Genomic DNA, 115,343 nt, shown 5'->3' on the forward strand with positions numbered 1-115,343 from the left:
CAGTTACAGCTTTTTCAAAAGACGGTAGTTATATATTTCTAAATGAGAATCAATTTATTATTCCTTACAAGGATTGGTTATCTAATCATATTACGGACGGTGTGAAAGAAGGCAAGCTGCCTGTTCATACAGTAGTTCAATGGATCTCAGAAGATGATAAGCAATGGTATAAAGGAGAGATTGTTTTCCCTGTTGATTTTCAAAATACTTTTGAGTCATTTTATAAAAAGAATAAAAATGTTCATATTGTGTATGTGATGGATAAGTTGAATCCTTCTGGAAATTATACGTTTGGAACAATATGGTTACAAGGTTCCACTTCAAAAGAACGTATTATGAAGTTTCGATTAGCCAAGCTTAATAATGAAACTAGAAAATATGATGTTTCAAAATACACTCTTCCCAAAGGCTTTGTAGTTCCGAAATGGGAAGGTAGAATTCTTCTTCAAAAGCCAACAGATTTTGAATATTGGCAGGAAGAATAATATGATCCTATTTTGTAAAATATACTCTTTGTTGTTAACGAAGGAGCTATGCACACAATCTTCCATAACCAAAGAAATACTTTTCTCATCAATACCAAAAAATCAATACATTTGAATAGATAAAAAAATGATGGATCCTATTCTCAATGTTGCGGTTCGTTCCCTTTGCGTTTACCTTTTTATGGTAATTGCTATTCGTTTATTTGGTAAAAACCAGCTTTCCCAGCTCAATGCCGGAGATGTTGTTCTGCTGCTATTGATTTCTAATGCGGTTCAGAATGCAATGGTTGGGCCGGATACTTCGCTGCAGGGCGGTATTGTGGCAGCTTTGGTATTATTTGCGGCCAACTTCATTTTGAAGAGACTCATGTTTTCCAATCGTTCCTTTGAATCCTTTATGCAGGATGAACCCGTTATTTTAATAAGAGATGGAGTTGCAGATCAAACAGCCCTAAATCGGGTGAAAATTACAGAAAATGAACTGGAGGAAGCGATAAGAGAACATGGTATAGAAAATATCAAAGATGTCAAATTATCGGTATTAGAAGTAGATGGGAATATCAGTGTGGTCTCTCAGGATGAGAAAAGTAAACAAACCCATTATACAAGAATAAAAAGAAAATACAAAAGAAAATATCATTAATCCTATGAATTACGAATTAAGAGAAATGCTTCCCAATGACGAAGCTAGAGTGCTGGAAATCTTCAGACAGGGGGTAGAAGGCGGCATTGCTACTTTGGAAACAGAAGTTCCTACAGCAGAAGCCTGGAGTATGGAATATTTCAATGACTGCCGTTGGGTATTGGAAAACGAAAATAATGAAGTAGTAGGATGGTGTGCTTTAAAACCTGTAAGCAAAAGAGAAGCTTTTAAAGGAGTAGCAGAAGTAAGCATTTATTTCGATAATGAATATCAAGGCAAAGGATTGGGTTCGGTACTGCTTAAAAAGATCATTTTGGATAGCGAAGACCACGGATTCTGGACATTGCAGACCAATATCTTCTCCGAAAATGAAATGGCCATCAAATCTCATCAGAAAAACGGCTTCAGAGTAGTAGGTGTTCGCAAAAAAATAGGAAAACTCAACGGTGAATGGAAAGACCTTGTTCTGATGGAGAAACGAAGCGAAATTGTTTGATGAGTAATGAGGTTGCAAAAGTGATGCATCGCAAACCTTAAACGCTTTGGCCTGAACCTTGTTATAAGTCTTTCATTAAGTTAGAAAAAGTAGAAATAATGAAAAGTATGATTAAAATCACAGGGGCTCTTATTGTAATGTTGATGATGACCTCATGTGTAGTCCATGACCATGGCAATGGAAATGGGCCTAAAAAGATTCCGCCGGGACAAGCTAAAAAAATATATGGTGGAAGTGCAAAAGATTATGCCCCAGGACAGGTTAAAAAGAGAGGGGGTTATTAAAAAAGGGGTAATACTAGAAATTAGATAACTTTTTTTGGCACTAACCTTGATATATTTCGCTTCTAAGTTTGAAAAAGTGAAATAATGAAAAGTATGTTGAAAATTGCAGCAGCAGGTGTGATAGCCATTGCGTTATCATCCTGTGTTGTTCATGAGAGAAGAGGAATGCCGCCTGGTCATGCAAAAAGAGGGTATGGTGGAAGTACAAGATATTATGCACCCGGGCACGTCAAAAAAGTATATATCTATGACGATCGGGGGCATCATCACCGAGGCCGTGGTCACAGACATCACAGATAAAATAAAAAAGCACTGAGAATTTCAGTGCTTTTGTTTTGTATATTACAGTCTAGATTTTTTCGGGTTCAGAAGCGTATCGAAGATCAATACTTCTTGCCCGAATTGATTTTCAATTCGTTCCGCTATATTTTTCAATTCGCTTTCAAGAAAATCATTTCTCAGTTCATCATTATCAAAAATCAGAAGAAGATTGTAATTCTTTCCTTCATCAATATAATCGCTGTGAACTTCAGATAAGATGTACTGGTTAACATCCATCAGATTTTCAGTCATTAAAATCAGGGTTTCATCAATATAATTTTCCCATTCTTCCAGATTATTTTTCGTACAGTGGAAAGTTATACTTAATACGCTCATATTTTAAGAATTTTTAAGATTTTGTGGATAAATTCTAGGGCAAAAATCGGCATTTTTTTCGTAAATTAGCCCGTTAATAAAAATTCAAAATAAATAATTTTCAGACTTCCAGCTAAGGGTCTGACTATCATTATAATAAAATTTGTTTATGCAAAAAGAAGGAGAAAGACTAATTCCTATCAACATTGTTGATGAAATGAAGTCATCTTATATCGATTATTCGATGTCTGTTATCGTTTCAAGAGCGCTACCGGATGTAAGAGATGGCTTGAAACCCGTTCATAGAAGAGTACTTTACGGTATGTATGGACTAGGGGTTTTTTCGAATAGAAAATATTTAAAATCTGCGAGAATTGTTGGGGATGTTTTGGGTAAATATCACCCGCACGGAGACTCCTCTGTATATGACGCGATGGTGAGAATGGCTCAGGAATGGAGTTTACGTTATCCTCAGGTTGATGGACAAGGTAACTTTGGTTCCATGGATGGTGACCCGCCGGCAGCAATGCGTTACACCGAAGCAAGACTGAAAAAAATCTCTGATGAGGTTCTTTCTGACCTTGACAAAGAAACGGTTGACTTCCAGAATAACTTCGATGATAGTATGCAGGAACCAACTGTAATGCCTACTAAAGTTCCTAACCTTTTGGTAAATGGAGCTTCAGGTATTGCTGTAGGGATGGCAACAAACATGGCACCACACAACCTGTCTGAAGCAATAAATGCGATTTGTGCTTATATTGATAATAGAGAAATTACGATCGATGAGCTGATGCAGCATATCATTGCTCCGGATTTCCCTACAGGAGGTATTATTTATGGATACGACGGAGTAAGAGATGCATTCCATACCGGTAGAGGTAGAGTAGTTCTTAGAGCGAAAGTTAACTTTGAAGAAATCGGAAACAGAAATGCTATTATCGTAACAGAAGTTCCTTATCAGGTAAACAAGGCGGAAATGATCGCCAGAACTGCGGAACTTGTTAAGGATGAGAAAATTCCTGGTATCCACGAAATCAGAGACGAATCAGACAGAAACGGACTTCGTGTTGTTTATGAATTGAAAAACGATGCGATTCCAAATGTAGTTCTGAATCTTTTATATAAATATACAGCACTTCAGACTTCTTTCAGCGTTAATAATATTGCGCTAGTACACGGAAGACCTGAACAGTTGAACCTTAAGGATATTATCCATCACTTTGTTGAGCACAGACATGAAGTAATTGTAAGAAGAACTCAGTTTGAGCTTAAAAAAGCAAAAGAAAGAGCACACATCCTTGAAGGTTTCATGAAGGTAATTGGAACTCAGGATTCTTTAGATAAAGCAATTTCAATTATCCGTCATAGTGCTAACCCTCAGGCGGCGAAAGAAGGCTTGATCGAAGCATTCGAACTTTCAGAAATTCAAGCTCAGGCAATTCTGGATCTTAGATTAGCTCGTTTAACAGGAATGGAGCTTGATAAGATCCGTGATGAGTACGATGCTATTATGAAAGAGATCGCTAATTTGGAAGATATCTTAGCTAATGAGCCAAGAAGATTCCAAATCATTAAAGATGAATTGATCGAAATCAAAGAAAAATACGGAGACGAAAGAAGAACTGAAATTGATTACTCGGGAGGAGAAATGTCTATTGAAGATATCATTCCGAACGAATCTGTAGTTCTTACGATTTCTCACGCAGGATATGTGAAGAGAACTTCGCTTTCTGAATACAAAATTCAAAGTAGAGGTGGTGTAGGAAACAAAGCAGCTACAACAAGGGATTCCGACTTCCTTGAATATATTGTATCGGCAACCAACCACCAATACATGTTGTTCTTTACTGAAAAAGGAAGATGTTACTGGTTAAGAGTATTTGAAATTCCTGAAGGCTCGAAAACAGCAAAAGGAAGAGCGGTACAAAACCTTATCAACATTGAACCGGATGATAAGATCAAAGCATATATCAGAACTAACAACTTAAAAGACTCTGAATATGTAAACCAAATGAGCGTAGTGATGGTAACTAAAAACGGTACAATCAAGAAAACATCATTGGAAGCTTATTCAAGACCAAGAGTAAATGGGGTAAATGCTATCGAAATTAGAGATAATGACCAATTATTAGGCGCTTACCTTACTAATGGTACTTCTCAGATCATGATTGCTACCAAAAATGGTAAGTGTATCCGTTTCCCTGAAGAAAAAGTAAGAGAAGTAGGTAGAGGTTCTATTGGAGTTCGTGGTATTGCCATGGAAGACAATGATGAAGCTATTGGTATGATTGTTGTGAATGATGTGGAGAACGAAACAGTTCTTGTAGTATCTGAAAAAGGATATGGTAAGAGAACTGCAGTAGAAGACTATAGAATTACGAACAGAGGAGGAAAAGGAGTTATCACCCTAAACATTACCGAAAAAACAGGAAATCTGATTGCTATTCAAAATGTAACAGACGAAGATGGATTGATGATTATCAATAAATCCGGTGTTGCTATCAGAATGGGAATGGATGAAATGAGAGTGATGGGTAGAAATACACAAGGGGTAAAACTAATCAATCTTAAGAAGAATGACGAAATTGCAGCTATTGCAAAAGTAGAAATGGATAAAGATGTAGAAGAAGATTCTGAAGAGATTGAAGGAGCGGAAGACGTTGAAGGAGAAGTTCAGGAAGGAATGGAGTCTTTATTTGATAACCTTGAAAATGATAATGCAGCACCTCAGGATGAGGAAAATGAGAATTCTGATTCTGAAGAATAAATGTACAATTAATATAAAATAGTTATTATGAAGAAACTAATTTTAGGTATGGCTATCGTAGCGTCTGCTTTTGCATTTGGACAGAAAGGAGATGTAAATGCTCAGCTTCAGACTGCTAACAAAGCAGCTATGGATGCATATAATGCAAAAAATTATGCAGTTGCAGCACCTAAGTTTGTAGAAATTTACGACTTATTGAAAGCCAACGGCCAGGATAACAAGATATATATGTATTATGCAGGACTTAGTCATGCATTAGCCAACAATAGTGATCCGGCTATTAAAATATATACAGACCTTGTGAATTCTGGATTTACAGGAGTAGAAACTACTTATACTGCTAAAGAAAAAAAGAGCGGTCAGGTAGTAAATTTAGATAAAGCTAGTTGGGAGCTGATGAAAAAGAATTCTGAGTATTCAGATTTCAAAACAGAACAGTCTGCAGGAGTAGAAGTAGATTTATACGAAACTTTATCTTTATTGCTTCTTAATGCTAAAAAAGCAAATGAAGCTCTTGTAATCATCGAAAAAGGGTTAGCTAAATATCCAAATAATGCTAAGTTGAAAGAAAGCCAGACTACAGCTTACCTTCAGTCTGGAAATATGGATAAATTCGTTACTAATTTGAAAGAGCAGTTAGCGAAGAATCCTAATGATGCAACAAACTGGTATAACCTTGGAGTAATGCAGGCAAAAACGCCGGCTACAGTTAATGATGCTTTAGAATCATTCAAAAAAGCAATTGAGCTTAAGCCAGATTTTGCAAGCGCTTATCAGAACCTTGTATACACTACCATTGGAGATGACTCTAAAATTGTAGCTGATATCAATGCAATGAGAAAAGATAAGCCGGATGAAGCTTCTAAATTAATTGATGCAAGAAGAGAAAGATTTGCAAAAGCTTTACCATTTGCGGAAAGCTGGTATAAAGTAGATCCTAAAAATATTGATGCAGTAAGCACATTGAAGGAGATTTACGTGGTAACTAAAAATCTGGATAAAGTGAAAGAAATGAAAGCTAAAGAAGCTGAGCTAAGTGCAGCTGCACCAGCAAAATAATCATTTTATATCTTAATAATAAAAAGCCGAAACAGAAATGTTTCGGCTTTTATTTTTTGCGAAAATATCATCTATTCCTTATTATCCATTGCTCATTATTTATCAATTACTGTATAAATTTCATCCCTAGAAATTCTCTGTAATTCCGTATCTTTGAGAAAAATTTTACCAAAATGATCGAGTGGAAAACCGCTAAGGAATACGAAGATATTACCTATAAAAAATGCAATGGTGTAGCAAGAATCGCTTTCAACAGACCGGAAGTGCGTAATGCTTTCAGACCAAAGACAACTTCAGAATTATACGATGCTTTTTATGATGCCTCTGAAGACCCTTCAATAGGCGTTGTTTTACTTTCAGGAGAAGGGCCAAGCCCTAAAGACGGAGGTTGGGCTTTTTGCAGTGGTGGAGACCAAAAAGCAAGAGGTCATCAGGGATATGTAGGAGAAGATGGAAGACACCGTTTAAATATTCTTGAAGTTCAACGTTTGATCCGTTTCATGCCGAAGGTAGTTATCGCTGTAGTTCCGGGATGGGCTGTAGGTGGTGGACACTCACTTCATGTGGTTTGCGATCTTACTTTAGCAAGTGAAGAACACGCCATTTTTAAGCAAACCGATGCTGATGTAACAAGTTTTGACGGTGGTTATGGATCTGCTTACCTGGCAAAAATGGTAGGACAGAAAAAAGCTCGTGAAATATTCTTTTTAGGAAGAAACTATTCCGCTCAGGAAGCTTTCGAAATGGGAATGGTAAACAAAGTAGTGCCTCATGCAGAATTAGAAGACACAGCTTACGAATGGGCTCAGGAAATCTTAGGAAAATCTCCAATGTCTATCAGAATGCTGAAATTTGCAATGAACCTTACAGACGACGGAATGGTGGGGCAGCAGGTATTTGCAGGAGAAGCAACTCGTTTAGCGTATATGACAGAAGAAGCTCAGGAAGGTAGAAATGCATTCTTAGAAAAGAGAAAACCGAACTTCGGAGACGATAAGTGGATATCATAACATTAGTAATGAGTAATAAGTAATGAGCAATCTTTTTCATTACTTATTACCCATTGCTCATTACTTATAAATTTATGACTGATTGGATAAAAGCCGCAAGGCTCAGAACTTTACCGCTGTCATTAAGCGGAATTATTATGGGAGCTTTCATTGCAAAATGGAGACTTTACAGAGAAGGAGGAATTTGGGATTGGAAAATCTTTGCACTGGCACTTTTAGTAACGCTTTTGTATCAGATTTTATCAAACTATGCCAATGATTATGGCGATGGGGTAAAAGGGACTGATGCGAAGAGAATCAATGAAGCAGAAGCAAGAGCGGTGGCTTCAGGAAAAATTACAGCTAAGCAAATGAAAAATGCTGTCATTCTTTTCTCAGTATTGTCTTTTGTGGCTACCATTGCTTTGTTATACGTAGCTTTCATTCCAGAATATATGAATGAATTCTACATTTTCATAGGTTTGGGAGTAGCATGTATTTTGGCAGCAATCGGATATACAGTAGGGAAGAAGCCTTACGGGTATATGGGATTGGGAGATATCTTTGTATTTATTTTCTTCGGATTGGTTTCTGTATGTGGAAGTTATTTCCTGTTTACAAAAACATTCAGCTGGGATATGCTATTGCCGGGAACTGCAGTAGGGATGATGAGCATGGCTGTTTTAAACCTGAACAATATGAGAGATATTGAAAGTGATAAATTATCAGGAAAAAACAGTTTTGCATTGAGAATCGGATTCAAAAATGCAATGATCTATGAAATGATCCTGTTACAGCTTCCTCTGGTATTAATCCTTATCTTTTTAGGAGTGAACGGATTTATACAGCAGCAAAATTACTATGTGTTCATCGTAATGATCCTGTTGTTCCCATTGTCAAAACTGAGAAGAAACATAATGTCAGTAAAAGAACCGAAAGAATTAGATCAATATTTAAAGCAGGTTGGAATAATGACGTTTATTATGGCTATTCTTACGGCAGCCGGACTTAATTTATTTAACTAAATCTAAAATATTATATCATGAGTTCCAATGTCTATGTTGAAGTACAAATGCTTATCAGAAAACCAATTGAAGATGTTTTTGAAGCATTTATCAATCCTGAAGTAACCACTAATTTCTGGTTTACAAAATCTACCGGAAAATTAGAAGAAGGGAAAACAGTAACCTGGGAATGGGAAATGTATGGCGTGAAAAACGTTGTAAACGTTCATCAGATTAATCCGAACCAACTGATTAAAACAGAATGGGGTGAACCTTCAGTAAACGTAGACTATGAATTTAAAACTATGGAAAATGGAACTCTTGTTGTCATTAAGAGCTATGGCTTCACCCAAACAGGTGAAGATCTCTTGAGACAGGTTAATGATAATACAGGCGGTTTTACAACGGTTTTAGACGGTTGTAAAGCTTATCTGGAGCATGGAATCAATCTGAGACTTATTGAAGATAAATTTCCATCGAAATAATTAGATTGAATAAACAGCGCTTTGCGTTTTAAAGAAACACAGATGACACGAATGCTTTCACGAATATCGCTAATCTCATAGTACTATTTGTGAAATTATTTGAGTCATTTGTGTTTAATACTATTTGAAAATTAAATTTACAATGAAAATACAATTTTTAGGACAAAATTGTTTTCTGTTCACGTACAAGGACAAAACAATTTTAAGTGACCCTTTTTACAATTACAAAAAAGCGGAATCAGGTTTTGATATTACCGCTCAAAAAATCGATTACATCCTGTTGACCCATGCTCATGGAGATCATATTGCAGATGTAGCAGAAGTATTACAGCATTATCCTGAAGCAACCGTAATTGGTGTGCCTGAAGTATGCGGATACTTTACACAGGCTAAAAATAGAGACGATGTGAACCTAGGAGGATCAGCAAAAATCGACGATCTTAAAATTTCAATGGTTCCGGCTCACCACACAAGTTCTTTCCCGGATGGAAGCTACGGTGGCGTTCCTGTAGGGTATATTTTCAGACTTCCTGAAGGTAAAAACATCTATTTGGCTGGAGATACAGGAGTAATGGCAGATATGGAGCTATTCCCAAGATTATACGGGAATATTGATCTTTCTATCCTTCCTATCGGGAGTCACTACACCATGTGTCCAAGAAAAGCGTCTTTTGCAGCAGCAGAATTATTAAAAACTCCAAAAGTAATCGGATGTCACTTTGATACTTTCCCTGCTATTGAAATCAATCACGAAAGTGCGCTAAAACATTTTGCAGATAAAAATGTAGAACTTGTTTTACCAAAACTAGGGGAGACCTTCGAATTTTAATCAACAATAAGAAAGAGGTAAACTAAAAATTAGAAAAAATGGAAATGATGCGTAAGGTATTAAAAACAAAAAAAGATAATTATCAAATTACCTCTCTTCTCACTTTAAACCAAAAAAAAATGGCAAGCTACCTAAATCACACCGCTACGACCAATTACCTTTGCTGCGTTCCCACCCTGGAGGATTCTCAGGAGCTGGTTGTTTAGGACTTGCCGTTGCAAAGGTAGGAAATATTTGTAAACTTCAAAACTTTATTAAAGAAAATTTGTCGAAAAAATGCAGTAGTAGAGCTAATCAGCTGACATTTAGAGGGATAATTTTTCAACTTTTTTCTAAAAATTTTAACATGACGAAAAGTCCATCAACATTAGGAATTATACTTTTTATTGCTACAATGATCGTTTTCTTTGTAGTATATACTTTTTTCTCAGGAATCAATTATTTTGACATCTCACTGAAAGCCAATGCTTTTGTGTTGCCTCTTCTATATGCGGGAGCCGCATTCTGGTCTGTAAAAATCTATTGGAACAACCATAGAGTGGTAACTTTTAAAGAAGCTTTCAAAAGAGCATTCGTTCCAATGTTCATTGGAGGAATTCTTTCGATTTTCAGTATTTATGCTTTTTTAAACTTTGCAGATACGGATGCGAAAAAGCTTTTGAACTATCAATATGTTCAAAGACAGAAGTCGGAATTGGATACAGAATATACTTCTGCGAGAAAAATTTTAAAGCATCAAAAAGATATTGACGAGCTGGATCAGAAGTATAATGAAAGGGTTCAAAGCTTTAGCCCGGAGGCTGTAAAAGGAAAAGATATGCTTACCGCAAGTCATTTTTCAGGATATTTTGCAGCAATTCTTATATTTTACGTAGTTTTGTCGGTGTTTTTCGGAGCATTTTTCAGAACAAGAAGTGTCTATCAACCCGAAGAAACAAATCAAGACTAATTTTTATTAAAATTAAATGAACTTATCTATAGTTATTCCGTTACTGAACGAAGAAGACTCTCTGGAAGAGCTTTTTTCAAGAATTGATAAAGTCTGCCAAACCAGTAATTTATCTTATGAAATCTGGTTTGTAGATGATGGAAGTACGGATTTGTCGTGGAGTATTATTGAGAACTTAAAAGTACAGTATCCTCAGATCCACGCTATTAAATTTTCCCGAAATTATGGGAAATCTCAGGCGCTTCATGCCGCTTTTGAAAGAACAAACGGAGATGTGGTAATTACCATGGATGCCGACTTACAGGACTTTCCGGAAGAAATCCCGGAACTGTATAATATGGTAATTCATGACAATTATGATATTGTTTCCGGTTGGAAGAAGAAGCGTTTTGATAATGTAATGACCAAAAATATCCCGTCAAAATTATTCAATGCAGCAGCCCGAAAAGTTTCAGGAGTTTATCTTCATGACTTTAACTGCGGTTTGAAAGCTTACAAAAGGCAGGTGGTAAAATCTGTAGATGTGTATGGAGATATGCACCGTTACATTCCGGTATTGGCTGCCAATGCAGGTTTCAGAAGAATTACAGAGAAAGAAGTACAGCATCAGGCAAGACCTTACGGAACTTCAAAATTCGGAACAGAAAGATTTGTAAGAGGATTTTTGGACCTGGTTACCCTTTGGTTTGTAAGTCGTTTTGGAGGAAGGCCTATGCATTTCTTTGGAGCGGTAGGAACTTTAATGTTTATCTTCGGTTTCCTTTCGGCACTTTGGCTGGGAATATCAAAACTGATTGATGTAGCCAGAGGAATTTACGGCCATTTAATCACAAATAATCCTTGGTTCTATATTGCTTTAACCATGATGATTATGGGAACATTACTGTTTGTAGCAGGATTCCTGGGAGAAATGATTATCAGGACAAACCGTGAGCATAAGAACTATAATATTGATGAAGTGATATAATATTAATCAATATACTTTAATCAATTGTAGATAAATATAAATATCTCAGGAAGTCTAGATCTTTCTGAGATATTTTTTTATATCTTAAATTTTTTCATCTTAGAAGATCATTGTAATGGAAGTATGATTGACTATTTAACATGATAATTTAAGAATCAGTAATCTTGATTATTTTAGTTGATATTTTAATATTTGATCTGATAAAAAGTTCAGGAAAATATAAAAAACTCTTGTTCCCAAAAAGCAAAAAATTGAAAATTATCAGGTATTTTATTGTCAAAAGACAAAGATTTTTAGAAATTTTAATCCTATTTTTGTTAAAAGATATTCTTGAAAGCCCGGGAAACTTTCAAGAAAGCAGATCATAATGATCATCAGTAGAATATTTAAAATTAAATATGAAAAAAGTACTTTACACATTAATGTTGGTTGCAGTAGTTTCCTGTGGAAAAGTTTCTCCAAAAGGAAATATTGAAAAGAAAGATGTGGACGTTCCGGAATTTGTTAATCTGGATCTTAACGGGAAATTCCGTGTATTTTATGCCAGAGGAGAAAAGAACTTTGTGGAAATAGAAACCTATCCTAATGTTGCCAATAATCTGGATGTAGATGTAAAAGATAAAACCCTTTTCATCAACGAAAAGAGGGGAACAAAAGGCGTAGATTTTTACAATGTAACCATCTATTCAAAATATAACCTTGAAAAAGTAGCTGTTTCAGACTCAGTGGAAGTAAATATTTCCAGCGAAATTAAAACCGATAATTTCAGACTGAATATGAAAAATAATGCAAGCTTCATGGGATCTGTCAACACAAGAAGGGCAGAAGTGGAAATGCATAACAGAAGCCGTGCTAACTTTTTAGGATTGTCCAAAGATGCAGTGATAAAGATCTCTGATACAGCAAGTCTCATTGCTCCTTACTGGAAAATCACCAATCTGAATATAGATTCCAAAAACGGAAACTATGCAGAAGTGAATGTAAAAGATTCTCTAAAAGGAAATATTCAGAACACAGCAAAATTGATCTACTATAATGATCCAATCAGAGCCTTTAAAGTAGAGAAGACTACAAAAGTTGAGAATAAGAAATTAGATTAGAAGGCTGGAAGATGGGAGCCGGAAGCTGGAAGTAATTTTAGCTTACCGAACTTGAATTTCACTTTTTAATTAAATAAAGTATAGAATAATAAGATAAATGGCAGAAGTTTGAACTTTGGGATGTAAGATCTTCCAATTCCCAGCTTCCCACTTCCAGCCTAAAAAATTAAAACATGAGCTTCAAATTTGAGAAACTGGTGATCTGGCAGAAATCGATGGATTTTGGAGAACAGGTTTTTAATCTGTCTCAATGTTTTCCAAAAGATGAAGTATTTAATCTTACCTCACAAATAAGAAGAGCAACGGATTCTATAGCTTTGAATATTTCTGAAGGCAGTATTTTACAGTCAAAATTAGAATTTAGAAAATTTTTAGGATACGCAATCCGCTCTTTAGCAGAAACAGTAACCTGCTTATATAAAGCAAAAAATAGAAAGTATATTACAGAAGTAGAATTTGATAAAATTTATATTGAAAGTTATAATCTAATGAATCAAATTATAGCTTTTAGAAATCAGATAAAAGATTAAAAGGCTGGAAGATGGGAGCCGGAAGCTGGAAGTAATTTTAGTTTACCGAACTTGAATTTCACTTTTTAATTAAATAAAGTATAGAATAATAAGATAAATGGCAGAAGTTTGAACTTTGGGATATAAGATTTTCCAACTCCCAGCTTCTCTCTTCCAGCCTAAAAAAATAGAATAATAAATCAAAAGCTGAATGGCTAAACTGGGACAAAAAACACCTCCCTCTTCCAGCCTCCAGCTTCCAAACTAAACTAAATATGAACACATTAGAAAAAGCGAAACTTTGGTTAAATGAGACCTTCGATGCAGAAACGAGAAATGCTGTACAGGCGTTAATCGACAGTAATTCTCCAGATTTAGAGGATTCTTTCTACAGAGAGCTGGAATTTGGAACAGGAGGAATGCGTGGGATTATGGGAGTAGGAACCAACCGCTTAAATAAATATACATTAGGACAGGCCACTCAGGGATTAGCTAACTATATGCTAGAGCAGTTCAAAGGAGAGGAAATCAAAGTAGCCATTGCTTATGACGTTCGTCACAATTCTAAAGAATTCGGAAAACTGGTAGCAGATGTTTTAACAGCAAACGGAATTAAAGTTTTGCTTTTCAAAGATCACAGACCAACTCCTGAACTTTCTTTCACTGTTCGTGATAAAAAATGTAACGGAGGAATCGTATTAACGGCTTCTCACAATCCACCTGAATATAACGGATACAAAGTATATTGGAATGACGGAGCACAGATTGTTCCACCAAATGATGAGGCTATTATCAAAGAAGTATATTCTGTAAAATTTGAAGAAATCAAATTCAACGGAAATGATGATCTGATCGAATGGGTAGGAGAAGAGCAGGATGATGTTTACATAGATGCATGTATTGAAAATTCCACTTACCAGAATGAAGGAAAAGGAAACTTAAATATTGTTTTCACTTCTATCCACGGAACCACTTATACTACAATTCCTAAAGCTTTAGCTAAAGCAGGTTTCAAAAAAGTAGACCTTGTTAAAGAACAGATGATTCCAAGTGGAAATTTCCCTACAGTAGCATCTCCAAACCCGGAAGAACCGGCAGCGTTGGAAATGGCTATGGATCTTGCAAAAATCACTAATGCAGACATCGTTATCGGAACAGATCCGGATGGTGACAGATTAGGAATTGCCGTAAGAAACCTTGATGGTGAAATGCAATTGTTGAACGGAAACCAAACCAATACTATCCTTACGTATTATATACTGAACGAATGGAGAAAGCAAGGAAGAATTACCGGAAAAGAATTCATTGGTTCTACCATCGTTACTTCAGACATTTTCTATGATATTGCACAGAAATTCGGTGTTGAATGCAAAGTGGGTCTTACGGGATTCAAATGGATCGGAAAAATGATCCGTGAAGCAGAAGGAACTCAGAAATTTGTGTGTGGTGGAGAAGAAAGTTTCGGTTTCATGACCGGAGATTTTGTTCGTGATAAAGACTCTTGTGGAAGTATCCTTCTGGCTTGTGAAATTGCTGCTTGGTGTAAAGCTAACGGTAAAACGATGTATCAGTACATGATCGAGATCTATGAAGATTTGGGAATGTATTTTGAAGGATTAATCAATATTGTTAGAAAAGGAAGACAAGGTGCTGAGGAAATCCAGGATATGATGAAAAACTTCCGTGAAAACCCACCAAAAGAATTGGCAGGTTCATTAGTGGAAGAAGTAAAAGACTTTAAAGAACAGACAAGTCTTACCATTTCATCAGGAGAGAAAAAAGTAATGAACGAAATTCCACAGTCTAACGTATTAATTTACTATACGCAGGATGGAACTAAAGTTTGTGTAAGACCTTCAGGAACAGAACCAAAAATTAAATTCTATGTTTCAGTAAAAGACTCTATCTCTTCTGAAGCAGACTTTAAAGATAAACTGAAATCATTGGAAGCTAAAATTCAGGCTGTTAAAACAGATTTAAAACTGGATTAATTATCTGATAAAGCAACCATGATAAAAAAAATTATAGCAGTGTGTATACTGTCTGTAGCTGTAGTTTCCTGTAAAAAGGAAACTGCGGTTTCTGATGTAAAACCTGCAAAAGACTCAATCGCTAAAAACGAAACCAAAGAGGATCAGTACAAACCCATTGATACAGCGTGTTCTTCAAATAATAAAACAGAAGATTATATTACAGCTTTGCAATGGTATCGTACCAAAATAGACAAAGAGATTGCAGGAAATAATCCGGAGCAAAACAATAAAGTGTATGAAGATTATGTGAAAATCAGAGATAAATACACGGATTGTTTGAATGATTCTCAAACTGAGATCCTCGACAAATATGTTGATTATCATACAGGACCGGATACCTATAATCTGCCAGATAACATAAAGAAAATGGCTGCTGAATTGAATAAAGCAGGCCTTGAATTCCGCGTGATGGGAGAAGGGCTTACAGAAATTCATTCATTGCCTGGCTATTATGAGTCTGTTTTCAAGAATAAAGTAACGCCTGATTATGCTGCCTATATCTCACAGATGGCAAAAGATAATAAGGAAAACTATGCTGTGAACGGTGGACTTTTAATTACTTGGGAAGAATTGGGAGACCGATTGATCGAGTGGGAGAATTTTATCAATAAATATCCTAAAAGCTCACTGATAAAGAAAGCAAAAGATAATTATCACAACTACTTACTGGATTACCTTCTGGGAATGGACAGTGATAGGATATATGATAGTGAAGAAAGGAAAATTTATGATGATAAAAGAGAAGCATATAATGCACTCATCAAAAAAAATCCAAACTCTACTACTGCAAAAAAAACTAAAGAACTAATAGCCGCCTATGATTCCCAGATACCTGTGGATCAGATAGAAGACAAAATTAATCTGAGAAGATAATATTAGTAAATTTTAAATAAGAATAAAGTGAAAGTTTCAAAATTAGCAGCGAACCTGATCGGTTCTGAAATTGTAAAAATTGGTAACGAAGTAAATGATCTAAAAGCAAAAGGTGCAGAAATTGCCAATCTTACTATTGGTGACCTGAATTCTAATATCTATCCTATTCCGGCACTGCTGAAGGAAGAAATTCAGAAAGCCTATCAGAATAATCTGACAAACTATCCACCTGCGAACGGACTTTTATCTTTAAGAAAAGAAGTTTCCAAAGACTTGAAAAACAGATGGAACCTGGATTATTCTCCAAACGATATTTTGATTACAGCAGGATCAAGACCTTTGATTTATGCAGTATATAAAACCATCGTAGACGAAGGGGATAAAATTGTATATCCAACACCATCATGGAATAACAATCATTACGCTTACCTTACTTCTGCCAATGCCGTAGAAGTAAAAACAAAGCCTGAAACAAACTTCCTTCCAACAGCAGACGATTTAAGACCTCATTTGGACGGTGCTGTTTTGTTAGCACTTTGTTCACCATTAAACCCAACAGGAACAATGTTCACAAGAGAGCAGCTTTCTGAAATCTGTGAATTGGTGATTGCTGAAAACAAAAAAAGAGGAGCAGATGAAAAACCGTTATACCTAATGTATGATCAGATCTATTCTAACCTTACTTTTGGTGCAGAACATGTAGATCCAGTTTCTCTTTTCCCTGAAATGAAAGAATATACAGTGTACATTGACGGTATTTCAAAATGCTTAGCAGCAACAGGAGTACGTGTAGGATGGGGATTCGGGCCTGCTCATATTATTGATAAAATGAAGGCTCTTCTTACACACGTAGGAGCTTGGGCACCAAAACCAGAGCAGGAAGCTACTGCGAAATTCTATGAAAACCCTGAAAATGTAAACGTATTCGTAGAGGATTTCAAAGGTAAATTAGAAGAAAGCTTAAAAGTTCTTCACGGTGGTGTTCAGGAGCTTAAAGCAAAAGGACTAGCGGTAGACAGTATTGAACCAATGGGAGCTCTTTACCTTACCATCAAATTAGACTATATTGGAAAAACAAAACCTGATGGAGCTGTTATTGAAAACTCTTCAGACCTTGTATTCTACTTAATCAATGAGGCAGGAGTGGCTTTAGTTCCATTCTCAGCATTCGGGGAAGACAAATCTGAACCTTGGTTCCGTGCTTCCGTTGGAGGATTAGCTGTTGATGAGATCAAAGTAATGCTTCCAAAGCTAGAAGCTGCTTTGAATAATCTGAAGTAATTAAGCTTACTTAATTGATAAATGTACCAGTGTACCAGTTTACCAATTTTCATATTGGTGAATATTGTTACACTGGTACATTGTTATATTGATACATTATAAAAATGTCACGCTGAGCGGAGTCGAAGCGTTTTTAATGCTATAATCCATGCAGCTTTCTACTCATTTCTCTATATTTTCCGGATCTACGGAATCATTTTTCTGATTAATTATATAAACTAACGCATGGTTGTTATTTTATAAAAAAATTAAATAAATATTAAAAATTAAACAAACATTTTGTACTACAGTCAACAAGGAATTACCTTTGGGGCTTTTATAAGCTAAGAATAAACAGGGTTGAAAACAACAACGATGAAAAAATTGAGATTTTTGCTACTGCCAATGTCTATATTGGTATGTTCACAGGAGGTGGATACATTGCAGGTAAAGGAATTATCATCCGTAGCACCGGATTTACCCAAAGTGCAGACTTATACTTTAAAAGATGGTTCTTTGCGAACATATCCAAAACCTAAACTGCTGGATTTTGTAACTAAGCTTCCCCGAAATTTTATTGATACCAATAAAGATTTTGTAGCAAAAGATCATGCCTACTATTTGGGAGGAGCTGTTGCTTCAACATTAATCCTTCTGCCTTTTGACCAGAAATTAATTGATAACTCAAGAGAGCTGGGAGAAAGATGGGGAATGGATAAGGATAACAATTATACCAAACTAGGCGGTGTTTTCAAAATTCCTAAAGATATCGGATCTACATTATACCTTATAGGAAATGGTTCTACATTGGTGTTATTAGGAATAGGTTTTGGAACCTATGGTTTAATTAAAAATGACTACAGAGCACAGGCAACAGCCAGTGGATTAATGGAAAGTTTAATCCTTTCCGGAGTTTTCACCCAAACCATCAAAAGAATCACCGGAAGAGAAAGCCCGTTTATAGCAGAAGCAAATGGCAATAAAGGTGGAGCATGGAATCCTTTTCCAAGTTTTTCAGCCTTTGGTAAAAATACCTCAAACTATGATGCAATGCCATCAGGACACTTAACAACCTTTATGGCCGGGATCACTGTAATTGCAGATAACTATCCTGATGCACGATGGATAAAACCTGTAGGATATACATTAGCGGGAGCTTTATGTTTTCAGATGATGCAGAGTAAAGTTCACTGGGCTTCAGATTATCCATTAGCATTATTAATGGGATATTTCATAGGAAAAACAATATCAAAAAGCAGATATACAACCTCAGAGGGCACCATAGGAAAAACAAAATATAAATTCGACCTTATGGCATCCCGCCAATGGGAATACAATATGGTAGGGGTAAAGCTATCTTTTTAATATACAGACTCATTTAAATAAAAATCTATACCCGATTCCCACATCTTCATTGAAGATGTGGGAATTTTGTTTTTTGTAGGATATATAAATTACACAATTTAATAGTGAAATTGGGCATAATACCACATTTTATAGAACAAACTAAAATAGTTTTCACTATTTTTGATCTGAATAAGCTATATCATTCACTTTTTTGCTGGTGAAGATCGCTTGAAAAGACTTAATTAATATTGTACTGAATGAAAATAATCGCTGTTATCCCTGCACGCTATGAAGCCAGCCGTTTTCCTGGAAAACTGATGCAGATATTGGGAGAAAAAACCGTTATTACCACCACTTACCAAAATGTAGTGGAGACCGGACTGTTTGATGAAGTATTTGTAGCAACAGATTCTGAAATCATCTTGGATGAAATCGTTAAGAATGGCGGAAAAGCCGTAATGACAGGGCAGCACGAAACAGGAAGCGACCGTATTGCGGAAGCCGTACAAAACATAGATTGTGACATCGTTATTAATGTTCAGGGAGACGAACCTTTCCTTAAACTGGAACCTTTGAAGCAGCTAATTGAGGTTTTTAAACAAGATGATCAACAGGAAATTTCCCTGGCTTCCCTAAAAATAAAGCTATCAGAAAAAGAAGAAATTGAAAACCCAAATAACGTAAAAGTAATTACGGATAATAACGGTTTTGCCCTATATTTCAGTCGCTCTGCAATTCCTTTCCATAGAGAAGTTTCCTATGATGTGAGCTACTTTAAACATATTGGAGTATATGCCTTCAGAAAAGAAGCTTTATTACAGTTTTCAAAACTGGAAATGAAACCATTGGAAATATCCGAAAAAATAGAATGCATCCGCTACTTGGAATATGGAATGAAAATCAAAATGATAGAAACCAATTTCGTGGGAGTAGGAATTGATACCCCGGAAGACCTTGAAAAAGCAAGGAAGTTAATCTAATTTGCAAATGAGATAATTTGAGAATGGAGTAATTCCAATTTTACTTTCTCCGCCTTTTTGCTTTTTATCCCAATTCCCCTTATATTTGAATTGATAAATAAGTCTTTTGATAAAATTCTTATTTTTAATAGCCTTATTGTAAGGTATTGTTTTGAAGTATCAGAACTGTAACTTATAAATTTGAAAAATAAAATATTATATCTTACAAAAGCGTTAGGTTTTAAAGAAGAGCTGGAACTGATTTTTAAAATATATAAATGGAAATCTGGTTTCTCAACATAAAAAAGCAAGCCAGACTTGATTTTTAGACCTTCTTTAAATAACTATTTTAATAAAATTAAATGAAAAAAATAATATATTTAGTCCTTTTTACGGTTACAAGTTCATTGTATTATGGCCAAACTGCAAAGGAAATTATAGATAAAAATATTGAATTATCGGGAGGTTTAACCAACTGGAAACTTTTAAACTCCGTTTTGCTGCAAGGGAAAGTGGTATTGGGAATCAAAGATGAGTATCCTATAAAAATTTACCAGCAGCGTCCCAATCTTACCAAAACGATCATCGTAATCGAGGGAAAAGAAACTGCAATTGAAGGTTTTGACGGAAATAAAGGCTATGCGATGAACTACGCAGCCAATAAACTTCAGGTATATCCGGAGTATGTACCGGAAAGTTTTGATAACGATTTTATTGACTGGGAAAATAAAGGTTTTGATGCCAAATACCTTGGAAAGGAAAAAGTAGGCGAGATCTATTGCCATAAAGTGGAACTTACCAAGAACGTGAATAAGAATATGTATTATTTTGATACCAAAACGTATATGCTTTTGAAGGAAATTAAAAAAGATGAAACCTTAGTATATTCCGATTATAAAAAAGTAGGAACCCTTACCATGCCTTTTAGAATAGAATCTTCAAGTACTAAAAAAGATGGTGATTACGTGATGCTTCTTAACAGGGTTGACATCAATAAAGTTTTTCCGGCTAATATTTTTAAGTTTTAATTCATCTGCAGTTCAGGCTGCATAAAATCTATAAGAAATGAAAAATATTTTTTTAATGCTGCTTTCTTTTATCGCATTTCTGCAAAGCTGCACCAATCAAAAAAGTGAAATTTCTCAAGCAAAAACCAAAGAACTTATGGGAAAAACAATATATGATTTTAAAGTAGAAAGCCTTGACGGAAAGGAAATCAACTTTGCAGATTTCAAAGGAAAGAAAATCCTGATCGTTAATACAGCTTCAGAGTGTGGGTTTACTCCTCAGTATGCCGATCTTGAAAAAGTTTACGAAGAATACAAAGACAAATTGGTAATTGTAGGTTTCCCAGCCAATAATTTTGGAGGACAGGAGCCGGGAACTAATACCGAAATCGGAAAATTCTGCCAGAAGAATTATGGAGTAACATTCCCGATGGCGGCTAAAGTTTCTGTAAAAGGAGATGATACGGCACCTATCTTTAAATACTTAACAGAACAGGAATTAAACGGTGTAAAAAATACGACCATTCTTTGGAACTTTACGAAATTCCTGATTGATGAAAACGGAAAGCTGATTGATAGCTATGTAAGTACCACAAAACCTACAAGCGAATCAATTACAAAACATTTGAAATAAAAAACAAAAAAGTATATTTTTACAAAGTGGATGATTACATCCACTTTTTTTATTTTAAAATAAATTGAAACCCATGAAAAAAATATTTTTTGCAGTTTGTATACTGGCCGCATTTTTATCAGGATTTGCTTTTAAAGCAGTTACAGAAAAAGAATCTGATGATCTGAAAAGAGTAACAGGAATTGGTGGAATCTTTTTCAAATCTAAAGATCCCAAAAAAATGAGGGATTGGTATAAAGAACATTTAGGTTTTGAAGTCAACGAATACGGATCTGTTTTTGAGTGGTATCAAGGAGCAGATAATTCTAAGAAGGGCTTCAGCCAATGGAGTCCATTCAGTGAAAAAACAAAATATTTTCAGCCTTCTGAAAAAGATTTTATGATTAATTATCGGGTACAGGATCTTGAAAAACTGATGGTAGAGTTAAAAAAAGAAAATGTAACCATTGTAGATAAAATTGAGACCTATGAATATGGAAAGTTCGTCCACATCATGGATCTTGAAGGAAATAAAATAGAACTTTGGGAGCCTAATGATATTGAATATGAAAAATTAGGACAAAACATGGGAAGCAAAACCACAAAATAAATTATACACTTTAATCCCATGCATCTGTGCAAATCTGTGGTTGAAATAAATAGTTCCACAAATTCCACGGGTTTCCACAGATGTTTTTTTAATTATTGGTCAATTGTTTTTTCTGCAAAGCAAAAAATATTTCCCAGCTTAATACTTGAATAGCCATTGCTTTTAATTTTTGAAGAATTAATCATAGCCTTTGCCAGAATATCCGTAGGTAAAGGCCTTTGACTCTCCAATAATCCAAGTTTATTGGCAAATTTTATAATCCTGCTACCCAGAACTTCACCTGTTCTTGCAGAATCTTTTCTTTCCAGCATTCCGGGTTTAAAAATGGTGATTTTATTAAAATGCAGCTGTTTTACAGCTTCTTCCAGTTCACCTTTCATTTTTGAATAAAAAATCCTTGATTTTGGATCAGCACCATAAGCGGAAACCAGAATATAGTCTTCCACATCATTGTCTTTGGCGGCTTTCGCAAATTCATATTGGTAATCAAAATCCACTTTTTTCTGGGCTTCTTTGCTTCCGGCATCCTTCAAAGTAGTTCCCAGACAGGAAAACGCAACATCTCCTTTTACCATTTCTTTCCATTCTTCAGGTTTTTCAAAATTGACAACATGAACTTTAAGCCTATCGTTCTCAATATCAACAGGTTTTCTTACAAAAATATCGACTTCCTCAAAAGCCTTATCATTAAGTAACTGATTAACTAAATCTTTTCCTGTAGCGCCTGTAGCACCAATTACTAAAGCTTTCATAACAATGGGTTTTGATGTGATGGTGATTTCTTTCTTAAATTTACTAAATTTGGATAAAAGATAAAAGATAAAAGATCTTGTTATTAAACATCTCTTATATCAACCATCATTAATCATATTACTAATTGCCTATTACTCATTACTCATAAAAAACTATGGATGCCAACGAAATATTAGACTATTGCCTTGCTAAAAAAGCAGTTACGGAAAGTTTTCCTTTTGACAATGAAACCCTTGTATTGAAGGTTGATACCAAAATGTTTCTGTTAATGGGACTTGAAAGACAGCCTTTGTCCATCAATGTAAAAACAGATCCGGAATGGAGTGCTGAGCTTAGAGAACAATATCCTCAGATTGCAGGAGCTTACCATATGAACAAAACCCATTGGAACTCAGTATCTGTGGATGGTTTAAAAAGAGACTTGATTTTTAAATTAATAGATCATTCTTACGATTTGGTGTTTAAATCATTAACCAAAAAAGTTCAAAGCACAATTAACAATTCTTAAAAAGCAAAACCAATAGGAAAAACTAGCTTTTCAATTTAGATATTTTTAATAATTCTCACCATATTCTATAATTGGGGTTTCTAAAAGTAATAACTTATTTTCACCATTTATTAGCATAGCGGTTGCTGTTTTATTCTTTTGACTGATATTAAATTCTATTTTGGCATTGGTATTTTTTTGCTTGTTAAAAAAAACGTCAAATTGTTTAAAGATTTTCTCTTCATTAAACTCAAAATCTACTGCGCATCGATTGTCATTTTTATCATACCATTTAATGTATACATTTTCAGGAATACCACGTTCCTCGTTGATGTTATTTAGCAAAGTTTCATCAGAAAATACAAAACGTTCAGCATTATAAAAACTAAAATCTGCATCATAGATTTTTATTTCTGGAGATACTACAAACGTCGGATGCCAGTTGTAACGTATTCGTAATTTGTCCCAATAACCATAAGGAATAGGTTTGTTTTTTGTAATTTGCTGTACTTTATAAGGTACAATTGTGGTATCTGTTAATACTTTTTGGCGCCATTCCTGATTAAACAAATCTCCATATTTTAATTTTTCATCATAAGATATTTGTTTAGTAATGTTGATCTTTTCTGCTGGGTAACGCCCAATTTCTATTTGGCGATGCCCACTGCTGCCTGCCCAAACCACTAATACACCGCCTGGCGCAAAACCCATAATAATACTGTTATAGTTTTCCTGAGTTTTTCCTTTACTTCTTTTCTCAGCATAAGGCGTATCGAAGAGCATTTGCAGTTTATTATAATCAATAGGGCTGTTTACCCGGTAAAAAATATTTTCTGCAAATGAATACCAGGTAAGATCCAGCGCTTTTGGGAGTGCCATAGTTTTCTTATCTGTATTTCCTCCATCTTCACCCCATTTTGCTCTGTAATTTACAGTGTTTCCCTCGTTAAAAGTAAATTCGTACTTTTCATTGTTAGAAAGTAGAAAAATACCTTTGTACAGCTGCACGGGATAGGCCTCCGGATTACTCATTGAGCCGCGCCATCCATCATTTCCGCCTTCTTTTATAGTATCACCACTAATTGTAGTTTCCTGTTTTTCATTATCATATTGAGCAATACTGTATACAATAGATATGAAAAAAATATACATGATAATAACAGGTAGTAATACTTTGTATGATCTAATAGCCCAGGTTATTATTATGCTGCTAAAAATTGTCAAAAAAATACTCAGGGTTAAAATGACAGGAAACATTTCTAAAATGAGGTCACCCAAATCAGCATATAATTTGTGTTCATAATCATCACCTAGTGTAGTCACAAACAGCAACACAGGTAAAAGCACACAGAAGGCAATATAAAATACAAAACCATAAGCAAGTTCAAAGATAATATTAGGCTTATCAAATAAGTTTAGCTTTCTGCGAATGGTATTAAATCGAAAATATAAAAAAGCAATTAAAATGAAATAGGGTAAACAGAATAGTGCTGCATACACCAGGTTTGAATTGTCATTCTGCGTACATAGCATACCAATTAAACTCAATATGGCAACTAGAATAGCAGAGATAATAGATTTGAAAATCATGTGTTATAAAAATATCTACTTATTTTGAATTTTTCAGACATTCAATAAACTAAATAATCTGGAAATATGATTGGTTACAAGAACTATCTTTTTCAAGCTTATGCATTTTGAAAGTTCCGGCTATAATTTTTATCCATGGTTTCCTAATTTATAGTAAATATGAAGCTTAATTCAAAGTTGGATAAATATATATAAAATATTCATTTAAAATGTATTTTATTTGTAAATAATATGTATTTTAAATTCGTTTTATTTCATATTTTTAATAATTATTTTACTTATATTAACTATTTGAAATAATAAAAAATTCTGAAATGGGTGTTGTAAAATAGAAATTAAAATAATCTAGGTATAGATTTTGTTATCAAATACCTGTGAAATATTAAACTTACATTAATTAAAATAAGAATATATGAAAAATCATCTTTTATTATTCATGGCAGCAGGTACATTAGCTTTATCAAGTTGTAATAAGCCTGAAAAAAAAGAGCCGGCAGCTACTCCTGAAAGCACTGAGAATGTAAAATCAGAAAATCTTAAGATAGAATTTACTGGTACAGATACATTTACCATCAAAAATCCAAAACTTAAAGTAAGTTTATATGGAGTAAGTGAAGGTTTACAAGATGCTCCTGCAACATTAATTACTGAAAAAGAATTTGAAGGAAAAGCAATTCCTTTTACAGTTGAATTACCGGTACCTGCAGATGCAGAAAGTAAAATTAGCCCAAAACCTACCAATGGTGTAAAATATTATATCGCTACCGAGTGGGATTCTGATGGCAACGGAAAAGCCAATGAGAAAGGAGATATCTTTATTGACCATGATAAAGCATTTCCTAATGTAAAATTAAATAGTGAGACCCAAAAAATCTATGTAAAGGTTTTAAAATAAAATAGAAAAGAGATTCTTTGACAAGTTCAGAATGAGAGGAATCTATCTTTTAAAATAAAAACTAAAAAGGCTATTCAGTGATGAATAGCCTTTTGTATATCTTAGAAATTAAATTTTTCTGTTAATCGCTTATCTTCATCAAGTCTTTCAATAAGCTTTTCCAATCCTTCAAACTTGATTTCATCATGAAGGAAGTCTCTGAATTTTACGGTGATCTTTTCGTCATAAATATCATCGTTAAAATCAAGGATATATACTTCAACGGTTAGCTTTTCTCCATTTACTGTAGGATTGGTTCCGATGCTCAGCATTCCTTTATATTGTTGGCCTTTTACTTCCACTTCTACAATATAAGCCCCTTTTTTAGGTAAAAGTTTAATAGATTCCGTATCAATATTAGCGGTTGGGTAGCCAATTGTTCTTCCAATCTTCTTTCCATGAACTACCGTTCCGGAAACAGGGTAGGAGTAGCCCAACATTTCATTGGCTTCCTTAATATTTCCTGTTAAAAGAGCATTACGAACCTTGGTAGAACTGATGTTATTCTCGTGAATATTAATGGCTTCCATTTGCTCAACCTCAAAATCAAGCTCTTTAGAAAGCTTTTGAAGAAGTTCGAAATTTCCGCTTTTATTTTTTCCGAAAGAATGATCGTATCCTATAATAAGGTATTTTACATTGAGTTTATCAATCAGGATCTGACGTACAAATTCTTCTCCGGTAAGATTTCTGAATTCTTCATCAAATTCTTTAAGAAACAGAGTATCAATGTTATATTTTTCAATACGCTGTTGCTTTTCCTCTATGGTATTCAGTAATTTTAAATCTTCATTGGGATTAAAAACAAACCTCGGATGTGGCCAGAAAGTAAGGATAGCAGTTTCCAGATTGTTTTCTGTTCCTACCTTAATCAGCTCATCGATAATACTTTTATGTCCAAGATGTACCCCGTCAAACATACCTAAAGACAATGCTAGAGGCTTTTGAGAGGAATAATCTTTAAAATTCTTGAAAACTTTCAAAACGGGAAAAATTTGACTGCAAATATAGATATAATGTAACAATCTATCAATATAACAAGGGATCAATATTTTTTTCAGGGAAATAGGGCTGTCAGAATGATAAATTGCTGCATGGATCAATTTCTAAAAAGTATGATAAAAATCTTTTTTTTACCAATTGCGGGTTTACGAAGAATCACTATATTTGCACCAAGAAAAAATTTAGCAATGGCAAACCAAATTAAAGGTAAAATTTCTCAAATTATTGGTCCGGTAATCGACGTTGTCTTTAATGATGTGGAAGTAATTCCAGCAATCTATGACGCGTTAGAAATTACAAAAGAAAACGGTGAAAAAGTAGTTTTAGAGGTAGAACAACATATTGGCGAAGATACAGTAAGATGTATTGCAATGGACGCTACTGATGGTCTTAAGAGAGGTCAAGATGTAATCGGATACGGAAATCCTATTACTATGCCAATCGGAGAGGCTGTAAACGGAAGACTATTCAACGTAGTTGGTGATGCTATCGACGGACTTCAAGATATTTCTAAGGAAGGTGGTCTTCCAATTCACAGACCAGCTCCAAAATTTGATCAATTATCAACTTCAGCAGAAGTTTTATTTACAGGTATTAAAGTAATCGACTTAGTTGAGCCTTACGCAAAAGGAGGTAAAATTGGATTGTTCGGTGGTGCTGGTGTAGGTAAAACAGTATTGATTCAGGAGTTGATTAACAATATTGCAAAAGGACACGGAGGTCTTTCTGTATTCGCCGGAGTAGGTGAAAGAACGAGAGAAGGAAATGACCTTTTGAGAGAGATGTTAGAATCAGGTATTATCAAGTATGGTGATGATTTCATGCACTCTATGGAAAATGGAGGTTGGGATCTTTCTAAAGTAGACTTAGAAGCTATGAAAGATTCTAAAGCAGCATTCGTTTTCGGACAGATGAACGAGCCGCCAGGTGCAAGAGCAAGAGTAGCCCTTTCTGGTCTTACTTTAGCTGAGTACTATAGAGATGGTGGAGAAAGCGGACAAGGTAGAGACGTACTTTTCTTCGTAGACAACATCTTCCGTTTTACACAGGCTGGTTCTGAGGTATCTGCACTACTTGGTCGTATGCCATCAGCGGTAGGTTACCAACCAACGCTAGCTTCTGAAATGGGTGCGATGCAGGAAAGAATTACTTCAACTAAAAATGGTTCAATTACTTCAGTACAGGCGGTATACGTACCTGCGGATGACTTAACTGACCCGGCTCCTGCAACTACGTTTGCTCACTTGGATGCAACAACGGTACTTGACAGAAAGATTGCTTCATTAGGTATTTACCCAGCGGTAGATCCATTGGCTTCTACTTCAAGAATCCTTTCTCCAGAAGTTATCGGTCACGATCACTATAACTGTGCTCAAAGAGTAAAAGAAATTCTTCAAAGATATAAATCACTTCAGGATATCATCGCGATTCTTGGTATGGAAGAACTTTCTGAAGAAGATAAATCAGTTGTTTACCGTGCAAGAAAAGTTCAGAGATTCTTATCTCAGCCTTTCCACGTAGCAGAACAGTTTACAGGTATTCCAGGATCATTAGTAGATATCAAAGATACTATCAAAGGATTTACTATGATTATGGATGGTGAATTAGATCACTTACCAGAAGCTGCTTTCAACTTGAAAGGAACTATTGAGGAAGCAATTGAAGCTGGACAAAAAATGTTAGCTGAAAACGCTTAATAATTAGACATCAGATTTTTAGACGTGAGATGAGAGACATTCAATATGTCAGAATCTTTTAATCTTTCAATCTTTTAATCTTTTAATCTAAATTAAAATGAATATAAAAATTTTAACACCAGAATACGTAGTTTTTGAAGGAGAAGTAAACTCAGTATTATTGCCTGGAAAAAATGGTGAATTCCACATCATGAAAAACCACGCAGGAATCGTTTCTTCTTTAATTGGTGGGAAAGTGAAACTTTTTACAAACTCTGTAGATGAAGCTTTCGCAAAAAACCTAACCAAAGAAAATGATAAAGACTCTGTTTTTTCATATTCAATCAAAAGCGGTGTTGTGGAATTTAATCATAACAAAGGAATTATCCTTTGCGAATAATTAAATGAAAAGCTAAATATATTTTCAAAAAAGTGTAACCAAAGTTACACTTTTTTTATTTTACTTCATGTAAAAATCTGATTTTATGAAGAAAAGTATAATCATATTCTTTACAATTTTGGGTATTTTCCTCAACGCCCAGAATATTAAAACCAAAAGAGGAATTATCAATTTAGACGGGATTCCGGTGGCTAAAATTTCAAACAAATCCAATGAATACACTTTTATGGATTTGAAGGAAACGCCGTTGTATACTATCAAATTTATTGATAAAAGTATTGTAGACTCTGTCAGAGACAGCTATATACAGGTCAATAGAGTATATAACAGGGAAAAAACCATCGAAGTAGATTATACTTCTCCTTCTGCATTTTCCGGAGAAGAAAGATCAGCGGTGTATACTTCTGTGAAAGATTTTAAAATCATTGATAATAAAGGGATCAATGTAAAGACCCTAGATGAATTGTTTTCAAACGTTCCCAAAAGGAAACTGGACAACAAAACTAAGGATGCTTATACGATCAGAAAAAAGATCGATAAAATGAATCTTGAAGTCAATAAAGTAGGAGAGATCCTCAGCAATGGAGTTCCTGTGGGATATTTTACCAATCTACCGGTAAGCTTTGGTTCAGATGATAAAATCATGGAAAAAAGCTTTCTCGATATTGAAATCTATGATGCAAAAAGTAAACTCATTGGTAAATATATTACGACAACAAAGCAACTGAAGACAGCTGGCGGAAAGTCTTTCACCCTTTTCAAAGAAATGTCCGGAAGAGCTTCAATTTTAAAATATCCAACCTATAAAGCTCTTGCAGAACGTATGGCCATTATGGATCCAAATTTTATTAAAATTCAGGAAAAAGTAACTGTAGGTCCTGTTACAAAAGATACTCCTAATTAAGTCTATTCAAAAATATAAAAAATAAAACCTCAGAAATATATTTTGAGGTTTTTGCTTTTATCCACTTAGCTTTATATAATCGCACTTATTTTATTCGTGCATTCGTTGTGTATATTTTTGCCACGAATGCACGAATTTTTCTTTGTTTGCGTGTATAATCATCTGCGAAATCTGTGGGAGATGTTTATGATCTGTATTCTGTCATTGACTATGTCGAAATAATATTCATCGACTAAAAGGAGATAATCTGCGATTTCTGAAAGAATCTAAACACTCTATGTTAATATCTATGGTGAATGACAAAAACTAGGTTACCAATTAAATTATAAGAGTTTTATTTCCCACAGATTTCGCTGATTTACACAGATGTTTGTGAATATTTGTATTTTATAAATAAAATCAGCTGTGTCATGAACTAAATATACGGTATACAATTTTATCGAAGATAAAATCTTTGCGCCTTTAAAGCTCATAGATATTCCAGAAATGGCGTCCTTGCGATTTTCAACTTCGGTATTACATTAAATTGTATTAGCTAGGGTAAGTGAAAATCAATAGAAATGGGCTTTAGCCCGTTTTACAATAAAAACATAAATTTCCATTGGCTTTAGCCGAAACTTATTTATCTTATAAAATGTAGCAAATTCTATTAATTTAAAAATCCCTGAGAAAAATCAGAACAATTTTATAAACTCAAAATCACTCCATTTTCTTTCAGTTGCTGCATAGGTTTTGAGAACCAGAACAATTCAAAATCTTCAAAATTTTCTTCAAACTGATTCTTAAGTTGCTGAGCTGTAGGTTTTTTCTGATTGTCGATAGAATGTTCATTCAAAATATCCATCAGCCAATCTGCTTTGTCCTGTTCCATTTCAACCTTAACAATATTGGTTTTTAGGTGGAATGTAAGAAGCGTATATGTACCAGAATATTTCTTTTTATTTTTTACGCGATTCTCAGCGATTACATTTTTGGTTAAAAAGACAATTTTTGAATTTCCTTTAAATTTAAAATCTTCATCTTCCAATAAACTGTCGTGAATATAATCGGGATGAATAGTTGTTCTTGGAATTTTGAAATCAAACCACTCTTGAAGAGGAAGTTCAAAATTAATTCCATGCATATAATTGAATAGGGATTTTTTTAACCCTGAACTAAATTTATCATGATTGATTCCGGTTTTGTCTGTAAAATCAATATCATTATTAGCAAATAGAATTTCCTGCTTGATTGGAGTAACTCCAAATTCTTCCGGATTCAATCCAACAGGTGAATGGGCAGTCATTGCAAACTGATGCCAAAAGCCACTTTGTAAAATTCCCATTTCAAATAACTGACGAATCATCTCCATAGAATCAATTGTTTCCTGGATAGTTTGAGTAGGGTAGCCATACATCAGATAAGCATGGATCATAATTCCGGCTTCTGTAAAGTTTCTTGTCACTTTTGCAACCTGCTCCACAGAAATTCCTTTATCAATTAATTTTAATAAACGATCACTTGCTACTTCCAGTCCACCTGAAACGGCAACACATCCTGAAAGCTTTAATAAATAACATAGATCACGGGTAAAGCTTTTTTCAAAACGGATATTGGTCCACCAGGTAACCACAAGATTTCTTCGAAGAATTTCTAGGGCAACCTCTCTCATTAAAGCTGGTGGTGCCGCTTCATCTACAAAATGGAACCCGGTTTCTCCTGTAGTTTTAATGAGTTCCTCCATTCTGTCTACCAGAATTTTGGCAGAGATAGGTTCGTAGATTTTAATGTAATCTAAAGAAATATCACAGAATGTACATTTTCCCCAATAACATCCGTGAGCCATGGTTAGCTTATTCCATCTTCCGTCACTCCATAAGCTGTGCATTGGGTTGGCAATTTCAATGACTGAAATATATTGATCCAGTTTTAGATCCGTATAGTCAGGAGTGCCTATATCTGCTTGCTTAAAATCGTGTCTTTTTGAATTGTTTTTATAAACAACTTCTTGATTTTCAATTAAAAAAGTTCTTTTGTATTGAGGTTCTTCACTTGGCTCAGGATGAAGAATATTCTCACATAGAAGTTCGAGAGGAAGTTCACCATCATCCAATGTTATAAAATCAAAAAACTCAAAAACTCTTTGATCCTTGATCTCTCTTAACTCAGTGTTAGGAAATCCGCCGCCCATTGCAATTTTGATGTTCGGGAAATTTTTCTTTATCAACTGAGCACATCTGAAAGCAGAATATAAATTCCCTGGAAATGGAATAGAAAAACAAACCAATTTAGGCTGTACAGACTCTATTTTACCTTGAAGAATAGTTAAAGTAAAATCATCAATAAATGTTTGTTGATCGGATAATTTTGAATACAATTCATCAAACGAGTTGGCACTTTTTCCCAAACGTTCGGCGTATCGGCTGAAACCGAAATCAGAATCAATATTTTCTACAATATAATCTGAAATATCCTCCAGATATAAAGTAACCAAATGTTTGGCTTTATCCTGTAAACCCATATTTCCGAATGCAAATTCCATATCATCCAATTGGTTGAAACGGGAAGCTTCCGGTAGAAAGTTCATGCTGCAGATCTGTCTTGCCAGCGTTGGGCTTTTTCCTTGCAAAAAGGGAATTACCTGATCTATAGTTTTTAAATATTCTTCTCTTAATGCATAAATTCTCTGAGTATTTTCAGAAGCATTCTGAAGATCAATTTCTTTATTGAAAACCTTTTGTAATCCACCTTTTGAAAATAACTCCAAAATAACATCTATTCCCAAGTCCATCTGATAACTGGAAATATTTTTAGTATTTAAAAATCCTTTAATATAGGCTGTTGCCGGATAAGGAGTGTTAAGTTGGGTAAAAGGCGGGGTAATAAGAAGCAGGTCTTTCAACAGAAATTTTTTGCAAAGTTATTCTAAAGTTTTTTGAGAAAAAAATTTTTTGCTCTGATTATAAACAGGTCTAAATAATGTTATCTACACCTGCTGTTTTTCTCTTAGGATTATTTTCTCGCAGCTCTCACAGATGTCGCAGATAAAATGCAAGGAGATATTTTTAGACGCAAAGGTTTATGATGCATGCCGTTTATGTTTTAAGGCAGCAAAGTATTGAATCAATTTCATTGATTCTTTCTAAGCGCGTGTTATCCATACAGCTTCTTCCGCGACAAAGTCGCTCCTCTTTGCTCTCTAAAATAAAGCGTTCGAATCATTAGAACTTTGCGTTTAAAAATACATTTTCAGTATTTTATTAAAATGATTTTTCTCCCGCAGATGTCACGCTTTCGCAGATAAAATGCAAGGAGATATTTTTAGACGCAAAGGTTTATGATGCATGCCGTTTATGTTTTAAGGCGGCAAAGTATTGAATCAATTTCATTGATTCTTTCTAAGCGTATGTTATCCATACAGCTTCTTCCGCGGCAAAGTCGCTCCTCTTTGCTCTCTAAAATAAAGCGTTCGAATCATTAGAACTTTGCGTTTAAAAATACATTTTCAGTATTTTATTAAAATGATTTTTCTCCCGCAGATGTCACAGATTTCGCAGATAAAATGCAGTGATATATTTTTTAGACGCAAAGATTTATGATGCATGCCGTTTATGTTTTGAGGCAGCAAAGTATGGAATCAATTTCATTGATTCTTTCTAAGCAAACGTTTCCATACAGCTTCTTCCGCGGCAAAGTCGCTCCTCTTTGCTCTCTAAAATAAAGCGTTCGAATCATTAGAACTTTGCGTTTAAAAATACATTTTCAGTATTTTATTAAAATGATTTTTCTCCCGCAGCTCTCACAGATTTCGCAGATAAAATGCAGTGAGATATTTTTTACGCAAAGTTTTATGATGAATGCCGTTTATGTTTTGAGGCAGCAAAGTATTGAATCAATTTTATTGATTCTTTCTAAGCAAACGTTTCCATACAGCTTCTTCCGCGACAAAGTCGCTCTCTCTTTGCTTCCTAAAATAAAGTGTTAGAATCCTTAAAACTTTGCGTTTAAGAATTATTTAAATACAGCATCTGGTGGATTATTATTGATGAAATTGAGAAAAGAATCTTCTTCAAAATATCCGTTTTCATCTAGGATTTCAGGGTTTAAAACTTCTGCTTCATTGGATCCATCCAAGATTGTTTTTTCAATATTTCGCCCTGATTTTCCTTCAATTTCATTATGAAGACTTATTAGGTATTGGGAATCTATATTTCCTTCAGCAACAGTGTAATGCCCATTTTCAGCAATAAGAATTGAAGATGTATTTCCCTCAAAATAGGTTTCATTATCATTACCTGAAGCTCCAAATAATACATCACAGGAAAGGTTACCAGTACAGTATAATGAACCGTTAACAATTATATTTTTTGCCTGTATATTTCCCATAACAATAAGAACAACATAGTCTTCAACAAAAAGGTTTCCGGGAAGGTTAATGTCTTTATCAAACAGAATTACTTTGTATCCTTCGCCATCTTCAGTGACTAAATCAAGAGAGGTTGAACCTTCATGTTCTGCAAGAATAATGGTAGGTATATCATCTTCATTTGGTTGCAATGAAGCTGCTTTTACTTTTTCTGCAGTTTCCGGATCCAGCATTTCTAGGAAATCAGAAAGGTCCTCTTCATCTAAAGAATGATCTTGGAACAGAGTAAAGTCTAAAGCTGAAGTAACAGTAGAATAAAAATTTTCTGATTGATTTTTAAGAAAAATATATAGCTGATCCTTTGTGAGTTGTTGTAATTCTTTCATGAAATTTAGCAATATTGCACCTATTATCCCTTATAGAAATAGATAGATGCAATATAGGAAGATAAGTTTTGCTATGCCAGAAAACCAAATTTATTCTCAAACATTTTTCCTACTACCGGAATGGGTTTTTTCTGTTCATTCGCAGCATTGATGATTCCGAATACCCATAAAATCAATAAGAGCAATCCTATATAATTCAGAAAAGATAATACAGGAAGAATAGGAATTATTATTGAAAGAATAATATTCACAACAACGGTTAACAGAAAGAAGCCCAGCCCTTGTTCAAGATGATAATTGGCGAGATCATTTTTAACGGTTAAATCTTTACTTTTAACATAGGCGATAATCCAGCCAATAATGGTTACATAGCTTAAAATAGAAATAGTTTTACTGTTCATATTGAAATATTTTCCGTCAAAAGTAGAACAGTGATTTTCACCTGTCAATAGCAGATTGATTTACTGTAGCTTTGAATTGGTATTCAGTAGATCCTGACCGGAAATTATAGGTCTCTGAGCTTATTCTTCCTTCATTAATTTGAAAAAAGCTTCTTTTTTAGCCCGGGATATCGGAATACTGGCTCCGTTTTCCATTTCAATCATCCCTTCTCTGGAATAGCTTACAATATAATGAGTATTGATGAGATAAGATTGATGTACGCGGAAGAAATCAGGAGGGAGAAGAATACTTTCGTAATTTTTTAGTGGTTTTGAAACCATGATCTTCTTTCCATCATTGAGATAAAAAGTAGTATAAGAACCGGACGTTTCACAATGTATGATCTGGTTGATCTTCACTACGTGCATGGCTTCCTGAGTGGGAAGAATAATTCTTTGTGGAACTTTGTTCATATTGTAACTAAGTTCATTCAGCTGTTTTTCTTCGAGAGAACGTTCTTTTAAGTCCTGAATTCTGTCAATCGCTGTTTTAAGTTCTTCAGCATCAATAGGCTTTAATAAATAATCTAAAGCGCTGAACTTGAATGCCCGAATGGCATATTCTTCATAAGCAGTGGTAAAAATCAAATGAAATTTCCGGTAAGAAATCTGTTGAAGCACATCGAATCCTGTTCCGTTTTTCAGCATAATATCCATAAATACAAGATCCGGCTGCAACCTGTCAATCAATTTTGCTGCTTCATCAGCACTTTCAGCATAGCCTATGATCTGTACTTTATCAGGAGCAATTATTTCCAGCATAATGGATAACGCTTCCCGTAAATGATATTCGTCTTCTATGATTATAGCTTTATACATACTTTACAATATAGGAATATATAATGTTACCATACAACCTTGTTGCCCATCGTGATCAAGGGTTAGTTCTCTGACTTCAAGTTTTGCCTGAGAATTATCTTTAAGCATAAGGAGCAGTCTTTCATCGGTAATCTTGGTGGAAAGGGAGCGATGAGAATCATCTGTTTTCTGTTTTCTGGAAGCTGTAAGTCCGATTCCATTATCTTTAATGGTACAGATCAGGAGATTTTCTTCCTGTTCTTCTTCAAAACTAATTGATAACATCCCTTTTTGGAATGCTTCCAAAGGTTTAAGCCCATGCTCAATTGCATTTTCAATAAAGGGTTGTATCAAAAGTGGCGGAATATGAAGTTGCTCATCAACAGAGCTAGCCAACGCTATCTGATAATCAAAACTTTGATTTAAACGCAGTTGCTGAAGTTCAATATAATTTTCCAGAGTTTGTATTTCTTCTTCAAGAGTAATGGTTTCCATACGGGATTGTTCAAGGACTTTTCGGCTCAGTTTTGCAAATTTTCCAAGATAGAGAACTGCGAGATCCATATCCTTTCGAAGAATCATTCCCTGGATATTTCCTAATGCATTGAATATGAAATGAGGATCCATCTGTGATTGAAGCAATCGCCTTTCAAGAGATAGTTTTTCTGCAAGATTTTCAAGGGTTTCCTTTTCAAGCAGTTCCATTTTAAGCTCATTATTGGCCTGTTGCTGCTGAAGAAAATCTTCTCTTTTTTGATGATAACGCTGACGGAAATAATAAGACCGATACATAAAGATAAGCCCTATGAGTAAAACTGCAGAAATTCCGTATCCTAATAACTGATTTTTTTTCTGAAGTTTATTTTCCTGTTCCAACTGTTGAATACGAACCATTTTCTTTTCCGATTCATATTTGGCATCAGCATTCTGAAGAATCTGTTGAGTGGATTCGTCGTACTTTAATGTATTATACTTGATAAAAAATGTATCATACTCATGGTAGGCTTTGTAGTCTTTTTCTTCAGCTGCAATATTTTTCAGACAGTCATAAAATGCTGCCAAAAGATAATTGTCTTTGTAGGGAAGGTTTTGCTGATAGGAAATTCCTTCTTTAAAGAGACTTTCAGCTGTTCTGTAATCTCCTTTTGCTACATAATACTGCCCGCGTAGTCCCATTGAGCTTCGGTATACGCTTTTTATTCCATATTGTTTTCCAATGATTAATGCTTTCTCCAAGGCCAATAAAAATGCTTGTTCATCAATGGGCTTTGGTCCGTTCATATATAAAGCCGCAAGATTGATATAAGCCACTCCGATATTGCTTTTACTGTCTATTTTTGCTTCGTTTTTTTCTATAAAAGTGATCGTTTGATTAAAAAAAGAAACAGCCTCCTGCCATCGGTTTGTTTCTCCTGCAGCAACAAGGTCAGAAAGGTAACTTCCTACAGCAAGCCTCGCATGAAGAATGCTTTCAGGGTTTCCGGATTTTTCAGCAAATGAAAGTCCTTCATCAGCATATTTTTTTACTTTTTCCTGAGAATTGGGGGAGAAAAGATAAGAAATATCTGCTCCAAGTTTCGCGGATTGATCATCGCTTTGCATCGTATTGAATAAAGCATAAGCTTTGAGGAAGAAAGTTAAGGCTTGTGACTTATCATCTGTATATGATTTAAGGTAGCCCATTGCAGTATTGGCAAAAGCTTTTGCACGGTTACTTTTTATGGAGTTGGCAATATCATAAGATGTTTCCGCGTACTTCATGAATTCCTTGAGATGCAGAAGACGTTTATGAGTTAAGGCGAGATAAGCATTACAAATAGCTTCATCTTCTTTATTTCCATCTTTTTGGGAGGCCTGAAGAGCAGCCATCTGTATTTTGAGGCTTGTTGATGAATCGGTAAATCTTTTGGAGTAACCTTCACTGGCTTCATGTTCTGCAGGAGATACTTGCTGTGCTTTTACAGTATGCAATGAGATCAAGCAAAATAGAAAGCAAAGTAGGAGTTGGGTTATATCGTTTTTTCTGATCATATTAATAGATACGTTGAGCTAAATTATACATTGTAAAAGGATTGACAAAATAGCAATAGGCATGGAATACTGATTTTAAGGGCATATTTGAGCTTAATACTACAAATTACAGTAAGTTTTTTACCGAATACCAATTCAAAATATTCAAATACAAATTGATGTTGGCAGAAGTACATCTTAATATCTAATCTTGCATAGAATATAAATACAATAGCCATGAAAACTGTATATAAATTTCTGATCTGTATTCTTTTATTTCTTCCTATTAAGATGCTGTTTTCTCAGCAGGCAGATGAAAAACGAATGAAAATTGAAGTAATGGTAAATGATGGGAAAAACCAGATTGTTTCTGTTATCAAATCTTATACAATTTCTTACAATAAAACGTTGGTAACTCCTGATAATAAATCTAATGATGTAAAGGCATTTTATTTATCATTGGATTTCGAAAAGCAGGACATTCCACTTTTAAGGGCGTTTATCCAAAATAAAAATGGTTTGGATGGTCAGATTACAGTAACAGATGCCTATGGGAAATTACCATCGCGAAAAATTGAATTCAAATCAGCAGTAATGGAGATCATGACAGAACAGACGATGGGGGATTATAATGGCATGTACATGAATTTAAGTTCAAATGTACTTACTATTGATGGATTGAAGATTGAACATTAAGACTCACAAATGATGAAAAAAACGATATAAAATGCAGTATATACAGTTTAAAGAGATTAAGCATAAATTTCCTAAGGATAGCTGGCTGTGTTGGCGTAATGAAAAGCATGGTGGTGAATTTGATGAAGATTGGGTTATTTATATCAATCATGATATGGAATTGCAAAATCTGAATCTGGATGAGCCTTTTACAGTTTTCAATGCTATAGAAAACCAGGGTGAAATTAATAAAGAAGGCTGCTTTGCCATACTTATTGAAGGAAACCTTACAGCAAAAAATATCTACAATTATGAATCGGACGGTTCTATCTGTCTGTGTGTATTGGGAAATCTTGAAGCCGATAATATCATTGTAGGTGGGCAGGAGCTATACATTACGGGAAATTTAACGGTAAGAGATTGCTTTTGGGGAAATTATAATCATGGAGATCTTATTATAAAAGGTGAAACTAAAGCTAAAGTCTTTGTCGCCACTGAAGGTTATCATTATGATTATAAAAAAGAAAGGATAAGTGCAGACTTCTTCCTTTGTGATGAAGAGGAGGATGATTTTGATCCTACATTACCAGCTGGTCTTTTTACTGAGGAAATATTATATACTGAAGATGAAGCAGATATAGAAAACCTTTTTACCTGGAATGACTGGGTTTCCCGTTCTACAGCAATTAAAATGTTGGAAACCAATTCCTCCATTATAAAAAAAGATATTCAACTTCTTTCAAAAGAAGACCAAGAATATCTTGAACTTGCAGCAATTCCAAAGTATTTTGAAGAGACTGTATTTAATGATTTAGCTTCTTTCCTTTCTCAGCTGGAAAATTTTCATAAGTTGATGGCCATCGTTAAATTGCATAAGGAGGTATATCAGCATTATGTTTTTGAGGATTATGAAATACAATTACATCCTGACTCGGAAGATGGACAGGCACATGTCATGTTTACTCATTCATCAGGTTGTATTTTTTTCATCTGCATAGTAGAGAATGAAAATAATAGGAAAGTACTCTCTGCAGTATATCGTGAAAACGAAGACGCTTCCTTTGTAAATGTTTTTCAGCAAGGAACAACTTTGTATTATATCACTTCATTGAATATTCTATGGAACGATGTTCTTACGAGAGCTGAACGCGGAGCTTACTTCTATAATAAGTTCCTGGAAACAGTTAAACCTACAGAAATTATCAGTTATCTAAACCTGCCCATAGTACAGGAAAAGTATAATAATTATCAGGATGCGGATAAAAACAATTTCTGGTATGAAGGGAATTGCTTTCTGATGCGAAGGCATGGTGAAAGAGGATTGGTAGGAAGTATTGATATCGGAAAGGAAAGAGATGCTGAAATATTTGATATGAGAACCTATTGCTTCCGTCCTGATCAGCTTGAAAACCCTGAAAAGTGTAACTTATTTTATGCTTCAAGTCAGGAAGAACTTACCAATGACAGCTATTCAGGAAACGGAAAGGTGTTTAAAGTATTTCTTTATGATTGGGAGCTGTTTAGAGAATCCATAGAATGGTATTCTAAAATAGGAAAAGCTTTTACAGCAATGAATGAAGAATATCTGGAAGAAAAGAATATATAAATCTATAGACAAATATCGTGAATACATTACATAAGGAGGCAGTTGAAGCATTTCGTCAGAGAAACTATACGACTGCTGCTAAAAATTGGATAAAAGGGCATGCGCTTCCGGATGATACGGAAGAACTTAAGGAAATTTATCTTTGGGTAAATTCTGTAAATGAAACTTCCCCAAATGCAGATCTCTGTGCAATATTAGGACTTATAGCACTGGATCATCATGAGGTATTTACCAGTAACCGTGAAAAAGCACTTCTTCAATGTATAGAATGGAGTAAACAGGGAATCACTATAAGCCCTAATCATCCATGGTGTCATCGTCATGCAGGTTCTGCCTTTTATTGGATGAATCAATGGGAAGAGGCTTTTCTTTATTATGAAAAAGCAGTATCCTTAATTCCGTCACCTACTTTACAGATCAGATTATTCACTATTAAAAATAAAGGAAACCTTGCTCCTGATTTTTTATTATTGGATGTGAATCCTGAAACTTCAGAAGCCATGGAAGCTTACAATGCTGGTGTTGAAATTAACAGAATGATCAGTCAGTACCCTCAGATGTCTGAATTTGAAAAAGAAAGGCTTACCCAGCTTAAAAGAGATTGCTATACAATAGCTTATCATCTTTATCATAAGACAGTTGTTGAGAAAATTGGAGACCCTTTCAATGAAGACCCACATACTTTTGCAATGTGTTGCCATAACCTGGCCATAGAGCTTACCCAACAGGAAAAATATGATGAAGCTATCGCTATGACTACACAAGGAATGGAATACGACTATTTCATGTATATTCTTCAGAATAGATTCAGTACCTATTTAGAAGCTGGATATTTAAAAGAAGCCGTAGATGATGGAGAAAAGCTGATGGAGGACTTTATACATGAAATGGATTCTGTAACCTATTTTAATATAGCTGACCATCTTTGCAATATCTATATGGAATTAAAGGACTATGAGCCAGCAATGGAGTGGATTAATCTCGGATTGGAAACTTATTATTCATTAGATGCAACAGATCCTTTGCTGAGTAATCCGGAAATTGTACGATGCTTTACCAATTTTTATATCAATAAAGCAAAAGTAGAGGAACAGACAGGTGTAAAAACAGATGTAACTACTGCCTCAAAGGAAGCTGATCAAATTTTGGAAGAAATGCCTGATAATCCAAGTGTATTAATCAGCCGTTCCAATATTTTTTTAGAAGAAGAAAATTACGAGAAAGCTCTTGAATGTCTGCAATACGCGATACATTTTGCTTCCGAACAAAATAAAGTGAGATCTGTACAGGTGGCTTTATACAATATGGGATATATTCAGGTAGCGAAACTTAAGGATGAAACTTTAGCATTGGAAAGCTTTGAGCAGAGTATAGCTTTGGGAAATGAAGATTTTTGGTGTTATTATTGGGCTGTTCATTGTGGCTATCACTTACAGGAAAATGAAAAAACGGTAGAGTTTGCATTAATGGCTCTTCAGGTTTTGCCACAACAGCAGGGAGTTACTGAAGATATTATAGCAGAAATTTATGAACATTTAGGAACGGCACAATTAGATTTAGGCCAATATACCGAGGCTGCGGAGAATCTGAAAAAATCTCTACATTATAATCATTCTCCCATAGCTGAGGATAATCTGAAAACAGCTGAAGCTGAGAGCAGGCGTAACGGATCAAGCGGGTTTTTCAGAAAGATGTTTGGAAAGTAAAAAATAAAGTAACCCCAAAGGATAAAAACAGGTTAGGGAGTTCAGATAAATAGTAATCGGGATTTTACCATTATACTTATTTCAGTTTTTTTTGATATATTGTATTATCTATTTTTCAGTTTTTTTCAAAATCTGAAACCAGATAAAAACACATCTTATTTGCAATGTCTAAAGAAACGGCTTCACTTATCAGTTATTTTAAAAGTTTCATTCCTCTTTCAAAAGAAGAAATTGAAGTATTGGATGAACGCATCACAGAAAGAAGAATCAGACGAAAACAATTTATTCTGCAAGAGAATGAAATATGCCAGTATTATACATTTGTAGTGTCCGGATGTTTCAAAATGTACAGTATAGATCAAAATGGAGAAGAACATAATCTTCAGTTTGCATCAGAAAATGACTGGATTGTAGATATAGATAGTTTTCATAATAAAAATCCCAGCAAACTATATATTATTGCTCTGGAAAACTCTATTGTACTACAGCTTGAAAAAAATGATCTCTGGTATCTGTATACTTATTATCCGAAGTTTGACAGAAATTTTAGAGTGATTATTGAACATAAATTTATAGAACTTCAGAATAGAGTATTGCAGAATATAAGTGCAACAGGAGAAGAGAAATATGAATTTTTCCTCAGGCAATATCCTCAGTTAGCCAATCGTATTTCTAATGTAGAAATAGCTTCCTATCTTGGAATAACCCCACAATTCCTTAGTAAAATCCGACAAAAAAGAATTAAGAACTAATTGTATTTCTTATCAATATGAAACTAGTTTAAGAATTGATCTTACCAAATATCAAGATGATTTCTTAAACTAGTTTGCTGTTTTTTCATGACCTTTCCTAGTAATTTTGACATAAATAAAACATTAAAATTTAAAAAAATGGAAACATTGAAAAAAGTAGCTGTAATTGGCTTAGGAAATATCGGAAAAGCAATTGCTAATGATCTGATAAAAAATAATCATGAAGTAATTGTTGCTTCAAGAAACAGCGAAGAGGCTAGTAATTTTGCTGAACAGTCCGGAGGACTTGCCCAAAGTATGAGTATTAAAGAAGCAATTAATACTGTTGATGTTATTATCCCTGCAATATGGTTTGGTTCCTTTAAGGATTTCTTTAATGATTATGGTGATCTTTTGAAGGATAAGACCATTATAGATGTGTCTAGTCCTATTGCTCCTGACGGCAATGGCGGATTCAAAAAAATTATTGGGGAAAGAGAATCAGCTGGAGAACTTAACAAAGCTATACTTCCTAAGGGTTCTAAGCTTGTGAAGGCATTCGGAACTCTTGGTGCGGAAACTCTTGCAGGGGCATCCAATGGCAGTCCTGAGAAATCTGTATTATTTTATGCATCAGATGATATGGAAGTGAATCATGAGGTAGAAGAAGTGATTAAGAGTGCAGGATTTGATCCTTTAAGAGTAGGAGGAATTGACCAGTCGATTCGTATCGAAGTTTTTGGAGATTTACATGAATTTGGGGCATTGGGGAAAACAGTTACCCTTACAGAAGCAAGGTCAAAACTTTAAAATAAAACAGATAAAAAATATCCTGGCTCGGGCCTTTTGCTATATTGAAAAAAAGCACTAAAATGTTTAATGGTAAAAATAAAAAGCCGGACTAAGGAGTTCCGGCTTTATTAATATTGATATCGTGAAAAAATAACCTTTTTAAATAGGGCTTACTTTCCTACGATCTGAAATAACATTTAATATAACACCTAGAAGAATCAATGTAATACCGATTAATAAGTTGGTCGTAAACTTTTCATTAAACATAAATACACTTACCATTACGGCAACTACCGGTTCCAGAGCTCCTAAAATAGCCACAGGAGTGGAGCCAATACTTTTTATGGCATACACCAGACATAAGCTGGAAATAACTGTAGTAAGGAAAGCAAAAATAAGAAAGTTAATAAAGATCGTCATTGAAGGAATCTCGAATGATTGATGTCCTATAACTGATTTTGTCATGAAAAACAAGGACGTAAAAAGCATAGAGTAGAAGGTAAGCTTAAACCCTGAAACTTTCAGTTTTGATTTATTGACAATCACCATATACAGTGCATAAAACAATGAGCTCAGCATTACAATCCCCAATCCTGCAAAATTGATTTCAAAACCGTTTCCTTTGAGGCATAAAACAATAACTCCGGCAAAGGCAAGAAATAATGAAAAGATAGACAATTTGGTGAGCTTCTCTTTATAAAAGAAAAACATGATCAATGCTACTATTACTGGGTAAATGAATAGAACCGTAGAGGCAATTCCAGGGGTGAGAAAATCATATCCTATAAACAGAAATTCAGAGGAAAGAGCATAACAGACTCCCAGAATAGCTAATATTAAAGCTTCCTTTTTATTGATTCTGAAATTTTGTTTAGAATAGATGAGGTAAGCTCCTACCATTAAGGCTGAAAAGAAGAACCTGTAAAATAAGGTAATATCCATTGAAAAATGGGCCTGCTTAATCGGCAGAATAAAAATCGGAATCAATCCGTATGAAACCGCCGACAAAACACCTAATAAATAACCCCTAAGTTTCATTTGCTTTTTATAGTTTATAGTTTTTAAAACAAAAAACCACTGAATCAATCAGTGGTTTTTTTTATTTTTTTCTAAAGATTAGATCGGTTTAAAACTTAATCCTTGTTCCTGCAGTAATATTTGTTCCTGCTCTTTATAGTAACCACTTACTAGTTTATCGTGAATTGCTTCAAACGCTGCCAGAGTTTCATTAATCTCAGCATCCGTATGAGAAGCGGTAGGAATTAGTCTTAAAAGAATCATTCCCTTCGGAATTACCGGATATACCACTACCGAAGTAAAGATCCCGTAATTTTCTCTAAGGTCTTTTACCAATATGGTAGCTTCTACAGGAGTTCCCTGCATCATTACAGGAGTTACACAAGTATTGGTATCTCCAATATTAAATCCTCTTTCTTTTAATCCGTTCTGTAGTTTGGCTACATTTTCCCAAAGTTTAGCTTTAATCTCAGGTCTTGATCTCAATAGCTCCAATCTTTTTAATCCTCCGATTACCATTGGCATTGTAAGAGATTTTGCAAAGATTTGTGATCTTAAGTTGAACTTCAGGTATCTGATGATTTCTTTGTCACCCGCAAGGAATGCCCCGAAACCAGCCATTGATTTTGCGAAAGTAGAGAAATATACGTCAATCTGATCAGTACAATCCTGTTCTTCACCAACTCCGGCACCTGTTTTACCTAATGTTCCGAATCCGTGAGCATCATCCACTAAAAGTCTGAACTGATATTTTGATTTAAGTTCGCAGATCTCTTTGATTTTTCCCTGCTGGCCTCTCATTCCGAAAACTCCTTCAGTAATCACAAGGATTCCTCCTCCTGTTTCTTCTGCCACTTTAGTAGCTCTCTGAAGGTTTTTTTCAAGACTCTCCATATCGTTGTGCTTGTAGGTAAATCTTTTACCAGAATGAAGTCTTACTCCATCCACGATGCAGGCATGAGAATCCATATCATAAACAATTACATCATTTCTGCTTACCAAAGCATCAATGGTAGAAACCATTCCTTGGTAACCGAAATTCAATAAATATGCTGATTCTTTTTGTACGAAGTCCGCCAATTCTCTTTCCAACTGAAGGTGCTGATCTGTTTCTCCAGACATTGCCCTAGCTCCCATTGGATAGAACATTCCATATTCTGCAGCCGCCTTTGCATCTGCTTCTATTACTTCAGGATGATTACATAATCCTAAATAATCATTGGCACTCCAGAAAATTACTTCTCTACCCTGAAATTGCATTCTAGGGCCGATAGGTCCCTCTAATCTTGGGAAAATAAAATATCCTTCTCCATAATCTGCAAATTGTCCAAGAGGTCCTGGATTTTCTTTTATTCTTTCAAAAATATCCAACATTGTATCGTAATTTTTAAGTAAAAAGCCTTTTTTGTAGAACACGCAAAAGGCTTTATTATTTGTATCGTGATTTTATTTTATTCCTATTTAATAAACTCTGTCTTAAAGACTTCGTCATAATTGTGGACACAGTTGTTAACAAACCCCTGTTCGGCCATCCACTTATCACTGTATACCTTAGTGATGTATCTTGAACCGTGGTCAGGATATATTAAAACAACCATATCTTTTTCTGTTAATTCATGAGACTTGGCATATTGTATCAGTCCCTGAGTCACAGCTCCTGTAGTATAACCTCCCATAATTGCTTCCTTTAAAGCAATCTCACGGGTTCTGTAGGCCGCCATTTCATCATTTACCCTTACAAACTCATCTACCTTATCGAAAAGTAGAGCAGAAGGGATTAAATTTTTTCCCATTCCCTCTATCTGATAAGGGTGTACATCTTCCTTGTGAATCTCACCTGTCTCGTGATAGCTTTTTAATATAGAACCATCTGCATCCACCCCGATAATTTTAATATCCGGGTTTTTCTCCTTCAAAAACTTTGCTGAACCAGATAAAGTACCTCCTGTTCCGGTACAGGCGAAAAGGTGAGTGATCTTACCTTCTGTCTGTTCCCAGATCTCAGGACCTGTAGTCTGGTAATGAGCATCAATATTCAGTTCATTAAAGTACTGATTGATGTAAATAGAATTGGGAGTTTCCAAAGCGATTCTTTTCGCTACTTCATAATAAGATCTTGGATCATCCGCCGGTACATTGGCAGGACATATATAAACAGTAGCTCCTAAAGCTTTAAGATAAGCGATCTTTTCAGGTTTTGTTTTGTCGCTTACCGCGAGAATACATTTATATCCCTTAATAATACATACCATTGCAATAGAAAACCCAGTGTTTCCGGAAGTAGTTTCTACAACTACGGAATCTTCTTTCAATAAGCCTCTCTCCTCTGCGTTCTCTATAATATGAAGTGCGATTCGGTCTTTGGTGGAATGTCCAGGATTATATGATTCTAACTTGGCATAAACGGTTGCTGGAATATCTTTTGTAACAGTATTTAGCTTCACCATAGGAGTATGTCCTATTAGGCCAAGAATATTATCGTAAACATTACTCATTATTTGTTATTTTCAATAAAAATCTGACTGCAAAAATACAAAAAAATAAATAATTACTAAACTTTTGTTTGATTTCTAGGGCATAGTTTAATAAAAAAATATTTTCCTGTTTACAGTTTCAGCACGAGTTTAATCGCAAATTTTGCGCCAAATTTTTAAATTTTGTTAAAAACAATATAAAATAATATAAAAGCCTTATTTTCGCATAATTGATTTAATACTATGAAAAATTGGACTTTTAGGCAATGGAACACCGTTTTAGGATGGGTGATTTTCGTCATTGCGTTTTTCACGTACTTGTCCACAATAGAACCCAATTTCAGTTTTTGGGATTGTGGAGAGTACATTTCTTCTGCAGTAAAACTTGAAGTAACGCACGCTCCCGGAGCTGCTTTATTCCAGATAGTGGGTGCCGTGGCAGCCATTTTTGCATTAGGGAAAGGCGAGAATTACTCCATCGTAATCAACGCGATGTCTGCATTGTTCAGCGCGCTGACTATTTTATTTTTGTTTTGGACAATCACTCATTTTGTGAGAAGATTGCTTAACAAAGATTTTGAAGAAATTACAAAACATCAGGAAATCTCTATTTTATTTGCCGGAGCGGTAGGAGCATTGTGCTTCACCTTCTCAGATACATTCTGGTTCTCAGCAGTAGAAGGAGAGGTTTACTCAATGGCTTCTATGTTTATCGCGCTTTTGGTCTGGTTGATTACGAAATGGGAAAATGAGTATCAGGCAGCGGACAGTGAGAGGTGGATTATCCTTATTTTCTTCGTTTTAGGACTTTCTGTTGGGGTACACATGATGTGTATGCTGGCAACTCCTATGGTATGTCTTGTATATTATGCAAGAAACTATAAGTTTACCTGGAAAAACTTTATCTGGGCTAACCTTATTACGTTGTTAATTCTAAGTTTGGTCTTCAAAATTATCTTCCCGTTAATTATGACGATGTTCGGAAGACTGGAGATTTTCTTTGTAAACGGTCTTGGACTTCCTTTCCACTCAGGAACAATTGTAGCCTTTATTTTGATGGTGGCAATCAGTTATTTCTTAATCAAATATGCCAGAAAAACAAAAAAGAATCTGTATCAGACGATTGCTTTATCGGCAGTATATATGATTATCGGGTTCTCTTGCTGGATGGTAATTCCAATCAGAGCGAATGCAAATCCACCAATGAACCTTAACGATCCGGATACGGCAATTGGGATGTTGGATTATTATAACAGAGAACAATATGGTGACTGGCCAACGATCTACGGACAAAATTATACGGCTTTCCTTGACGCAAATGGGATTGAAAAGAATGAAGACGGAAGTTTTAAGACAAAGAAAACCGGAGAAATTTATGAAAAAGATGAGAAAACGAATAGCTACAGAAAGACGGGTGACCGATTCAATTATGTATTCAATAAATCTCAGGTAAGCTTAATGCCAAGAATGTTTAATGAGGATAAGGACGTAATGTCTAATTATATTTCAATGTATGGAGCTCCTGATTTTACATTCAATTATGCGAATGAAGATGTGGCAGACAACCCTCAGGCTAAGCAAATTTTTGATGAACTGAGAGCTAAATATGATGATAAATCTATTACAGCTGCAGACTATTTAAAGGTAAAACCTTATAACCTTATTAATGTTCAGAAGCCTTCGTTACTTCAGAATATGGATTATTTTATTTCTTTCCAGAATGGATACTACTTTGTAAGATATCTGTTATGGAACTATGTAGGAAGACAGAATGACCTTGAAGGAAACATGGAAAGCACAAAAGGAAACTGGATTTCCGGAATCCCTTTTATTGATAATGTAAACGTAGGAAATCAGGATAAAATGCCTGCTAAATTCAAGAATGAAAGTACAGTAGCATTTTTCTTCCTTCCATTACTTTTAGGATTAATCGGGTTCTTTTTCCAATTGAACAGAGACTTCGGTAGATTCTATGCTTTATTATCTTTATTCATTATTACAAGTGTTGGAATTGTATTCTATACAGGAGTAAAACCTTTTGAACCGAGAGAAAGAGATTATGCAATGGTAGGTTCATTCTATGCATTTGCAATCTGGATCGGATTGGGTGCAGGAGCTATTTTATGGTTTGTACAATCTAAGATCAAATCCAACGGTGCTAATATTGCGCTTGGAGTTGTATTGTTGGGAGTTCCTTTCATGATGGGATTCCAGAACTATAATGTTCATAACAGAAGCAACAGATATACAGCTTATGATTATGCATATTCAGTATTAAAATCATTACCGAAGAATGATATTTTATTCGTGTACGGTGATAACGATACGTATCCGGTTTGGGCAATCCAGGAAACGGAAAGATTCAGAGACGATGTAAAAGTGGTTAACTTTACATTGGCTTCAACACCTTGGAACCTTGACCAAGTGAAAAGAAGAACTTACAATGCAATGGGACTTCCAAGTGAATTAACTCACGATGATTACAGAGATGGAGTAAACGACCAGATCTATATGATGAAGAAGGAAGATTGGGAAGGCGTTTTCAATATGTTGAAAGAACAGGGAGTTCCGGATACAGAATTCAAAGATTTCAGAAAATACCTTACACAGGATTCTTTAACTCTGAAAGAGGCGATTAAGTTTATCAAATTCAAATCTCCTGAAAAAGATCAGTTATTGAAAATGTACTTCGGAGAAGAGAAATATGAAAAGTATAACATCCTTCCGGTAAACAAATTTATCCTTCCTGTAAATAAAGACAATGCTTTAAAAGCTGGAATTATCAATCAGGAAGATCTTTCGAAAGTAGCCAATCAGATTATGATTACTTACAAAGGAAATACCTTATATAAAAACAACCTGATCTTAATGGATTTATTGGCGAATTTCGATTGGAAGCGTCCAATTAACTTCTCTTCAGGAGGTATTTATGACAGTGAAAATATTTTCTACCTTAATGATTATCTTCAGTTTGACGGATTCAGCTACCGATTAATTCCAATCCAAACTTTACCATCAGCAGATGGAGATATGGGAAGAGTAGATGCTAACAATCTTTATAATGTGGTGAAAAACTTCAGATGGGGGAACTTTAAAGATCTAAGCGCTCACTTTGATGAAACAGCAACTTCAAACATTATCAGCTACAGAATGTCTGCAAGCAGAGCAGCTTCAGCATTGGCTTTAAAAGGACAGAAAGCAAAAGCATTAGAAATTCTGGATCTTGCAGCAAAAGAAATTCCTGCTGAAAAATACAATGATCCACGTTCATTAAGCTCAATTGTAACCGGATATATCATCGCAGGACAGGAGCAGAAAGGATTGCAGTTGGCAGAAGTACTTAAAAAAGGAATCTTTGATGAGTATGATTATTACTTAAGTCTTTCTAAAGCGGATCAAAGCTATGTGAGAAGACAGATGAGAACAAAACCAATGGAATATTCTCTTGTCGTAGCAGCAGTTACAGATGCTTATATGAAGATCGGACAAAAAGAAAAAGCATACGCTTATCTGGTAAAATCCATTGAACCGATTGATAAAAAATTCAATGCTTTTGTGAAAGAACTTCAGCAGATGGGCAAAGAAAAAGCAATGAAACAATCTGAAGATGTGCAAACGATCACACCATTCTACCAATATTTATTTGATGTAATGGAGCCTTTCGATTCAACTTATTCCAAGGAAAAAGAAAATCAGATTACTTCAGCGATTATCAAAGTAACACAATAAAACATTTTTAAAACGGAACTTCGGTTCCGTTTTTTTTGTTATTGGGAATCCTAAATTTTAAGATTATATTTGTGGAACTAAAAAAGCATAATGGCTGAAACACAGAATAGCAGGTTCCCAATCTATGCCGTAGTTGTTACGGTAGTTTTTAAACTTCTTTTTTTATTGACGCATTACATTCAGGAAGATGCTTTCATCACCTGGAGAGTGGCCCAGAATTTATTGGACTACGGAGTAATTGGTTTCAATGGAGATACTAAGATTTCTGCTTCTACCACTCATTTTTATGTTTTTGTGTCCTATATTTTCAACCTCATTTTTGGGAAAGAACATTTTATAGAACCTCTTTTGATTTTTAATTCTATTCTGTTTACAATAGGAACATTATTTTTATCACATCTGGTTCTTAAAAATCCCTGGCATAAGGCTATTTTCATCTTTTTAATCGGAATTCTGCCACCAGCTATTAAGATTTCAATCCTTGGAATGGAGTATGGAATTTTGTTTTTCCTTGAAATGTCTCTGTTATATTATGGATTCAACAAAGGAAAAAAATGGGTATTGACGCTTCTTCCGATCCTGATTATGTTTACAAGGATTGATACTGTTATCTTCCTTGGAGTAGTGTTTCTTGTTGACTTTTTCTGGAACAGAAAAATCAGATGGAATTATATTTTTGGTGGAATTGTAGGTGTTTTATCAACGGTTGCCTTCAACTGGTTCTACTTTGGAGAAGTAGTGAACAACACCATTACAGCAAAAAAATTACTTTACGAACAACAATTTACTTTTGGAGAACATCTTGATTATTTTCTGATTAGCTTTGGAAATTTCTGGGGAATGCTGAAGGTTCCGGGAGCTTTTAATCCTATTACGGTTATTGTTCTTATTTTTGAACTGCTTTGCTTTATTTACCTTATCAGACAAAAAGACAAGAGAAATTATTTCCTGTGGATGATCTTTATTTTCGGATGGGTGAAGCAGATTATTTTTATCTCTCAAAAAAGCTTATTCGATTGGTATTACTGGGTACCACAGCTTCTGCTTTTTGTTCCGGTTCTTATTTTTGTATTGGAGCAGAAGGAGAGAAGAAACGTATGGTTATCATTACTTGTTGTATTTTATATTGTTCCGATGCTGGCTTTCCAAACCATTCATTCTATTGCAACCGGAAATGGAGAATGGAATTATAGAAGAACTATTGGTACATTCCTGAACAAGTATGAGAAAGATAAAAATCAATGGATTTTATTGGAGCCTGCAGGTTACATACCTTATTTTTCAGGATTAAAAACCATTGATGAAGTTGGGTTGGTAGACAAACAGATTCAGGAAGAGATTAAAAAAGATAAAACAAATTATTGGATAAACACGGTTAAAAACAGAAAACCTAAATATCTGCTTTCATATCAGAATTTATATGAAGATAAAAATGCAGCATATTATCAAGCCCATTATAAATTATTGAAGGAATTCAGGGTAAAAGATCATTTGAAAAGTGATAATAAAATATTGGAAAAGATCTACAATCTGAAGCCTTCCGGAACAGACTATAATCTATATATCCGAGTTGATTAAATGATTTGGAAATCAAAAGATATAAGAGCATTAATTAAGAACCGAATATTTTCACTCTAAAACCTAATACCTAGCTTATGAAATATTGTGCTTTTCTCCGCGGTGTCAATGTAAAAGGAACCAATATGAAAATGGCAGATGTCTGTCAGGTTTTCAAGGGTGTCGGAATGAAAGAGGTAGTTTCTATATTGGCTTCCGGAAATATTGTGTTTTCTTCTGAAAGAAGTGCTGATGAATTAAAAGTAATTCTGGAAAAAGCAATGTCAGACCATTTTTCTTATGAAGCATTTCTGTTTATAAAATCTCATCAAGAAACAGAAACTTTCTGGAACAGCATTCCGTTTGAAAAGAATGAAGGCCTTCATATTTATGGTTTTGTTGGAATGTCGGGAGTGGAAAATGTTTTGATGGAAGAGTTTAAAAAAGCTGCTCAGGCTGAAAACGAAAAGGCGGAAATCGTTAATGATATATTTTATTGGCAGGTTCCCAAGGGAAATACATTAGATTCTAGCTTTGGAAAAGTTTTAGGCAAGAAAAGTTTGAAAGATCAAATGACCAGCAGAAATGTCAATACATTTGAAAAGATCTTGAAAAAGATGGAGTAGTATACCAAGGAATTTAAAAATAGATAGCAATAAATACATACAAATTCTGGATAAGGATAGTATAATTCAATAGGAACGGGCTTTAGCCCGTTTTCTTTTTTAATTACAATTCCATTGGCTTTAGCCAAAACCTAAAATATCTGTAAGCGGGTAGAGCGAAGCAATCTTATATGTTGGAAATCGCAAAGGCGCTAATTTTTTTGAATATCTTTTGTTTTTAAGGCGCAAGGATTTTATCTTCGATAAAATTGTAATCTGCATATTTTCTGACAGACTTATTAGATAGACGAACAATTTTTATTTATACAACACAAACTATACTAATATTCATACAGATACCCATAAGCATCTGTGTAAATCAGTGAAATCTGTGGGAAATAAAAAAATCTTACGTATTTAATTGATAGCTTATCTGTTTTTATTCTATAGGAATCTAGTCTTAGATTTTAAAATCCAGAGTTTAGATTCTTTCAGAAATCGCAGATTATCTCCTTTTAGTCGATGAATATTATTTCGACATAGTCAATGATAAATACAGTGTTGAAGGATATGAGAGAATTTTAGCATTGAATTACTGGCTGAAATTTTAATTAAAACTTAATCCAAAAAATACATCTGCTTACAATATTCGTATTACCTTTCTCTATCATCTATCATCTATCATCTATCATCTATCATCTATCATCTATCATCTATCATCTATCATCTATCATCTATCATCTATCATCCATTATCTCAAGCCCACCCCAAACTCTCTCCTCAAATAATTTCCAAGTCTGAAACTTTCTCAGTATTTTTACTGAACTTTTTAATTACAACAAAATGATTCAGTATTTAGATAATATTCAGCACAAAGATTCAAAGAACTTTTTCCTTATTGCAGGACCTTGTATTATTGAAGGGGAAGATATGGCATTGAGAATTGCTGAAAAAGTAATCAATATTACAGACAAGTATAATATTCCTTATATTTTTAAAGGAAGTTTCAAAAAGGCTAACAGAAGCCGTGTAGACTCTTTTACAACCATTGGAGAGGAAAAATCACTTGAAATTCTTAAGAAAGTAGGAGAGACATTCAACATTCCTACTACTACAGATATTCATGAAAATGAGCACGCTGCATTAGCTGCGCAATATGTGGATGTTCTTCAGATCCCTGCATTTTTGGTACGTCAGACAGACTTATTAGTTGCAGCTGCTAAAACAGGAAAATGTGTTTCCCTGAAAAAAGGACAGTTCCTTTCACCGGAATCTATGAAATTTGCTGTTCAGAAAATTACAGATTCCAACAACCAGAAAGTAGCAATTATTGAAAGAGGAAACTCTTTCGGATATACAGACCTGATTGTAGACTACAGAGGAATTCCTACGATGAGAGAATATGCGCCTGTAATTCTGGATGTTACACATTCATTACAACAGCCTAATCAAAGCTCTGGAGTAACAGGAGGAAGACCGGATCTTATTGAAACCGTTGCTAAAGCAGGAATTGCAGTAGGAGCAGACGGAATTTTCATTGAAACTCACCCAACACCAGAAACAGCATTATCTGATGGTGCCAACATGTTAAGACTGGATTTATTAGAAGACTTACTACAAAAATTGACAAGAATTAGAGAATCGATTTTGTAATTGTTAAAAAAACATTAATTTTAGAAATTCTAAAATATTTCTTTTGAAAAAACTAGTTTTACCGCTAAGCCTTATGGTCCCTATTCTGATTTTCTCCCAACAAAGAAAAAAGGATACGGCGACCACTAGAGTGACCGATATAGAGGAAGTTGTGTTCCAGAAAAAAACAACAGGAAGAACCAATGACCTTACCAATGTAAAAATTTCTGCAAAAGAAGCGAAAGCAGTAGCTTCTATCAGTGGTGGAATTGAAGGGTTGATTAAAACGTTACCTTCTGTAAACTCCAATACTGAGCTATCTTCCCAGTATATGGTTCGTGGTGGAAACTATGACGAAAACCTTATCTACATCAATGATATTGAGATCTACAGACCTTTCCTGATCAGAAATTCTCAGCAGGAAGGGATGAGTATCATTAACCCTGATATGGTTTCATCAGTAAACTTCTCAGCAGGAGGGTTTGAAGCCAAATATGGTGATAAAATGTCTTCTGCTTTAAATATTTATTACCGTGAGCCTGAAAAATTTGAGGTTTCTGGTGAGGCAAGTTTAATCGGAGGGAGATTAACCACCGGTCTGGCTTCGAAGAATAAGAAGTTTACAGCATTATTTTCAGGAAGATATAGAAATACCAATCTTGTTCTTAACACCTTAAAAGAAGATACAGACTTTAATCCTACCTATTGGGATTTTCAGTCTTATTTGAATTATCACGTTAACGATAAACTCTCCATGTCATTCATAGGATATTATTCCAAGAATGATTATGAGATGATTCCTAAGGGGAAAAGTGTAACTTTCGGAAGTCTTCAGCAGCCTATTACGGTAAATATAGGGTATGCTGGTAAGGAAAATGACCAATATAAAAATATGATGGGTACATTTTCCATGAACTATAAGCCGGCTGATAAATGGAAATTTACCTTGGATGCTTTTGCTTATCAGAACAGAGAAAGAGAATATTATACCATCCGTTCAGAATATGAATTACAGACATTTGATCCCATCACAAAAGATCCGGTTACCACGTTTGATTCAGGGGCTCAGACAGAACATGCCAGAAATGATCTGTTTGTAAGAACTTACGGAACTCAGTTCAGAGCAAAGTTTTCTCCCAATGTAAATACAGATTTTGAGGTTGGATTCAAATATGAAAAAGAAAATCTTAAAGATCTTACCAATGAATGGAAACTGGTAGACTCTTCTGGATACAGCCTTCCGAGACCAGAAGTGATTGATCCGAGATCAGGAACTACAACAGGGGATCTGAGAATGTTCTATTATATTGCAGGGAAAAATAATATTGAACCAACAAGATTATCCGCTTATGCTCAGTATTCCCAAAAATTCTACTGGGGCGCAAGTAAGGTGTTCTTAAATGCCGGAGTAAGAGTATCTAATTGGAGTTTTAATAAAGAAACAATAGTCTCACCAAGAGTTCAGTTTGCGATAAAACCAGATTGGGATTCCGATATGTTGTTCAAACTTTCCGGAGGGATCTATTATCAATCTCCATTCTATAAGGAAATTAAAGACCTGGACGGAAACTTCAACCCGAATATCAAATCACAAAGATCTATCCAGGCAATTCTTGCTAATGACTATGAATTCTATATGTATGACAGACCGTTTAAATTAACAACGGAACTTTATTACAAGAAAATGGATAACTTGATTCCGTATTATATGGATAATGTGAGAATTCGTTACTCAGGACAGAATAATGCTAAAGGATATGCCTATGGAATTGACACCAGATTATTCGGTGAATTTGTTCCGGGAGTAGATTCTTGGCTGTCTGCGAGTTATGCAAGAGTGTATGAAAATATTGATGGAAGAGGAGATATTCCAAGACCAACGGATCAGAGATTCAGGGTGGCGATGTTCTATCAGGATTACATGCCGCAATTCCCATCTATGAGGGTAAACCTTACCTTGGTGTATGCGATGGGATTACCAACAGGATCTCCTGTAATGTTTAATGATAATGGGCAGCCGGATTTCAATTCAGCGTACAGTTATCAGAAAACGTTGCCTGCTTACAAAAGAGTAGATATTGGATTAACGAAAGTATTTATTGATCCAAAGGATAAAAATAAAAAATCCGGTTTCTGGGGTAATTTCCAGGAATTATCTTTAGGAGTACAGGTTTTCAACGCATTTAATATTAATAATACAGTTGCCAACCAATGGATTACGGATTACAATACCAATTATATGTATCCTGTTCCAGTACGTCTTACAGGACGTTTCTTCAATGTGAAGTTAGAATTTAAATTGTAAAATCTGCTCAATCAGCATCGTCTGAGAGAGCGATAAAAAATAAAAAATCCTCTGAATTATTTTTCAGAGGATTTTTTTATTTTCCTGAATTTTATAACAACATTACAAAATTTTATAACAACGGTTACCTGAATATTTTTAACTTTGTCTCAACAATGAAAAAGATTCTTGCCATACTGTTTTCTATTTTCTACTTCGGATTTTCTTCCGGAGCAGCTTTTAGCATTCATTATTGTATGAAAGAATTTGTTTCTGTAAGTCAGAAAGTTGATGATATTTGTGGCAAATGTGGTGTCAGAGATAAAAAAGGATGCTGCAAAACAGAAGTTAAAGTCGTAAAAGTAGATTACTCTCAGAAGTCTGATCTGCTTAATGTTGATTTTTTAGCTCAGATTTCAGAAATTCCTGTGAAGCATCAATTTGCCTTTACAGATAGATCTTTCTCAGCCACAAAATTCACTCAAATTCAGATCAATGCCCCACCGGAGTATAAACCGGTACCCATCTATATCAATCATTGTAATTTTAGAATTTAGAATCCGTCAGTCGTTTTCGATGTTATCACAATATCGTTATCAATGACATGTCTTGACGCATTTCCTGTGCGTTACCCTTATTCTTTATTAAAAAATTAATTCTAAAATTTAAAACAATGAAAAAGTATATCATTACAGCAGCCTTATCTTTATTCTCAGTTATTTCGCTTTCAGCGCAGTCTAAAAAAGACGCTCAGGTTTCAAAGCTCTATCAGAATTATATTGCGATCAAATCAGCTTTAGCTTCTGACGATGCAGACCAAACTTCAAAAGCGGCTACAGAATTTATTAAAACGGCTTCTACTATCGATTATAAATTAGTTTCAGAAGGAAACCTTAATATTCTTAGAAAAGATGCTTCTGTCATTTCAGAAGCAAGAACCGTTGCAGCTCAGAGAGAGACTTTCTTCAATTTATCAGACAATATGATTAGTCTGACGAAGGAATTCAAACTTTCCGAAAAACCGGTTTATGTACAATATTGCCCAATGGCTGATGCAAGTTGGTTAAGTGATGAAAAACAAATCATGAATCCATACTACGGAAAATCTATGCTTTCATGTGGAAGTGTAAAGTCAGAAATTAAATAATTATTGTATTAATCTTTAAAACAATAAGTTGTGGGGTTTAATTTATTTTAAACTTTAAACTCTGCAACTTCTTAAAAGTTCGGAATATTATGAAAAAACTAATAATGTTTCTGGTTCTTTTGTTCTCTGTTTTTACGTTCGCACAAACCACAAAAACCTATTACACTTGTCCTATGCATGCAGAAGTAGTTTCTTCAAAACCTGGAGACTGCCCGAAGTGTAACATGACATTGGTAAAGAAGACGGTTCTATCAAAGCCAGTGGTAAAGCCTGCATCTAAAGTAGAGACGAAAACAAAACCGGTAGAAACAAAAATAAATAAAGCTAAGGTTGAATCAGCCAACCAACCACAGATTTCATCTCCATCAAAACCTAAGTCTCAAACTGCTTATACTTGCCCTATGCATCCTGAAGTAATTTCAGATAAGCCTGGAAAATGTCCTAAGTGTGGGATGGAGTTAGTGGAAAAAGAAGATCATCAACATGCTGTTGTTGAAAATCCAAAAGCAGAGCCCACTGTTTTAAAAAGAAATTCTGAGAACGGGAAACTTACTTTTGGTGGAAAAAAGGTTCGTTATGATCTGTATGTAAAAGATACTATTGTCAATTTCACAGGGAAAAACAGAAGAGCGCTTGCGATTAACGGTAAACTTCAGGCACCTACACTGTACTTTACAGAAGGAGATACCGCTGAAATTTATCTGCATAATATGCTGAAAGAGAACACAGGACTTCACTGGCATGGGGTGATTCTCCCTAACGAACATGATGGAGTTCCATATCTTACCACAAAACCTGTAAAACCGGGTGAAACACATTTATATAAGTTTAAAGTTTCTCAAAACGGAACCTATTGGTACCATTCCCATGAAGCACTACAGGAGCAGATAGGAATGAATGGAATTTTGGTCTTTAAAAAAAGAGAAGGTGAGCCAAAAACCGAATATAATGCAGAAATCCCTGTATTATTAGGAGATTGGAGTGATGATGATCCAATGCAGATTGCCCGTAGATTGCACATGGCCAATACAGACTGGTATGCTGTGAAAAAAAATGCAGTTCAGAGTTATTGGGAGGCCATCAAATCCGGGAACTTCGGGACAAAAGCCCTGAACGAATGGAAAAGAATGGAAGCTATGGATGTAAGTGATGTGTATTATGATAAATTCCTGATTAATGGCGCTCCTAGTTCTGATTACTCTAACCTGAAAGCAGGAGATAAAGTAAGATTAAGAGTCGCCAACGGAGGTTCATCCACTTATTTCTGGCTGAATTATGGCGGCGGAAAAATAAAAGTAGTAGGAAATGACGGAAATGATGTGGTTCCGGTAGAAGTAGACCGTTTGATTGTTGGAGTTTCGGAAACCTATGATATTGAAGTAACGATTCCTGAGAATAAAAGCTTTGAATTCCGTGCGACTTCGGAAGATAGAATTGGGCATGCCTCCCTGTGGCTGGGATCCGGCGATAAAGTAGAAGCACCAAATTTACCAAGACTGATGCTTTTTGAAGGGATGAAAATGATGAACGGAATGATGGAAATGAGTGGAAATATGAAGCCAATGACCATGACGATGGGAAATCAGATGATGGATATGAACGAGGTAATGTATCCTGAACTTTCGGAAAAGCAAAGAAAAACGACTGCAAAACACATCAATGAAATGATGGGTGTGAAAACAAAGGAAGATAAAAAGAGTGAAGATCATTCTCAGCATACAGGAATGGATATGGCTGAAGAAAAAACCATCAAAAGATTGTCTTACAATATTTTAAAATCTCCTGAAAAAACAATTCTTCCTACAGACAGTGTTCGTAACATGAAGTTTACGTTGGAAGGGAATATGAACCATTATCTGTGGACACTGGACAACAAAACGGTGACAGAAACAGATAAAATTCTGATTAAAAAAGGTGAGATTTTAAGAATCAAATTGTATAATAATTCCATGATGCGTCACCCGATGCACCTTCACGGACATGATTTCAGATTGATAAATTCAAAAGGAGAGTACTCACCATTGAAAAATGTGGTAGACATTATGCCGATGGAAACTGTTACCATTGAATTTGCAGCCAATCAGGATGGAGACTGGTTCTTCCATTGTCACATCCTATATCATATGATGGCAGGGATGGGAAGAATCTTCAGTTATGAAAATTCAAAACCGAATCCACAGCTTCCGAACAGAAAGCTGGCCTGGAAAAACTTCTTGAAAGATAATAAAATGGTAAGTTCTATGGCCATGCTGGATGTAGCAAGCAATAAAATTCATGCAGAAACCATGACGATGTTTGGACCAAGATGGGCTAACCTGAATGAGTTTCACACGAATTGGAACTTTGATCATTTTGACGGAAGCGTAAAAGTGGGAAGGTTTTTAGGGAAATTCCAATGGGCATTGCCTTATGCAGGATTCAGAGCTCAGAAAAACCATGAAATTATGGAAAGACAAATGGCAGAAGATATGGGAATGGATTTTCATGGAAAGAAAACCTGGTTTGGGCAGCAGAAAGCTTCAAAAAGCAGATATTCGTTCATGGTCGGGATGCAGTATGTATTACCCATGTTGATTACAGCAGATGCAAGCGTAGATCAGAACGGAAAAGTATTGCTGGAACTGAGCAGAGAAGATATTCCACTTTCCAGAAGATTGAGAGGTAATTTCAGTGTGAATTCCGATGGAGAGTTTTCCACAGGAATAAGATATATCGTTCAGAAATATTTATCCCTTTCCGGAAATTATGATAACGAAATGGGCTGGGGTGCCGGTATTACCCTAACGTATTAATTTTTAACCACATTATTTTATAAAATCAGTCAGAAACAATGAAAAATATAATAACCGTATTGTTTGTGGGAGCTACATTATATTCATGTACTAAACCCGAAAATAAAGCCTCTGAAAATAAAGTAGCAGAGCCTGAAATCAAAACAGTTGGCACAGCAGAGCCTGTTGTAACGCCAACTCAGGAAGTAAAAGAAAGTTCAGAGGAAAATAAAAAAGAAATTGTTCAGGAACTTTCAGCTTTTCCGATACAGCAAGTGATCAAAGGATATCTTCCTTTAAAAAATGCGTTGACTCAGGATGATTCTAAAAAAGCTTCTGATGCCGCTAAAAATCTGTTTTCTATATTAAAGAAAATAGATATTAGTAAGACCAATGTAAAAAGCAATTCTGAGTTGCGTGATATTTTGGAAAGTGCATCAGAAAATGCAGAACATATTGGTGAAAATACTGATGATATAGGACATCAGAGGGAACATTTACTGGCTCTGAGTAACGATATTACAGATTTGATTGAAGAAGTAGGAACCGGTGGTTTAAAATTATATCAGGATTTCTGCCCTATGTACAATAATGGAAAAGGAGGAACCTGGATTAGTGAGACCAAGGAAATTGTAAATCCTTATGAAGGATCAAAAATGCTTAACTGCGGATCTGTAAAAAAAGTATTGTAGACCCATGAGCCGTTCTATTAAAAATATATTTTTCGGCTTTGTCATTATTTTTTTAATAGTTCAGATGATTCAGCCTGTCCGTAATATTGATTATGGACAGGTACCTTCATCTGACATTTCAAAAGTGTATCAGGTCCCTGGAAATGTACAATCTATTTTGAGAACCTCATGCTACGATTGTCATAGTAATGGAACAAATTATCCTGTTTATGCATATATCCAACCATTAAGTTTTTTTCTTGAAAATCATATCAAAGAAGGTAAAAAAGAGTTGAATTTTAGTGAATGGGGATTGTACAGCCAAAGGAAACAAACTCATAAACTAGAGGCTATTGAGAATCAGATAAAGCAAAGAAAAATGCCACTTTCTTCCTATCTCTATCTTCATCATGATGCAAAGCTGTCTGATGATAAGATTAAAGAAGTAGTAGATTGGATAGAGTCCATTCATACAGAAGACAAATAGAAGAATAAAGGCAGGAAATCTATGGGTAAAAACAAAAAACCATCTCAGCAATGAGATGGTTTTGTATTGAACTTTATATCGTTTATTTTTTAGGTTTAGCGTCCTGAGCTTTTTCTGCTGGAGTATAAGTAACTTTTGTAATGTCAACCGTCATTTCTTTCAGACGTTTTGCTACGTTTTCAGGCATATCTTTCTGATATCTTCCACCAATAACTTCAGAAAGGAATTTCTCTGTCTCAGCATACATCGCCATGCTGTTCACAGGTTTTCTGAATCCATGTCCTTCATCATCAGCTAAAATATAATTTACTTTTTTACCTTTATCGCGAAGAGCGATAACAATCTGATCAGCTTCAGCCTGCTTTACTCTAGGATCATTAGCACCCTGAATAATCAGTAATGGCTTATTGATTTTATTGACACTGAACAACGGGCTGGCTTCACGCATCAGTTTCTTACCTTCTTCAGTTTTAGGATCACCTACCATACCGTAAAGAGAAGCTCGTGCAGATTCCCAGTAGGCAGGAACAGAATCCAATAGAGTGAAAAGGTTACTAGGCCCCACAATATCAACTCCTGCAGCATATACATCAGGGGTGAATGCTAATCCGGCCAGAGTAGCATAGCCACCATAACTGCCTCCCATAATAACTACTTTGTTTTTATCAGCAATTCCTTTATCAATCAGGTATTTTACACCCCATGTGATATCATCCTGCATCAATTTTCCCCATTGCAGATCGCCTGCGTTCTGGAACTTTTTCCCATATCCGCCACTTGCTCTGAAGTTAGGCTGCAATACAGCATATCCTCTGTTAGCAAGGAACTGTACATTTGAATTATAGCCCCAATAATCTCTAGGACCCTTTGGCCCTCCATGAACTAAAACCACTACAGGTACATTTTTACCTGAAGATCCTGCTGGTAATGTAAGATAAGCCGGAACTTCAAGTCCATCACTGCTTTTGTAGCGGATTGGAGTCATGGAAGCGAGGTATTTTTCAACTTTCTTCAGTTCCGGTCTTGGAGTATATTGGAAGATTAATTCTTTTGTTTTGGTATCGAAAAAATAAGACTCAGAAACATATTGGTCACTCCAAACTGAAATTAAAAATTTAGAATAATCTTTTGTAGAACTTGAAAAATTAATCTCTTTCCCTGGGAATTTACCCTGCAGGAATTTATAGTTAGCTTCCCAATTTTTATCTTTCCAGTAGTATTCAGTTTTATCACCCGTGTAAGAAGTGAAAATAATTTTTCTTGTATTTCTGTCTGCAGATAAGCCGCCAAAATCTACTTTTCCTTTAGGGTCATTTTCTATTTTGGTGATCTGTTTGGTTTTGGGATCCATCAAAAATAATGCAGATTGATCCAGATCTCCTTTATTGGTTACCAGATAAAACTTTGAATTATCTTCATTCCAGTTCGGAATATAAGCTTCTTCAGTAACTAACGTTTCATAGATAGGAGTTAGTTTATCACCATCTTTATACAAGAACTGGGTGGTTCCTTTATCGTCTGTTTTGTTTAAAATTCTAAGCTTTTCATCCCAATCGAAATCGTATCCTGTAATACGGTCTTTATTTTCGAAAACCTTTTTCAGTTCACCCGTAGAAATTTTTAATGAGTACAGGTCATGCCATGCTTTATCACGGTTATTTAATCCAACCATTATCAGATCAGGATCTTTTCTGCTAACCATATAGATTTGGGCTGCTACTTCATTAAGTGGTGTAAGGTTTCTCGATTCAGGAACTCCATTGGTGGCCTTAGCCATTGGGTCTACAGCAAAAATATTGATGTTTTCATCACCGTTTTTATCCTTTACATACAGGATGTATCTTCCATCTTCTGACCAGAAATACCCATTTAATGGTCGTTTGCTGTCAGTTAATGGGTGGGCTTTTTCAAAAGGGTCATCGAATTTTTTCACCCAAATATTCATGATTCCACCATATTCTTTCAGGAATGATATCCATTTTCCATCTGGGCTCAATTGCCCGCCGGTAATCTCAGGATTTCCGAAAAATAATTTTCTATCCAGTAATTGAGCTTCCTGTGCCTGAAAGTTTTGGAATCCTATCAGCAGGAGTAATACATAAAAGATTTTTTTCATATTTTTTTGATTTTGGTATTTGTTAATTTAGTCATTTATTTCCATAGAAAATGATAATTGATAATTCTTTTAGATTGAAATTGTGTTTGTTAAGCTTATAGCTCCAGTTCAATAATCTTTTTGGCCATCTTTTGATTGATCCTTTCAGGAATTAAGCTCATCATGAAATTACGCAATGAATTTCCGTGTTCCCATTGAGAAATTTTTCCAATGGTACGGCTTGTATTGACAATATAATCTACCTTTTTTCTTCTGATTTTCTGAAATTCTTCAAAGGCAGCATTGAAATCGCTGCTTTTCTCTAACAGTTTTCCAATAACATAAGCGTCTTCAATAGCCTGACAGGCACCTTGTCCCATATTAGGTGTGGTAGCATGGGCTGCATCCCCAATCAGACAGAGGTTTTCAGCATACCAGTGAGGAATAGGAGTGAGGTCTGTAATTTCGTTACAGATGATATTTTCTTTTGAAGTAGCTTCTATCAGGTTCAAAACCAGACTATCGAAATCTTTAAATATATCTGCGATTTGTATGTATCTGCTAAAACTTTTCTCGTTGATACACGCATACCAATACACTTTTTTCTCAGAGATCTTTACGAAGCCAAAACGTTTTCCTTTCCCCCACATCTCAAAAGCTTCGTGATGGTGCTGTTCGGGAAGTTCAAAATCTACTAAACCACGCCAGCATTTCTGCCCTGAGCTTCGGATTGATCCTGTTTTGAGAATTTGATTCCGGATAGGTGATTTTATACCATCAGCACCAAAAACTATGGTGCTTTCTACCTGATTTCCATTTTTAAAGTCTAAAATATAGTTGTCTTTCTTTTCAATTGTCTGTAAAGAATGATTAAGCTTAATGGATGTTTGATCCAGGTTCTCTGCAAGAATACGTTGCAACTCGGCCCGGTGGATAGCTACGTTACAGGAGTTATATTGTTTTTCAAGTTCAAGAATTTCTGTTTTTGAAAAAGGCTTCAGAGATTCATTGGATAATGTAATTCTGTGAATTTTATTTCCTGCACCTTCAATTTTTTCCTTTAAACCTAACTTATCAAAAACCTGCATGGCATTTACGGCCATCATGATTCCTGCACCTACGGGTTTTATTTCCGGTGCAGATTCGTAGATGGTAAAATCATATCCATATTGTTGAAGAACATTTCCTAAGGTAAGCCCACCTATTCCGGCTCCGATGATTGAAATTGTATTCATTGTTTATTTTGTGAAATGATGTTGTTGGAAATAAGCAAGGATATAAATATTTTATACTACGAATGCACGAATACAATTCTTTGTGCTTCTGTGTTTTGCCATTCTGAATACAGACATGAGATTCTTCCTTCGTCAGAATGACAATGTCATAAAATAGATATAAGCACCATTATTTTTAGATACACAGGGTTAAACAGAATAAAATAATTCGTGCATTCGTGGCCTATAAAAAATGTACAATTTTATCAGAGATAAAATCCTTGCGCCTTAAAAGCGTCTTTATAAGGTTAAATTTTTTGCGTCTTTGCGATTTCCAACCTTAAAGTTTATAGAGTTAACATATAGCTTTCAGATACTTTTTTGAAACCATATTTACCGAAAAAATGATGAGCTCCATGATTATCAACGCCACTTTCAAGCATAATAAAACTAACATTCCAGTTTTTGGATTCCTGAATCACTTCCTCCAAAAGTTTACCTCCAAGAGATTGACCTCTTACAGATTGGTCTAAAAGCATATCCTCCAAAATAGCATACTTTTTAAAAGGACTGTTGATAACATTGAAAACAAGCATCCCAACAATATTGCCATTATCATTTTCTGCGATTAAAATATTTAATTTTGAAGCCTCATTATAATCATAATCGGTCATAAGCTGCTCTGTAAATACCGCTCTGAGATCGGGATTCCAATGATTAGAATCTAGAGCTCTTCCATACATAATTTCACTGTGAGAGATATAGGAATCTGTTTTATGAGCAATAAAAAAATCTACGAGTTCTTCAACACGTGTTTTATCAGTAAGCCATTTCGTAGTATATTTCATAATAGGTATTATTTTAATTTCTTTAATTCTTCCAGTAACTTATTCTGTTTGTTGATAAACTGATCCAGGCTATCTGTTTTTAAAGGATGAGCTTTTTGATACTTTTCAATTTCAGGAAGTGTTTTTCTGATTTTGAATATGATATATTGTTCGTAGATCGTACTTTGGTTGGCCTTGGTCTTTTTGATCAGATCTTTTATAGTCTGATTTTTTAAATTATACTTTTCAGCACTATTCTGGATCTCTTTTTCTATTTCAATTTTCGCAATAGAATCTGTTATTGAACCGGAAAGATTTTTAGCATCATGATAATAGTTTTCTGATTTATCAAGGACACTGTTGTATTCATTGAGAACGGTATGGGTTTCATTGTTAATATCTACTATCTTTTTGTCAAGATTTTGTAGCGCTTTATCATTTTTCAGAAGCTCACCATAGATGCTTTGAACCAAATTTCCGCCACGGGAGTAGTCACTCTTTGCAATAGATGAAATAGAAGATTCTGCATTATCAACAGCATTTTCAATAACCGGTTCGTTTTGTGGTTTATTTTCTTTACAGGAAAGTAAAGATAGAGCTAATGTAGCTGCGAAAAGTATTTTTTTCATAGTATGTTTGTTTTTGATTGATCATCAGTATCATATCCCAATAACTAAAATTAATCATTTGAATTCTATCACAGGGGATAAAAGATATTATTTTAATTAGTTGAACAAACTTTGAAAAATGTTACAATAGCTTATAAGATTGAAAGTAAATCAATCTTTCTTTAAAATCTCTAAAATTATAGTTATATATGCTTTATTTCCAGGATTGAAACTTGTCATGCATTATTTCTGCAATCTCGTTTACTCTTTTCTGGGCTATTTCATTATCTTGTCTGTATTCCATAGGTATCTTGTCATAGTCCATAACTTCATCGTTAGACAAAAATCCTTTTAAATGGTTTAATACTCTAAAGATTATATGATTCATGCGCCAGCAAATAGAAGGCTCAATGTTTTGCATTTCATCAGTTTCTATTCCTTTCGTTTCACCGCCGATCCAAAGACTTCTATCAAATACGAAAGTAATGTCCTTATAATTTGACTCAGATTTATCATATTCAGGATTACTGAACAGTATTCTCCATCTTGGAATACCTGTTGCGAAGCGCATACTGCAAAATATGGGATGGAATAATCTCTTGCTTGTATCTACATCAGAAATGTTTTTTGGAGGCTCGGAGTAAAAATGGTCAAAAACCTCAATAAGATGACCTAGGTTGGGTTTAATAAATTCAATATAACGGGCAATAACAAATCCATTTTTATTCGATTGGCTGATGGAAGGAATATAAAACAGATCACCTGGTTTTGGCTTCATTAATGACTTCATTATACAATATTTTAATAGTACTATCTGGATATTTATAAAAAAACGGAGCCTGAAAACAGACTCCGCCTATAAAATTGTTTGCGCTAAAATTATTTACCTAAATAAGATTTAAGGATCTTACTTCTGGTATTGTGTTTTAGTCTCTTAATTGCTTTTTCTTTGATCTGACGAACTCTCTCTCTTGTAAGATCGAAAGTCTCACCAATTTCCTCTAAAGTCATTGGGTGTTTTCCGTTCAGTCCGAAGTATAATCTTACCAAATCAGCCTCTCTTGGAGTTAAAGTGTTCAATGCTCTTTCAATTTCAATCTGAAGAGATTCAAGCATCAAATCTTTATCAGGACTTGGTGACTCTCCTGAACGTAATACATCATAAAGATTAGAATCTTCACCTTCTACTAGAGGCGCATCCATAGACAGGTGTCTACCGGAGTTTTTCATAGATTCTTTGATATCTTCCTCACTCATGTCAAGAACTTCAGCCAATTCTTCCGGAGAAGGTGGTCTTTCATTTTCCTGTTCAAGGTGAGCATATGCTTTATTAATTTTATTGATGGAACCAATTTTGTTCAACGGAAGTCTTACAATTCTTGATTGCTCAGCCAACGCCTGTAAAATTGATTGACGAATCCACCATACTGCATAAGAGATAAATTTGAAACCTCTAGTTTCATCGTACCTTTTTGCCGCCTTCATTAATCCTAAGTTACCTTCATTAATTAAATCGGGTAAGGAAAGACCTTGGTTTTGGTATTGCTTAGATACAGAAACTACGAAACGAAGGTTGGCTTTAATTAATTTCTCCAATGCGGCTCTATCGCCAGCACGTATTCTTTGTGCCAATTCTACTTCCTCGTCCGCAGTAATCAGTTCCACTTTACCAATTTCCTGCAAATACTTGTCTAATGAAGCAGTTTCCCTGTTGGTAACCTGCTTAGTGATTTTTAATTGTCTCATTTATTTTTTCCTCAAAAAAGAGTTACTATATAATATACGTATGGAAACATAAAAAGGTTACACCAATTTTATTTTTTTATTAAATATTTTAGTTGAAAGTGAATAGGAGAGGCTGGAACATGGATTTAGAAGGTAAAATAAAAAAAAATATATCAATTTTAAGAACATGATTCTTTAAAATAATCTAATATAAATAACCTCCATCATTCCGCTTCTCTTGGCTCGGTGGTTTACCACAGTCTTTATGAATACTCAAACTTCAAAAAAAAAACGGAACCAAAGTCCCGTTTTTATCTATATCTGTAAGAATTTTATTTCAAATTAGAATAGCTCATTCAATACTTTAGCTAATCTTAATCCTCCGTACAACAATTGTCTTTCAAGAGTATCATTAAACTTGTATTGGTAGTCGTAAGATAATTTTGAATCATTTGGAGTCTGTGCATAGATCTTGTTAGCGATCTTGTGAGAATCATATAACCAATCTTCAAGAGTTCCGGATTGAATTTGATTAACCTCTTTTTTAGATTTAATATCCAGAAGTTTAGAATATTCAGTATAGCTGTATTTTTGAGAATCTACTAATTTACCATCCCAAACAGAGTGTAAATTGGTTTTCTCCCCGAAATACGTAACATTAATCTTGTTTCCACCTAAATCCTCTGCTCTTCCTACATGTAAAGGTTGTGCAAGATCTCCCATAATATGAATAAGGAAGATTAAAGCTATCTTTCTGTCTTTTGCAGATGTTTTTTCGTCTTTAATCTGGCTGGATAGGGTATTAACCTGAGTGTAAAGACTTGGCCCTGCCTGCATTTTTAAGTTTTGGTCAAAAGCCTTAAGGTCAGTTTGCGGGTCAATGTTTACGTAATGCCATGATGAAGCCTGTTTCCAAACACCTGTAGTATCAGATTTGATGAAGTCTGGCCAGTTAGCCCAATATGCAAGACGTTCCTTGCCCATTATTTTTTTGATTTCTCTCTTAGCCTTTCTGGAAAGGTGATTTTCTGCAATATCTGCAATTACTCTGTGCCCCGTTAATCCCCACGCATAAGAATAAAGTGAAGAGGAAATGAATGCTAAAATCAGAATTTTAGAATAAATACTTTTCATTTTAAATAACAATTTTAAGTCTGCAAAGATACGGCCCCCTTTCCGAATGAGCATATATTATCCCGAATTAATTCAAAAGAATGATGTTAATAAAATTTAATCCAAATAAAATAAGTAATTATACTAGGTTTGGGGATAATTTTTTGTGAAAGTGGTACAAGTTATGCGAGACAAAGTATTATAGGTAATATAATAAGGATAGGAAGTGAAGTTTCAAATATCCAACCTTGAACCTTAAACCCTTGATACTGAACTTCGAACTTTAAACTTTAAACCTTGAACAAATTCTTCAATTACCGTATTTTTACGGAATTTACTGAATATTATTCCTTTTAATGTCAATAAATTAGTATTTTTAGAATAAAATTATTGCCAAAATATTTTTTCAAACTTATGAGATATATTATCTTTACAAGTCATAATCACAGGAAACACTATGCATGAGAACAATATAGTAGATATGAACTATAATAAGCTGCAGACCGATTTTAAAGCAGAGGCTGTAGCTGTTAACCTTTTAAAATACCATCGGACGGTAAGCAATATATTCATTGATAGAGTCGGTGTGAACGACCGTGCTTATTTAAAGGACATTAAAAGCATTTCGAGCAGTTATCTAGGTTTTGATGAGGAAGTATTCACGATAGAAAGTTATAGAGAAGGAATTTATGACTATCTTCCTGAAGGGTTGTTTCACCCACCTTCTCTCGGAGCTTCCAGAAAAAACGTAGATACGGTTGTAAGAGAAATCAGAAAACAGAAAAGAGTAGAGGATGATGCGCGAAAGTTTTTCCGCCCATTTGAGCTGGAAGTTTTTTTTACAGAGATCAGTGCACTGCTTAAAGAGGCAGAATTTGATATAACAAGCAATACGGATGCTTTGCTGGAAACAGTAAGTGAACTCTGGCCGCTTATTGATATGCTGGATAAACAGAGTGCCTATATATTTATGCATATTCTTCCGTTTTTCCATCAGATCCGTGGAGATAAAAGATGGTTTGAAAGGTGTATGACCGCTTTTCTTCAGGTTCCGGTTATGGTAACTTTTTCTCCTAATGTTGTTGATGAAATCGAGAAGAATGATGATTCAATGCTGTTGGGAAATTCAAGATTGGGAGTAACGTATATTCCTAGTGGAAGACATATGGATGGACAACGAAACTGGGTGATAAATATTGGCCCGATTCCTTATGAGGAAATGAAAAAGTACATCCCGGGAAGCCCATTCAGAAAAGTTCTTCAGACATTGTATGATTATTTTCTTCCCATTACAGTGGATATAGAAGAGAATTTCGTTACAGAAAAGCTGGAATACTCGTTCAGCCTAGAGGATGATGAAAGAAATGCCAGCCGCCTTGGATACTCTACATTCCTCTAAATTATTTTATTATATTTACAACTACCAACAAAGTATAAATTCGAAAAGAAACAAATGGAAATTTCTTCAGTAAAAGGTATTTTTTTAAGGTATATTTTAATGCCTTTAATCGCCATCATCATGATGTTTATCCTGGGAATTATCAGGAGGAACAAACCTGCGATCAAAATTAAAGTAATTATTGTATACGTTCTTCTGTGCAGTTTATGCCTGGCATTACCAGGTTTTTTTGGATTTGCCGGAAATCTTTTTAATCCGTATTGGTATCTCATTGCGCAGGTTATTTACCTTATTTTTGGGATTATTCACGTTAACTTATTACACAAATATTTCAAAAAGCATATTGATTCTCTAGCAATGAGTATTTTGTTTGAATCTATACTTTCATTAACGTGTATTGCTTTGGGTGGATTTTTATTTACCCTGTTATTCAACTGGATGAGTAAAGATACCGGGTATGCTGTAATGGCTGCTACAAGTATGCTGATTTTTGTGGTTCCTATGGTATTTTATTATTGCTATATTCAGTTTATCAGTATTCCGTTTGATATTTACAAAACATGGAGGTATTCTCCGGAGCAAAAGCTTCCTGATTTTGAAGGGGCAGATTTCGACCGTCTGATGGTTCTGAATGTTGAATTAAGCAAAAAACTTGAAGACTCAAACCGATTCAGAATTAAAGCTAAAACGCTTCCAACCGGAATTACTTTTGGAGATTGGTTCTATAGAGTGGTAGATGATTATAACCATAAAAATCCGGGATCTATCATTCATCTTTCCGATGAAGTAAGAGAACCTTACTATTGGATTTTTTATACCAAAAAATCGTTTTTCAGCTTTAGAAAATATATAGATTTCGACCAGGACATTACTGCAAACAGCATTTCTGAAAATGAAGTGGTTATTTGTAAGAGAGTCATTCAGCATGAAGAGGAGGGAGTCGCAAGAAAATCATAAACACAAAAAATTAAAAAGTATTAAACATGATACAACCTATTAAACATTTTGCAATCAACTGGGTGGATGGGATGAAAGTTTCCCAAAGACACCTTAATGATCAGGATAATTTCTTAATTGATACCATCAGAGATTCCAATTCACTTGGGATTACTACATATAACTATGGGCTTTTGCCTATTTCTACTGAATATACAGACCGCACTATTTTTGATGTTCATAACACGGCTACCAATGATGTACAGCTTGTTATCAAAAGATGCAGCGCTGTTACTATGGCAGGTTACCGTATCGAATTAAGCGATAGAAGAATCAGTGTAAAATCACTGGCAAAATCAATGAGTGAAGAGCAGGCAGATGGAGAATATTACATCCTGATCTCTGTAAATCCGTTTGATAAAGTTCCTTTTGGAGATATTGATCCGGAAGAAATTCCACCACGTCACCCAAGTGCACAACCCAATCACCACATTGAACTTCTTCCTGTAACTTCTTTGAACAGCAGCTATTCAGGAGGAAATTATCTGATTATCGGTAAAGTAGATTTAAAAGCAAACATCGCACAGGTTGATTCTAATTTTATTCCACCTTGTACATCTGTTCAGAGTCATCCGGCTCTGGTAGATTATTATAGCAGCTTTGCAAAATCTATTGGAAACCTGCAGCAATATGCTTTCAAAATCATCCAGAAAGCATCTCACAAGAACCAGAACACAGCTTTAGCACAGAATGTTAAGTTTGTTTGTAATACGATGGTGACTACTTTTGGAGATATGTATTTCCAATTCAGAAATATTACCCCTTACCAACCACCGGTATTTTTAATTGAGTCTTTTGCAAGATTAGCCCTTCATTTATACAACTCAACACAGCTTCTGGTTCCTGCAGAATTGGAAGAAATGCTGAACTATAGCTTAGAGTGGAGCGAAATTGCACCACATACTTTATTAAATCAGCTTTCTATTGTAGCAGAAACAAACTACGATCATCATAATTGCGGAGAGCCTTTACTTTATATCCAGCAGATGTTAAGAAGTTTAGAAATTATTTTCTCTAAACTGAGCGAACTGGATTATATTGGTCAGAGAAAAGAAAATATCATTGTTAACGAACAGGAAGTTTCTACCAACACCAATCCAAAAAGAGGTTGGAGCGTTTTAGACTAAAAACTTTTTCAATTATAAAAAGATAAATCCCGAATTTTCTAATTCGGGATTTTTTTATTGGTTTTTGTATCACAGTAAAACTATTGTGATATTTCCTCCTTGCACCTTAAATACGGTTCCCGTTTTCTCATGCATTATATTATTTACCCTACATCATAGACCCTACATCATGTTATTTTTAAATCCCATATTGATGAATATATACTATGGTGGCTTGTATATAATGTATTGATAATCAAATTATTGCATTGATAAAGTATGCGTGTAGTATATTGTTTTTAACAGTTCTTTTAATTTATGCTATAGTTTTGTGATAATCTGTTGTTTATTGTTTGGTTTGTTTATCGAATCATCAATAATTGAAGTAATAAGATTGCAAAACCGAAATTATAATTTTAAAATCTGATATCAATATTCAAATTATAAATGCAATAACTCAAAAAAATATCTATGAAAAAAAAGTTGTCGAAAATCTTTTGTCTTTGTCTTTTTTCTGCCGGAACAGTAGTGATGGGGCAAAATAAACTCAAAATAAGTCTGGATGCCGGGTATACCTATGGTGTTTTAAATTCAGATCTTTCAAATCTTGTTGATTCAAGATATACTGGGCGGTATGGTTTCGGGGTTAACCTGTCTGGAGAATATATGATCTGGAAATCACTTTTTGTTTCTACCGGAGTTTCCTTCCAGCAAAAGAACTATAAGTTTGAGAGAACGGGAAGCAGAGATGGATGGTATACAGAATATAATAATAATTTTTTAACCCTCCCTTTAATGGTAGGAGGTTATATCCTGAATAATCCACATGAAACTACAGGTGTATGGATTAAAATTGCCGGAGGAATGTATACAGATTATTGGCTTAGTATGAAAAGAGAAGGGCGGTATCCGGTATTTAATGAATTACAGGAAAATGGAACCTTCAATTATACGCAAGTATCGGATAAATATGATTTCAAAAAGAATGAAAATCAGCTTAATCGTTGGGGGTATGGGTTGGCAGGTCAAGCGCAGTTAGGATATTCTTTTAATAAGTTTGATGTATATGGATCCTATAACTACCAGTATGGGCTTTCGGATATCAATATGGCGAATGATGATAAAGACCGTAAATCAACCATCCGGTCATATATGATTTCTTTAGGTGTTTCCTATAAGTTTAAATAAAAAGTTTTCCTATCAATTAAAATATATACAATGAAAAAAAGCGTCATTTATTTAGGGCTAGCACTGTTTTCAGCATCAGTGACATTCAATTCCTGTATGCAGGAAAATGATTCCCCTATTACAGAGCCAACAAGATATACAAGCAATGATATAAAATCCTATGCCGATCTTTTTAAAGTATTCTGGACGGTAATGGATCAGCGATATAATTATTTTTATGAACAAAAAGGAAAAGATGGTATGGATTGGAATGCTATCTATAAAGAATATTATCCAAAATTTGCCGCTTTAAAATCCTATAATGGAGGGGTAAGCGATGCGGAATTTCAGGCGGATGCTGAAAAAGCAAGGGTATATTTTACAGAAATCATAAATCCTATCATTGACAGACATTTTTACGTTAAAATAAAAGTACCCTTTTCAAATTCCGGTATTACCAATACCTATACTTTTTATGGAGGGATGAACGAAGCGAGATCCAATACTTATCCGTTTGATGCTAAATACGGATATATGAAAGACAGGCTTCAGGATGGAGCTGTGCTAGCGAATAATTTTTTGTTGGCGGGTAATTTGAAGTCTAATCCGGATATTTATTATTTCAGTTTCAAAAGTTTTTCATTATCTACAAATTTTAAGATTACTCTTCTTGATAAATATTTAAGCCCGGATCCGGGAAATTCGCTTGTTCTTACACCTGCTGCTATTGAAAGCAGTACACAACTCAACGCAATTAGTGATGTTAACAAGAGAAATGAAGTTAAAAATTTTACTATCAATATTTTAAACGAATGGAATTCATTTCCAAATTCAAATGAGATGAAATCTTTCAATAGTCAGATTGGAACGTTTAAAAGTACAGAAGTTTTATCAGATGCATTTTTAAGTGTAACCCAGCAGTTACTCACGAAGTCTAATAATCTTGTGAAATATAACAGTACAGCTACTTATTCATCAGTGTTAAGTAGTGAAACTCTTGCTTATATCCAATGGTTTATCCAGCAGATGGATAATCATGTAAAATATGGATATAATCTTGGCCAGTTCCAGAGTGCAGCCAATAAAATACTGACCAATGCTTCTTTTTATCAAAAGTTTCTAAATCCTTTACACAAAGGAGATATTAAAAAAGTGATTATTGATTTAAGAGGCAACGGTGGTGGTAATATTGTTGATGCCCGTTTTTTCACAGACCGGTTTATTACTAAAAGCGCTCTTGCATTTTATCAGAGAACAAAAGAGGGGAACGGACAATTTAATTATACTCCGTGGGTTCCGGTACAGGTAAATCCTCATATGTTTGGAATTCCCGGGAATATTCCGATTGTTGTTTTAACGGATAAAGGAAGTGCAAGTATGTCGGAAATGTCTACATTAATGCTCAAAAGCCAGGGAACTCATGCTATTTCTATGGGAGATTACAGTGCTGGAGCCACTGCAGGTCTGGGAGGATCAGATGATTTTAATGGAGGCACCCGTGATGCTATTGCCGGTGGTATTCTAGAGTTTTATATGCCATTGATGGCCACTAAAAACCTCAATAATGAAGTCATTGAAGGAATTGGTGTGAAACCTGATATTTATGTGACGCCTCCTTCGAATGCTGAAGTTGCACAAATGACCAACAGTCCTAAAACATTTGCAGATAGGGTAATGGAAGAAGCCATTAAATATCTTTTAACCAAATAACATTGCATAAAAAAGACCTGGCAGAAGCGCCAGGTCTTTTTATATTCGATTGCTTTTTATTTCTTATTCAGAAGTTCTAAAGTGTGTTCAACATGCCCACCGCCTTTCCATTCATCATGTCCAGGGATCACTAATGTAGCTTTAGAATACTTGGTTTTCAGTTTATTTATAGTCTTTGGCCATTCTTCTACGTTGGCTTCTTTAATATATCCAAGATCAGTAGCCGAATTGCTTTTTACAAGACATCCGCCGTCCAAGACATTGTATTTTGGGAACCATACCACTACATTATCAGCTGTATGGCCCTCGCCAAGAAAATCTACTACAAACTCTTCTCCACCAATATGGTAAGGTTTTCCAGTTTTGATGATTTCAGTGGATGTAGCTTTTCCATCTTTCTTTAAAAACTCATTGGTTTTAGTGGTTGCATACGTTTTAATCCCTTTATTATTGAAAAAACTCAAGTCTCCTGCGCGGTCATCATGAGAGTGCGTAGCAAATACGGCAACAAGCGGTAAGTTATGACGCTTTTGGATGGTATCCATCAGGCTTTGGTACTGTACTTTTTCCCATGGAACATCAAATAAAACAACTCCTTTTTTTGTGACAAGATATACTGAATTGGCAGAATATTCTCTGCCTCCAAATACTCCAAAAGTTTTATAAATATGTAAGTTATTTTTAATAGGTGGTTCAATGACAAAATCTTTTACCTGTGCACTTGCTAAAGGGCTCAACAACATCGAAACAATAAAAAACTGAATGCTTTTTTTCATAATTTTTAAAGGTAATAATTAAAGTTTTGGTACTTGTGAGAAAGATGAATCTCAACGGAATATTTTGCAAACCTAGTAAAATTAATTATTGAAGTTTTTGATGAGAAAAAGTTTAACCGTTTTTTAACAGTTCAAGAAATAAAGCAAGTGAATGTAAAATTAATTATTGCAACATAGTTGCGATAATGTTTTTTTTATTACTTTTGATTTTTACTAATAATCATTTTCAAAGTTTTTAACAGAATGTAATAAAAATCTTAATGTATATGAAATTCAGATTGATGCTGTCAGTACCGGTTGTTTTAATTAGCTTTATGATCAGTGCTCAGAATGTAGAAGTAAGAGGAAAGGTTATTTTTGAAAATGGAGGGAGTAACGCTGCCGAAATACTAGTGAAAGACACTTCTATAAAAACTTCGGTAGGTAAAAATGGTGATTATATGATCAGAAATGTTGCTCCCGGAAAGTACCGTCTCTTAGTGAGAGGCAAAGGCTATGAAGATGTTGAGAAAGGAATCTCTGTAGAAAAGAATAATATAATAATTCCTGACATTATACTGACTCGAGATGCTCATGCAATTGATGAAATAGCGATAACAGGAGTTTCAAAAGAGACTTTAATTAAGGAAAATCCGGTTGCTATTCTGAGTATTTCTTCCAAACAGATTGAAAGGGCTGTAGCCACGAATATTATCAGTTCATTGGTGAAATCTGCTCCCGGATTGAGTGTAGTAGAAACCGGACCTAATATTTCAAAACCTTTTATCCGGGGATTAGGTTATAACCGGGTACTCACCCTTTATGATGGTGTCCGTCAGGAAGGACAGCAGTGGGGTGATGAGCACGGCATAGAAGTGGGACCTTATAGTATTGAACATGCAGAGGTGATCAAAGGTCCTGCCAGTCTGATGTTTGGTTCAGATGCATTGGCAGGAGTTGTAAGCCTCTTTCCTTATATGCCTACTCATAATGATGGTATTGTACATGGAAAAATAACAAGCGAGTATCAGGGAAATAACAGTCTGATTGGAAACGGAATGCAGTTGGGATATAAGAAAAACTCCTTTATAGCTGCGTTAAATGCATCTTACAGAATGGCTAAAAATTACAGAACTCCTGTAGACGGACGCGTATATAATACCAATTTTGAAGAAAAAAATCTTTCTTTCCTCTTGGGTTATAAATCCAATACAAGCTTTTCAAAAATTAATTTTACATTATATGATAATCTACAGGGAATTCCGGATGGAAGCCGGGATCCGAATACCAGAAAATTTACCTATCAGGTAGGAGAGGGTGATGATGACAATGTAGAGAAAAGGCCCATTGTTTCAGAAAAAAATCTTAATTCTTACACCCTTTCTCCCTTACATCAGAGAATTCAGCATTATAGGTTGTATGCTCAACATAGCCAGCAGATTGGAAAAGGTGATCTTGATATTCAACTGGCTTTACAACAGAATATTCGTAGGGAATATAATCATCCCACAATTCCTTTTCAACCAGGAATGTATGTAAGACTTAACACTCTGAACTATGGAGCACGCTATAATTTTCCTAAGTTTTCATCTTTTGAAATCTCTGCAGGAGTAAATGGGATGGTTCAGAATAATAAGAACAAAGCTGCTACAGATTTTCCAATCCCTGATTATGATTTGAGCGACGGTGGGATCTATACCTATATTAAATGGAAATATAAGCGACTGAATATAAGTGGAGGAGCTCGTTATGATGTCCGAAATATTCGCTGGAATAATTTCTATATAAGAACCAATCCTGTAACTCAATTTGAAGAGCAGGTATCCCAGCCTTCTTCCGATACGAGATTAGGATTTGCATCATACAACAAAACATTTAAAGGGTTTTCGGCCAGTATTGGATCTACTTTTCAACTCACAAAGCAGATTAGCCTTAAAGCCAATATAGGAAGGAGCTACAGGGCACCTAATATTACCGAGATTGGTTCCGATGGTTTAGATCCGGGAGCTCATATTGTTTATAAAGGAAATAGAAATTTTAATCCTGAGTTTTCATTACAAGAAGACCTGGGAGTAAGTACACGTTTTAAAGATTTTTCTGCGGATGTAAGTTGGTTTAACAATCATATCCAGAATTATATATATTTGTCATTATTGATAGATGCACAAGGAAATCCTTTAGTAGATGCCCAGGAGAATAAAACCTATCAGTACCAGCAAGCTTCTGCTCAGCTATATGGAATGGAAGCCTGGTTCTCATTGCATCCTGAAAAGTGGAAAGGATTTAATTTTGATACGAGTTTTTCCGTTATTTATGGATTTAACCGTGATAAGGCTTTTAAAGATAAAGGAAATAAGGGGGAATATCTTCCGCTAATTGCTCCCCTGAAATTATCTGGGAATATTTCTCAGCAAATAATACTGAAATCAAAATTTATTTCTTCAGTTACCCCTACAGCTGAAGTGGAATATTCAGCTGCTCAGAACAGATATCTGGGACTGAATGCCACAGAAACAGCCACACGGGATTATACTTTGGTAAATGTGGGAGCGTCATTAGAATTGCATTATTCTGAAAATCATTCTGCAACCTTACAGCTTCAGGTGAATAATTTATTTGATCGTGCTTACCAATCTCATCTTAACCGATTAAAGTATTTAGGAGATATTTACAATATGGGAAGGAATATATCTTTAAAACTGATTGTTCCTTTTTAATATATAGTCGGGGAAAATTTGAGAAAAATCTTTGAGAAAATAAATGTTACGATACATTGATTACACATATAGAAAACATAAACCGGTGCCAGCACCGGTTTATGTTATTTTTTCACTAATATTTTCTCCGTAGCTTTTTTACTAAGGATTTCTTTCTTATCATCAATCTCTATCGTCATTGATTTATCAAAACTTTCAATTTTAATAATTTTCACTTTGGTATTCAGGAGAAGCTTTCTGTCATTTAAATAAGTTAGGAAAGCGTCATCAGAGAGGGTAACGGAAGCGAAAACAACGGTTTCTCCTTCTTCACATCCGCTTAGCTTCTGAAGATCCTGGGCGATAATGTTTCCATCCTTATCAGGAATAGGTTCTCCGTGTGGATCGAATTTAGGATAATCCAGAATTTCGTCCATTTTATCAAAGAAAAGCTGAGAATGAACATGTTCAAGTTGTTCAGCAATTTCATGGACATTTTCCCAGCCGAAATTCATTTTTTTAACCAGAAACATTTCAGTCAGCCTGTGTTTACGAACCACCAAAGCTGCTTCCCGTTTTCCATTTTCGGTAACGATTAATGGTTTATAGGTTTCATAAATGACCCATTTCTTTTCTGCAAATTTTTTCATCATGTTGTTAACGCTCGGCATTTTTACATTTAAAAATTTACTGAGTTCGTTAATCGTCACCTTTCCTTCATTGTCAACTAAGTGAAACAAAGCTTTCAGGTAATTTTCTTCTGTTAGGGTTGTTTTCAAAATGTTAGATGATTTTCAGTACAAATCTAACAAAATAATCTCAAAAGATCACTCTTGTTATTTCAACTTTTTTTACTTTTACACTATGAAATTTTCATTCAAAAACGACTATTCTGAGGGATGTCACCCGAATATTTTACAGTCACTTTTACAATATAATCTTGAGCAGCAGGCCGGATATGGTGAAGATGAGTTTTCTTTAAAGGCAAAGGAATTAATTAAAACCAAAATTAATAAGCAAGATTCAGAGATCTATTTGGTTTCCGGAGGAACACAAGCTAATCTGATTGTGATTTCTTCTGTTTTAAAACCTTATCAATGTGCTATTTCAGCCTCTACCGGACACATTCTGAATAATGAAACCGGAGCGATTGAAGCAACAGGACATAAAATCTTAAGTATTGAAACGGAAGATGGTAAGCTAAGACCATCAGACATTATTCCGGTGTTGGAAAATCATAGAAATGTACCCCATCAGGTTATGCCGAAAATGGTTTATATTTCCAATTCTACAGAGCTGGGAACTATTTATCAGGCTAAAGAGCTGGAAGAACTTTCAGAATTTTGTAAGCAAAACCGTCTCTATCTATTTATGGATGGTGCAAGGCTAGGGCATGGACTTACGTCTGAAATCAGTGACTTAAGTTTAGAAAGAGTAGCAGAACTTACAGATATTTTTTATCTGGGCGGAACGAAAAACGGAGCATTAATAGGAGAGGCTATCGTTATCAATAATCCGGCTCTTCAGGAAGATTTTGCTTTTAATATCAAGCAAAAAGGAGCATTACTGGCCAAAGGAAGATTATTGGGAATTCAGTTTTTAGAACTGATGAAGGATGATCTGTACTTTGATTTAGCTAAACACGCGAATCAGCAGGCGATGAAAATTAAACATGCTTTGCAGGAAAAAGGGATCCGTTTTCTTGCAGATACGTATACCAATCAGATTTTTCCAATTCTAAGCAATGAACTTATTGAGATTTTATCAGAGAGTTTTGAGTTTTTTGTCTGGAAAAAAGTAGATGAAGAGTTTTCTGCCATTCGTTTGATTACTTCCTGGAGTACAAGTGATGATGCAGTAAGTCGCTTCATTGAAATTATCAGAAAAAAATTGTAATGTATAAAGCAAACAATTGTGAAAGTACATTGAAGTTCATCTAGATTTGAGCTTTAAACATCCCAATTAATTAAATACCATGAAATCTATTTTTCCGGCAACTTATTCAACACTTTGTCCGATTGCATTATCAGAGCTTATTGCTGAAAAATATGGGCTAAAAAATGTTCAATGTAAACTTCTGGTAAGAGGAGTGGGAGATACTTATCGGGTAGAGTCGGAAGGGGACTGTTTTATACTTCGCATCTATCGTTCTTCTCATCGAAGTTTAGATCATATTAAAGAGGAAGTAAGACTATTACAGGCATTGAAAGATGCTCAGGTATCTGTTTCTTATCCAATTACAGACCTTTTCGGAGATATTATTTTAAAATTGGAAGCTATTGAAGGAATAAGACATGGTGTTTTATTTTCCTTTGCTAAAGGGCGTGTGATTAGATTAATGAATGATAATCAGTTTCGTGCCTTAGGAAATGAAATGGCCCGCTTTCATAATGTTTCCTCAGATTTTAAAGTAGAATATGAACGATGGAATTTTGATCTTCAAACCACTGTTTTTAAACCTTTGGAAAAATTAGAGCCTGTCTTTAAAGAAAACCCCGAAGATTATGAATGGCTGCAAAATATTGCTGCTGAAATAGAGAGTAAGCTTACAAAATTTGATACTTCAATGTTTTCAAAAGGGTATTGTCATTTTGATTTTCTGCCTAAGAATTTTCACTTTGATAATGATACCGTTACTTTCTTCGATTTTGATTTTATGGGATATGGCTGGTTGATGAATGATATCATGACTTTTTGGATCCATTTTGTATTAGATGTATCTGCAGGAAGAATGACTTATGAAGAATTTCAGAGAGCTTATCATATTTTCCTGGATGGGTATCGTGAATACCGTTTTGTGAGTTCACAGGAACTTGCTTCTATACCTTATCTTTCGATTGGATTTTGGTTGTTTTATATGAACTTTCATACCACCCATGATCAGTTTCAGGTTTTCACTCAGATTCCACATGTGAAATCGTATGTTGGTATTATGAGAAATATTGTAGAAAATTATTGGGAAAAAGAAGACAATGAATAAAGTCTCCCACAGATCACTCTGATTTTAATTTAACCACAGATTTTAAAGATGGGCACAGATGATTGTGTTTAATGTAGAGTGAATGAAAATACTGTTGTAGATCTTAATTGATAATACCTGTATGACTTGTTTTTATAGATAGATAGTTTTTATTTTACTAAAACACCTGTGAAAATCCGTGTAATCCGCGGTTGATCATAAAGCGAATGCATAGTCATAAAATTGTTTCGATGGAAAATCATTTTATTTTCGTTGCTCAGATTTTGTGAAAAATAAAATGCTGTTCCCGGATTTGAGAACAGCATTTTTATTTCAATATTATTTATTTTACAGCTTTGTTAACTATTTTACAGTCGGTAGCATTCAGTTTTGGGCCATCTTTATAGCTGATCTTATTTTCGCTGGCATATTTAGATTGTCCGTCTTCTTCTTTATGATCTCCAATTCCTTCTGTCAAAGCATTGTCTTTTTGAAGGAAATAAATATCTCTTTTGCTTTTTCGTCCTTCAGAAGTAAATTCGTAAGTTAGTTTTAGAGTATCTCCTGATTTAAAACCGGTTACATCTCCGTTTGAACTGTCTTTTTCACTGTTTTTGTAAGATAATTTTCCGGTAATGGTTCCCAGATTATCATCAATAGAGGCGAAGACACTGTCTTTTCCTACCACTCCTACATAGCAGAATGATTTTGGCCCTAATGTATCTACTACAGGTTCTTCTACTGCAATAGTATCAGTATTGGCTTTCGGAGCAGGAACTTCAGTTTTTTTATTACAATTAATCATTACTGCTGAGATAGCACCCATTAAAATTAATTTCTTCATATCCTTAGTTATTTAAAATCAAATTTTGAAGCGCTAAATTAGTGATACTATTTATATATTAATGAATATTTTTCTAAAGTTTAAAAATATCATTCACTTGGGCACGGAAAATGATTCATATTATTTTATTTTTAAATTCATATTATGAAACAGACCATCAGAATGCTGGGATTGGGATTATTATTTTTAGGATTAGATTTTTTGAAAGGTCAAATACCCCAAAACTATATTTATACTTCATCGGGAGATTTGCAGAATATAGAAGAAATGATTGTACGAAAAGATATTGGCGGGGTACAGATTGTCTATAACTGGAGAGCTTTGGAAACTTCAAAAGATGTTTATGATTTTTCAGGTATTGAAAAAGATTTAGAGTATTTGACTTCTTTAGATAAAAAGTTGTTTATACAGCTTCAGGACAGGTTTTTTGAGCCTCAGGCAAGATATGTTCCTGATTATATTTTGAATGGGAAGGAATATACCGGTGGACTGGTGGCTCAATATGATAATCCGGGAGAAAATAAACCTGTTGGAAATGGTTGGGTAACCCAGCAATGGAATCCTGCAGTTAGGGAAAGGTATCAAAAGCTGATAGGAGAGCTGGCGAAAAAGTTTGACGGGAGAATTCAGGGAATTAATCTTCCGGAAACCTCCATAGATATTGAAATGAAAAAAGACAAAACCGGATTTAGCTGTGATACATATTTTCAGGCTGAGTTGGATAATTTAAAATTTGCAAGGCATGCATTCAAAAAATCTTATGTATTACAATATGTTAATTTCTTTCCATGTGAATGGGAAAATGATCATCAGTATATGTCCAGATTATTTGATTTTGCCGATAAAAATAATATAGGGTTGGGCGGGCCGGATATTGTTCCTAATAAAAATGCTCAGATGAAAAACTCTTATCCCTTTTTTAATCAATATAAAGGAAAATTATCACTGGTCGCTATGGCAGTCCAAGAGCCTACTTTAACATATAAAAATCCAAAAACAAAAAAGCCCTTTACAAAAGAAGAATTTGTGAATTATGCACAGGATTTTCTTGGGGTTAATATTATATTCTGGAGCGTGGAATCTCCATGGCTAAAAGGGTTATGAATGTTATTGGAAAAGAGAGACCATAATTTATAAATAAACTAAACGTTTTATTTGTCATTCCGTAGGAGTCCAAGCGTAGTAGATTAGGATTTTCTTGTAACCACAAAAGTCACAAAAGTTTTTGAACACTTAAGGTATTAAAGTTTCCAGTTTTGCGGATATAAAGTACACTAAAGTCTAAAAGTGAAAAAATCAAAGATTTTTTCACTTTACTCTAGCACCCTCAAACCTTCAAACTCCCCCTAAACCCTCTCGCTGCATAATAAGAATCTGCACCATTATGATAGTAGAATACGGTATTGTAGCGTCTGTCGCAGAAAACAGCACCACCATGTTCTCTAATTGCTGAAGGTGTTTGCACCCAACTGGACGTTTTCTGGTCAAACTTTCCAAGTTCCTGGAGCTTGCGATATTGTTCTTCGGTTAAAATTTCAATGCCCATTTCAAAAGCTTTATCTATGGCATTGCTTTCTGGCTTATTGGCTTTTCGGGATTCCCAAGCAAGATAGTCGTAGCAAAGGCTTCTGCGTTTTGGACTTTCCGGTGAGCAGTCGAAGAAGAGGTATTCGTCTGTTTTTTGATTGTAATCTACAACGTCAGGTTCGCCTTCTGTTTCTTCCATTTCGTTCAAAGACCATAGTTTTTCAGGATTAGCTTCCAATTTGGTCTGAATTTTTTTCCATTTCAGGCCTTTGTGGCGGTTCATATTTTTTTCAAAACGGGTTTGCAGTACTTTTAAAAGGGCTTCGCTTTGTTCGGGTGTTAAGGATTTTTTTTTCATATTAAATTTTGTTTTACTGTTTGTTCTTTTGAATGATTTGGTTTCTGTTGTTGGGAATCGTAAAGGCGCAAGAGGTTTTGGAGGCTGAGAATATTTTTAAGGCGCAAGGATTTTATCTCCGATAAAATTAATTTTAAACAACTTTACTATTAAGAATTATTTTTCAATAATAGTAATTTTTCTGTTAGCAGGTCTGAAATACCATGAAATGATAACTAAAACCAATAATAAGACCGCAGGGAAGGTTCTTCCGGCAGGATCTCCAACAATAAGATGTGAGATAACGGCTCCGGACATCACGAAGAAAAATCCTGCGTAGGCCCATTCTTTTAATAGTAATCGTTTCGGGATAAGGATGGCGATAACGCCTAGTAGTTTCCAGACTCCGATAATGGTCATGAGATAAGCCGGATATCCAAGGTTTGTAAAATTGGCAAGTTCATCTTTATTTTTCATAAGCTGAACAATGGCTGTAGAAACCATGCCTAATGCCATCCAAAGGGTAAAGATCCAGTAGATGATTTTTGTTCTTTTTTCTGATCGGTTTGATGTTTCCATATTGATTAAGTTTTGTGATTAGTCGTTAAGCCCTTTTCCGTCTAGGATTTGAGGGATGCATTTCTCAATTCTTGCTTCTCTGGTTTTAGACTGTTTGGCAGATGAGAAATAAAGTAGGTAGGCCCTTTGTCTTCCTTGTGTTAATCCTTCGAACGCTTCTTTTAATACTAGATTTTCATCTAATTTTTGTTGAAATTCCTCAACCATTTCAAAGTCTTTGGTTTTCTTCATTTCAACTTTAGCTCCTGATTCTTCAATTTCTACAGCTTCAAACATATAGGCACGAAGTTCTTTTTCAAGATCATTGATCTGTAGAATATCTGTAAAACGGATTTGCCTTGCCGCCTGTACATTTTCAGATTGCTGAATTAAAATCTGGTCAGGATCTTTCATCAAAGCACCTTTAAAAAAGAGAAGTGCACAATATTCTTTAAAACCGTGAATTAAGAAAATATTTTTCCCTTCATAGGTATAACAAGGGCAGCCCCATTTTAAATCTTCTACCAATTCGGTACTTAGGGCAATGGTTCTTAATTTTTCAAATTCTTCTTTCCACTGTGTGGCTTTATCGAAGAAAAAATCAACTTTTGGATTCATGTGTTTTGGGTTTGAGGGTTTCGGGATGCGAGATGCGGGTTATTGAGTTTCATGATATGGAGTACGAGATATTTAAGCAATAATTTTATGACTTACCCCTCGAAACCCGGAACACGTACCCCGTTAAACATTTCCTGTAAACGATTATGCGCCCTATTAATTCCCTGAGCAAAAGGCATTTTCAGGTGCTGATCTCTGAAGTCTACAGATTTATAGATGGTTTGAATGGTGATTTTACTGGTGGTATCCGTTAGTTTTTCAAATTCTAAGAACTCAATCTGAACCGGAAAAGGCGTGTTTTCCATCTGAAAAGTTCTTATAATTTTTTCATTCAGAACAATATCATGAATGGTTCCATTAGCGCTGAACATCACTTCTCCCTGAGGATTTGAAGTTTCGAAACGATAACTTCCGTGGGGTTGGTTTTCAAACTTGGTCACTTTGGTTCCCATCCATTGTTCGAAAAGTTCAGCTTCTGTATAAGCTTTGAAGAGCAATTCTACAGGAAGATCAAATTCTCTGATGATGAAGATTTCCTGTTTTCCATCTTCTGCCTGAATTTTTGTTTTAAGTTCCATATTTTGAGGGTTTTGGGTTCGTGTTTCGTGGTGCGAGATGCGGGTTGTTGAGTTTCGTGATTCGAGGTACGTGTTATTGTTTTTCGTGGTGCGGGATTCGAGTTATTGAGGTTAAGGGTACGAGTAAAGGGCTTTTATTTGGTTTTGTATTTGTAAACTTATATTGCTAAAACCCGAACCCCGAACCGCGCATCACGCATTTTTATCCTGATATGCTTTCATCACACTTTCCAGCTTATTGAATTTCTCATCCCACATTTTGCGGAATGGCTCTATAAAATCGGCTATTTCTTTCATTTTATTGGGATTAAGGTGGTAAGTAATTTCACGGCCGTTTTGTTCAGATCTCAACAGTTCGCATTCTGTAAGGATCTGAAGATGCTTGGAAACGGTAGGTCTTGCGGTATCGAAATTGGAAGCAATGGCTCCTGCAGTCATAGATTGTGCAGCCACCAGCATCAATATAGATCTTCTGGTTGGGTCTGCAATGGCCTGAAAAACATCTCTTCTTAAATTCATTGTGTAGTTATTTGACTACAAATATATGTGTAGTTATTTAGCTACGCAAATTTTTTTAGAAAAAATATTATTTACTTAATTAAAAAATCCTTTGTAATATTTCTACAAAGGATTAAAATCTTTTCAGTATTCTATTCATTTATTCTTGGAATAAATTGTTTTATTATTCCAGACATAATCACCTGTTAGATGGATGTGTCTTCCTGAAGAGCATTTTCCTGAGCCAGCCTACATGCAATTTCCATCTGATCTTCCAGCTGTTTAATTTTTTCATTTAAATATTGAGTTGCATCCAAAGATATATCCAATGGAAATTTGTTCTCATCCTTTATTGCCGAAAATAAGTCCTCGGGTATAAGATAGTCCTCAAAATCTTTATACTGGCGTGATCCCTGTACCCATATATCTCCCGAACGCAGATGGTTCTTCAGTTCAGAGAATACACAGAGTTCATAAAACTTTCTATCTGTCCCATTTTCTGTAAATACCAGTTCTTCCCATCTTTTTCTTATAAAGCTTCCGGGAGTTTTTTTGTAGAAGAAAATTATTATAGATTCAATAGAGAGTTTATAACCAGAGAGGAATTTGCCGAATTTCCAGAATAAGTTACAGTTCCTACCCGTACTACGTAACTACTATCAAGATAGGCCTCTTTTGCAAATAATTTAATGGTATAAGTGTGTCCTTTAACAATATCGACTGGGATTAAACTCGGACTTGCTGCTGCATTGGACCCCTGATTAGAAACAACCAAGACTGGTGAAATTAATATAGTTCCTTTTTGCACAATTGAGGTTGTCGTATCTGTCACCTGAACTTCACAATATGTATTGGAAACCTTTGGATTAGTATTATTGCCCATTGTGGAATAAACAATATAATTTAAAAATATATTTCCATCAGAAGGTGCTGTGTAAGTAGTACTAAGTTGTGTAATTTCTTGCAGCGTACTTGTCATCACTAAATTGGAACTGGTTTGTTTAAATTCTACAAAGTCATAAACCTTTCCTGTCGGGTTGAATTGCTTGGGAATCTTTATCCAGGTTCCATCTAAAAAATAGTAAAGACCTTTTCCTTGAACAAGGTTTGCATTTGTATTCCACACAAATAACCCTTCTGCTGGATTTAGTATCGTGGTGATATCAGTTATGGATTGCAAAGATACTCTCGGAAAAAGGACCCCTTTATTTTGACTTGTAATATCCAAGACAGCAGATGGGACAGGCGTTGTTGTATTTATTCCGACTTGAGAATATCCCAAAACAGAAAAAAAAACGGGTAAAAATAATATTTTTTTCATTTATGATTTTTCCTTAAAAATACTAAAATTTATATAGCTTTTCAACTTATTACAGGAAAAATTTAGTGAGACACTACCATTTTTCTATTTTTCATATTTGAATTTTTTGGTAGCTTGTAAAGGCGATAAAGTGCTGGTGACGGTTCGGAGGAACCAGATTATTTTAGAAAAAGAGATGAACTATGAAGAAGGGTAAACAAAACTGTGTATCTACAAAAAAATATTATTTGCTACGAATGCATGAATAAGATATTTTGCAAGATTTTGTTATGGTAAAAAAGAAACCTCTTTTGTAAATTTCATAAGATATAATCTGAATATACTTTAAGATCAACGAATCCTTTTTATTAGTGCATTCGTGGCAAAAAAATCTGCGAAATCTGTGTGATTTGCAGGAGCTATCCTGGAAAGGTAGTATACTGTTGACGCAAAGTTTTAAGATGGTGGCTGTATTATTTTTAGGGAGCTAAGAGTGGGCAAGTGAACTTGCCTGATGAAGGTGAGTGGATAGGGTTTCGGCGGCCGGAGGCCGCCGAAACGTATTATTCTGAAAAATACTGATGCAAAAAATGGATTGTATTCTAATAAAAGGAATTATTTTATTTTCTTCATCGGAAATGCCTGTCTTGCCATTTTCCCATTCATAAGGCCTGAGATTTCTGCAAATAAAGAATCTTTACGGATCTTTTTATAGGTAATCGTTTGAGGGAAGTCATTCTGCCGGTTTTCAAATACCAATGAAGTGGAAGTTGAGTTAGGAGTTGAAATAAAATCGACAGGCTGTTCATCATGTTGACCTTTTACAGATACAATATAATGTAGCTTTTTGTCTTTTTCTACAAGGCGTACAGACTCAAAGTGAATGGTATCTTTATTCTTTAAATAATAGCTTTCTCCGTGAAATTCGGTATCATTTTTTTTGATCCATGTTTCATAGAGGCTTCCTTTGGGCGTTTTGGTTTCCCATGTTCCGAGAAGCCATTCCAGTTTGTGGATTTCACTGGGTTGCGTCCAGCTGCCTATAATCAATAGTCCAATGATAGCGGGAATTAGTTTTGTTTTCATGTTGCTTATTTTATATCAATCAAAATTCATGATAAATAAGTCTTTATAATTGTAAAAATGCGACATCAGGAATCTTTTTTGTAAAATAACGAAGACATCTGAAGATGATCGCCATAAAACTCTTTGGGGGTAAAGCCCGTAAATTCTTTAAAATCCTTGGTAAAATGAGCCTGATCGTAATACTCGGCATCGTGAGCAAGGGCTGTAAGACTGGTATATTCTTTATGAATAAGCTGTTTAAGGGCCGATTGAAGTCTTATGGTTTTAGAAAGTTGTTTAGGGCTCATCCCAATAGCTGAAGAGAACCTGCGTTCTAACTGTCTGCGGTTGATACTGGTTTGCTGGGATAATTCATTTACGGAGATGTGTCCGTTTACATTTAGGAGTATATCAATGGTAGACTGTACAATCCTGTCGATGGTTTCAGGATTCAGTCTTTCCCGCAGGAAGCTTTCTACATGGGTTATTTTCTCCTGAACTGTTGTAGAATGGAATACCTTTTCACCCAATTCAGCTCCGGCAGTTCCAAACAAATCTTCAAGTGGAATGGCTTTATCATCCATCTCTTTTATAGGAAGGGTAGCAAACGGAATAAAACCGTCATGATGAAAACGAACGGAAAAAATCCCGGTAACTCCTGTGGGCTCAATTTTTAAAGGCTCGGTAAGTTGTCCGAAAACACAATTTCTTGGCTGTACAACAGCTTCGCCATCAATATATTGTTTGTAGAGATCTCCGTAATGAAAAATCATTTCCATACAACCATCAGGAACAATGGTTTGCGATTGTGGAACATCTTCTTTTGGGTTGTCCAGTGTCCAATAACATTTGATAAAGGGAGCCAGTTCCGGCTGGGGCTCGAATGTTTGATAATCCATTGTAATCTATATTCTGATGTATAAAAATATCAAATAAAAAATGAAATCACTTCAAACAACTCTTGAAATATATCGAGAAAAGCAGGAGTCATGAAATAACCTTATCTTTGAAAATCCAATGTTTTCTTAGCATTAATCAATACTATCATCGATGAAATTTTTACTGGACTTTTTATTTCGTGTTTTACAGCTTTTTACAGAACCTTATTTTTTAGTATTTCTTGCAATAGTTATCATTGCTCTGTTGAAAAGAAAGAATAAATGTAAAAATCTGAGAATAGGAGTTTTTATAGTAACAGTTATCATGGTGATTCTTATAGGCAACGGTTTTCTGGGTAAGCTAATCTCCGGATATTTGCAGAAAAGTTACATCAGGATTTCAGAAATAAAGAATACATCTGCTCAGAATCCCATTATTGTAGTATTGGGTGGCGGGGTTGTAGATATTGATAATACAGAGAAATTGCATACCATGTCTTATTCCAGAATGGTTACTGCTTATCAATTGTATCATGAATACAGGAGAAATAATCAGCCTTGTAAAATATTAATCTCAGGAAAAGGAAGAGGACATATAAGCGAAGCAGAATTATTCAGTGAGGATTTTAAAAAGATGGGAGTGCCAGATTCTGATATTATTAAAGAGGACAAGAGTATGAATACCTATCAGAATGCAAAATTCTCAAGTCAGATAATAAACAGGATGAATCCCTCTAGCTTATATCTGGTTACTTCGGGGTTTCATATGAAAAGATCTGTTGCGCTGTTTCAAACCTTTGGGTTAAAACCTATTCCGCAGGCCTCAGATTTTATAGATACCGAAATCACTATATTTCCGAATAGCTATAATGCTGCATTTACATTTGTTATGCTTAAAGAGGTAGTGGGAATATGGCAGGTGCAGTTATATAATATCTTTGGAATGAATAAATAGTATTCTTTAATACCCACCAAACAAAGACCGGACACTTGAGCTATCTTAAGTGTCCGGTCTTGTTTAAATAAAACTGTGTAAGCTATTTATTATTTCACTTTCTTAATAGAAATTAAGGTCTGTAAAACTACAGAAGCAACAATAAACATCAATCCTATATAAAACGAAAGGTTAACCTCTTTGCTTTCTCCGAAAAATAAAAAAGCCATAATAATTGCATATATAGGCTCCAGATTGAAAGTTAAATTAATCGTAAATGCCGAAATTTTCTTTAAAACCTCTGCAAATATCACATAAAGCCCTACAGTACAGAAAAGCGATAAAAGCCCCAAATAAGCAGTGTCTTTTAATCCTGGAACTATGCTATCTGCTTTGAAATAGAGGAGATATATGGGCAAAATTGCTCCGAGGCATACAGTGCCGGAAAGCATTTGATAGTAATTGATAACAACGCTGTCAAAACGATGAACCAGGCGTTCATTATAAATAGTATAAAGTGCTGCAACAGCAGAAGAAACAACTCCCAGAATAATTCCTAACTGATAAGAGGTATCAAAATGAAAAATAAGAGCGATTCCTAAAAGCGTCAAAGTACTGAGTCCCAATTCTGATATTTTGAATTTTTCTTTATCAATAATCGGCTTAAAGAGAGCTGTAAAGAAACTGGTTAGACAATAACATACAACCCCAATGGATATATTGGAATACTTAATACTGGCATAAAAAAGAATCCAATGCAAAGTAATAAGAAGCCCCACTTGTGCGATTTTCATTTTGTCTTTTCCTGAAGCGATATGGGGAATTTTGAATAATTTTAGAATAAAAAACAGAATAATACTGGAGAACAGAACCCTGTACCATGTTAAAAGTCCTTCATTAAGCGATATGATTTTTCCGAATACTCCGGTAAACCCTGCCAAAATTACGGCAAGATGTAATAATAAATATGATTTTTTCATTGAAAATGAACTGTAGAATTTTGAATTAATATTTTTTGTTAGGATCTAAAGCACAAAAAAACGGGCTGTTAATCTTTTTTAACAGCAAAACGATGCTTCAAATCAATTTTGAAAATATTAAGGTACCGGTGGAGGCAAACAGTTCGATCGGTTCATAAAAATGTATTGAAAAACAAATTTAAGAAAATAGATCAATAAATCCGAATTTTCCTACATTTTAAAGACATTAAATTTATGTCCATCCGGGTCTGCAAACACAAATCCATAGTAATTATTTCCAAAACTTTCAGGGTCTGAGACAATGGTTCCACCTGCTTTTTTAACTTCTGAAGCCCATTGATCTACCTGATCGTTATTTTCGGCAGATAGGGTGAATATGATTTCATTGGAAGTTTGAGAATCACCGAAGGAAACACCTTTTACATTCGTTTCCAGTATATTTTTCAGAAAGAAATGAATAACAAAATTATTTTCTCCGAAAAAGAAGCTTACTAACTCATTAGAAGTGTGAGGATTGTTGGGAGTACATCCTATAGCTTCATAAAACTTTTGGGTGCGTTCCAGATTGGCAACCGCCAAATTGGCCCAGATCATTTTAGGTTTCATATATTTTATTTTTTGGTTAGCGTAAAATTAGTTTCTTTTAAAAAGATAAAGGTTGCCATGTGACAAGATTTTGTATTTTTAATGAAGAAAAACTAATAGGAAAGAGGTTTACCGTAGAGTAATTTAACATAATATTTCAATAGATAGTATAACGATGAAATTGAGAAATGAAATAGAACCGGATTTTGAAACCGCTGAAAAACGATATCCGGAAGTCTTAAAGCTTATTTTAGACTATACAGAATGGTGTGATGAACATGGTGATGAAGATTCCAGTGAGTATAAGAAGCTGGAAGATAAGCTTCATACCATGACTGGAAAAGAAATGTCCCGGTTTAATCTTTGGGAATGGTGGGAAGGAGAGGGAGCAGAGTATCTGTCTTTTAATATTAGTTTACCTGATCCACAAAGGATTGAGGGTATAACAAAGGACGAATTGGCTGAAATTGTAAGGCGAATGAGTACTTTTGAGATTCCAGATCCTAATGACCAGTCTTTTAAAGGAATGTTTTATAACTATATATGTTCAGGAAGCGATTATTTTCTGGATTTTTTGAAGATGAATTTCAAAGGTTATCATATTAAACTGTTTCAGTCTTATAAAGATAAAGACGGTAATTATTATGAATACAGTCAGGAAGAAATTACAGATACATTATGGAAAGGTGGACGAAACCATAATACAGTAAAAAAATAACAGATGAACGAGAGTATTATAAAGAAAATCATAGCCTTAGGTGGAAATACTGATTCAGTAAGCGCTGATAAAAGTTTTGTTGAAAACTGGCAAAACATCAGGTTTACTCATTATTTGTATGACAAGGATTGGGATGTTTATGGAATTGACCAATTTTATGAATCTAATAAAGAACTGTACCATAACCATCAGGAAAAATTCTATGAGACTCTGCTGATACACTATTTTTCAGCTCATGATTCAGCGTATGGGCAGTATTTTGTGAAAGATTGGATGTTTACACCTTTTAAGGAAGGCTCAGAAGATCAGCAGGAATTTGATGATTTAATTGATGAAGAGTATGTACAGGAAGTGGTAGGAATTTCTAAACCAGAGTTTATGTGCATTTTGTATTTCTATGGATATCCGGATCATTATTTCGTATGCACAGAAGATCCGGATCAATCTAATCCAACAGTGTACAGCACAGACCATGAAGTGTATTTTGACGAACTTGAAAATGAAGGAAACTTTGAAGGCTTTCTGGACCGGTTTATGACAAAGGAAGAGTTCCGCGAAGTCGTTGCAGAATATTTGCAAAATAGAGACTAGTAAGGATGCTGGAAGCTGGATGAGGGAAGTTATTGGAAGTTTAAAGGAAAAGCTTATCTATACATCAATTTAACATAATATAAAGATTGCTGTCTATAATTATTTAAAAGCCTTAAAAATCGATTCTACGGAAATAAAAAATTATTTAAGGGGAATATCAGGTACTGAAGGTGTTCTATAGATCGCTTAAAAAAGATTATATGTGTTGACAAGCGGTCGAACTTTTTCATCGGCTGCAGATTTTGCCAATGCTTTTAAATTTTATAAGGCAGGAAAAATGATAGGCTCAGAAGCAGGTAGATTTATTATTTCGTTTAAAAAAGTTATAGAAAGACAATTACTGAATTCAAAATTATTCCTGAACCATTATCTACAATAGATTTCAATATCGAGGCTACAGAGAATGACAGACATGATGTAATGCCTGATTTTCAGGCTAAGCCTGAAAAATCTCTGAAATATATGCTAGAGAAGCTTATAAAGGGCTTCTAATACTCTTTTTTGTTAGATTATATTTTTTCCTATAATTTATATTATGTTAAATTGTAAATATTGCATACTTTCTCATTCAAGAAATTCTCCTCTTTATAATTCACTATCATTAAGATGTTTTAGTTTGTACCTAATCCTCCTGTTTTTCAATAATGACAATGATGTTTATATATCATTATTACTTTCATATAGATAAAAATAAATTATATATATTTAAAATATATGTGATATATAATGTTTTTTATTGCTAATAATTTGGTTAAATTTTAATTAATCAATAGATTTGTATTAAACTTACACAATGAAAAAGAATTATCATTATCCCGGCCTTGGGATGCATCTGAATAAATCCATTTCCAGAAAATACTGAAGAATCCTTTATATCTTGTTATTAATAACATATACTAACAAGATGAAGAACATGAGCCTGTCTCCTGATATATGTTCTATCTAAACACAAACTAAAAACTTCCTTTAAATAAAAGAATTATGAAAAAAAGAATTTCGACTCTTGGTCTCTTTATCTCTGTAATGAGTTTTGCTCAGGTAGGAATCAATACAACCAACCCCCAAACTGTACTTCATGTAGACGGGGCTAAAGACAATGCTGCAACCGGTGCCCCTACCGCCGCACAACAGCTCAATGATTTTGTTGTTACTTCAACTGGTAATGTAGGGATTGGGACTACAGCTCCTCAAAAGAAACTTGATATTAATGCCAATAATGCAAGTTTGAGAATTACAAACCTTCCTGAGCAGATTTCTAATGATCAGGATTTTCTGACAATTAATAACGTGAATGGTGATGTGGTAGCTGCAAGATATGTCTATACAACTACTATCACCATACAGGCAGGAACCAACGGTACTGTTACCATCCCTGCCAGCGCAAGTATTCCTAATGGTATGCTCGTGATAAAATCCAATAATACATGTGGAGTTAATATGATTACGAATTTTATTTATTCCGATATTTCGTTGGGTTATGCAACTGCTATTGCAGGAAGCGTAGTGGGTTCTTCTACAATTGCACCCATTCCAAGTGGTGGCTCTGGTTCTGGGGTATGGTCGGTTAAGTTTTCAGGGGTTGCAACATGTGGTTCAGGGACAGGTACTCAATTTGATTATACAGTATCCAAACCATCAGCAAGCAGCTATCTGATTGTCAATAATGGAAACGTAGACCGAACTTATACATTAACTATTTTCCGTCTTTAATTTAAAAAATTAAATTATGAAGAAATTATTTATAATACTTTACGGACTTTTCTTTACTGCTGGCTATGCCCAGTTGGGGATTAATACGACAAGTGTGCAGGGAGTATTTCAGGTAGACGGAGGAAAAGACAATCCTGTTTCAGGCAGCCCTTCAGCGGCACAACAGCGCAATGACTTTATCACCACATCAGCCGGAAATGTAGGGATTGGGAAAACCAACCCCCAAAGAAAATTAGATATAGAAGCGGATAACCAACCACTCAACATTCAGAATTTATTGCATCAGATACCTGCAGATCATAATATCCTTGTAAGAGATGAAATAACCGGAGATGTTGTTTCAGCAAAGTACAGCTATTCTGTAAACAGTGCCAGCATACCTGCCGGTTCCAGCAGTACTGTGACGATACCATCTACCATTAATATACCTACCGGAATACTTATTATCAGGGCGGGTAATGCTTGTGGAAGAACGATGATTTCTACTTATATTTACTCGGGTATGTCATTGGGGCATCAAAGTTCAGTAGCAAGAGATAAAATGGGAGTTATTACCAATTCTCCAGGAGGTGCCGGTGCATCGGTAAGCTGGGGGGTGAAATTTCCCAACGTACTCGGCTGTGCAGATGGAGGAAACGCAACCCAGTTTGATTATACTCTGGTAAAGACTGCGTCAGATACGTATACAATTACCAATAACGGAAATATTGCCAAATCATACGTGGTTACAGTATTCAGACTATAAACCTTACTTTAAGAAATATACAGATAAATGCCGGAATTTTCGTTCCGGCATTTATTCAATATAAAATGTATTGGGCACTCTCCTATCTTATTCTAAATATATTTTGATACATTAAATATATAGAAAGAATAAGTTCTAGATGATCATAGTCAGAGACTTTTCTACATATTGGTTGAAGAAAATTCAATCATAATAATTAAGCCCCAAAGTCTCTGACTCTGGGGCTTAATGTATATACAATTAGCTATTTGATAAACCTATTGTTAAATAAAATTGCTTATTTCTTAATTATTTTAGTGAAAACTGTATTTCCTTTTTCTGCTGCTGATAATCTGATAATCTGTCTTGAATATTATTTTCGCTGAATACTGGATATGCAACAAGATGATAATGAAAATCTAATGAGCAGTTAACGAAAGTTTTATCAAACGAAAAATATCCTTTCTTTGCATAAAAAATAAAATCTCTCAGATACATCTCTTTATCAAACTTTTTAAAATCCAGTTCCCGATCTCCTAATTTTAAGATTTTATCCAGATTTGGATTAATTTTGTAATCATAATCTGCAATACATGTTGATTTTCGAAGATTTATTTTGGTTTCAGCATGTTGAGGATCATTAAATATTTCATCCCGAACATACCCACCAGCAGTTGCCAGATGTATTTTTCCCCATAAAGAATCAGTTAAAAACAGATCTAAATCATAGGCAGATGAAATATTCATATGTGAAGATTTTTCCAATGTCTTTATAAGCTTAGTTTCTTGTAAGTTTAAAATCTATTAAAGGAAAATATATGCTCATCTCTCCTATTTTCTTTGATTTAATTCTTTGATTTTTCTGTCACATACTTCGTTTTCTTTTTGGAGGTGCCTTTCAATCTCTGCTTTAAACAACTCCAGTCCATTTTCAATAATAACCAATGGTTTAGCATTAAGTTTATGCTTGATCGTATACTCAATTACGGCTTTTACTACCTGAGGTACTGCAAAGTACAAGTATCTGTTTTCAAAATAACTTTTGATGATACAATTCGGACTTTGGCCTGTTTCAATGTACAGACAGTTATTCGACTCTTTTCTCCAGTAATATTCAGTTTGATTTACATTGATGATTCTGCGTTTTTTCTTTGGAATGGCCATCTAATTTAATATTTTCTTAATGGTTTTTGTTTAGATTATTTTTTTGTATCTCTTTAAGCAGTACCTGTTTCTCTGTTTCATTCAGATTATTGTTGTTTCCATTCAATGCATATTGAATTTGATGTATATCTTGTTTACACCACTCTATCATTCGGATAATTCCACTTTTAGTAATGATTCCTTTGCTGTCTTCAAATTTGGGTGGTGATGATAAAAAAACTAGCTGGATATAATCTTTCAAAGCTAGAACTAATTTACGATCGTCTTCTTCTTGCTGTAATCCATATTTTATAAAATGAGTTTGGTCTGAGCATACCGCTTTAATCTGTATTCCATCAAATGTTGTCTGGTCATATTCATCAAATACCCACCACAGATATTCTTTACCGCCAACAGTAACTCTATTTTTATTTTTTTTGCTTATTGCCATCGTTTTTGTAAATTTTTATTGATTTACATTACCTATTTCTAATCAATACTTATTTGAAAAGTCTCAGCATTCCTAATTAGTATTTCTGGTTTGCTGAGCTGGCCTTCAATATCTTCTTTTCTCTTATTATTACCCCAAATAAATACTTCACGGAGTTTCGGTAATTTATTCAAAGGAGTGAAATCTGTGATATTACCAAGGTCAAAAGCCAATTGTTCCAGGTTTTTAAGATTTTCTATGCCTTCAAGACTTTTAATGTCATTATTTTCCAGATTGAGCTTTTTTAAACTGGTAAGCCTTTTCAATTTAGATAAACTGGAAACTCTACACTCAGTAAGATCTACTTCCTCAAGGCTTGGCAGATTTTCAAAAGAAATGATGTCATCAAAATTAATATAATCGAATACAATAATTTTTAATTTTTTTAATCCGTTAATGGCTATTTTTTGGTCAGACCAAAGGTTCAGTTCAAGTTTTTCCAGGTTGGGAAACTTTTCCAGTGAAGCCACTTCGTAATTTCTTGGAACATGTAAATCTAATATCTTTACCTGCTTCAGTTCAGGGAATTTATTGATCACTTCTCCTTTTATTACTAGCTTTTCCAATGAAGTCAAAGCTGTTAAACCTTCCAGATCACCATTATCATCCAGCTCAAGCGTTTTTAGAGATTTCAGATGGCTTATTCCTGTAAAATAAACATCATCATTTGAATCCAAATGCAATTTTTCCACATTTTTCAGGTGCTGTAAGTCCAGCGTTATGGGTCTTTCAATTTTCCGGTTTTGTTGATAAATATTAAGATAAAGATCTTTAAGGGATTCAATAGACAGAATATCCTGCGCAAGCTCAATAGACTTGGCAGAAGTATGAAGCTGTTCCAACACCGTAAAGTGCTTTAATTCACCAATATTACGAACGGCACTCGTCTCGTAAATATTTATTTCTTTTAAATGCCCTTTCAATGGCAAAAGTTTTTTCAGGGCTATATAGGGAGGTCTATTGTAATCTCCTGAGACTGTTATTTTTTCCAGTTTCGTAAAATAGCTGAATGCCTTCTGATTTCTAACCTTTGCCCTATTAAAGTCAACCTCCTGAATTTTTGGAGCTACTAAAACATAATCTTCCAGATCTATTGAACATTTATTAAAATCTAAACTGTATAATATCGGAAAATCCTTTAAAATATGGGTATTAGTAAGATGATAACCGTCTACAATAAGGGCTGGTACGTATGGGGCGATTGATGCCAGAAGCTCTGTGTTAAAGTCTGGTATTACCCAATCTTTATTCACATTATAATCTACCATTCGTTCTGGTACTATCATTATAAATTCAAATTCAAATTGTTTTCCATCATGATCCGGATCCGGGAGACTGAGATCATTAACTTGTAAAGGAGGATGCAGATAAAGCCTTTTTACAGAGGAAAACTTATGAATATTTTTCAAACTCTCTACTTCGCAGTTGAGTAAACTTATAGAATGTAAGCTGGTAGAAATAGGTAAAAAGGAATCAAGATCATTAACTTTCAAATTTTGAAATTGTATAATAGTACTTCTTTTATCTGGTTTTCCCTGATATTGAATCCCGTTTTTCGAATCAATGATACTGGTATTATCAATAGTAAGGGAATATAAATCAGGCAGGAGGTTTAATTCGCTTATATTGTTGACTTCACAATTGATAAATGAAATATATTCAAGACGGTTAGAAATAGGTAAGAAAAAACCAGGATGCGGAACACTCATATTTTCTAAAGTCAAGAATTGAAAATTATGATATGTTTCCTTAACTTTTACTATTTCCGGGTTAAATCCTTCATCGGGAACTGTACATTTATTCAGTGTTAGAGATTGCAATTTTATTTTGTCTAAACCCTGTATATCATTAATAGAACATTCTATTAATGTCAAGTAGCGGAGTGTTTCAAAAATAGGTTCAAGTGCTGAGAAATTTTCAAAATGTAAATGAGAAAGGCATAATTTACTTAGGGAGGAAGTGTAGGAGTTGCCCCTCAATTCGGCTCCCCACTCCAAGTTCTCTAATTTAATATTGAGAGCATTCTCCAATTTGCTGACAATAGTATTAATATCACTCATTTTTTAATTATTGCTAACGGATGGTCTTTGTTTTTTTGTTAAAAATAGTTAAATATATAGAAATAGTAAGTTCTTGCCAACGAGAGTCAGAGACTTTTCTACAAATTAGCTGGATTTGCAATAAAATAAGTTATAAAGAAAGATCTATTATAACAATTAAGCCCCAAAGTCATAGACTTTGGGGCTTAACATATACAGTAAACTTATTGTTAAATTAAAGGGAATAGTTTATTTCTTAATTATTTTAGTGAAAACTGTATTTCTTTTTAATAAGTAATTCCCAGATGGAAACTCAGTAAGGTCAACACGGTTGTTTCCTTTATTTAAAATCAGGTTTTTAATGATTTTACCTGTAATGTCATATAAATAAGCGTTTTCGTTTGCAGTAGACTCAATGGTTATCACTCCTGTTGTCGGATTTGGATAAGCTGGAGTTTTCATTTGTTTTGACGTTTCTGCTGTTGATAAGTTACCATTGCAGCTCGGGTTATAAGAGTCTCCATTAATGGTAAAACCTTTGTTGGTCAATTGAGCTCTTGCCATAATAGCTTGCGGTGTAGAATAAGTTAATCCTGCCGCTTCTATGACTCCAATTGCGGATCCTAAGTTTGATAATGTAGGATTATTGCTGAGAGCAATTAGAAATTTATTATAATTAACACATGATAAACCAGAATTGTTAAATCCAAAATACACATAGGCCGAAGGAACATTTTGAAACTTAATATTCCAGGTAGAAATGTCCTGATTAAAAGCCGAAGCGCCATTAAACATCATAAAACCATAAGCACCTCCAATTTTACTAACATCCCAGTTTCCAATAGGCTGATTAAATGATGATGCATTGGTAAACATTTGATCAAAATTTACTACTTTACTGGTGTTCCAATTATTAAGAGGCTGATTAAAGGATTTAGCATTAGAGAACATATAACGGAAATTCGTCGCATTGCTTGTATTCCATGAATTCAATGGTTGGTTGAAGGCTACCGCATCCTGGAACATGGAAATGAAATTAGTTCCGGACGAGGTATTCCAGGCAGAAATATTTTGATTAAAAGCAGATGCGTAAGAAAACATATCCCGAAAATCTGTTACTTTTGCTGTATTCCAGGTGCCAATAGGCTGATTAAACAATTTTGCCTTGCTAAACATACTGTTCATATTCGTAATGTTGCTTGTGTTCCAGTTAGCAAATGAAGGATTACCAACCAAAGACGGACAGTTTAAGAACATTTGTGATAGATTGTTTATTTGTGTCAGATTAGGAGCATCAGTAGCGGTTACATCAAGGTTTGAACAGTTTGAAAACCCTTGATCAAATTGCTGGAGCCAAAGAATATCTCCCCATTGGCTCACTTCGAAGAGTTCCGGATTTCCACCAGGGTTACCTTTAAATCCATAAAATAATCCATTACCATTGGATGTCTTTACTTTGTAGGTTGCCTGGATAGGATTTGGGTTTAAAGAAGTTCCAAAAGAAATAATTGTAAAAATATTGCTATTGGAGGTAACGGAAAGAGTTCCGTTATGTTGAGGATAGCCTACTTCTTCCCAGCTAATGGTGTAGTTGGTTCCGGTGCCACCAAAAGATATCGCATTATCGATGGTTCCATTTACATTAGGTTTCCATAAAGTAATAAATTCATTCTGTGCATAAGAAATGAAAAATAGAAAAAGAAAAATGATTACTAGTTGTTTTTTGTACATAATTTAAAATAATAATTTAAGGTTAAAATTGGGTTTGATAAGGTTGTAACTTCCCGGGGTTCTGTATCTTATCTCTAATACAAAGATATAGACGCATAGCGACAAAACGTGTCGTATTATAATGAACTGAACATTTTTTTTTAATATTTTTTCAAATAATATTTAATTTTATTTATCTGGAAATCAACACTTTGTGTTTTTGTTATCTTGCATGGACATCTGTGAACATCTGAGTCGTCTGTATGAGAGAATATTTGAAGATTTTTAGCGTATTTTAGCTCTAGTTTTGGTTATATTTTAAAATCTATTCAGGATAAAATGTATCTTGTACTCTCCTATTGTTATTCTGTACTATAATATGCTGTTAGAAAAATTATTCAAGGAATTTGATGTAGATATTCATACATTCAATTCAGCTGATTCTGAGCTTTTTGACCAATATTTTGAACATATTTTGGTTAAAAAAAACACTTTCCTCATCCAGGAAGGCGAATTGGAAAAATACAGTTATTTCATTTTCAGTGGAATCGCCCGCTGCTGGACACTCAATCACAAAGGAGAAGAACAGACGTTCTGGTTTTGCAAGGAAGGTACTTTCTCATTATCCAACATTTCCTTTACTTTGCAGGAACGGTCGACTTTTAATGTGCAAACCATTACAGATTGTGAGATATATAGGATTGATTATCAGCAGGCAGAAAGACTCTATAAAGCAATTTCAGGGTTAAAACCAGTTTTTGAAGACCTAACTGCCAGATTGTTGAATAAGCTTCTCAACCGAAATATAGACTTGATAAAATACACTCCAGAGCAATATTACCTGAAAATGATGGCAGAATATGGCAGTGATTTCAATTGTATTCCTTTAAAAGATATTGCTTCTTATTTAGGAATTACTCCACAGGCTCTTAGCAGAATACGCAAACGTATTTTTTAACTTAGGTTCAGTGTTGGATATGGATAAATACAGACTTTTGCACCATAAAAAATTACAATTATGATTAGAGCAATTACAGCAGCAGATTACTCACAACTGATGAAAATCTGGGAAAGTGCCGTACTCAATACCCACGATTTTTTGAAAGAAGAAGATTTTAAGTATTATAAAGAGCAAATTCCCGGTTATTTTGAGCATGTTATTTTAGCAGGATTTGAGGCAGATGGTATCTTAGTTGGATTCATGGGCGTTGCAGAAGGAAATCTTGAGATGCTGTTTATTCATAATGATTATCGTGGGCAAGGAATTGGTAAAAAACTCATCCAATACGGAACAGATCATTTACAAGTAACAAAAGTAGACGTGAATGAACAAAACATACAGGCCGTTGAATTTTACAAACATATCGGATTTAATGTGCTGGGCAGATCAGAATTAGACGGACAAGGGAAAGAATATCCTATTTTACATATGGGATTATAATTCTATTGAAATAACTTATTATAGTCAAAAAGCATCCCGTGGGGATGCTTTTGAATTTTTGTGCTCTTGTAGATTGATATATCTAAGATTTCAATAACTCTATACAATAAATAATGAGGCAATAGCCTGTGCATCACTTCCGCTCAAAATTTCATCATAGGCTGCAGATCCGGCAGCGACTCCAAATGCGGTTCCTGTGTTATATCCGGCCTGATTAACGTTATCTTCACCTGCATAGACAGGATTAGTAGCTGATGGCATATTTCCTCCATTAGCAAGTTCAATCCAGCCTTTATTGGCCCTCATTCTCCTAACCTGTGAAGCATGTCTTGCTTCCACAGAATGAATCTGCAAGGCCGCTTGAAGAACAACTTTATTGGACATAACATTTCCAGCCTGCCCTTTATAAGCTCTCACGCCCGTATCTTCAAAAGCCTGTGAGAGAATAAGAAATTGGTTGTAATCGGTAAATGGAGAGAAATTACCATTCGCAGTAAAATCAAAAGTTGGTTTGCTGCCAGGAGTGACTCCCAGAGAAGTAAGGGTACTTTTCAGAAAACTGACATGGGCAGATTCATGCTTGGAAATTTGCATAAAAACTGTTCTGTCTGCATTGGGAATTAATCCTGAGGTGGATAATCCTATAGCGTAATATTCGTTTTCAAGGTATTCAAGTACCAGAGCGAGTTGCAAAGCGTCTGTTAAAGTGCTTTTAAGAGCAGTTCCGGTAATCTTTGTATTTACTGTTTCTGCTTTTGCCGACGTTGTCATTAAGGCTCCTAATCCCAGAGGAACAGCGGCTACAGCTGTTTTTTTTCCTAGTAAGGATATATTTGTAATGGTTTCCAATCGGGATGCTTCCGTGGTGAAAAATTTATCATGAGAAAGCTTATCTAATAATTTAAGAATGTTCATAATACAAGTTTTTGAAGATGAATAATTAATTAATACCTCTTTCTTTCCATGTAAAGCGGGTTTTTATAAACCCTCCTGCTGCCATTACAATATCCTTCGGTTCTTTAGCAAGGTCAAGACCATTCGCGTCGATCACATCATCTCCGGAAAAATCAGCGGATCCGGGATTGATAAGATTTCTGATTGCAGAAGCATGTCTGGCTTCTACGGAAACTATTTTTCCTGCAATTACAAGATAATCAGGATTGGTTATGTACTTTCCGGCACCGTTATAAGCGGCTACACCAGTATCTTCCAGTGCTTTTGCAGTGGCAAGTACAGAATTTCGGTCATTAAAATTTACATTAGGGTACTGAAAGTCAAGTTTTGGAAGTACATTTTGGGTAGCACCGCTGATGGCTGCTTTAAAAAAGTCCCGGTGGATTACCTCATGATGGTAAAGATCAGTGAAAACCTCTTTTTCAATACTCGAAATTCCGGTATAAAAATTATTTACTACTTTGGTGTAAAAATCAGCTTCCAATTGTTCTAGAGCATAGGCATAATTTAAAATTCCTACATCTCCGGTTCCTAAATCAAAGATTTTGCTGTTATCCATCATCTGAAAGTCATCATCATCGTTACAGCCTATCATGGTGAGCCCGGCAATTGCCAGTCCCACACCGCTTAGCTTTAAAAAGTTTCTTCTGCCTGTATCAAGAGTTGCCCCCTGATTAGAAACATGAATCATTTTTTTCATAATATTAATTTTTGAAGTGTTGGATAAATAATCAAAAGAAAAAACAGCACACTGAAAATATGCTGCTTAGACCCTATGTTTACTACGGCATAAGAACCGTATCTATTACGTGAATAACCCCGTTAGACTGATTCACGTCTGCAATGGTTACTTTAGCACTGTTTCCTTTCGCATCTTTTATATAAAGATCTTTTCCTTTCGTCCAGAAAGTAAGTTCCTCGCCCTGTACTGTTTTCATCATGCTTTTTCCGTTTCCAGCTTTCACTGCGGCCCAGATTTCTTTAGCACTGTATCTTCCAGGTAGAACATGATAGGTAAGTATGCTTGTAAGCATCGTTTTATTTTCGGGTTTCACCAGGGTTTCTACTGTCCCTTTTGGAAGTTTTGCAAATGCTGCATCTGTAGGTGCCAGCACGGTAAAAGGTCCTTTACCCTCCAGTGTTTCTACCAATCCTGCTGCTTTTACGGCAGCTACTAAAGTTTTATGATCTTTAGAATTGACGGCATTTTCAATAATGTTTTTAGATGGATACATAGGAGCACCTCCTACCATTACTGTTTTTTCTTTCATCATCTGTGCAGTTACCTTCCCACTAAATGCAAATGATAAAGCTACCATTGCTAAAACTGTGATTTTTGACTGTGTGTTCATTGTAATGTTTTTTAATGAATTATTATTAATTTGTGTTCTTAATGTCATTTACGAGTTTGGTTTTGTTTTAGATTGAAAAAAGATGAAATATTTTGTAAATGACATGTAATCAGTTATTTAATTTTGTTGTTAGGAGTGAAATCAAGACAAATAGAGTTCATACAGAATCTTTTTCCGGTGGGTTTGGGGCCATCATCGAAAATATGGCCAAGATGAGAATTACATCTTCCGCATAAGACCTCTGTTCGTACCATTTGGTAAGAAGTATCTTTTTTGTATTTCACACTGTTTTTACGGATGGGTTGGTAAAACGATGGCCATCCACAGGTGGTAGCAAATTTTGAAGTGGAAAGAAATAATGGGTTTCCACATACAGCACAGTAATACGTTCCTTTTTCATCAAGTTCATCATATTTTCCTGTAAAGGCTGTTTCTGTTGCTCCTTCTCTAGCTACCTGGTACAGTTCAGGCTTCAAAATCTTCTTCCATTCAGAGTTATCTACATTCAGTATATTCTCTGCGGTGTTGGAGTAGTAAGGATTCCGGATTCTGAAATGATCGGTTTGTGCTTTATATTTCCCGGCAGTAATTGTTATGATACCGATTAAAACGATTTTTGATAGTAAGTTTTTCATATTTAATAATTTTTAAATATTGTCTTAAAATCATTTACGAAATAAAAGATTATTTGGATTTTGTTTGATGTATGTATTATTTTATTACATTTGAGCAGAAAAATAAAAATTATTAAAACAACCTATTCTGAAGAAGAACTTATCGTTTTATTAAAAGAAAAAAACGAAAACGGGTTTCATTATCTGTATGATCACTATTCCGGTGCATTGTATGGAATTGTTCTTCGTATTGTTCAGTCTAAAGAATATGCTGAAGAAGTAATTCAGGATGTTTTTGTTAAAATTTGGAATTCTATTCATCAGTATGATGCCTCTAAAGGGAGATTTTATACCTGGATCATTAATATTGCCAGAAACACTGCTATAGATTATCTAAAATCTAAAGGATTTCAAAACGAGCTTAAAAACCAACCCCTTCCCGATTTCGTATATAATAGTACAGAACTTTCAACAGTCAATAATTCAGTTGATTATATTGGATTTGACAATGTTCTTGAAAATCTGGAAGTTGATAAACAGGAACTCATCAATCTTTCATATTATCAGGGATATACCCAGCATGAGATTTCTGAAAAGCTGAAGATACCGCTTGGGACAGTAAAAACAAAAATGCGGAATGCATTAATGAAATTAAAGGACTTGTTAAAAGATTATCAATAAATTGAACACTAAAGAATACATATCATCCGGAATTATAGAATCTTATATTCTAGGTCATGCTTCTCCTGAGGAAGCAGGCATTTTGGAGTGTGTGATGAAGAACAATGCTGAAGTAAAAGCCGCTTATGAAGAGGCCCAAAAAACGTTGGAAGATCTTGCTACAGTACAGGCTGTAACACCTCCAAGTGATTTGAAGTCTAAAATTTGGGACAAAATTCAGATGGAACAGAATGTAGAAGAAGAAAAGCCATTTTCTCCGAAAATTTCTGTTACGCCTTCTCTGGAAGTGCCTGAAATTAAAAAGAATACTCCTTGGAAAACTTTAGGTATTGCTGCTTCTGTTTTATTTTTAGCAAGTGTTGCCGGAAATCTTTTTTGGGTCAGTAAGCAATCTGAAGTACAAAAAGAAATGGCAGTAATGAAGACTGAGAAACAATCTCAGGATTTGGCCATGCAGAAGATGAACCAGAAAATAACCATGTTTTCTAACCCTGATATGCAAATGGTCATGTTAAATGGTGTAGAAAATCATAAGGATGCTAAGGCAATGGTTTTCTGGGATAAAAAAACAAAAGAAGTTTACCTTAATGCAGAAAAATTACCTAAGGCTCCTACAGGAATGCAGTATCAGCTTTGGGCTATAGAAGACGGAAAACCCGTAAATGCTGGAATGTATTCGGAAGATAAAGACAGCCAGATTGCATTGGCCAGTATTTCAAAAGCACAGGCTTTTGCAATTACTTTGGAAAAAGAAGGAGGAAGTTCTGTTCCAACAATGGAGAATATGTTTGTAATGGGAGAAATATAAAGAAATAGATTAGAATTAGTAATATTTTCACTCTCTAAATAATGAAAAAACAAAAGCATCCAATCGGATGCTTTTGAATTTTTATGGACTTGAAAATAGTTAAGATGCAAATTCTACAGAAGCTTCTTTAGCAGCGGCCACCATCGCAATTAAAGCCTTTTCAGTTTCTTCCCAATGTCTGGTTTTTAAACCGCAATCAGGATTTACCCAAAGTTGCTTCGCAGGAATTACCTGTTGAGCTTTAATGAGTAATTCTGTCATTTCTTCCTTAGATGGAACTCTTGGCGAGTGAATGTCATATACTCCCGGACCAATTTCATTAGGATATTTGAAGTCTGCAAAAGCGTGTAAAAGCTCCATTTGCGATCTCGAACATTCTATTGTAATCACATCAGCATCCATATCTGCAATATTCTTAATGATGTCATTAAATTCAGAATAACACATATGGGTATGGATTTGGGTAGTGTCTTCTACTCCACTGGCAGATATTTTAAACGCTTCTACAGCCCATTTCAGGTAATTCTGCCAGTCCGTTTTTCGCAATGGAAGTCCTTCACGGATAGCCGGTTCATCAATCTGAATAATTCTGATTCCAGCCTTCTCCAGATCCTGAACTTCATCACGAATGGCCAAAGCAATCTGTTTACAGGTTTCAGAACGAGGTTGGTCGTCACGTACAAATGACCATTGTAAAATAGTAACAGGACCTGTTAACATTCCTTTTACCCATTGATTGGTTTGAGATTGGGCATATTGAGACCAGTAAACCGTCATAGGTTCCGGACGGAAAACGTCTCCGAAAATGATCGGTGGCTTTACACAGCGGCTTCCGTAGCTTTGTACCCAGCCATTTTTAGTGAAAATAAACCCTTTCAGTTGCTCTCCGAAATATTCCACCATATCATTACGCTCATACTCTCCATGAACAAGTACATCAATTCCAATGTCTTCCTGCCAACGGATGGTTCTCTGGGTTTCCCCCTTTAATAAAGCATCATATTGTTCTGCCGTTAATTCTCCTTTTTTGAATTTTGCTCTCCAGCTTCTTACTTCGGCTGTCTGCGGGAACGAACCAATCGTAGTTGTTGGAAATAATGGAAGCTGTAATGCCTTTTGCTGCTCTTCCTTTCTGATATCGAAAGGATTTTTTCTCTGTGAGTCTTGTTCCGTAACGGATGCTGCTCTTAGCTTTACTTCTTCATTATGGATGAGTGGAGATGTTTTTCTGTCTGAAACCGCCTTTTTATTATCTTCAAAATCCTGTAGAATATGATGGTCGGTTGTTCCTGAAGCTAATTCTTTAAGGGTAACCACTTCTTTTACCTTTTGTTTGGCGAAGGCCAGCCAGTTTTTTATTTCAGGATTAAGGTTTGTTTCAAAATCTAAATCACATGGTGAATGCAACAGAGAGCTGGACGGAGCGATAAAAATCCTTTCAGATCCTAGTTTTTCAGCAGCTTTTGTAATAAAAGACAACGATTTTTCATAATCATTTTTCCAGATGTTTCTTCCATCTACCACTCCCAGAGATAAACTCAGGCTTTCAGGGATAGCATGAAGAACGTCTTCCAACTGTTCCGGGTTTCTTACCAGGTCAATATGCAATACATTCACCGGAAGTGAAACAGCAAGTGGTAAATTATTCTTTAATCCTTCAAAATAAGTGGCTACAATGAATTTAAGTTTTGGAAACAGTCTTCTTAGCTCGGCATATACAAAAGTATAGGCTTCTTTTGCCTTTTCAGTAATATCTAATGCAAGGAATGGTTCATCAAACTGAATCCATTCTGCCCCTTGAGTCTGAAGTTTGGATAGTATCTCAATATAAACAGAGAGTAGATTGTGAGCAAGATCCAGTTTATCAAATCCCTCTTCTTTTTCTTTTCCTAACAGGACATATGAAACCAAACCGATAATCACAGGCTTTGCATTGATTCCTGCCTGTTTTGCTCCTGCAAATTCATTGAATATTTTATCTGAACTAAGCTTAAACCTTTGGTTTTTATAAAATTCAGGAACAATATAATGGTAATTGGTATCGAACCATTTGGTCATTTCCATGGCTGTAATATCCAATCCGTCTTTCTGGTAACCTCTTGCCATAGCAAAATAAAAATCCAGTTCAGAATTGTTTTTTTTAAGGGCTACTTCATGATAACGAGTTGGAATAGCACCTACTACCAGGCTCATATCCAGCACCTGATCGTAATAAGAAAAATCATTACACGGAATAAGATCTATCCCAGCTTCTTTCTGAAGGTTCCAGTTCTGGCTGCAGATATTTCTTCCTGCTGTAAGAAGTTCTTCCAAAACAATTTTACCTGACCAATACTGTTCGCAGGCTTTCTTAAGTTCTCTTTTGCTACCAATACGCGGATAGCCCAGAATGTGAGTTTGCATTTTTACAAATTTTAGATTACACTTTATTTTAAAGCTCTTTAAAATGCTTCGGAATGCTTTGTAGGGTAAGAAAATCTCTGAAGTCAATGATACAGGCAAATAATACAATTCTCCAAAAGGAAAATGCATTGCCAATATCATCTGTATGACTCAAAAGCTTCAGACCGCGAAAGCATTGTCAATTCAGTAAAGGCAGGTCTCCTGACTTGTAACAGTTTCCGTCATCCTTCCCGCTTTTTAGCAGTGGATATCCAAGGACAGAAACCTTTGGTGTGTTACTTACAGTTGCGCGACAGCTCGTGATTCTCACACGATTCCCTATTAATCTACGTTAAGTAAAACCTTTCCTGTTTGATGAAGATGGTAAAGAACTGATCTATTATCAATATTAAGTTTAATAATAGATTTTAATTTTGTGTAAATTTACTTAAACAGAATATATGATCAATTAAAAGTATTTTATTCAGTTAATTTAGCTTTAATAATGTATTTATAAAGAATATAATTCTGTAAATTTGAATGATTTTAAACCATAAAAGAATAATATTCTGTGGAACAACTTGATGATAAGGATATAAAACTGCTGAAATTGCTTCAGAACAATGCAAAATTAACGGTTAAAGAACTGGCCAAGGAAATTAACTTGTCTCCTTCTCCTGTTTTTGAAAGAGTAAAAAGGCTGGAACAGGAAGGTTTTGTGAAAAGATATGCAGCTATTTTGGATGCTGAAAAGCTTAACCGTGGATTTACGGTATTTTGTCAGATCAAATTAAAGATCCATGATCGGTCTGTAGGATATGATTTTGTAAAAGAAATCCTGGAAATTGAGGAAGTGGCAGAATGCTATAATATTTCCGGAGATTTTGATTTTCTGCTGAAAGTTCAGGTCCGGGATATGAAACATTACCAGGACTTTGTATTTAATAAGCTTGGATCTGTAGACTCTATAGGAAGCACCCACAGTACCTTTGTGATGGCTGAAGTAAAGAATAATCAAGGAATAACTTTGTAAAAAAGTTAGTTTCAAAAGATTGGGATAAAGTTCCTCCATTCAATGACTGTAGAACGTCTATCTTACGAAGAAGCTTTATCCCAAAATGTAAATTATATTGTTATTTTGACACCAGCTGAGATATTAATCCCCGGCAACGGGCTTAGAAACTTTAATTGTGAGTTTTGAAGTCTTGCTTCAGAATTAAGCAGATTATTCCCCATGATATAATACTCCAAATTACCTATTCCTAGGCTATTATCCTTATAAGAAACACGGACATTAAGCAACGAAAATGCAGGCATTGGAAGCTCAGGGTTAATATTCTTTCCTAAATATTTCTGTTTTAAATAATGGTCCAAAGCAATATTGATGCTGAAGTTCTGTATATTTCCTTCCAGATTGAAACCAAAACGGCTGGTAGGCATATTAGGCATATAATCACCATCGCTCCATTTTCTTATTGAGCTGTCTGCAACACTGATGTTTCTTACCAGGTCATAATAACCCCCTATTTCCCATTTTCCTATTTTGTTAAGATTAAATTTATAAGCAGCTTCTGCTTCTATTCCATTGATTTCAGTATCGTCAGAACGCCATTCTTTGACAAGGAAAACTTCCCGGGAAATTCCGGTATGGGCAAGATAGATATAGTTTTTGTAGAAGGTATGATACCAGTTGGCAGATACACGAATATTCTTCAGATTGATTCCTGCGCCTAATTCTATTGTTCTTGCTGTTTCTTTATCCAATCTGTCATCTCCGTTTTCTTCTGTAAGAATTGCAAAGTGATTATTTCCTGCGTAAAGCTCATTCACTTCGGGAGCTCTTTCCGAATGGTTATACTGAGCTTTTAGATAGGCTTTTTTAAAGATATTCCATTGGGCGGAAGTGTGCAGCTGATGAAGTATAAAATCCCTGTCGTTAAGTTGTCCTCCAGAAAGTCCACGACTTCTTACATATTTATTATCTGCATCTGCTCTACGCTGAATATGGTCATTTCTATAACCCAAATCAAGCTGAATGCTTTTAAAGTCAAGATGCTGCATCGTGAATATTCCGATTTCACGGCTTATATTATTGGGTAAGTATCTCTGTTTCCCATCCCCGGTCATATTTCTGTACTGAATTTCAAGACCTGTGGTTCCACTCAGGAATTTCCATTTCTGTTGTACAATTTCTAAACGTCCATTGTGTTGATTCACTTCGAATTGATTGGCGCGCTGAAGATCAATAAGTTCCGCATTTTTTGAAAATACACCCATATAATTTAATTTGATACTGGAAATTGGAAAGCCTGTAAATTGATAAGCAGATTCGAACATTGCTTTATGAGATAAGCTCCTGATGTTGATCGGAAGGTAATCTATTTTTGGCTGAGGTTTTCCATGAGAATGCTGAGGCATTTTGGGAAGAGCGTAACCGGGAACTCCAAAATAGGAATACGAATTTTGATAAGCACCTCCTGCATAAAACGATTTTTCTACGTAACTTGTTCCAACATAAAATGAATTGCTTTCTGAATGGCTGTTTGGAATAACTCCATCTTTTGTTTGAACATAGTCTCTTATATTATTTATTTCATCTCTATAGCGGCCTTTCACAGGATCCTGGCCGGAAACATAAAGCTGATTCTTTGGATTAGGATAGTGTTTACCATCTGAAGGATTGTAATAGGTAGGACTGAACGTATAAAGATCTCCTTCAGAAAGCTCATATTCTATCATGTGATCTATAGCAAACTGACTGATATAAGGAAAAAGGCTTTTGTTAAGTACATGTCTTGAATCTACTTCTACCTGGCAAAGAGATTGTAGAATACTGTTGAATCCTACTAATGAAGGATCATAACATCTGCTGTCCTTAGATTTTCCGGGAATTCTTACTATTTCTTGTTTTTGATTGGCTGCTCCTACTGTCCACACCCAGTTTTTTGCGATAATGCCTTTTGCTGAAAATGCCTGCTTTTGTCCACTATTGCTTCCGCCCTCAAGCAATCCGCGGAAATTTATTTTTTGATCAGGCAATTGGCGGGCAACATAATCTGTTTCCACATCAATAGCTCCTCCAATGGCTTTTCCTCCGTAAAGAACTGAGGCTGAGTTTTTATAAATAGTGATATTTTGAACGCTATTCATCTCTATATCCGTATTAAAATCCGGACTGATCCCAGAAAGATCATTGACTGAAACTCCGTTTTCCAGTATTTTTACACGGTTTCCACTAAGACTTCGAATAACAGGTGCACCTGAGTTTGGACCATATCCGGAGTTCTGAATACCTGGAATTTTTCTCAAAGTTTCACCCAGGGTATTGGACTGGATAATATCCAGCTTCTTTCTTGAAATATTTACGCTGTTATAATCTGATTTTCCCTGTATTTGTATAGATTCTATGTCTTTGACATTCTTCTTTTCAGGATTAAGTTTCTGTGATTTCAGTTGTGATGGATAATAAATAAGAGTGCCTCCCATCAGAAAATAAAGGGTCTTTTTCATGTGCATGTTATTTTAATTATCCGACAAATCTAGATAATTAAATTAATTAATGCAACATTGTTGCTTTAATGAGTTTTTATAAAATATTCTCAGTAAAGCTAAATGACTAGAGGATAGTTGAATATATGTTTATAATTATTAATTTTTATTTTTTAAAATAAAAAGCCGCTCTGAAAAGAGCGGCATACTTTTTTAGTTTTTAATGGAGCTGCTGATTAGCAAGTAGAACCACACTCTAATAATTTGATGTGGATTACACCATTAACTACACACTGTGTTTGGCATAAAGCGTTTCCAACAACGGTACCTACACCGCCGATAACACCACCTACTGTAGAACCTACACCGCCGATAACACCACCAACGATAGTACCTACTCCTCCGATAACGCCACCAACAACGCCACCTAGACCACCTAATAAACCTCCGATTGGATCAAGTAATCCTTCTCCTGAAATAGATTTTAGCTCGTTTCTGTCTAGTTTTTTGAAATTTTTCATGATTAAAATTTTATATGATTAATACATCACAAATATATGATAATTAATAATAAACTTATATTTTTTTGAATAAAATAATTAAACAATTTTATTATTTAATATTTCGTTAATATAAATGGATAATTATGGAAATATCATTTTTGTTTGTATCTGATTGATTTACTATTTTTTAAAAAACATATTTCAAATTTTAAATATTAGAGTTAATATTTCAATGTAAATGAACTTTTTTATGGTTAATATTTAAAAAATGTTAAAATGGTGTTTTGAAGGGTAAAAATGAATGAAAAAACAGGAAAAAACAGATGTGTTTTGAACCCATTTTGTTGGCTTTAGTTAACAAATGATAAAATTCTCCAAATTTTATGGTAAAAGCCTTTCCTATAGTTGATAGAAGGAAGCAAAATTCGTATTTTTGTGGACATACTTCTATCAATGTCAATTTTTTCAAATAATATACGCTCTCTGAGAGCCAAGAGAAAGCTTTCTCAACAAAATGTAGCTGATGATCTTACGATTTCCCGAGTGAGATATTCTAAATACGAAAATGGAATTTCAGAACCTCCTATTGAGCTTCTTATCAGGATTTCCAAGTATTTTCATGTCAGTATCGATCTGCTATTATCTGTTGATCTTCAGAAATATTCAACAGAAGATATGATGAAACTTCCGGATAACAGAATTGTTCTTCCTGTAGCTGTAGATGATCTTGGAAATGATACCATAGAAATCATTCCACAGAAAGCTTCCATGGGATATCTGGAGGGATATAGCGATGTGGGGTATATTGAAAGCCTTCAACGTATTGCTCTACCCTTTTTAAATAATGGAAAATATAGAGCATTTCCGGCAGATGGTGATTCGATGCCGCCTTTTAGAAATGGTTCATATATTGTAGGAAAATATGTAGAAGGAATTGATGAGTTAAAACCTGGAAAGACCTATGTTTTCATTACCCAGAATGATGGGATTACCTACAAGCGTTTTAAAGAAAATAAAGGAAATGCTATTTGTGTTAGCGCAGATAACTCTTTCTATGAGCCATACGATATTCCGTTTGAAGATATTGTAGAAATATGGCAATATGCCTCAGGAATTTTCCCGGAAGATTTTGAACCAGGAGATTATGAAAGTTATAATTTCAAAGAAATGTTCAGAGAATTGAGACAGGACATCAAAGAATTAGATAAAAAGGTTTCTACACGTCGTAGAAAGTCTTCACAATAAACGGATTAACAATTTTCAGAAAAAGCAAACAGGCTCTTCAAATCATTTTGGAGAGCCTGTTTTAAAACCAGCTAAAAATATAAAGTATGATATGAAAATACTTTCAGTTTATAGAGGACATGCTTCCAACATTAGGTAATGCAGGTCCATATTTTTGATAT

Annotated in this window: 109 protein-coding genes, 1 other RNA gene and 1 riboswitch (1 of these 111 only partly in view); of the genes, 63 read left to right on the forward strand and 47 right to left on the reverse strand. The window is 34.8% G+C overall.

The genetic code is table 11. The annotated features are described in order from the left end of the window. From BLS98_RS10965 to BLS98_RS10985, 5 genes are all read left to right on the forward strand, one after another. Positions 1–485: hypothetical protein (locus tag BLS98_RS10965; RefSeq protein WP_167356208.1), on the forward strand; the 485-nt coding region annotated here is incomplete at its 5' end. A gap of 130 nt (positions 486–615) precedes the next feature. After that, positions 616–1,128: a DUF421 domain-containing protein gene (locus tag BLS98_RS10970; RefSeq protein ID WP_089736818.1), complete on the forward strand. Its 513-nt coding sequence runs from the start codon at positions 616–618 to the stop codon at positions 1,126–1,128. Positions 1,129–1,132: 4 nt separating this feature from the next. After that, entirely contained in the window at positions 1,133–1,624 is a 492-nt protein-coding gene (locus BLS98_RS10975; protein WP_089736417.1) for a GNAT family N-acetyltransferase, read from the forward strand. A 137-nt stretch (positions 1,625–1,761) separates the two neighbouring features. Then, positions 1,762–1,908 (forward strand): quinol oxidase subunit 4, encoded by a 147-nt coding sequence (locus tag BLS98_RS10980; protein ID WP_394331778.1) that lies wholly within the window; start codon positions 1,762–1,764, stop codon positions 1,906–1,908. 84 nt (positions 1,909–1,992) lie between these two features. Beyond that, positions 1,993–2,208, forward strand: a complete 216-nt coding sequence (locus tag BLS98_RS10985; RefSeq protein WP_089736421.1) for a hypothetical protein — start codon at positions 1,993–1,995, stop codon at positions 2,206–2,208. A 42-nt stretch (positions 2,209–2,250) separates the two neighbouring features. Here BLS98_RS10985 and BLS98_RS10990 read toward each other — a convergent pair whose 3' ends face one another. Further along, positions 2,251–2,565, reverse strand: a complete 315-nt coding sequence (locus BLS98_RS10990) for a DUF4286 family protein (protein ID WP_089736423.1) — start codon at positions 2,563–2,565, stop codon at positions 2,251–2,253. A 148-nt stretch (positions 2,566–2,713) separates the two neighbouring features. Between BLS98_RS10990 and gyrA the strand changes: the two genes are divergently transcribed. The 6 genes from gyrA (at position 2,714) to BLS98_RS11020 (ending at position 9,680) form a co-directional block, all read left to right on the forward strand. Next, positions 2,714–5,314 (forward strand): DNA gyrase subunit A, encoded by a 2,601-nt coding sequence (gene gyrA / locus BLS98_RS10995; RefSeq protein ID WP_089736425.1) that lies wholly within the window; start codon positions 2,714–2,716, stop codon positions 5,312–5,314. Between the two features lie 27 nt (positions 5,315–5,341). Continuing rightward, on the forward strand, positions 5,342–6,373 hold the full coding sequence (locus tag BLS98_RS11000) for a tetratricopeptide repeat protein (RefSeq protein ID WP_089736427.1): 1,032 nt from the start codon (positions 5,342–5,344) through the stop codon (positions 6,371–6,373). A 173-nt stretch (positions 6,374–6,546) separates the two neighbouring features. Further along, a complete protein-coding gene (locus BLS98_RS11005) occupies positions 6,547–7,383 on the forward strand; it encodes a 1,4-dihydroxy-2-naphthoyl-CoA synthase (RefSeq protein WP_045497172.1) in 837 nt (278 codons plus the stop codon). 74 nt (positions 7,384–7,457) lie between these two features. Then, positions 7,458–8,387 carry a 1,4-dihydroxy-2-naphthoate octaprenyltransferase gene (gene menA / locus BLS98_RS11010; RefSeq protein WP_089736430.1) on the forward strand — a complete coding sequence of 310 codons (930 nt, stop codon included), beginning with the start codon at positions 7,458–7,460 and terminating at the stop codon, positions 8,385–8,387. Positions 8,388–8,404: 17 nt separating this feature from the next. Further along, positions 8,405–8,851 carry an SRPBCC family protein gene (locus tag BLS98_RS11015; protein WP_089736432.1) on the forward strand — a complete coding sequence of 149 codons (447 nt, stop codon included), beginning with the start codon at positions 8,405–8,407 and terminating at the stop codon, positions 8,849–8,851. A gap of 142 nt (positions 8,852–8,993) precedes the next feature. After that, positions 8,994–9,680: a metal-dependent hydrolase gene (locus BLS98_RS11020; RefSeq protein ID WP_089736434.1), complete on the forward strand. Its 687-nt coding sequence runs from the start codon at positions 8,994–8,996 to the stop codon at positions 9,678–9,680. Between the two features lie 117 nt (positions 9,681–9,797). Here BLS98_RS11020 and ffs read toward each other — a convergent pair. After that, positions 9,798–9,895: signal recognition particle sRNA small type (ffs, locus tag BLS98_RS11025), an RNA gene on the reverse strand. A gap of 131 nt (positions 9,896–10,026) precedes the next feature. Here ffs and BLS98_RS11030 point away from each other — a divergent pair. The 12 genes from BLS98_RS11030 (at position 10,027) to BLS98_RS11095 (ending at position 21,907) form a co-directional block, all read left to right on the forward strand. Further along, the gene (locus BLS98_RS11030) at positions 10,027–10,629 is read left to right on the forward strand and encodes a DUF4199 domain-containing protein (protein ID WP_089736819.1); all 603 of its coding nucleotides are present in this window, start codon (positions 10,027–10,029) and stop codon (positions 10,627–10,629) included. Positions 10,630–10,645: 16 nt separating this feature from the next. Next, positions 10,646–11,596 carry a glycosyltransferase family 2 protein gene (locus BLS98_RS11035; protein WP_045497155.1) on the forward strand — a complete coding sequence of 317 codons (951 nt, stop codon included), beginning with the start codon at positions 10,646–10,648 and terminating at the stop codon, positions 11,594–11,596. A 398-nt stretch (positions 11,597–11,994) separates the two neighbouring features. After that, positions 11,995–12,696, forward strand: a complete 702-nt coding sequence (locus tag BLS98_RS11045) for a GIN domain-containing protein (RefSeq protein ID WP_089736438.1) — start codon at positions 11,995–11,997, stop codon at positions 12,694–12,696. A gap of 173 nt (positions 12,697–12,869) precedes the next feature. After that, positions 12,870–13,226: a four helix bundle protein gene (locus tag BLS98_RS11050; RefSeq protein WP_089736440.1), complete on the forward strand. Its 357-nt coding sequence runs from the start codon at positions 12,870–12,872 to the stop codon at positions 13,224–13,226. Between the two features lie 254 nt (positions 13,227–13,480). Continuing rightward, a complete protein-coding gene (locus tag BLS98_RS11055; protein WP_089736442.1) occupies positions 13,481–15,196 on the forward strand; it encodes a phospho-sugar mutase in 1,716 nt (571 codons plus the stop codon). A gap of 18 nt (positions 15,197–15,214) precedes the next feature. Continuing rightward, positions 15,215–16,111, forward strand: a complete 897-nt coding sequence (locus BLS98_RS11060; RefSeq protein WP_089736444.1) for a hypothetical protein — start codon at positions 15,215–15,217, stop codon at positions 16,109–16,111. A gap of 27 nt (positions 16,112–16,138) precedes the next feature. Further along, complete coding sequence (locus tag BLS98_RS11065) at positions 16,139–17,392, forward strand: pyridoxal phosphate-dependent aminotransferase (protein WP_089736446.1); 1,254 nt, start codon at positions 16,139–16,141, stop codon at positions 17,390–17,392. A gap of 354 nt (positions 17,393–17,746) precedes the next feature. Further along, on the forward strand, positions 17,747–18,736 hold the full coding sequence (locus tag BLS98_RS11070) for a phosphatase PAP2 family protein (RefSeq protein WP_089736448.1): 990 nt from the start codon (positions 17,747–17,749) through the stop codon (positions 18,734–18,736). A 239-nt stretch (positions 18,737–18,975) separates the two neighbouring features. Then, entirely contained in the window at positions 18,976–19,698 is a 723-nt protein-coding gene (gene kdsB / locus BLS98_RS11075) for a 3-deoxy-manno-octulosonate cytidylyltransferase (protein WP_089736450.1), read from the forward strand. A 341-nt stretch (positions 19,699–20,039) separates the two neighbouring features. After that, positions 20,040–20,705, forward strand: a complete 666-nt coding sequence (locus BLS98_RS11085) for a histidine kinase (RefSeq protein WP_089736454.1) — start codon at positions 20,040–20,042, stop codon at positions 20,703–20,705. A 37-nt stretch (positions 20,706–20,742) separates the two neighbouring features. Further along, entirely contained in the window at positions 20,743–21,318 is a 576-nt protein-coding gene (locus BLS98_RS11090; RefSeq protein ID WP_089736456.1) for a glutathione peroxidase, read from the forward strand. A 73-nt stretch (positions 21,319–21,391) separates the two neighbouring features. Next, positions 21,392–21,907: a VOC family protein gene (locus BLS98_RS11095; RefSeq protein WP_317040633.1), complete on the forward strand. Its 516-nt coding sequence runs from the start codon at positions 21,392–21,394 to the stop codon at positions 21,905–21,907. 92 nt (positions 21,908–21,999) lie between these two features. On the opposite strand, the gene BLS98_RS11100 is transcribed toward BLS98_RS11095, so the two are convergent. Continuing rightward, positions 22,000–22,659, reverse strand: a complete 660-nt coding sequence (locus BLS98_RS11100; RefSeq protein ID WP_089736458.1) for an NAD(P)H-binding protein — start codon at positions 22,657–22,659, stop codon at positions 22,000–22,002. Between the two features lie 155 nt (positions 22,660–22,814). Between BLS98_RS11100 and BLS98_RS11105 the strand changes: the two genes are divergently transcribed. Further along, positions 22,815–23,168: an MmcQ/YjbR family DNA-binding protein gene (locus BLS98_RS11105; protein ID WP_089736460.1), complete on the forward strand. Its 354-nt coding sequence runs from the start codon at positions 22,815–22,817 to the stop codon at positions 23,166–23,168. Positions 23,169–23,213: 45 nt separating this feature from the next. Here BLS98_RS11105 and BLS98_RS11110 read toward each other — a convergent pair whose 3' ends face one another. Continuing rightward, positions 23,214–24,737, reverse strand: a complete 1,524-nt coding sequence (locus BLS98_RS11110) for a DUF2931 family protein (RefSeq protein WP_089736462.1) — start codon at positions 24,735–24,737, stop codon at positions 23,214–23,216. A 412-nt stretch (positions 24,738–25,149) separates the two neighbouring features. On the opposite strand from BLS98_RS11110, the gene BLS98_RS11115 reads away from it, so the two are divergent. Then, positions 25,150–25,632: a YbaY family lipoprotein gene (locus tag BLS98_RS11115; protein WP_228425174.1), complete on the forward strand. Its 483-nt coding sequence runs from the start codon at positions 25,150–25,152 to the stop codon at positions 25,630–25,632. 101 nt (positions 25,633–25,733) lie between these two features. Here BLS98_RS11115 and BLS98_RS11120 read toward each other — a convergent pair whose 3' ends face one another. Then, positions 25,734–26,654, reverse strand: a complete 921-nt coding sequence (locus BLS98_RS11120; protein WP_089736466.1) for a bifunctional riboflavin kinase/FAD synthetase — start codon at positions 26,652–26,654, stop codon at positions 25,734–25,736. 207 nt (positions 26,655–26,861) lie between these two features. Between BLS98_RS11120 and atpD the strand changes: the two genes are divergently transcribed. From atpD to BLS98_RS11135, 3 genes are all read left to right on the forward strand, one after another. Beyond that, positions 26,862–28,370: a F0F1 ATP synthase subunit beta gene (gene atpD / locus BLS98_RS11125; RefSeq protein ID WP_089736468.1), complete on the forward strand. Its 1,509-nt coding sequence runs from the start codon at positions 26,862–26,864 to the stop codon at positions 28,368–28,370. A 97-nt stretch (positions 28,371–28,467) separates the two neighbouring features. Beyond that, positions 28,468–28,749, forward strand: coding sequence for a FoF1 ATP synthase subunit delta/epsilon (locus tag BLS98_RS11130; RefSeq protein WP_089736469.1), 282 nt, complete (start codon positions 28,468–28,470; stop codon positions 28,747–28,749). A gap of 85 nt (positions 28,750–28,834) precedes the next feature. Next, the gene (locus tag BLS98_RS11135) at positions 28,835–29,653 is read left to right on the forward strand and encodes a hypothetical protein (protein ID WP_089736472.1); all 819 of its coding nucleotides are present in this window, start codon (positions 28,835–28,837) and stop codon (positions 29,651–29,653) included. 685 nt (positions 29,654–30,338) lie between these two features. On the opposite strand, the gene BLS98_RS11140 is transcribed toward BLS98_RS11135, so the two are convergent. From BLS98_RS11140 to BLS98_RS11160, 5 genes are all read right to left on the reverse strand, one after another. Beyond that, positions 30,339–32,534, reverse strand: a complete 2,196-nt coding sequence (locus BLS98_RS11140) for a B12-binding domain-containing radical SAM protein (protein WP_089736474.1) — start codon at positions 32,532–32,534, stop codon at positions 30,339–30,341. A gap of 1,109 nt (positions 32,535–33,643) precedes the next feature. Continuing rightward, the gene (locus BLS98_RS11145) at positions 33,644–34,384 is read right to left on the reverse strand and encodes a hypothetical protein (protein WP_089736476.1); all 741 of its coding nucleotides are present in this window, start codon (positions 34,382–34,384) and stop codon (positions 33,644–33,646) included. Between the two features lie 71 nt (positions 34,385–34,455). Next, a complete protein-coding gene (locus BLS98_RS11150; RefSeq protein WP_089736821.1) occupies positions 34,456–34,785 on the reverse strand; it encodes an import component protein in 330 nt (109 codons plus the stop codon). A gap of 120 nt (positions 34,786–34,905) precedes the next feature. After that, positions 34,906–35,643 (reverse strand): LytR/AlgR family response regulator transcription factor, encoded by a 738-nt coding sequence (locus tag BLS98_RS11155; RefSeq protein ID WP_089736478.1) that lies wholly within the window; start codon positions 35,641–35,643, stop codon positions 34,906–34,908. Between the two features lie 3 nt (positions 35,644–35,646). Then, positions 35,647–37,593, reverse strand: a complete 1,947-nt coding sequence (locus BLS98_RS11160) for a sensor histidine kinase (RefSeq protein ID WP_228425172.1) — start codon at positions 37,591–37,593, stop codon at positions 35,647–35,649. 276 nt (positions 37,594–37,869) lie between these two features. Between BLS98_RS11160 and BLS98_RS11165 the strand changes: the two genes are divergently transcribed. The 5 genes from BLS98_RS11165 (at position 37,870) to BLS98_RS11185 (ending at position 43,160) form a co-directional block, all read left to right on the forward strand. Next, positions 37,870–38,328, forward strand: a complete 459-nt coding sequence (locus tag BLS98_RS11165) for a hypothetical protein (RefSeq protein ID WP_089736481.1) — start codon at positions 37,870–37,872, stop codon at positions 38,326–38,328. 31 nt (positions 38,329–38,359) lie between these two features. After that, on the forward strand, positions 38,360–39,913 hold the full coding sequence (locus BLS98_RS11170) for a hypothetical protein (protein ID WP_089736483.1): 1,554 nt from the start codon (positions 38,360–38,362) through the stop codon (positions 39,911–39,913). Positions 39,914–39,930: 17 nt separating this feature from the next. Beyond that, on the forward strand, positions 39,931–41,619 hold the full coding sequence (locus tag BLS98_RS11175; RefSeq protein WP_089736485.1) for a tetratricopeptide repeat protein: 1,689 nt from the start codon (positions 39,931–39,933) through the stop codon (positions 41,617–41,619). 164 nt (positions 41,620–41,783) lie between these two features. Next, a complete protein-coding gene (locus tag BLS98_RS11180; protein WP_089736487.1) occupies positions 41,784–42,371 on the forward strand; it encodes a Crp/Fnr family transcriptional regulator in 588 nt (195 codons plus the stop codon). 138 nt (positions 42,372–42,509) lie between these two features. Further along, positions 42,510–43,160 carry an NADPH-dependent F420 reductase gene (locus tag BLS98_RS11185; protein ID WP_089736822.1) on the forward strand — a complete coding sequence of 217 codons (651 nt, stop codon included), beginning with the start codon at positions 42,510–42,512 and terminating at the stop codon, positions 43,158–43,160. A gap of 141 nt (positions 43,161–43,301) precedes the next feature. On the opposite strand, the gene BLS98_RS11190 is transcribed toward BLS98_RS11185, so the two are convergent. The 3 genes from BLS98_RS11190 to BLS98_RS11200 all read right to left on the reverse strand — a co-directional run bounded on the left by BLS98_RS11190 (position 43,302) and on the right by BLS98_RS11200 (position 46,654). Then, positions 43,302–44,180: a DMT family transporter gene (locus tag BLS98_RS11190; protein WP_089736489.1), complete on the reverse strand. Its 879-nt coding sequence runs from the start codon at positions 44,178–44,180 to the stop codon at positions 43,302–43,304. A 78-nt stretch (positions 44,181–44,258) separates the two neighbouring features. Next, entirely contained in the window at positions 44,259–45,530 is a 1,272-nt protein-coding gene (locus BLS98_RS11195) for an aminotransferase class I/II-fold pyridoxal phosphate-dependent enzyme (protein WP_181575094.1), read from the reverse strand. 86 nt (positions 45,531–45,616) lie between these two features. Beyond that, positions 45,617–46,654 carry a PLP-dependent cysteine synthase family protein gene (locus tag BLS98_RS11200; RefSeq protein ID WP_089736493.1) on the reverse strand — a complete coding sequence of 346 codons (1,038 nt, stop codon included), beginning with the start codon at positions 46,652–46,654 and terminating at the stop codon, positions 45,617–45,619. A gap of 222 nt (positions 46,655–46,876) precedes the next feature. On the opposite strand from BLS98_RS11200, the gene BLS98_RS11205 reads away from it, so the two are divergent. The 10 genes from BLS98_RS11205 (at position 46,877) to BLS98_RS11250 (ending at position 61,516) form a co-directional block, all read left to right on the forward strand. Continuing rightward, on the forward strand, positions 46,877–50,362 hold the full coding sequence (locus tag BLS98_RS11205) for a glycosyltransferase family 117 protein (RefSeq protein WP_089736495.1): 3,486 nt from the start codon (positions 46,877–46,879) through the stop codon (positions 50,360–50,362). A 90-nt stretch (positions 50,363–50,452) separates the two neighbouring features. Next, positions 50,453–51,940 (forward strand): hypothetical protein, encoded by a 1,488-nt coding sequence (locus BLS98_RS11210; protein WP_089736498.1) that lies wholly within the window; start codon positions 50,453–50,455, stop codon positions 51,938–51,940. Positions 51,941–52,017: 77 nt separating this feature from the next. Then, positions 52,018–52,545, forward strand: coding sequence for a DUF1697 domain-containing protein (locus BLS98_RS11215; protein WP_089736500.1), 528 nt, complete (start codon positions 52,018–52,020; stop codon positions 52,543–52,545). A gap of 822 nt (positions 52,546–53,367) precedes the next feature. After that, positions 53,368–54,177, forward strand: coding sequence for a 3-deoxy-8-phosphooctulonate synthase (kdsA, locus tag BLS98_RS11220; RefSeq protein WP_089736502.1), 810 nt, complete (start codon positions 53,368–53,370; stop codon positions 54,175–54,177). 43 nt (positions 54,178–54,220) lie between these two features. Continuing rightward, a complete protein-coding gene (locus tag BLS98_RS11225; protein WP_089736505.1) occupies positions 54,221–56,461 on the forward strand; it encodes a TonB-dependent receptor plug domain-containing protein in 2,241 nt (746 codons plus the stop codon). 155 nt (positions 56,462–56,616) lie between these two features. Next, positions 56,617–56,997: an HYC_CC_PP family protein gene (locus BLS98_RS11230; protein ID WP_228425171.1), complete on the forward strand. Its 381-nt coding sequence runs from the start codon at positions 56,617–56,619 to the stop codon at positions 56,995–56,997. A 116-nt stretch (positions 56,998–57,113) separates the two neighbouring features. Further along, positions 57,114–57,587, forward strand: coding sequence for a DUF3347 domain-containing protein (locus tag BLS98_RS11235; RefSeq protein WP_089736507.1), 474 nt, complete (start codon positions 57,114–57,116; stop codon positions 57,585–57,587). Positions 57,588–57,676: 89 nt separating this feature from the next. Continuing rightward, complete coding sequence (locus BLS98_RS11240) at positions 57,677–60,379, forward strand: multicopper oxidase domain-containing protein (protein ID WP_167356209.1); 2,703 nt, start codon at positions 57,677–57,679, stop codon at positions 60,377–60,379. 38 nt (positions 60,380–60,417) lie between these two features. Further along, positions 60,418–61,050, forward strand: a complete 633-nt coding sequence (locus BLS98_RS11245; RefSeq protein ID WP_089736509.1) for a DUF3347 domain-containing protein — start codon at positions 60,418–60,420, stop codon at positions 61,048–61,050. A gap of 4 nt (positions 61,051–61,054) precedes the next feature. Further along, a complete protein-coding gene (locus BLS98_RS11250) occupies positions 61,055–61,516 on the forward strand; it encodes a heme-binding domain-containing protein (RefSeq protein WP_089736511.1) in 462 nt (153 codons plus the stop codon). A gap of 82 nt (positions 61,517–61,598) precedes the next feature. Here BLS98_RS11250 and BLS98_RS11255 read toward each other — a convergent pair whose 3' ends face one another. The 7 genes from BLS98_RS11255 to BLS98_RS11285 form a co-directional block, all read right to left on the reverse strand. After that, complete coding sequence (locus tag BLS98_RS11255; protein ID WP_089736513.1) at positions 61,599–63,632, reverse strand: alpha/beta hydrolase family protein; 2,034 nt, start codon at positions 63,630–63,632, stop codon at positions 61,599–61,601. A 95-nt stretch (positions 63,633–63,727) separates the two neighbouring features. Continuing rightward, entirely contained in the window at positions 63,728–64,846 is a 1,119-nt protein-coding gene (locus BLS98_RS11260) for an FAD-dependent monooxygenase (RefSeq protein WP_089736515.1), read from the reverse strand. A 326-nt stretch (positions 64,847–65,172) separates the two neighbouring features. Further along, positions 65,173–65,673, reverse strand: a complete 501-nt coding sequence (locus BLS98_RS11265) for a GNAT family N-acetyltransferase (RefSeq protein ID WP_089736517.1) — start codon at positions 65,671–65,673, stop codon at positions 65,173–65,175. Positions 65,674–65,681: 8 nt separating this feature from the next. Beyond that, positions 65,682–66,281, reverse strand: coding sequence for a hypothetical protein (locus BLS98_RS11270; protein WP_089736519.1), 600 nt, complete (start codon positions 66,279–66,281; stop codon positions 65,682–65,684). Between the two features lie 193 nt (positions 66,282–66,474). Continuing rightward, positions 66,475–67,050: an Imm26 family immunity protein gene (locus tag BLS98_RS11275; protein WP_089736521.1), complete on the reverse strand. Its 576-nt coding sequence runs from the start codon at positions 67,048–67,050 to the stop codon at positions 66,475–66,477. Between the two features lie 89 nt (positions 67,051–67,139). Continuing rightward, positions 67,140–68,006: a sigma-70 family RNA polymerase sigma factor gene (locus tag BLS98_RS11280; protein ID WP_002979276.1), complete on the reverse strand. Its 867-nt coding sequence runs from the start codon at positions 68,004–68,006 to the stop codon at positions 67,140–67,142. A 321-nt stretch (positions 68,007–68,327) separates the two neighbouring features. Continuing rightward, complete coding sequence (locus BLS98_RS11285; protein WP_089736523.1) at positions 68,328–69,119, reverse strand: S1/P1 nuclease; 792 nt, start codon at positions 69,117–69,119, stop codon at positions 68,328–68,330. Positions 69,120–69,579: 460 nt separating this feature from the next. Between BLS98_RS11285 and BLS98_RS11290 the strand changes: the two genes are divergently transcribed. The 5 genes from BLS98_RS11290 to BLS98_RS11310 all read left to right on the forward strand — a co-directional run bounded on the left by BLS98_RS11290 (position 69,580) and on the right by BLS98_RS11310 (position 75,476). Next, entirely contained in the window at positions 69,580–70,497 is a 918-nt protein-coding gene (locus BLS98_RS11290; RefSeq protein ID WP_228425169.1) for a type VI secretion system baseplate subunit TssG, read from the forward strand. 54 nt (positions 70,498–70,551) lie between these two features. Continuing rightward, entirely contained in the window at positions 70,552–71,454 is a 903-nt protein-coding gene (locus BLS98_RS11295) for a TssN family type VI secretion system protein (protein WP_089736527.1), read from the forward strand. A gap of 26 nt (positions 71,455–71,480) precedes the next feature. Then, positions 71,481–72,620 (forward strand): hypothetical protein, encoded by a 1,140-nt coding sequence (locus BLS98_RS11300; protein WP_089736529.1) that lies wholly within the window; start codon positions 71,481–71,483, stop codon positions 72,618–72,620. 450 nt (positions 72,621–73,070) lie between these two features. Beyond that, complete coding sequence (locus BLS98_RS11305; RefSeq protein WP_089736531.1) at positions 73,071–73,787, forward strand: outer membrane beta-barrel protein; 717 nt, start codon at positions 73,071–73,073, stop codon at positions 73,785–73,787. Between the two features lie 30 nt (positions 73,788–73,817). Next, positions 73,818–75,476, forward strand: coding sequence for a S41 family peptidase (locus BLS98_RS11310; RefSeq protein WP_089736533.1), 1,659 nt, complete (start codon positions 73,818–73,820; stop codon positions 75,474–75,476). A 56-nt stretch (positions 75,477–75,532) separates the two neighbouring features. On the opposite strand, the gene blaIND is transcribed toward BLS98_RS11310, so the two are convergent. Further along, positions 75,533–76,252, reverse strand: a complete 720-nt coding sequence (gene blaIND / locus BLS98_RS11315) for an IND family subclass B1 metallo-beta-lactamase (RefSeq protein ID WP_089736535.1) — start codon at positions 76,250–76,252, stop codon at positions 75,533–75,535. A 266-nt stretch (positions 76,253–76,518) separates the two neighbouring features. Between blaIND and BLS98_RS11320 the strand changes: the two genes are divergently transcribed. Then, positions 76,519–78,948 carry a TonB-dependent receptor gene (locus BLS98_RS11320; RefSeq protein WP_089736825.1) on the forward strand — a complete coding sequence of 810 codons (2,430 nt, stop codon included), beginning with the start codon at positions 76,519–76,521 and terminating at the stop codon, positions 78,946–78,948. A 104-nt stretch (positions 78,949–79,052) separates the two neighbouring features. On the opposite strand, the gene BLS98_RS11325 is transcribed toward BLS98_RS11320, so the two are convergent. After that, positions 79,053–79,706 (reverse strand): metal-dependent transcriptional regulator, encoded by a 654-nt coding sequence (locus BLS98_RS11325; protein WP_089736537.1) that lies wholly within the window; start codon positions 79,704–79,706, stop codon positions 79,053–79,055. A gap of 85 nt (positions 79,707–79,791) precedes the next feature. Here BLS98_RS11325 and BLS98_RS11330 point away from each other — a divergent pair, with 85 nt between their 5' ends. Beyond that, positions 79,792–80,823: a threonine aldolase family protein gene (locus BLS98_RS11330; RefSeq protein ID WP_089736826.1), complete on the forward strand. Its 1,032-nt coding sequence runs from the start codon at positions 79,792–79,794 to the stop codon at positions 80,821–80,823. Positions 80,824–80,902: 79 nt separating this feature from the next. After that, positions 80,903–81,907: a phosphotransferase enzyme family protein gene (locus tag BLS98_RS11335; RefSeq protein ID WP_089736539.1), complete on the forward strand. Its 1,005-nt coding sequence runs from the start codon at positions 80,903–80,905 to the stop codon at positions 81,905–81,907. A gap of 322 nt (positions 81,908–82,229) precedes the next feature. Here BLS98_RS11335 and BLS98_RS11340 read toward each other — a convergent pair whose 3' ends face one another. Beyond that, complete coding sequence (locus tag BLS98_RS11340; RefSeq protein ID WP_089736541.1) at positions 82,230–82,730, reverse strand: hypothetical protein; 501 nt, start codon at positions 82,728–82,730, stop codon at positions 82,230–82,232. 144 nt (positions 82,731–82,874) lie between these two features. On the opposite strand from BLS98_RS11340, the gene BLS98_RS11345 reads away from it, so the two are divergent. Continuing rightward, a complete protein-coding gene (locus BLS98_RS11345; protein ID WP_089736543.1) occupies positions 82,875–83,834 on the forward strand; it encodes a hypothetical protein in 960 nt (319 codons plus the stop codon). Positions 83,835–84,057: 223 nt separating this feature from the next. On the opposite strand, the gene BLS98_RS11350 is transcribed toward BLS98_RS11345, so the two are convergent. From BLS98_RS11350 to BLS98_RS11385, 9 genes are all read right to left on the reverse strand, one after another. Further along, on the reverse strand, positions 84,058–84,615 hold the full coding sequence (locus tag BLS98_RS11350) for a DUF4256 domain-containing protein (protein ID WP_089736545.1): 558 nt from the start codon (positions 84,613–84,615) through the stop codon (positions 84,058–84,060). 156 nt (positions 84,616–84,771) lie between these two features. Beyond that, the gene (locus tag BLS98_RS11355; protein WP_089736547.1) at positions 84,772–85,173 is read right to left on the reverse strand and encodes a DoxX family protein; all 402 of its coding nucleotides are present in this window, start codon (positions 85,171–85,173) and stop codon (positions 84,772–84,774) included. 18 nt (positions 85,174–85,191) lie between these two features. Further along, the gene (locus tag BLS98_RS11360) at positions 85,192–85,770 is read right to left on the reverse strand and encodes a YdeI/OmpD-associated family protein (RefSeq protein ID WP_089736549.1); all 579 of its coding nucleotides are present in this window, start codon (positions 85,768–85,770) and stop codon (positions 85,192–85,194) included. Between the two features lie 92 nt (positions 85,771–85,862). Next, a complete protein-coding gene (locus tag BLS98_RS11365; RefSeq protein WP_089736551.1) occupies positions 85,863–86,348 on the reverse strand; it encodes an SRPBCC family protein in 486 nt (161 codons plus the stop codon). A 192-nt stretch (positions 86,349–86,540) separates the two neighbouring features. Then, the gene (locus tag BLS98_RS11370; RefSeq protein WP_045496974.1) at positions 86,541–86,867 is read right to left on the reverse strand and encodes an ArsR/SmtB family transcription factor; all 327 of its coding nucleotides are present in this window, start codon (positions 86,865–86,867) and stop codon (positions 86,541–86,543) included. A gap of 185 nt (positions 86,868–87,052) precedes the next feature. Continuing rightward, a complete protein-coding gene (locus BLS98_RS23660; protein ID WP_262487349.1) occupies positions 87,053–87,175 on the reverse strand; it encodes a hypothetical protein in 123 nt (40 codons plus the stop codon). Positions 87,176–87,414: 239 nt separating this feature from the next. Continuing rightward, a complete protein-coding gene (locus BLS98_RS11375) occupies positions 87,415–88,167 on the reverse strand; it encodes a hypothetical protein (protein ID WP_089736553.1) in 753 nt (250 codons plus the stop codon). A gap of 594 nt (positions 88,168–88,761) precedes the next feature. After that, entirely contained in the window at positions 88,762–89,232 is a 471-nt protein-coding gene (locus BLS98_RS11380) for a DUF6265 family protein (RefSeq protein ID WP_089736554.1), read from the reverse strand. 65 nt (positions 89,233–89,297) lie between these two features. Next, the gene (locus BLS98_RS11385) at positions 89,298–90,110 is read right to left on the reverse strand and encodes a helix-turn-helix transcriptional regulator (protein WP_089736555.1); all 813 of its coding nucleotides are present in this window, start codon (positions 90,108–90,110) and stop codon (positions 89,298–89,300) included. Positions 90,111–90,261: 151 nt separating this feature from the next. Between BLS98_RS11385 and BLS98_RS11390 the strand changes: the two genes are divergently transcribed. After that, complete coding sequence (locus BLS98_RS11390; protein ID WP_089736557.1) at positions 90,262–91,044, forward strand: YdcF family protein; 783 nt, start codon at positions 90,262–90,264, stop codon at positions 91,042–91,044. An 89-nt stretch (positions 91,045–91,133) separates the two neighbouring features. Here the strand turns inward: BLS98_RS11390 and BLS98_RS11395 are convergent, their stop codons facing one another. Together BLS98_RS11395 and BLS98_RS11400 are read right to left on the reverse strand one after the other, a co-directional pair. Continuing rightward, the gene (locus BLS98_RS11395) at positions 91,134–92,003 is read right to left on the reverse strand and encodes a DMT family transporter (RefSeq protein ID WP_089736559.1); all 870 of its coding nucleotides are present in this window, start codon (positions 92,001–92,003) and stop codon (positions 91,134–91,136) included. 210 nt (positions 92,004–92,213) lie between these two features. Next, positions 92,214–92,609 carry a VOC family protein gene (locus BLS98_RS11400; RefSeq protein WP_089736560.1) on the reverse strand — a complete coding sequence of 132 codons (396 nt, stop codon included), beginning with the start codon at positions 92,607–92,609 and terminating at the stop codon, positions 92,214–92,216. Between the two features lie 154 nt (positions 92,610–92,763). Here BLS98_RS11400 and BLS98_RS11405 point away from each other — a divergent pair, with 154 nt between their 5' ends. The 4 genes from BLS98_RS11405 to BLS98_RS11420 all read left to right on the forward strand — a co-directional run bounded on the left by BLS98_RS11405 (position 92,764) and on the right by BLS98_RS11420 (position 96,352). After that, the gene (locus tag BLS98_RS11405) at positions 92,764–93,306 is read left to right on the forward strand and encodes a hypothetical protein (RefSeq protein ID WP_089736562.1); all 543 of its coding nucleotides are present in this window, start codon (positions 92,764–92,766) and stop codon (positions 93,304–93,306) included. A 3-nt stretch (positions 93,307–93,309) separates the two neighbouring features. Further along, positions 93,310–93,897, forward strand: coding sequence for a hypothetical protein (locus BLS98_RS11410; protein ID WP_089736563.1), 588 nt, complete (start codon positions 93,310–93,312; stop codon positions 93,895–93,897). 981 nt (positions 93,898–94,878) lie between these two features. Next, the gene (locus BLS98_RS11415; RefSeq protein WP_089736565.1) at positions 94,879–95,607 is read left to right on the forward strand and encodes a hypothetical protein; all 729 of its coding nucleotides are present in this window, start codon (positions 94,879–94,881) and stop codon (positions 95,605–95,607) included. A 16-nt stretch (positions 95,608–95,623) separates the two neighbouring features. Continuing rightward, positions 95,624–96,352 carry a hypothetical protein gene (locus BLS98_RS11420; protein WP_089736567.1) on the forward strand — a complete coding sequence of 243 codons (729 nt, stop codon included), beginning with the start codon at positions 95,624–95,626 and terminating at the stop codon, positions 96,350–96,352. A gap of 288 nt (positions 96,353–96,640) precedes the next feature. Here the strand turns inward: BLS98_RS11420 and BLS98_RS11425 are convergent, their stop codons facing one another. From BLS98_RS11425 to BLS98_RS11445, 5 genes are all read right to left on the reverse strand, one after another. Then, positions 96,641–97,078, reverse strand: a complete 438-nt coding sequence (locus BLS98_RS11425; protein ID WP_089736568.1) for a hypothetical protein — start codon at positions 97,076–97,078, stop codon at positions 96,641–96,643. An 84-nt stretch (positions 97,079–97,162) separates the two neighbouring features. Then, the gene (locus BLS98_RS11430; RefSeq protein ID WP_089736570.1) at positions 97,163–97,495 is read right to left on the reverse strand and encodes a hypothetical protein; all 333 of its coding nucleotides are present in this window, start codon (positions 97,493–97,495) and stop codon (positions 97,163–97,165) included. Between the two features lie 16 nt (positions 97,496–97,511). Continuing rightward, entirely contained in the window at positions 97,512–97,925 is a 414-nt protein-coding gene (locus tag BLS98_RS11435; protein WP_089736572.1) for a hypothetical protein, read from the reverse strand. Between the two features lie 38 nt (positions 97,926–97,963). Further along, a complete protein-coding gene (locus BLS98_RS11440; protein ID WP_139166104.1) occupies positions 97,964–99,673 on the reverse strand; it encodes a leucine-rich repeat domain-containing protein in 1,710 nt (569 codons plus the stop codon). Between the two features lie 579 nt (positions 99,674–100,252). Beyond that, the gene (locus BLS98_RS11445) at positions 100,253–101,734 is read right to left on the reverse strand and encodes a BspA family leucine-rich repeat surface protein (protein ID WP_089736576.1); all 1,482 of its coding nucleotides are present in this window, start codon (positions 101,732–101,734) and stop codon (positions 100,253–100,255) included. Between the two features lie 358 nt (positions 101,735–102,092). Here BLS98_RS11445 and BLS98_RS11450 point away from each other — a divergent pair, with 358 nt between their 5' ends. Continuing rightward, positions 102,093–102,671: a Crp/Fnr family transcriptional regulator gene (locus BLS98_RS11450; RefSeq protein ID WP_089736578.1), complete on the forward strand. Its 579-nt coding sequence runs from the start codon at positions 102,093–102,095 to the stop codon at positions 102,669–102,671. A 60-nt stretch (positions 102,672–102,731) separates the two neighbouring features. Then, entirely contained in the window at positions 102,732–103,154 is a 423-nt protein-coding gene (locus tag BLS98_RS11455) for a GNAT family N-acetyltransferase (protein ID WP_089736579.1), read from the forward strand. A 99-nt stretch (positions 103,155–103,253) separates the two neighbouring features. Here BLS98_RS11455 and BLS98_RS11460 read toward each other — a convergent pair whose 3' ends face one another. The 4 genes from BLS98_RS11460 to msrB form a co-directional block, all read right to left on the reverse strand. Beyond that, on the reverse strand, positions 103,254–104,069 hold the full coding sequence (locus BLS98_RS11460; protein WP_089736581.1) for a ferritin-like domain-containing protein: 816 nt from the start codon (positions 104,067–104,069) through the stop codon (positions 103,254–103,256). A 25-nt stretch (positions 104,070–104,094) separates the two neighbouring features. Further along, positions 104,095–104,808, reverse strand: coding sequence for a ferritin-like domain-containing protein (locus BLS98_RS11465; RefSeq protein ID WP_089736584.1), 714 nt, complete (start codon positions 104,806–104,808; stop codon positions 104,095–104,097). A gap of 82 nt (positions 104,809–104,890) precedes the next feature. Then, positions 104,891–105,460 carry a fasciclin domain-containing protein gene (locus BLS98_RS11470; protein WP_089736827.1) on the reverse strand — a complete coding sequence of 190 codons (570 nt, stop codon included), beginning with the start codon at positions 105,458–105,460 and terminating at the stop codon, positions 104,891–104,893. A 113-nt stretch (positions 105,461–105,573) separates the two neighbouring features. Continuing rightward, positions 105,574–106,095, reverse strand: coding sequence for a peptide-methionine (R)-S-oxide reductase MsrB (msrB, locus tag BLS98_RS11475; RefSeq protein WP_089736586.1), 522 nt, complete (start codon positions 106,093–106,095; stop codon positions 105,574–105,576). Between the two features lie 90 nt (positions 106,096–106,185). Between msrB and BLS98_RS11480 the strand changes: the two genes are divergently transcribed. Both BLS98_RS11480 and BLS98_RS11485 read left to right on the forward strand, forming a co-directional pair. Further along, a complete protein-coding gene (locus BLS98_RS11480) occupies positions 106,186–106,755 on the forward strand; it encodes an RNA polymerase sigma factor (RefSeq protein WP_228425167.1) in 570 nt (189 codons plus the stop codon). Position 106,756: 1 nt separating this feature from the next. Further along, positions 106,757–107,563 (forward strand): anti-sigma factor, encoded by an 807-nt coding sequence (locus BLS98_RS11485; RefSeq protein ID WP_089736587.1) that lies wholly within the window; start codon positions 106,757–106,759, stop codon positions 107,561–107,563. A 99-nt stretch (positions 107,564–107,662) separates the two neighbouring features. Here the strand turns inward: BLS98_RS11485 and metE are convergent, their stop codons facing one another. Next, positions 107,663–109,966: a 5-methyltetrahydropteroyltriglutamate--homocysteine S-methyltransferase gene (gene metE, locus BLS98_RS11490; protein ID WP_089736828.1), complete on the reverse strand. Its 2,304-nt coding sequence runs from the start codon at positions 109,964–109,966 to the stop codon at positions 107,663–107,665. 174 nt (positions 109,967–110,140) lie between these two features. Continuing rightward, positions 110,141–110,327: riboswitch (cobalamin riboswitch) on the reverse strand. Between the two features lie 189 nt (positions 110,328–110,516). Here metE and BLS98_RS11495 point away from each other — a divergent pair. Beyond that, complete coding sequence (locus BLS98_RS11495) at positions 110,517–110,978, forward strand: Lrp/AsnC family transcriptional regulator (protein WP_089736589.1); 462 nt, start codon at positions 110,517–110,519, stop codon at positions 110,976–110,978. 92 nt (positions 110,979–111,070) lie between these two features. On the opposite strand, the gene BLS98_RS11500 is transcribed toward BLS98_RS11495, so the two are convergent. Together BLS98_RS11500 and BLS98_RS23300 are read right to left on the reverse strand one after the other, a co-directional pair. Next, entirely contained in the window at positions 111,071–113,455 is a 2,385-nt protein-coding gene (locus BLS98_RS11500; RefSeq protein WP_089736590.1) for a TonB-dependent receptor, read from the reverse strand. Between the two features lie 215 nt (positions 113,456–113,670). Then, positions 113,671–113,955, reverse strand: coding sequence for a bacteriocin-like protein (locus BLS98_RS23300; protein ID WP_167356210.1), 285 nt, complete (start codon positions 113,953–113,955; stop codon positions 113,671–113,673). 435 nt (positions 113,956–114,390) lie between these two features. Here BLS98_RS23300 and BLS98_RS11510 point away from each other — a divergent pair, with 435 nt between their 5' ends. After that, positions 114,391–115,182 (forward strand): XRE family transcriptional regulator, encoded by a 792-nt coding sequence (locus BLS98_RS11510; protein ID WP_089736595.1) that lies wholly within the window; start codon positions 114,391–114,393, stop codon positions 115,180–115,182. A gap of 108 nt (positions 115,183–115,290) precedes the next feature. Here BLS98_RS11510 and BLS98_RS11515 read toward each other — a convergent pair whose 3' ends face one another. Beyond that, positions 115,291–115,343: the final stretch of an alkaline phosphatase gene (locus BLS98_RS11515; protein WP_089736597.1), read on the reverse strand. It continues 1,342 nt past the right edge of the window; 53 of the gene's 1,395 nt are visible here — the last part of the coding sequence; the start codon falls outside the window, past its right edge; the stop codon is at positions 115,291–115,293.

This window comes from Chryseobacterium jejuense (genome assembly GCF_900100075.1).
In the GTDB taxonomy this organism is placed as follows: Bacteria; Bacteroidota; Bacteroidia; order Flavobacteriales; family Weeksellaceae; genus Chryseobacterium; species Chryseobacterium jejuense.

Excerpts from the sequence above, each read along its gene's own strand:
- BLS98_RS11020 (WP_089736434.1), top strand. The coding sequence starts at position 8,994 with ATGAAAATACAATTTTTAGGACAAAATTGTTTTCTGTTCACGTACAAG.
- BLS98_RS11060 (WP_089736444.1), top strand. The coding sequence starts at position 15,215 with ATGATAAAAAAAATTATAGCAGTGTGTATACTGTCTGTAGCTGTAGTT.
- BLS98_RS11460 (WP_089736581.1), bottom strand. The coding sequence starts at position 104,069 with ATGAACATTCTTAAATTATTAGATAAGCTTTCTCATGATAAATTTTTC.
- BLS98_RS11030 (WP_089736819.1), top strand. The coding sequence starts at position 10,027 with ATGACGAAAAGTCCATCAACATTAGGAATTATACTTTTTATTGCTACA.
- BLS98_RS11250 (WP_089736511.1), top strand. The coding sequence starts at position 61,055 with ATGAGCCGTTCTATTAAAAATATATTTTTCGGCTTTGTCATTATTTTT.
- BLS98_RS11330 (WP_089736826.1), top strand. The coding sequence starts at position 79,792 with ATGAAATTTTCATTCAAAAACGACTATTCTGAGGGATGTCACCCGAAT.
- BLS98_RS11300 (WP_089736529.1), top strand. The coding sequence starts at position 71,481 with ATGATACAACCTATTAAACATTTTGCAATCAACTGGGTGGATGGGATG.
- BLS98_RS11055 (WP_089736442.1), top strand. The coding sequence starts at position 13,481 with ATGAACACATTAGAAAAAGCGAAACTTTGGTTAAATGAGACCTTCGAT.
- BLS98_RS11320 (WP_089736825.1), top strand. The coding sequence starts at position 76,519 with ATGAAATTCAGATTGATGCTGTCAGTACCGGTTGTTTTAATTAGCTTT.
- BLS98_RS11035 (WP_045497155.1), top strand. The coding sequence starts at position 10,646 with ATGAACTTATCTATAGTTATTCCGTTACTGAACGAAGAAGACTCTCTG.
- BLS98_RS11110 (WP_089736462.1), bottom strand. The coding sequence starts at position 24,737 with ATGATTTTCAAATCTATTATCTCTGCTATTCTAGTTGCCATATTGAGT.
- BLS98_RS11395 (WP_089736559.1), bottom strand. The coding sequence starts at position 92,003 with ATGAAAAAATCATATTTATTATTACATCTTGCCGTAATTTTGGCAGGG.
- BLS98_RS11285 (WP_089736523.1), bottom strand. The coding sequence starts at position 69,119 with ATGAAAAGTATTTATTCTAAAATTCTGATTTTAGCATTCATTTCCTCT.
- BLS98_RS11420 (WP_089736567.1), top strand. The coding sequence starts at position 95,624 with ATGAAGAAATTATTTATAATACTTTACGGACTTTTCTTTACTGCTGGC.
- BLS98_RS10990 (WP_089736423.1), bottom strand. The coding sequence starts at position 2,565 with ATGAGCGTATTAAGTATAACTTTCCACTGTACGAAAAATAATCTGGAA.
- BLS98_RS10970 (WP_089736818.1), top strand. The coding sequence starts at position 616 with ATGGATCCTATTCTCAATGTTGCGGTTCGTTCCCTTTGCGTTTACCTT.
- BLS98_RS11190 (WP_089736489.1), bottom strand. The coding sequence starts at position 44,180 with ATGAAACTTAGGGGTTATTTATTAGGTGTTTTGTCGGCGGTTTCATAC.
- BLS98_RS11165 (WP_089736481.1), top strand. The coding sequence starts at position 37,870 with ATGAAAACTGTATATAAATTTCTGATCTGTATTCTTTTATTTCTTCCT.
- BLS98_RS11145 (WP_089736476.1), bottom strand. The coding sequence starts at position 34,384 with ATGAAAGAATTACAACAACTCACAAAGGATCAGCTATATATTTTTCTT.
- BLS98_RS11000 (WP_089736427.1), top strand. The coding sequence starts at position 5,342 with ATGAAGAAACTAATTTTAGGTATGGCTATCGTAGCGTCTGCTTTTGCA.
- BLS98_RS11130 (WP_089736469.1), top strand. The coding sequence starts at position 28,468 with ATGAATATAAAAATTTTAACACCAGAATACGTAGTTTTTGAAGGAGAA.
- BLS98_RS11340 (WP_089736541.1), bottom strand. The coding sequence starts at position 82,730 with ATGAAGAAATTAATTTTAATGGGTGCTATCTCAGCAGTAATGATTAAT.
- kdsB (WP_089736450.1), top strand. The coding sequence starts at position 18,976 with ATGAAAATAATCGCTGTTATCCCTGCACGCTATGAAGCCAGCCGTTTT.
- BLS98_RS11100 (WP_089736458.1), bottom strand. The coding sequence starts at position 22,659 with ATGAAAGCTTTAGTAATTGGTGCTACAGGCGCTACAGGAAAAGATTTA.
- BLS98_RS11335 (WP_089736539.1), top strand. The coding sequence starts at position 80,903 with ATGAAATCTATTTTTCCGGCAACTTATTCAACACTTTGTCCGATTGCA.
- blaIND (WP_089736535.1), bottom strand. The coding sequence starts at position 76,252 with ATGAAAAAAAGCATTCAGTTTTTTATTGTTTCGATGTTGTTGAGCCCT.
- BLS98_RS11295 (WP_089736527.1), top strand. The coding sequence starts at position 70,552 with ATGGAAATTTCTTCAGTAAAAGGTATTTTTTTAAGGTATATTTTAATG.
- BLS98_RS11440 (WP_139166104.1), bottom strand. The coding sequence starts at position 99,673 with ATGAGTGTTCCGCATCCTGGTTTTTTCTTACCTATTTCTAACCGTCTT.
- BLS98_RS11115 (WP_228425174.1), top strand. The coding sequence starts at position 25,150 with ATGAAAAATCATCTTTTATTATTCATGGCAGCAGGTACATTAGCTTTA.
- BLS98_RS11350 (WP_089736545.1), bottom strand. The coding sequence starts at position 84,615 with ATGAAAAAAAAATCCTTAACACCCGAACAAAGCGAAGCCCTTTTAAAA.
- BLS98_RS11150 (WP_089736821.1), bottom strand. The coding sequence starts at position 34,785 with ATGAACAGTAAAACTATTTCTATTTTAAGCTATGTAACCATTATTGGC.
- BLS98_RS11510 (WP_089736595.1), top strand. The coding sequence starts at position 114,391 with ATGTCAATTTTTTCAAATAATATACGCTCTCTGAGAGCCAAGAGAAAG.
- BLS98_RS11455 (WP_089736579.1), top strand. The coding sequence starts at position 102,732 with ATGATTAGAGCAATTACAGCAGCAGATTACTCACAACTGATGAAAATC.
- BLS98_RS11355 (WP_089736547.1), bottom strand. The coding sequence starts at position 85,173 with ATGGAAACATCAAACCGATCAGAAAAAAGAACAAAAATCATCTACTGG.
- BLS98_RS11255 (WP_089736513.1), bottom strand. The coding sequence starts at position 63,632 with ATGAAAAAAATCTTTTATGTATTACTCCTGCTGATAGGATTCCAAAAC.
- msrB (WP_089736586.1), bottom strand. The coding sequence starts at position 106,095 with ATGAAAAACTTACTATCAAAAATCGTTTTAATCGGTATCATAACAATT.
- BLS98_RS10985 (WP_089736421.1), top strand. The coding sequence starts at position 1,993 with ATGAAAAGTATGTTGAAAATTGCAGCAGCAGGTGTGATAGCCATTGCG.
- menA (WP_089736430.1), top strand. The coding sequence starts at position 7,458 with ATGACTGATTGGATAAAAGCCGCAAGGCTCAGAACTTTACCGCTGTCA.
- BLS98_RS11135 (WP_089736472.1), top strand. The coding sequence starts at position 28,835 with ATGAAGAAAAGTATAATCATATTCTTTACAATTTTGGGTATTTTCCTC.
- BLS98_RS11375 (WP_089736553.1), bottom strand. The coding sequence starts at position 88,167 with ATGAAAAAAATATTATTTTTACCCGTTTTTTTTTCTGTTTTGGGATAT.
- BLS98_RS11240 (WP_167356209.1), top strand. The coding sequence starts at position 57,677 with ATGAAAAAACTAATAATGTTTCTGGTTCTTTTGTTCTCTGTTTTTACG.
- BLS98_RS11425 (WP_089736568.1), bottom strand. The coding sequence starts at position 97,078 with ATGAATATTTCATCTGCCTATGATTTAGATCTGTTTTTAACTGATTCT.
- BLS98_RS11200 (WP_089736493.1), bottom strand. The coding sequence starts at position 46,654 with ATGAGTAATGTTTACGATAATATTCTTGGCCTAATAGGACATACTCCT.
- BLS98_RS11390 (WP_089736557.1), top strand. The coding sequence starts at position 90,262 with ATGAAATTTTTACTGGACTTTTTATTTCGTGTTTTACAGCTTTTTACA.
- BLS98_RS11470 (WP_089736827.1), bottom strand. The coding sequence starts at position 105,460 with ATGAACACACAGTCAAAAATCACAGTTTTAGCAATGGTAGCTTTATCA.
- BLS98_RS11205 (WP_089736495.1), top strand. The coding sequence starts at position 46,877 with ATGAAAAATTGGACTTTTAGGCAATGGAACACCGTTTTAGGATGGGTG.
- BLS98_RS11230 (WP_228425171.1), top strand. The coding sequence starts at position 56,617 with ATGAAAAAGATTCTTGCCATACTGTTTTCTATTTTCTACTTCGGATTT.
- BLS98_RS11400 (WP_089736560.1), bottom strand. The coding sequence starts at position 92,609 with ATGAAACCTAAAATGATCTGGGCCAATTTGGCGGTTGCCAATCTGGAA.
- BLS98_RS11170 (WP_089736483.1), top strand. The coding sequence starts at position 38,360 with ATGCAGTATATACAGTTTAAAGAGATTAAGCATAAATTTCCTAAGGAT.
- BLS98_RS11450 (WP_089736578.1), top strand. The coding sequence starts at position 102,093 with ATGCTGTTAGAAAAATTATTCAAGGAATTTGATGTAGATATTCATACA.
- BLS98_RS11365 (WP_089736551.1), bottom strand. The coding sequence starts at position 86,348 with ATGGAACTTAAAACAAAAATTCAGGCAGAAGATGGAAAACAGGAAATC.
- BLS98_RS11210 (WP_089736498.1), top strand. The coding sequence starts at position 50,453 with ATGGCTGAAACACAGAATAGCAGGTTCCCAATCTATGCCGTAGTTGTT.
- BLS98_RS11085 (WP_089736454.1), top strand. The coding sequence starts at position 20,040 with ATGAAAAAAATAATATATTTAGTCCTTTTTACGGTTACAAGTTCATTG.
- BLS98_RS11280 (WP_002979276.1), bottom strand. The coding sequence starts at position 68,006 with ATGAGACAATTAAAAATCACTAAGCAGGTTACCAACAGGGAAACTGCT.
- BLS98_RS11380 (WP_089736554.1), bottom strand. The coding sequence starts at position 89,232 with ATGAAAACAAAACTAATTCCCGCTATCATTGGACTATTGATTATAGGC.
- BLS98_RS11500 (WP_089736590.1), bottom strand. The coding sequence starts at position 113,455 with ATGAAAAAGACCCTTTATTTTCTGATGGGAGGCACTCTTATTTATTAT.
- metE (WP_089736828.1), bottom strand. The coding sequence starts at position 109,966 with ATGCAAACTCACATTCTGGGCTATCCGCGTATTGGTAGCAAAAGAGAA.
- BLS98_RS11260 (WP_089736515.1), bottom strand. The coding sequence starts at position 64,846 with ATGAATACAATTTCAATCATCGGAGCCGGAATAGGTGGGCTTACCTTA.
- BLS98_RS11305 (WP_089736531.1), top strand. The coding sequence starts at position 73,071 with ATGAAAAAAAAGTTGTCGAAAATCTTTTGTCTTTGTCTTTTTTCTGCC.
- BLS98_RS11445 (WP_089736576.1), bottom strand. The coding sequence starts at position 101,734 with ATGTACAAAAAACAACTAGTAATCATTTTTCTTTTTCTATTTTTCATT.
- BLS98_RS11370 (WP_045496974.1), bottom strand. The coding sequence starts at position 86,867 with ATGAATTTAAGAAGAGATGTTTTTCAGGCCATTGCAGACCCAACCAGA.
- BLS98_RS11310 (WP_089736533.1), top strand. The coding sequence starts at position 73,818 with ATGAAAAAAAGCGTCATTTATTTAGGGCTAGCACTGTTTTCAGCATCA.
- BLS98_RS11050 (WP_089736440.1), top strand. The coding sequence starts at position 12,870 with ATGAGCTTCAAATTTGAGAAACTGGTGATCTGGCAGAAATCGATGGAT.
- atpD (WP_089736468.1), top strand. The coding sequence starts at position 26,862 with ATGGCAAACCAAATTAAAGGTAAAATTTCTCAAATTATTGGTCCGGTA.
- BLS98_RS23300 (WP_167356210.1), bottom strand. The coding sequence starts at position 113,955 with ATGAAAAATTTCAAAAAACTAGACAGAAACGAGCTAAAATCTATTTCA.
- BLS98_RS11215 (WP_089736500.1), top strand. The coding sequence starts at position 52,018 with ATGAAATATTGTGCTTTTCTCCGCGGTGTCAATGTAAAAGGAACCAAT.
- kdsA (WP_089736502.1), top strand. The coding sequence starts at position 53,368 with ATGATTCAGTATTTAGATAATATTCAGCACAAAGATTCAAAGAACTTT.
- BLS98_RS11410 (WP_089736563.1), top strand. The coding sequence starts at position 93,310 with ATGAACGAGAGTATTATAAAGAAAATCATAGCCTTAGGTGGAAATACT.
- BLS98_RS10980 (WP_394331778.1), top strand. The coding sequence starts at position 1,762 with ATGTTGATGATGACCTCATGTGTAGTCCATGACCATGGCAATGGAAAT.
- BLS98_RS11290 (WP_228425169.1), top strand. The coding sequence starts at position 69,580 with ATGAACTATAATAAGCTGCAGACCGATTTTAAAGCAGAGGCTGTAGCT.
- BLS98_RS11155 (WP_089736478.1), bottom strand. The coding sequence starts at position 35,643 with ATGTATAAAGCTATAATCATAGAAGACGAATATCATTTACGGGAAGCG.
- BLS98_RS11275 (WP_089736521.1), bottom strand. The coding sequence starts at position 67,050 with ATGAAGTCATTAATGAAGCCAAAACCAGGTGATCTGTTTTATATTCCT.
- BLS98_RS11430 (WP_089736570.1), bottom strand. The coding sequence starts at position 97,495 with ATGGCCATTCCAAAGAAAAAACGCAGAATCATCAATGTAAATCAAACT.
- BLS98_RS11045 (WP_089736438.1), top strand. The coding sequence starts at position 11,995 with ATGAAAAAAGTACTTTACACATTAATGTTGGTTGCAGTAGTTTCCTGT.
- BLS98_RS11435 (WP_089736572.1), bottom strand. The coding sequence starts at position 97,925 with ATGGCAATAAGCAAAAAAAATAAAAATAGAGTTACTGTTGGCGGTAAA.
- BLS98_RS11105 (WP_089736460.1), top strand. The coding sequence starts at position 22,815 with ATGGATGCCAACGAAATATTAGACTATTGCCTTGCTAAAAAAGCAGTT.
- gyrA (WP_089736425.1), top strand. The coding sequence starts at position 2,714 with ATGCAAAAAGAAGGAGAAAGACTAATTCCTATCAACATTGTTGATGAA.
- BLS98_RS11265 (WP_089736517.1), bottom strand. The coding sequence starts at position 65,673 with ATGAAATATACTACGAAATGGCTTACTGATAAAACACGTGTTGAAGAA.
- BLS98_RS11385 (WP_089736555.1), bottom strand. The coding sequence starts at position 90,110 with ATGGATTATCAAACATTCGAGCCCCAGCCGGAACTGGCTCCCTTTATC.
- BLS98_RS11090 (WP_089736456.1), top strand. The coding sequence starts at position 20,743 with ATGAAAAATATTTTTTTAATGCTGCTTTCTTTTATCGCATTTCTGCAA.
- BLS98_RS11465 (WP_089736584.1), bottom strand. The coding sequence starts at position 104,808 with ATGAAAAAAATGATTCATGTTTCTAATCAGGGGGCAACTCTTGATACA.
- BLS98_RS11095 (WP_317040633.1), top strand. The coding sequence starts at position 21,392 with ATGAAAAAAATATTTTTTGCAGTTTGTATACTGGCCGCATTTTTATCA.
- BLS98_RS11070 (WP_089736448.1), top strand. The coding sequence starts at position 17,747 with ATGAAAAAATTGAGATTTTTGCTACTGCCAATGTCTATATTGGTATGT.
- BLS98_RS11360 (WP_089736549.1), bottom strand. The coding sequence starts at position 85,770 with ATGAATCCAAAAGTTGATTTTTTCTTCGATAAAGCCACACAGTGGAAA.
- BLS98_RS11405 (WP_089736562.1), top strand. The coding sequence starts at position 92,764 with ATGAAATTGAGAAATGAAATAGAACCGGATTTTGAAACCGCTGAAAAA.
- BLS98_RS11015 (WP_089736432.1), top strand. The coding sequence starts at position 8,405 with ATGAGTTCCAATGTCTATGTTGAAGTACAAATGCTTATCAGAAAACCA.
- BLS98_RS11415 (WP_089736565.1), top strand. The coding sequence starts at position 94,879 with ATGAAAAAAAGAATTTCGACTCTTGGTCTCTTTATCTCTGTAATGAGT.
- BLS98_RS11270 (WP_089736519.1), bottom strand. The coding sequence starts at position 66,281 with ATGAAAAAAATACTTTTCGCAGCTACATTAGCTCTATCTTTACTTTCC.
- BLS98_RS11345 (WP_089736543.1), top strand. The coding sequence starts at position 82,875 with ATGAAACAGACCATCAGAATGCTGGGATTGGGATTATTATTTTTAGGA.
- BLS98_RS11235 (WP_089736507.1), top strand. The coding sequence starts at position 57,114 with ATGAAAAAGTATATCATTACAGCAGCCTTATCTTTATTCTCAGTTATT.
- BLS98_RS10975 (WP_089736417.1), top strand. The coding sequence starts at position 1,133 with ATGAATTACGAATTAAGAGAAATGCTTCCCAATGACGAAGCTAGAGTG.
- BLS98_RS11005 (WP_045497172.1), top strand. The coding sequence starts at position 6,547 with ATGATCGAGTGGAAAACCGCTAAGGAATACGAAGATATTACCTATAAA.
- BLS98_RS11245 (WP_089736509.1), top strand. The coding sequence starts at position 60,418 with ATGAAAAATATAATAACCGTATTGTTTGTGGGAGCTACATTATATTCA.
- BLS98_RS11180 (WP_089736487.1), top strand. The coding sequence starts at position 41,784 with ATGTCTAAAGAAACGGCTTCACTTATCAGTTATTTTAAAAGTTTCATT.
- BLS98_RS11185 (WP_089736822.1), top strand. The coding sequence starts at position 42,510 with ATGGAAACATTGAAAAAAGTAGCTGTAATTGGCTTAGGAAATATCGGA.